Source organism: Emticicia sp. SJ17W-69, assembly GCF_051209875.1.
Lineage (GTDB): Bacteria > Bacteroidota > Bacteroidia > Cytophagales > Spirosomataceae > Emticicia.
In genome coordinates, this window is sequence record NZ_JBNTQY010000001.1 from 1,095,759 (window position 1) to 1,211,101 (window position 115,343).

At 35.4% G+C, this 115,343-nt stretch carries 93 protein-coding genes and 1 riboswitch (2 of these 94 cut by a window edge); of the genes, 54 read left to right on the forward strand and 39 right to left on the reverse strand.

Going from position 1 to position 115,343, the window contains the following annotated elements:
- The 7 genes from ACQUQZ_RS04700 to ACQUQZ_RS04730 form a co-directional block, all read right to left on the reverse strand.
- Positions 1 to 3,161, reverse strand: partial view of an SdrD B-like domain-containing protein gene (locus ACQUQZ_RS04700; RefSeq protein ID WP_435353597.1) — the 5' portion only. It extends 6,940 nt beyond the left edge of the window; 3,161 of the gene's 10,101 nt are visible here — the first part of the coding sequence; the start codon lies at positions 3,159 to 3,161; its stop codon lies beyond the left edge, outside the window.
- A 736-nt stretch (positions 3,162 to 3,897) separates the two neighbouring features.
- Positions 3,898 to 6,228, reverse strand: coding sequence for a hypothetical protein (locus ACQUQZ_RS04705; protein ID WP_435353598.1), 2,331 nt, complete (start codon positions 6,226 to 6,228; stop codon positions 3,898 to 3,900).
- A gap of 178 nt (positions 6,229 to 6,406) precedes the next feature.
- The gene (locus tag ACQUQZ_RS04710; protein ID WP_435353599.1) at positions 6,407 to 7,471 is read right to left on the reverse strand and encodes an NAD(P)/FAD-dependent oxidoreductase; all 1,065 of its coding nucleotides are present in this window, start codon (positions 7,469 to 7,471) and stop codon (positions 6,407 to 6,409) included.
- Between the two features lie 61 nt (positions 7,472 to 7,532).
- Positions 7,533 to 8,225 (reverse strand): (d)CMP kinase, encoded by a 693-nt coding sequence (cmk, locus tag ACQUQZ_RS04715; protein ID WP_435353600.1) that lies wholly within the window; start codon positions 8,223 to 8,225, stop codon positions 7,533 to 7,535.
- A gap of 170 nt (positions 8,226 to 8,395) precedes the next feature.
- Positions 8,396 to 9,526, reverse strand: coding sequence for an amidohydrolase (locus tag ACQUQZ_RS04720; protein WP_435353601.1), 1,131 nt, complete (start codon positions 9,524 to 9,526; stop codon positions 8,396 to 8,398).
- A 167-nt stretch (positions 9,527 to 9,693) separates the two neighbouring features.
- Positions 9,694 to 11,010, reverse strand: a complete 1,317-nt coding sequence (ffh, locus tag ACQUQZ_RS04725; RefSeq protein ID WP_435353602.1) for a signal recognition particle protein — start codon at positions 11,008 to 11,010, stop codon at positions 9,694 to 9,696.
- A gap of 147 nt (positions 11,011 to 11,157) precedes the next feature.
- Positions 11,158 to 11,670, reverse strand: coding sequence for a DUF1697 domain-containing protein (locus ACQUQZ_RS04730; protein WP_435353603.1), 513 nt, complete (start codon positions 11,668 to 11,670; stop codon positions 11,158 to 11,160).
- A gap of 322 nt (positions 11,671 to 11,992) precedes the next feature.
- Between ACQUQZ_RS04730 and ACQUQZ_RS04735 the strand changes: the two genes are divergently transcribed.
- Positions 11,993 to 12,715: a 3-keto-disaccharide hydrolase gene (locus ACQUQZ_RS04735; protein WP_435353604.1), complete on the forward strand. Its 723-nt coding sequence runs from the start codon at positions 11,993 to 11,995 to the stop codon at positions 12,713 to 12,715.
- A gap of 49 nt (positions 12,716 to 12,764) precedes the next feature.
- Here the strand turns inward: ACQUQZ_RS04735 and ACQUQZ_RS04740 are convergent, their stop codons facing one another.
- Positions 12,765 to 14,267 carry a serine hydrolase domain-containing protein gene (locus ACQUQZ_RS04740; protein WP_435353605.1) on the reverse strand — a complete coding sequence of 501 codons (1,503 nt, stop codon included), beginning with the start codon at positions 14,265 to 14,267 and terminating at the stop codon, positions 12,765 to 12,767.
- Positions 14,268 to 14,369: 102 nt separating this feature from the next.
- Positions 14,370 to 15,659: a Gfo/Idh/MocA family protein gene (locus tag ACQUQZ_RS04745; protein ID WP_435353606.1), complete on the reverse strand. Its 1,290-nt coding sequence runs from the start codon at positions 15,657 to 15,659 to the stop codon at positions 14,370 to 14,372.
- Between the two features lie 83 nt (positions 15,660 to 15,742).
- Here ACQUQZ_RS04745 and ACQUQZ_RS04750 point away from each other — a divergent pair, with 83 nt between their 5' ends.
- The 4 genes from ACQUQZ_RS04750 to ACQUQZ_RS04765 all read left to right on the forward strand — a co-directional run bounded on the left by ACQUQZ_RS04750 (position 15,743) and on the right by ACQUQZ_RS04765 (position 19,809).
- On the forward strand, positions 15,743 to 17,050 hold the full coding sequence (locus tag ACQUQZ_RS04750) for an NCS2 family permease (protein ID WP_435353607.1): 1,308 nt from the start codon (positions 15,743 to 15,745) through the stop codon (positions 17,048 to 17,050).
- Between the two features lie 32 nt (positions 17,051 to 17,082).
- Positions 17,083 to 17,886: a 5'-methylthioadenosine/adenosylhomocysteine nucleosidase gene (locus ACQUQZ_RS04755; protein WP_435353608.1), complete on the forward strand. Its 804-nt coding sequence runs from the start codon at positions 17,083 to 17,085 to the stop codon at positions 17,884 to 17,886.
- A gap of 66 nt (positions 17,887 to 17,952) precedes the next feature.
- Entirely contained in the window at positions 17,953 to 19,092 is a 1,140-nt protein-coding gene (locus ACQUQZ_RS04760) for a MalY/PatB family protein (RefSeq protein ID WP_435353609.1), read from the forward strand.
- Positions 19,093 to 19,245: 153 nt separating this feature from the next.
- Complete coding sequence (locus tag ACQUQZ_RS04765) at positions 19,246 to 19,809, forward strand: hypothetical protein (RefSeq protein ID WP_435353610.1); 564 nt, start codon at positions 19,246 to 19,248, stop codon at positions 19,807 to 19,809.
- A 54-nt stretch (positions 19,810 to 19,863) separates the two neighbouring features.
- Here the strand turns inward: ACQUQZ_RS04765 and ACQUQZ_RS04770 are convergent, their stop codons facing one another.
- Positions 19,864 to 20,757 carry an alpha/beta hydrolase gene (locus ACQUQZ_RS04770; protein ID WP_435353611.1) on the reverse strand — a complete coding sequence of 298 codons (894 nt, stop codon included), beginning with the start codon at positions 20,755 to 20,757 and terminating at the stop codon, positions 19,864 to 19,866.
- A gap of 192 nt (positions 20,758 to 20,949) precedes the next feature.
- On the opposite strand from ACQUQZ_RS04770, the gene ACQUQZ_RS04775 reads away from it, so the two are divergent.
- The gene (locus tag ACQUQZ_RS04775; RefSeq protein ID WP_435353612.1) at positions 20,950 to 21,489 is read left to right on the forward strand and encodes a Crp/Fnr family transcriptional regulator; all 540 of its coding nucleotides are present in this window, start codon (positions 20,950 to 20,952) and stop codon (positions 21,487 to 21,489) included.
- Positions 21,490 to 21,571: 82 nt separating this feature from the next.
- Here ACQUQZ_RS04775 and ACQUQZ_RS04780 read toward each other — a convergent pair whose 3' ends face one another.
- From ACQUQZ_RS04780 to ACQUQZ_RS04790, 3 genes are read right to left on the reverse strand one after another with little or no spacing between them, the layout of a single operon-like run.
- Entirely contained in the window at positions 21,572 to 22,327 is a 756-nt protein-coding gene (locus tag ACQUQZ_RS04780; RefSeq protein WP_435353613.1) for a hypothetical protein, read from the reverse strand.
- Positions 22,328 to 22,333: 6 nt separating this feature from the next.
- Positions 22,334 to 23,344, reverse strand: a complete 1,011-nt coding sequence (locus ACQUQZ_RS04785; RefSeq protein ID WP_435353614.1) for a bestrophin family protein — start codon at positions 23,342 to 23,344, stop codon at positions 22,334 to 22,336.
- Positions 23,345 to 23,347: 3 nt separating this feature from the next.
- The gene (locus ACQUQZ_RS04790; protein WP_435353615.1) at positions 23,348 to 24,016 is read right to left on the reverse strand and encodes a potassium channel family protein; all 669 of its coding nucleotides are present in this window, start codon (positions 24,014 to 24,016) and stop codon (positions 23,348 to 23,350) included.
- 315 nt (positions 24,017 to 24,331) lie between these two features.
- Here ACQUQZ_RS04790 and ACQUQZ_RS04795 point away from each other — a divergent pair, with 315 nt between their 5' ends.
- From ACQUQZ_RS04795 to ACQUQZ_RS04820, 6 genes are all read left to right on the forward strand, one after another.
- The gene (locus tag ACQUQZ_RS04795) at positions 24,332 to 25,483 is read left to right on the forward strand and encodes a parallel beta-helix domain-containing protein (protein WP_435353616.1); all 1,152 of its coding nucleotides are present in this window, start codon (positions 24,332 to 24,334) and stop codon (positions 25,481 to 25,483) included.
- A 7-nt stretch (positions 25,484 to 25,490) separates the two neighbouring features.
- A complete protein-coding gene (locus ACQUQZ_RS04800; protein ID WP_435353617.1) occupies positions 25,491 to 26,546 on the forward strand; it encodes an SO2930 family diheme c-type cytochrome in 1,056 nt (351 codons plus the stop codon).
- A gap of 167 nt (positions 26,547 to 26,713) precedes the next feature.
- Positions 26,714 to 27,718 carry a hypothetical protein gene (locus tag ACQUQZ_RS04805; RefSeq protein WP_435353618.1) on the forward strand — a complete coding sequence of 335 codons (1,005 nt, stop codon included), beginning with the start codon at positions 26,714 to 26,716 and terminating at the stop codon, positions 27,716 to 27,718.
- A 34-nt stretch (positions 27,719 to 27,752) separates the two neighbouring features.
- On the forward strand, positions 27,753 to 28,820 hold the full coding sequence (locus tag ACQUQZ_RS04810) for a sensor histidine kinase (protein ID WP_435353619.1): 1,068 nt from the start codon (positions 27,753 to 27,755) through the stop codon (positions 28,818 to 28,820).
- Positions 28,817 to 29,572, forward strand: a complete 756-nt coding sequence (locus ACQUQZ_RS04815) for a LytR/AlgR family response regulator transcription factor (protein WP_435353620.1) — start codon at positions 28,817 to 28,819, stop codon at positions 29,570 to 29,572. Before ACQUQZ_RS04810 ends, ACQUQZ_RS04815 begins: the two co-directional genes overlap by 4 nt.
- Positions 29,573 to 29,590: 18 nt before the next feature.
- Positions 29,591 to 30,196, forward strand: coding sequence for an intradiol ring-cleavage dioxygenase (locus ACQUQZ_RS04820; RefSeq protein WP_435353621.1), 606 nt, complete (start codon positions 29,591 to 29,593; stop codon positions 30,194 to 30,196).
- 7 nt (positions 30,197 to 30,203) lie between these two features.
- On the opposite strand, the gene ACQUQZ_RS04825 is transcribed toward ACQUQZ_RS04820, so the two are convergent.
- Positions 30,204 to 30,482: a SelT/SelW/SelH family protein gene (locus tag ACQUQZ_RS04825; RefSeq protein ID WP_435353622.1), complete on the reverse strand. Its 279-nt coding sequence runs from the start codon at positions 30,480 to 30,482 to the stop codon at positions 30,204 to 30,206.
- 177 nt (positions 30,483 to 30,659) lie between these two features.
- On the opposite strand from ACQUQZ_RS04825, the gene ACQUQZ_RS04830 reads away from it, so the two are divergent.
- Positions 30,660 to 32,693, forward strand: coding sequence for a glycoside hydrolase family 127 protein (locus tag ACQUQZ_RS04830; protein ID WP_435353623.1), 2,034 nt, complete (start codon positions 30,660 to 30,662; stop codon positions 32,691 to 32,693).
- Positions 32,694 to 32,764: 71 nt separating this feature from the next.
- Here the strand turns inward: ACQUQZ_RS04830 and ACQUQZ_RS04835 are convergent, their stop codons facing one another.
- On the reverse strand, positions 32,765 to 33,313 hold the full coding sequence (locus ACQUQZ_RS04835) for a C40 family peptidase (protein ID WP_435353624.1): 549 nt from the start codon (positions 33,311 to 33,313) through the stop codon (positions 32,765 to 32,767).
- A 222-nt stretch (positions 33,314 to 33,535) separates the two neighbouring features.
- On the opposite strand from ACQUQZ_RS04835, the gene ACQUQZ_RS04840 reads away from it, so the two are divergent.
- The gene (locus ACQUQZ_RS04840) at positions 33,536 to 34,378 is read left to right on the forward strand and encodes a M23 family metallopeptidase (protein ID WP_435353625.1); all 843 of its coding nucleotides are present in this window, start codon (positions 33,536 to 33,538) and stop codon (positions 34,376 to 34,378) included.
- A 27-nt stretch (positions 34,379 to 34,405) separates the two neighbouring features.
- Here the strand turns inward: ACQUQZ_RS04840 and ACQUQZ_RS04845 are convergent, their stop codons facing one another.
- Positions 34,406 to 34,846: an RrF2 family transcriptional regulator gene (locus ACQUQZ_RS04845; protein ID WP_435353626.1), complete on the reverse strand. Its 441-nt coding sequence runs from the start codon at positions 34,844 to 34,846 to the stop codon at positions 34,406 to 34,408.
- 356 nt (positions 34,847 to 35,202) lie between these two features.
- Here ACQUQZ_RS04845 and ACQUQZ_RS04850 point away from each other — a divergent pair, with 356 nt between their 5' ends.
- Positions 35,203 to 36,144, forward strand: coding sequence for a proline iminopeptidase-family hydrolase (locus ACQUQZ_RS04850; RefSeq protein ID WP_435353627.1), 942 nt, complete (start codon positions 35,203 to 35,205; stop codon positions 36,142 to 36,144).
- A gap of 122 nt (positions 36,145 to 36,266) precedes the next feature.
- Positions 36,267 to 37,322, forward strand: coding sequence for a 3-oxoacyl-ACP synthase III family protein (locus ACQUQZ_RS04855; protein ID WP_435353628.1), 1,056 nt, complete (start codon positions 36,267 to 36,269; stop codon positions 37,320 to 37,322).
- Between the two features lie 95 nt (positions 37,323 to 37,417).
- Here ACQUQZ_RS04855 and hemN read toward each other — a convergent pair whose 3' ends face one another.
- Entirely contained in the window at positions 37,418 to 38,785 is a 1,368-nt protein-coding gene (hemN, locus tag ACQUQZ_RS04860; RefSeq protein WP_435353629.1) for an oxygen-independent coproporphyrinogen III oxidase, read from the reverse strand.
- A gap of 239 nt (positions 38,786 to 39,024) precedes the next feature.
- Between hemN and ACQUQZ_RS04865 the strand changes: the two genes are divergently transcribed.
- The gene (locus tag ACQUQZ_RS04865; RefSeq protein ID WP_435353630.1) at positions 39,025 to 40,422 is read left to right on the forward strand and encodes an AAA family ATPase; all 1,398 of its coding nucleotides are present in this window, start codon (positions 39,025 to 39,027) and stop codon (positions 40,420 to 40,422) included.
- A 19-nt stretch (positions 40,423 to 40,441) separates the two neighbouring features.
- Here the strand turns inward: ACQUQZ_RS04865 and ACQUQZ_RS04870 are convergent, their stop codons facing one another.
- Both ACQUQZ_RS04870 and ACQUQZ_RS04875 read right to left on the reverse strand, forming a co-directional pair.
- Positions 40,442 to 41,995 carry a cryptochrome/photolyase family protein gene (locus ACQUQZ_RS04870; protein ID WP_435353631.1) on the reverse strand — a complete coding sequence of 518 codons (1,554 nt, stop codon included), beginning with the start codon at positions 41,993 to 41,995 and terminating at the stop codon, positions 40,442 to 40,444.
- A gap of 38 nt (positions 41,996 to 42,033) precedes the next feature.
- The gene (locus tag ACQUQZ_RS04875) at positions 42,034 to 42,741 is read right to left on the reverse strand and encodes an NUDIX hydrolase (protein WP_435353632.1); all 708 of its coding nucleotides are present in this window, start codon (positions 42,739 to 42,741) and stop codon (positions 42,034 to 42,036) included.
- A 134-nt stretch (positions 42,742 to 42,875) separates the two neighbouring features.
- On the opposite strand from ACQUQZ_RS04875, the gene ACQUQZ_RS04880 reads away from it, so the two are divergent.
- From ACQUQZ_RS04880 to ACQUQZ_RS04895, 4 genes are all read left to right on the forward strand, one after another.
- Entirely contained in the window at positions 42,876 to 43,886 is a 1,011-nt protein-coding gene (locus ACQUQZ_RS04880; protein WP_435353633.1) for an ABC transporter ATP-binding protein, read from the forward strand.
- Positions 43,887 to 44,095: 209 nt separating this feature from the next.
- Positions 44,096 to 44,202, forward strand: a riboswitch (SAM-I-IV-variant riboswitch).
- Between the two features lie 164 nt (positions 44,203 to 44,366).
- On the forward strand, positions 44,367 to 45,647 hold the full coding sequence (gene metK, locus ACQUQZ_RS04885) for a methionine adenosyltransferase (protein ID WP_435353634.1): 1,281 nt from the start codon (positions 44,367 to 44,369) through the stop codon (positions 45,645 to 45,647).
- Between the two features lie 190 nt (positions 45,648 to 45,837).
- A complete protein-coding gene (locus ACQUQZ_RS04890; RefSeq protein WP_435353635.1) occupies positions 45,838 to 47,019 on the forward strand; it encodes an NlpC/P60 family protein in 1,182 nt (393 codons plus the stop codon).
- Between the two features lie 109 nt (positions 47,020 to 47,128).
- The gene (locus ACQUQZ_RS04895) at positions 47,129 to 50,134 is read left to right on the forward strand and encodes a PVC-type heme-binding CxxCH protein (RefSeq protein ID WP_435353636.1); all 3,006 of its coding nucleotides are present in this window, start codon (positions 47,129 to 47,131) and stop codon (positions 50,132 to 50,134) included.
- A 69-nt stretch (positions 50,135 to 50,203) separates the two neighbouring features.
- On the opposite strand, the gene ACQUQZ_RS04900 is transcribed toward ACQUQZ_RS04895, so the two are convergent.
- Positions 50,204 to 51,364, reverse strand: a complete 1,161-nt coding sequence (locus tag ACQUQZ_RS04900) for a PQQ-binding-like beta-propeller repeat protein (RefSeq protein ID WP_435353637.1) — start codon at positions 51,362 to 51,364, stop codon at positions 50,204 to 50,206.
- 246 nt (positions 51,365 to 51,610) lie between these two features.
- Here ACQUQZ_RS04900 and ACQUQZ_RS04905 point away from each other — a divergent pair, with 246 nt between their 5' ends.
- Entirely contained in the window at positions 51,611 to 52,651 is a 1,041-nt protein-coding gene (locus ACQUQZ_RS04905) for a glycoside hydrolase family 43 protein (protein ID WP_435353638.1), read from the forward strand.
- A gap of 166 nt (positions 52,652 to 52,817) precedes the next feature.
- Here ACQUQZ_RS04905 and ACQUQZ_RS04910 read toward each other — a convergent pair whose 3' ends face one another.
- Positions 52,818 to 53,711 (reverse strand): prolyl oligopeptidase family serine peptidase, encoded by an 894-nt coding sequence (locus ACQUQZ_RS04910; RefSeq protein ID WP_435353639.1) that lies wholly within the window; start codon positions 53,709 to 53,711, stop codon positions 52,818 to 52,820.
- Between the two features lie 333 nt (positions 53,712 to 54,044).
- Here ACQUQZ_RS04910 and ACQUQZ_RS04915 point away from each other — a divergent pair, with 333 nt between their 5' ends.
- The 5 genes from ACQUQZ_RS04915 (at position 54,045) to ACQUQZ_RS04935 (ending at position 60,127) form a co-directional block, all read left to right on the forward strand.
- Positions 54,045 to 57,446: a DUF7133 domain-containing protein gene (locus ACQUQZ_RS04915; RefSeq protein WP_435353640.1), complete on the forward strand. Its 3,402-nt coding sequence runs from the start codon at positions 54,045 to 54,047 to the stop codon at positions 57,444 to 57,446.
- 12 nt (positions 57,447 to 57,458) lie between these two features.
- On the forward strand, positions 57,459 to 58,337 hold the full coding sequence (locus ACQUQZ_RS04920; RefSeq protein WP_435353641.1) for a PIG-L family deacetylase: 879 nt from the start codon (positions 57,459 to 57,461) through the stop codon (positions 58,335 to 58,337).
- Between the two features lie 56 nt (positions 58,338 to 58,393).
- Positions 58,394 to 59,404 carry a sugar phosphate isomerase/epimerase family protein gene (locus ACQUQZ_RS04925; RefSeq protein WP_435353642.1) on the forward strand — a complete coding sequence of 337 codons (1,011 nt, stop codon included), beginning with the start codon at positions 58,394 to 58,396 and terminating at the stop codon, positions 59,402 to 59,404.
- A gap of 106 nt (positions 59,405 to 59,510) precedes the next feature.
- Entirely contained in the window at positions 59,511 to 59,948 is a 438-nt protein-coding gene (locus ACQUQZ_RS04930; RefSeq protein ID WP_435353643.1) for a DUF6934 family protein, read from the forward strand.
- Between the two features lie 23 nt (positions 59,949 to 59,971).
- Positions 59,972 to 60,127 carry a hypothetical protein gene (locus ACQUQZ_RS04935; protein WP_435353644.1) on the forward strand — a complete coding sequence of 52 codons (156 nt, stop codon included), beginning with the start codon at positions 59,972 to 59,974 and terminating at the stop codon, positions 60,125 to 60,127.
- Positions 60,128 to 60,136: 9 nt separating this feature from the next.
- On the opposite strand, the gene ACQUQZ_RS04940 is transcribed toward ACQUQZ_RS04935, so the two are convergent.
- The 9 genes from ACQUQZ_RS04940 to ACQUQZ_RS04980 form a co-directional block, all read right to left on the reverse strand.
- Entirely contained in the window at positions 60,137 to 61,663 is a 1,527-nt protein-coding gene (locus tag ACQUQZ_RS04940) for an FG-GAP repeat domain-containing protein (RefSeq protein ID WP_435353645.1), read from the reverse strand.
- Between the two features lie 150 nt (positions 61,664 to 61,813).
- Positions 61,814 to 63,529: a GMC oxidoreductase gene (locus ACQUQZ_RS04945; protein ID WP_435353646.1), complete on the reverse strand. Its 1,716-nt coding sequence runs from the start codon at positions 63,527 to 63,529 to the stop codon at positions 61,814 to 61,816.
- A 117-nt stretch (positions 63,530 to 63,646) separates the two neighbouring features.
- Entirely contained in the window at positions 63,647 to 64,177 is a 531-nt protein-coding gene (locus tag ACQUQZ_RS04950; protein ID WP_435353647.1) for a gluconate 2-dehydrogenase subunit 3 family protein, read from the reverse strand.
- 101 nt (positions 64,178 to 64,278) lie between these two features.
- On the reverse strand, positions 64,279 to 65,157 hold the full coding sequence (locus ACQUQZ_RS04955) for an alpha/beta hydrolase (RefSeq protein ID WP_435353648.1): 879 nt from the start codon (positions 65,155 to 65,157) through the stop codon (positions 64,279 to 64,281).
- A 103-nt stretch (positions 65,158 to 65,260) separates the two neighbouring features.
- Positions 65,261 to 66,916 (reverse strand): carboxylesterase/lipase family protein, encoded by a 1,656-nt coding sequence (locus ACQUQZ_RS04960; RefSeq protein WP_435353649.1) that lies wholly within the window; start codon positions 66,914 to 66,916, stop codon positions 65,261 to 65,263.
- A 117-nt stretch (positions 66,917 to 67,033) separates the two neighbouring features.
- Positions 67,034 to 67,972, reverse strand: a complete 939-nt coding sequence (locus ACQUQZ_RS04965; protein ID WP_435353650.1) for a sugar phosphate isomerase/epimerase family protein — start codon at positions 67,970 to 67,972, stop codon at positions 67,034 to 67,036.
- A 55-nt stretch (positions 67,973 to 68,027) separates the two neighbouring features.
- Complete coding sequence (locus tag ACQUQZ_RS04970; protein ID WP_435353651.1) at positions 68,028 to 69,716, reverse strand: alpha/beta hydrolase-fold protein; 1,689 nt, start codon at positions 69,714 to 69,716, stop codon at positions 68,028 to 68,030.
- A gap of 136 nt (positions 69,717 to 69,852) precedes the next feature.
- Complete coding sequence (locus ACQUQZ_RS04975) at positions 69,853 to 72,723, reverse strand: PQQ-dependent sugar dehydrogenase (protein ID WP_435353653.1); 2,871 nt, start codon at positions 72,721 to 72,723, stop codon at positions 69,853 to 69,855.
- 216 nt (positions 72,724 to 72,939) lie between these two features.
- The gene (locus tag ACQUQZ_RS04980; protein WP_435353654.1) at positions 72,940 to 73,587 is read right to left on the reverse strand and encodes a hypothetical protein; all 648 of its coding nucleotides are present in this window, start codon (positions 73,585 to 73,587) and stop codon (positions 72,940 to 72,942) included.
- A gap of 209 nt (positions 73,588 to 73,796) precedes the next feature.
- Here ACQUQZ_RS04980 and ACQUQZ_RS04985 point away from each other — a divergent pair, with 209 nt between their 5' ends.
- Both ACQUQZ_RS04985 and ACQUQZ_RS04990 read left to right on the forward strand, forming a co-directional pair.
- The gene (locus ACQUQZ_RS04985) at positions 73,797 to 76,223 is read left to right on the forward strand and encodes a TonB-dependent receptor (protein ID WP_435353655.1); all 2,427 of its coding nucleotides are present in this window, start codon (positions 73,797 to 73,799) and stop codon (positions 76,221 to 76,223) included.
- A gap of 104 nt (positions 76,224 to 76,327) precedes the next feature.
- Entirely contained in the window at positions 76,328 to 77,254 is a 927-nt protein-coding gene (locus ACQUQZ_RS04990; RefSeq protein ID WP_435353657.1) for a DUF4249 domain-containing protein, read from the forward strand.
- A 46-nt stretch (positions 77,255 to 77,300) separates the two neighbouring features.
- Here the strand turns inward: ACQUQZ_RS04990 and ACQUQZ_RS04995 are convergent, their stop codons facing one another.
- From ACQUQZ_RS04995 to dnaG, 3 genes are all read right to left on the reverse strand, one after another.
- Entirely contained in the window at positions 77,301 to 78,197 is an 897-nt protein-coding gene (locus ACQUQZ_RS04995; protein WP_435353658.1) for a PE-PGRS family protein, read from the reverse strand.
- A gap of 86 nt (positions 78,198 to 78,283) precedes the next feature.
- A complete protein-coding gene (arfB, locus tag ACQUQZ_RS05000; RefSeq protein WP_435353659.1) occupies positions 78,284 to 78,700 on the reverse strand; it encodes an alternative ribosome rescue aminoacyl-tRNA hydrolase ArfB in 417 nt (138 codons plus the stop codon).
- Between the two features lie 82 nt (positions 78,701 to 78,782).
- Positions 78,783 to 80,750 (reverse strand): DNA primase, encoded by a 1,968-nt coding sequence (dnaG, locus tag ACQUQZ_RS05005; protein ID WP_435353660.1) that lies wholly within the window; start codon positions 80,748 to 80,750, stop codon positions 78,783 to 78,785.
- A gap of 73 nt (positions 80,751 to 80,823) precedes the next feature.
- Here dnaG and ACQUQZ_RS05010 point away from each other — a divergent pair, with 73 nt between their 5' ends.
- Complete coding sequence (locus ACQUQZ_RS05010; RefSeq protein ID WP_435353661.1) at positions 80,824 to 81,429, forward strand: trimeric intracellular cation channel family protein; 606 nt, start codon at positions 80,824 to 80,826, stop codon at positions 81,427 to 81,429.
- A gap of 2 nt (positions 81,430 to 81,431) precedes the next feature.
- Here ACQUQZ_RS05010 and ACQUQZ_RS05015 read toward each other — a convergent pair whose 3' ends face one another.
- Positions 81,432 to 82,427 carry a sulfite exporter TauE/SafE family protein gene (locus ACQUQZ_RS05015; RefSeq protein WP_435353662.1) on the reverse strand — a complete coding sequence of 332 codons (996 nt, stop codon included), beginning with the start codon at positions 82,425 to 82,427 and terminating at the stop codon, positions 81,432 to 81,434.
- Between the two features lie 139 nt (positions 82,428 to 82,566).
- Here ACQUQZ_RS05015 and ACQUQZ_RS05020 point away from each other — a divergent pair, with 139 nt between their 5' ends.
- A complete protein-coding gene (locus tag ACQUQZ_RS05020) occupies positions 82,567 to 82,971 on the forward strand; it encodes a hypothetical protein (RefSeq protein ID WP_435353664.1) in 405 nt (134 codons plus the stop codon).
- Between the two features lie 17 nt (positions 82,972 to 82,988).
- Here ACQUQZ_RS05020 and ACQUQZ_RS05025 read toward each other — a convergent pair whose 3' ends face one another.
- Positions 82,989 to 83,444, reverse strand: a complete 456-nt coding sequence (locus ACQUQZ_RS05025) for a helix-turn-helix domain-containing protein (RefSeq protein ID WP_435353665.1) — start codon at positions 83,442 to 83,444, stop codon at positions 82,989 to 82,991.
- 155 nt (positions 83,445 to 83,599) lie between these two features.
- Here ACQUQZ_RS05025 and ACQUQZ_RS05030 point away from each other — a divergent pair, with 155 nt between their 5' ends.
- Positions 83,600 to 84,748 carry a DUF3179 domain-containing (seleno)protein gene (locus ACQUQZ_RS05030; RefSeq protein WP_435353666.1) on the forward strand — a complete coding sequence of 383 codons (1,149 nt, stop codon included), beginning with the start codon at positions 83,600 to 83,602 and terminating at the stop codon, positions 84,746 to 84,748.
- Positions 84,749 to 84,751: 3 nt separating this feature from the next.
- The gene (locus tag ACQUQZ_RS05035) at positions 84,752 to 85,693 is read left to right on the forward strand and encodes a histidine phosphatase family protein (protein ID WP_435353667.1); all 942 of its coding nucleotides are present in this window, start codon (positions 84,752 to 84,754) and stop codon (positions 85,691 to 85,693) included.
- 186 nt (positions 85,694 to 85,879) lie between these two features.
- Here ACQUQZ_RS05035 and ACQUQZ_RS05040 read toward each other — a convergent pair whose 3' ends face one another.
- The 3 genes from ACQUQZ_RS05040 to ACQUQZ_RS05050 all read right to left on the reverse strand — a co-directional run bounded on the left by ACQUQZ_RS05040 (position 85,880) and on the right by ACQUQZ_RS05050 (position 89,526).
- Entirely contained in the window at positions 85,880 to 87,868 is a 1,989-nt protein-coding gene (locus tag ACQUQZ_RS05040) for a M56 family metallopeptidase (protein WP_435353668.1), read from the reverse strand.
- A 42-nt stretch (positions 87,869 to 87,910) separates the two neighbouring features.
- Positions 87,911 to 88,270, reverse strand: coding sequence for a BlaI/MecI/CopY family transcriptional regulator (locus ACQUQZ_RS05045; protein WP_435353669.1), 360 nt, complete (start codon positions 88,268 to 88,270; stop codon positions 87,911 to 87,913).
- 170 nt (positions 88,271 to 88,440) lie between these two features.
- Positions 88,441 to 89,526 (reverse strand): DUF5694 domain-containing protein, encoded by a 1,086-nt coding sequence (locus ACQUQZ_RS05050; protein WP_435353670.1) that lies wholly within the window; start codon positions 89,524 to 89,526, stop codon positions 88,441 to 88,443.
- A 259-nt stretch (positions 89,527 to 89,785) separates the two neighbouring features.
- Here ACQUQZ_RS05050 and ACQUQZ_RS05055 point away from each other — a divergent pair, with 259 nt between their 5' ends.
- From ACQUQZ_RS05055 to ACQUQZ_RS05150, 20 genes are all read left to right on the forward strand, one after another.
- Positions 89,786 to 90,814: a sensor histidine kinase gene (locus ACQUQZ_RS05055; RefSeq protein ID WP_435353671.1), complete on the forward strand. Its 1,029-nt coding sequence runs from the start codon at positions 89,786 to 89,788 to the stop codon at positions 90,812 to 90,814.
- 4 nt (positions 90,815 to 90,818) lie between these two features.
- Positions 90,819 to 91,571, forward strand: coding sequence for a LytR/AlgR family response regulator transcription factor (locus ACQUQZ_RS05060; protein WP_435353672.1), 753 nt, complete (start codon positions 90,819 to 90,821; stop codon positions 91,569 to 91,571).
- A 322-nt stretch (positions 91,572 to 91,893) separates the two neighbouring features.
- Positions 91,894 to 92,472, forward strand: coding sequence for a carboxymuconolactone decarboxylase family protein (locus tag ACQUQZ_RS05065; protein WP_435353674.1), 579 nt, complete (start codon positions 91,894 to 91,896; stop codon positions 92,470 to 92,472).
- A gap of 84 nt (positions 92,473 to 92,556) precedes the next feature.
- Positions 92,557 to 95,322, forward strand: coding sequence for a TonB-dependent receptor (locus ACQUQZ_RS05070; protein ID WP_435353675.1), 2,766 nt, complete (start codon positions 92,557 to 92,559; stop codon positions 95,320 to 95,322).
- Positions 95,323 to 95,372: 50 nt separating this feature from the next.
- Positions 95,373 to 97,607, forward strand: coding sequence for an FG-GAP-like repeat-containing protein (locus ACQUQZ_RS05075; RefSeq protein WP_435353676.1), 2,235 nt, complete (start codon positions 95,373 to 95,375; stop codon positions 97,605 to 97,607).
- A gap of 20 nt (positions 97,608 to 97,627) precedes the next feature.
- On the forward strand, positions 97,628 to 98,842 hold the full coding sequence (locus tag ACQUQZ_RS05080; RefSeq protein ID WP_435353677.1) for an MFS transporter: 1,215 nt from the start codon (positions 97,628 to 97,630) through the stop codon (positions 98,840 to 98,842).
- A 38-nt stretch (positions 98,843 to 98,880) separates the two neighbouring features.
- On the forward strand, positions 98,881 to 99,054 hold the full coding sequence (locus tag ACQUQZ_RS05085) for a hypothetical protein (protein WP_435353678.1): 174 nt from the start codon (positions 98,881 to 98,883) through the stop codon (positions 99,052 to 99,054).
- 214 nt (positions 99,055 to 99,268) lie between these two features.
- Positions 99,269 to 99,814, forward strand: coding sequence for a carboxymuconolactone decarboxylase family protein (locus ACQUQZ_RS05090; protein WP_435353679.1), 546 nt, complete (start codon positions 99,269 to 99,271; stop codon positions 99,812 to 99,814).
- 33 nt (positions 99,815 to 99,847) lie between these two features.
- On the forward strand, positions 99,848 to 100,396 hold the full coding sequence (locus ACQUQZ_RS05095; protein WP_435353680.1) for a carboxymuconolactone decarboxylase family protein: 549 nt from the start codon (positions 99,848 to 99,850) through the stop codon (positions 100,394 to 100,396).
- A gap of 40 nt (positions 100,397 to 100,436) precedes the next feature.
- A complete protein-coding gene (locus tag ACQUQZ_RS05100; RefSeq protein WP_435353681.1) occupies positions 100,437 to 100,985 on the forward strand; it encodes a carboxymuconolactone decarboxylase family protein in 549 nt (182 codons plus the stop codon).
- A gap of 326 nt (positions 100,986 to 101,311) precedes the next feature.
- Positions 101,312 to 101,872 (forward strand): hypothetical protein, encoded by a 561-nt coding sequence (locus ACQUQZ_RS05105; protein ID WP_435353682.1) that lies wholly within the window; start codon positions 101,312 to 101,314, stop codon positions 101,870 to 101,872.
- Positions 101,873 to 101,965: 93 nt separating this feature from the next.
- A complete protein-coding gene (locus tag ACQUQZ_RS05110; RefSeq protein WP_435353683.1) occupies positions 101,966 to 102,889 on the forward strand; it encodes a hypothetical protein in 924 nt (307 codons plus the stop codon).
- A gap of 39 nt (positions 102,890 to 102,928) precedes the next feature.
- Positions 102,929 to 104,479 (forward strand): phosphatase PAP2 family protein, encoded by a 1,551-nt coding sequence (locus tag ACQUQZ_RS05115; protein ID WP_435353684.1) that lies wholly within the window; start codon positions 102,929 to 102,931, stop codon positions 104,477 to 104,479.
- Between the two features lie 76 nt (positions 104,480 to 104,555).
- On the forward strand, positions 104,556 to 105,602 hold the full coding sequence (locus tag ACQUQZ_RS05120; protein ID WP_435353685.1) for a hypothetical protein: 1,047 nt from the start codon (positions 104,556 to 104,558) through the stop codon (positions 105,600 to 105,602).
- 125 nt (positions 105,603 to 105,727) lie between these two features.
- Entirely contained in the window at positions 105,728 to 106,279 is a 552-nt protein-coding gene (locus tag ACQUQZ_RS05125; protein WP_435353686.1) for a hypothetical protein, read from the forward strand.
- Positions 106,280 to 106,393: 114 nt separating this feature from the next.
- Complete coding sequence (locus tag ACQUQZ_RS05130; RefSeq protein WP_435353687.1) at positions 106,394 to 108,568, forward strand: TonB-dependent receptor family protein; 2,175 nt, start codon at positions 106,394 to 106,396, stop codon at positions 108,566 to 108,568.
- 75 nt (positions 108,569 to 108,643) lie between these two features.
- Positions 108,644 to 109,129 (forward strand): gamma carbonic anhydrase family protein, encoded by a 486-nt coding sequence (locus ACQUQZ_RS05135; RefSeq protein ID WP_435353689.1) that lies wholly within the window; start codon positions 108,644 to 108,646, stop codon positions 109,127 to 109,129.
- Positions 109,130 to 109,331: 202 nt separating this feature from the next.
- Positions 109,332 to 110,690 carry a vanadium-dependent haloperoxidase gene (locus ACQUQZ_RS05140; RefSeq protein ID WP_435353691.1) on the forward strand — a complete coding sequence of 453 codons (1,359 nt, stop codon included), beginning with the start codon at positions 109,332 to 109,334 and terminating at the stop codon, positions 110,688 to 110,690.
- A gap of 236 nt (positions 110,691 to 110,926) precedes the next feature.
- Positions 110,927 to 112,264, forward strand: coding sequence for a vanadium-dependent haloperoxidase (locus tag ACQUQZ_RS05145; protein ID WP_435353693.1), 1,338 nt, complete (start codon positions 110,927 to 110,929; stop codon positions 112,262 to 112,264).
- Positions 112,265 to 112,499: 235 nt separating this feature from the next.
- On the forward strand, positions 112,500 to 113,267 hold the full coding sequence (locus ACQUQZ_RS05150; protein WP_435353694.1) for an alpha/beta fold hydrolase: 768 nt from the start codon (positions 112,500 to 112,502) through the stop codon (positions 113,265 to 113,267).
- Between the two features lie 46 nt (positions 113,268 to 113,313).
- Here the strand turns inward: ACQUQZ_RS05150 and crtD are convergent, their stop codons facing one another.
- On the reverse strand, positions 113,314 to 114,822 hold the full coding sequence (crtD, locus tag ACQUQZ_RS05155; protein WP_435353696.1) for a 1-hydroxycarotenoid 3,4-desaturase CrtD: 1,509 nt from the start codon (positions 114,820 to 114,822) through the stop codon (positions 113,314 to 113,316).
- A gap of 235 nt (positions 114,823 to 115,057) precedes the next feature.
- On the opposite strand from crtD, the gene ACQUQZ_RS05160 reads away from it, so the two are divergent.
- Positions 115,058 to 115,343 carry the beginning of a sigma-54-dependent transcriptional regulator gene (locus tag ACQUQZ_RS05160; RefSeq protein WP_435353697.1) on the forward strand. Its footprint extends 878 nt past the window's final position, so only the first 286 of its 1,164 coding nucleotides appear in the window; its start codon is at positions 115,058 to 115,060; its stop codon lies off the right edge, out of view.

Genomic DNA, 115,343 nt, shown 5'->3' on the forward strand with positions numbered 1-115,343 from the left:
ATTGTTGGTGTTACAGTGATTGTCGAAGTTGTTGCTCCAGTTGACCATAATAAATTTCCGTTACAACCAGTTACTTTTAATATAGCAGATTCGCCTACACAAATACTTTCGTTGTTTGCTGTAATGGTTGGGGTTTCAGTTGGTGCTACAGTAATTGTTACTGTCGATGAAGTAGCACTCGAACATTCACCAACTTTACATACTGCTGAATAAATGCCAGTGGCAGTAGGTGTTAGTGAAATGCTTGTACCAGTTGAACCATTAGACCAAACTACAGTACCACTACAATTACTCGCAGTTAATACAGCTGCTTGTCCTACACAAATAGTGCTTTTGTTGGTAGCAATCGTTGGAGGATTGCTTGGTGAACCAATAGTGACAGTAACGCTATTTGATTTACCACTTATACAATCGCCTTTTTTACAAACTGCTGTATAAGATGTAGTGTTGCTTGGTGAAACTTCTATACTTGCCGTCGTTGCACCAGTTGACCATGTGATAGTTCCAGTACAGTTATTTGAGGTTAATGTTATTTTTCCACTACCACAAATAATATTTGTAGTAGAATTAGAAGAAATCAGTGGAGCTGCAATTACATTTACTACAACTGTTACCGAATTCGATTTTGCACTAATACAGTTATCATTTATTTTACATTGTGCTGTATATGTACTTGTTACATTTGGTGTTACTTTGACGGAGTTTCCTGTTTGTCCATCTGACCAAACGATTGTTCCATTGCAGCCAATTGCTTCGATAGATACACTTTCACCCAAACATATATATGGATTTGAACAAGCAATGAGTGGTGTTGTTGGATTACAAGATGATTGTTTGATATTTATATCGGCATCATCATCGTCATCTTCCTGTTTGTCAATACCGTTATTTGGTGTTGAATTTGAATCTTTTTGGTCTGATTTTGTGATTTGAGTCCAGTTTTTAATTGATCCTGTACTTGCTGTTACTTTAGCTACAATCTGGAATGTAGTGCTCTGTCCAACAGCAATTTGATTAATTTTTGCGATAACTGTGTTTCCTGCAATATCCATCAAATCACCACCAGTAGCAGATACAACTTGCAATCCAGTAGGGACAATATCATTTACTTCGACATTTGTTGCAATAGCTGGCCCTCCATTTTTTACATCTATATAATAAGTAATAAGATCACCTTGATTTGGTGTTGAATTACTTACTGTTTTATTTACACTCAAATCAGCTATTGTAACAGGTGTGATTGGAGTGGGTACAGTATAAAGTCCTGCATCAACAGTTAAGATGTCTTTTTTTGCAATATCACTAAGATTAATTAGTACCTTATCCGATAGACCAGTACTTGAATTAAAATCACTATCAATTGTTTCATCACTACCTACGTCTTGTTTAGAAGTGATTTGGGCACCTGCTGGTAAAGTACTTGTTATGACTTTTACAACATAATTTCCCTCGGATAAACCAGTAAATAAGTATTTACCATTATTATCTGTTGTATCTTTTTTCAATACTGAGCCAATAGGTAAGCCAATTCCATCAGAAGCATAAAGTTCAACGATTACACCACTGACACCTATTTGACCATCATCATTTAGTCCATTATTATTAGTATCTTTCCATACATAATCTCCAATAGAACCTGTTGAAGTAGGTTTTAGACCTGCATCAATTGTCGTATTGTTTCTTGTGATTAAACCTAATGTTTGGGTAACATCGATGGTAATAGCATCGGTTGTTCCATCTGGATTGATGTTACTATCTTTAGTGATATCTCCTCCTAACAATTTTCCCGTAGCTTCATTACCTGCTGGCAAAACAAATTTTAACTTATATATACCTGATAATAAACTATCAAATACATATTTGCCTAAGGCATCTGTAAAAGTTGAATCTAATTTTGTCCCCGCAGCATTATCTAACAAATATACTTTTACTCCTGCTACAGGTGGTTCAAGTGCGGTTGTTCCTTGTATGCCATCATTATTTGAATCTATCCATACATAATCACTAATAGAACCATAAGGCCCTTCAATCACTTGAATCCCGCAACAGCCTTGGGCAGGGCAAGTGCTAACATTGGTGGTAAAATTATAGCTACCAGGAGCTTTAATAGTCAATGAAGAATCTGCATTTACCACAGCTTGGGTTGTAGCACCTGTTATTTCTGTCACACCACGAAACCATTTAATGGTCTTGCCATATTTAAATGGTGCAGGTACTGACACATTGTATTCTTCACCTGGATACCAAATAAGTGGTACTGAAAAACAACTGGCAGCCATATCATCTTCAGATAAGATGCTATTATTGGGGGTAGAATCAATATCTTGTTGACCAATACCTATTGACTTAACTTCAGAAATATTAAAAAAAACACCTCTTTCAATCACATTTGCTATAATTTCTAAATGTACCGAATCTCCAGAAGCTAAAGATGCTACACTCCAAAGCCCAATACCAGTACCAGGTGTATAATTAAAATTAGCTCCCCCATTATGGCTAGTAAGTGTCGCTCCACCAATCGGAAAATTATCTTGTACTACAATGGTTGATGCCGTGCTTGGACCAGAATTCTTTAACCACAAGGTATATTTTACTGTTCCGTTTAATGTTGGTGAAGAATTATCAATACTTTTTCTTAATGACAAATCTACAGATGTTTGAGCTACAACTCCTAAAATAGAAAAAAGCACCAACATAATTGTTGTTGCAAGACCTCTATATGTTGAATTTTTAGATTGTTTGTCATCCTCTTCATTATAGATTCGTATTGGAGGAGAAAATACAGAAACCCATTGTTTCAAATTTTGGTCAAAACGACTACCCAATCTATATTCTTTTACAATAGAATCTGTTTTTATCAGAGGTTCATTCACGATTGACTCTTGATTATTGACCGAAGCATGCAGGTGCTTATTTTGCTCATCTATAAAATATTCTTGCAAAATTTTATCCTCGATTGAAACAGCAGAATGAAGACCAAAACTATTTGTATTTTTAGTCTTAGTTTTCTTTTTTTCATCTTTCGACTCAAAAAGGAAAGCCATTATATCAACAATTTTCTGTACAAATGCCAACAAGCTTTTACCTTTAGGCTGTGCATGTGTCCGTGAGTGCTTCTCAACGAGTGTTTTTGCCTCACTTTGTGTAAAATTGTTTTTCATCTGCAAGTTTTTTTAAATAATCTTAATTCAATAATCAGCGTGTATTCTTGTATCTAGTGCCATTAGTCTTTTAGGTTCACGAAAGAATACACAATTTTGCTTATATACATACATTAGTATCCAAAACTGTGCCAAAACCCAATTTTGTGTCCACTCAATAAAAAAAGATTGGTTTTTGGCTAAATAGAAGTATAAAATGAAGAAATATTAATTGAAGCTATATTTAGAAAATATGGCATAAAAAGAGCCAAAATTATGCCAAATGATCAATATTGAATAAATATCCCTCAGTTTGTAGATGTTTTTTTAAAAATTATTGAATTTTTTAAAAAAATAGAGGACAGAGATTGACTAATTGAGGTAAAAATCTAATATATCTTTTCTAAAATAAAAAACATATTGTACTTGAATAAAATTTGATTTTGCTTTTTCAAGATTGGTGCGAGAAATATTTAAATAACTTATTTAAAGTTTATAGGATAGAGTGGTTTTAACATTTTTAGTGTGAAAAATTTGATTTTAAATTTATTGAATGAGAGTCTGATGCTATGTTTGTAAAGAGCTTCTGTTTAATTTTTAGTCAATCGTAAGTTGGCTACAATTGTATTTTTATTGTATTTGTGATCGGGCAACATATAATAATTCTTTGATAATACGGGGTAAGTAAGTATTCAATAAAAAAGGCGTTTTTCTTAAAGAAAAACGCCTCAAATAAACAAAAACATTAAACTATTGATTAAAAATCATAACCAAGAGAAAGATAAAATTTCGCTTTACCCACCTCTTTGTCTTCAAGGCCCCACGCATAATCAGCTTTTACAAAATAGCCCAATATTGTAGTTCTTACACCAGCACCATAGCCAACTAAAAATGGATTTTTGAAATTAGTAACTGTTGCTCGGAAAGGATTTTGGAAACCTCCAATCACTTCAGTATTCAAACTATTCTGACGATTGAAAGGCCCTTTATTTCCATACCATGCAGTGCCTATATCTGTAAAACCAACAAATTGAAGATTACGTATAAAGTTAGATGTTAGAGAACCCTTTGACACATATTGAGCTAAAGGTAATCGTAGTTCTAAGTTTGTTAATAGATGACTTGTTCCAAATAGTTTCGCAAAGTCAAAGCCTCTTAAATTTCCAGCATAATCATAAAAAAGAATATCACGTAGGTCACGTGGTACGCCAATTCCCTGCCCATTGCTTTGTTCAATGCTTCTATTAACACTATTCTCAACGCCACCTAAAATGGTAACTTTTGGTGATTTTCCAAGCGAACGGCTATAGGAAACACGTGCTGCAAAAATAACGCTTCCCAATATTTTTTGATAATGTCGGGCATCAATTACCAAGCGACTAAAATTCTCCGAACTACTTTTTAAACTATAAGTACGATCAATTCTAATCTTTGCTCTTGTTCCGACTAAAACTTTACTAAACAGGGGAGTTGTATTATCAAAAACTACTTCTGCACGGCCACCCAAGTAGATAGATTGTAAAGTTTTTCGCCCTAAATCTGATACATCAATATCAGATGTAGAAAGCAAAAATGGTGAAGCACTCACACGTAGATTAGTACTGATTGGATAGGCTGCAAAGCCAGAAAACTTATTGTAATAAATGCGACGATCGATGGCAAAAGCTGCAGATTGCGGCAAATTGATATTCAATGGACGAAATAAATACAAGCTACGATTGTCTAATTCACCCAATGCAATAGAACGACGCTGAATATCAAGTCCCCAGTCAATGCGTTTGACATTATTATTATAGCCTAAAAATACATCATGATTACGTAAAACAGGTGTGATAAAAAGACCTAATTTAACACTGTGGTTTTCAAGCAAATCATTCATTACCAATGTATTTTTCATTCCCATTCTTCTAACTGGATCCATCAAAAATTCAGATTTGATGTCATTGGCAATAATAATATTTTCGTAGGCAAAAGGCCCCTTTACTTTCAATGTTTCTTTTAAACGATTGAGTTTGGGTAATGATTTATCAATATTTTCTCCTTTAGACTTGGCAGCCTCATTCGCAAGAGATTTAATGATATTTTCTGAATCAAATTCATAATTATCAGTGTCAATTTCTCCAGCTCCAAGTACCAATTTTTCTTTTGTGACAATGGTCTCAATTTTCGGAGTATCACCAGCTTTCTTACTGGGGTCTTCTATCTTTTCGTTATTATTGGCATATGCACTGTTGACATAGTAATCTTTCCATTCTCTAAGAAAACGAGTATAAGAAATTCCAAGAGTACTGGTAATACTCGATTCTTCCGTACGAATAATGCGTGTAAGATTCAGAATGTTTGAAATATTGTCTTTTCCGTAACGAACCGCAATATAATTCCAAATAGATTGCCCCACGAGTTCAGCATCTTTTCCCGACAAATGGTCGATTTTCTTGTCTTTATTTTTCAAAATACTTGTTCGCATACGGTCAAGTATCATGGCATCTTCATTGTTTTCAGAAATGTAAGCAGAAATTCCTGCCATGTACCATTCAGGTACTGTCAATAATAATGAACTCTGTAACACTTCTTTCAAACTACCACCATAAAGCATATCATAAACAAATAAACGAGCGATCTGTCGAACCAATTCTTTCTTGAACTCTTCTTCATTGCCAGTATAGGCAATTTGTACACGAGATTTGGCTAAATTCAATATACTTCCATCTAAGTCAATCGGTGCGGTTAAACCAATATTACTTTGGGCTAAATCTTTGGGAGAATTGTACAAGAATATTTTCATGGTTGTAAAAGGTGTATAACCCAGCAACTCAGTTATATGATCATATTCATTTTCAGAGATTTTAGCAGCATTTTGGGCAATTTTATCACCGCCACGATAATAATTAAATTCAAAATTATTACTTCGAATCGTAAGCCATTCGAATCGTTTATACTGAATACGATTTTTGCCAAATTCTTCTTGCGTTGAAGCAAAATAATTTTGTGCAAAGCCATTGTTGATTCCTAATGAAATCATTAAGAATAAAATACTGCTTAGTCGACGAAAAGTATATAAATGTCTCATGCCTTTTAATATTTGCAAAGCTGTTGGCTTTTAGCGAAATGATGCTGCGATTTTATAACAAGTTTACTCAAAAAGACTCATTTATTCATAAAATACACTTATTAAGATAAATAAACGAGCATTATTTTAATCGTTTTGGCTAAAAACAAGCCGAAAAAGTGACTAATGGCTAAAAGCTTAATTACTAAAAATCTTACTACGAATATAACGAATAAAATCGTTCAATGTTAGATTCTGAGATTAAAACTTTATTTTTTTCTAAATAACAAAGCATTTCTTCTGCAAAATATGGAGCTAACGAAACGCCTTTGGTTCCAAGTCCGTTAAACACATATACGTTGGAATGCAGTGGATGGTTGCCTATGAAGGGGCGACGATCTTTAGTAGTTGGGCGGATGCCTGCTTCTTGGCCTGTTATTTTATAGTGGTTCAATAAAAATTTATCGACTTTAGTGGAAATTAATTCCATCCCTTTTTCTGTAGTTTTCCAATCAATTTCATCCCAAATGTAAGTTGAGCCAAACCTACATTTATTATCACCAAGTGGAATGATCCAAAAACCTTGGTTGATAATTTCTGAAATTGTGTAATTCTCCACATCAGTCAGCAAGGTTTCTCCTTTTGCTGGATTGAAAGGAATCCAATTAAAAAATGGGTTTTGCGAGGCATAATACCCTTCACAAAAGATGATTCTTTTTGCTTCAATACCTTTATAAACGACTTTATTTTCTGAAATTTCTAATGCTTGGTAAGCGAATTTTTCTGTTTGATAAACTTCTTGAGTGATGAAGTATTTACGAAAATTAACTATCATTTTTGTTACATCTACCCAACCCGCCGATGAAGTGAGAAGTCCTCCAAGATTATTTGTAATGGCCGAATAATTAGAAGAATTGCTTTCGAGAATAATTTTGATATAATTTCCTAAGTCAAATTCATCAGTAAGTCGTAGAAAATGTTTTTTTTGTTGTTCGTTAGCAAAAGGTCGGTAAAGATTTGTTTCGTGATAAAATGAACAATGAAATTCTTTTTCGAGCGAAAGATAGAAGTTTCTTAAATAAGGAAATATTTGATCGGCTAACCAAGTTTTATCTAAATTTTTGCCTGTAATTGGGTTGAAAATCCCACCTGCTACATTTGAGGAAGTGGGTAATGTTTCATCATTTAAAACAATGATTTTTTTATCGGCCTTCAATAGTTTATACGCCAACAACGAGCCTGCAATTCCTTGGCCTACAATTATATAGTCTATATTTTTCATTGTTGGGTTTTAAAACCAGCAAGGTCTGGGCGACCCCGTTTGAAAAAACCTTACTGGTTTGCTAATTTCTAATCGCTTTACTCAAAGCTTCATCAGCCAAAAGACAAACTGTTTCAACTTGCTCATCAAGAGTCATGTAGGAGGTGTCAATATCAATAGCATCTTCTGCTTTTCTGAGTGGGCTTTCCTTTCGAGTAGTATCAATTAAATCTCGGTTTTTGATATTTTCAATAATATCTTCTATATCTACAAGCTCACCTTTTTCACTCAATTCAATTTGTCGGCGATTGGCACGAATAATTGGGTCGGCAGTCATAAAAAGTTTGAGCTCAGCATCAGGAAAAACCACTGTTCCGATATCTCTTCCATCCAATACCACCCCTTTTTTCTTACCCATTTTGCGTTGCTGTGCAACCATCGCATGACGTACCTCAGCAATAGCACTTACTTCGCTTACTTTATTAGCAATATACAATTTTCGAATTTCATCTTCAACATTTAAACCATTAAGATATGTCTCGTTTCTTCCATCATTGGGGTTTCGTCGAAATTCAATTTGAATATTATCAAGGGCTTTGATAACCTCTTTTTGATTTGTTAGTGTAACCAAATGCTGATGAAAATATAGAGTAACCGCTCGATACATAGCTCCAGTATCAATATATCCATAGCCCAACCTTTTGGCAACATTTTTGGCAGTCGTACTTTTGCCACAACTCGAATAGCCATCAATGGCAATGGTAATTTTGTGCATGCAATTTTATTTTTTTGCAAAGAAAATCTTAATTTGTCGAAGAAACAACCACTAAACGAAGGTTTTGACAGAAATCAAAATTTTATAAATAACAACTTACTTTATTGAAACAAAATCTTGAAATAATAGCGTCAAAAGTTATTAATAAATGATTTTGCGAAAGTTAAGATTTAATTTTCTAAAACTTGCATGGCAATTTGATAAAACATTGAACTTGCTATATCAATCAATTCGTCAGGAAAATCAAATGTTGAATTATGTAAAGGTGCTTGGTTTATTCCCGAACCAATACCAAACATAGCTCCTTTATATTTTTTGGTAAAAAGTCCAAAGTCCTCACCAAATTCAAATGGCTTTTCAAGTTCAATGATTTCAAAGTTAGATGCTTTAGCTGCATTTTTTATCTGTCTATAGGCTTCAGTGCTATTTTCATTGGCATTAAAAGTTTCAATCCAATTCGAAGTCAATTCAAGCTGGTGTTTTTTTGTAATCTCAGCAACTTTATTTTCAATTTGAAGCTTCTTCGCATCAAATCTTCCATTTTTCCAAGTTCTAAATGTATAGCCTATTGTTGCTTTACCCACTGAAGTTCCATAGGCCTTTTCGCCCATATCGATATGAATAGGGGTTGCAACAAAAAAGTTATCACTTACTTTATCTTGGTTATTCAATGAATTTAAATAAACAATTATTTCAGCAATTGCCAAAGCTGGGTTAATCCCCTTTAATGGTTCGGCGGCATGACTGGTTTTGCCTTTTAATTCAAAAACACCACTTTCTACACAAGGAGTGAACAATCCCTCTTTTACCATAATTGCTCCCATCGGAAAACCTGGAAAATTATGATAGGCGAAAACAAAATCAATGTTGAATTGTGTGAAAATACCAGATTCAATAGCAGCTTTTGCACCAGCTCCAATCTCTTCCGCTGATTGAAAAAACAATAAGATTTTACCTTTTTTCAAAGGTGATTCTATCAATTTCTGTGCAAAACGAAACATACTGGCGGCATGTCCATCATGCCCGCATTTATGCGAAATACCATCTGTTGTTGAACGATAGGCAAAATTATTTTCTTCTTGAATCGGCAAAGCATCTAATTCACAACGAAAAAGTATAGTCGGCCCCACCTCAGTGCCATCAATTTCTACCAAAACTGAGTACATCGAAAATCCATGATAAATTTTTCTAATGCCAATTTTTCTCAACTCAGATACAATAAATTCACTCGTGTTTTTCTCTAAAGTAGAAAGCTCTGGATTGGCATGAATATGATGACGGAATTCGAGAGCGGTTGTCATATTGTTAATTTTAGCTTGCAAGAAAGATTGATAACTTAATGATGGAACATCAATTTCAATTCTAAGATTATAATATGCAATACTGGAAAACTTTAAGGTTTAAACCAAATAAAAAAGGTCAAAAAGTTTTCAAACTTTTTGACCTTTTGCAATTGACAAGAACATAATTATTTAAAAGCTTTCATTTTACCACTTGATTGCATCGTATTTACTTTTTTCATCATACTACGCATTTGATCAAATTGCTTTAAAAGATTATTTACTTGTGTAATATCGGTTCCACTACCTGCGGCAATTCTTTTCTTGCGACTACCATCAATCATATCAGGTTTCTCACGCTCTTTTGGAGTCATTGATTTAATGATTGCTTCAATGGGCTTGAAAGAATCATTACTAATATCAATATCTTTGATTTGTGAACCAACACCTGGAATCATGCCCATCAAATCTTTGATATTTCCCATCTTTTTGATTTGCTCCAACTGCATCAGAAAGTCAGTTAAATCAAACTTATTCTCACGCATTTTCTTATTCAAACGGCGTGATTCATCTTCATCGAAGGCCTGTTGAGCTCTTTCTACTAAGGAAATTACATCACCCATGCCCAAAATTCTACTCGCCATACGGTCAGGGTAGAAAATATCAAGGGCATCCATTTTTTCGCCAGTCGAAATAAACTTGATAGGTTTATTTACCACCGCTTTGATTGAAAGGGCCGCTCCGCCTCGTGAATCACCATCAAGTTTGGTTAGTACAACGCCATCAAAATCAAGTCTTTCGTTGAAAGTTTTGGCCGTGTTTACTGCATCTTGACCAGTCATTGAATCCACGACAAATAAAATTTCGCTTGGAGAAACGGTCTTTTTAATGTCCTCAACCTCTTTCATCATCACCTCATCAACTGCCAAACGACCAGCGGTATCGACAATTACGACACTTTTTCCTTTGGTTTTTGCATAAGCCAAGGCATTTTTGGCAATATCAACGGCGTTTTTATTTTCTGGCTCGGCAAAAACTTCTACACCAATTTGCTCACCCAATACTTGCAATTGCGTAATCGCCGCAGGACGATAAACATCACAGGCCACTAAAAGCACTTGACGACCTTGTTTTTTCAGATAAGAAGCAAATTTTCCCGAAAAAGTAGTTTTACCCGAACCTTGCAAACCTGCAATCAAAACCACTGCTGGTGAGCCTTTGAGATTAACACTTTGGGCTTGTCCGCCCATCAGCTCCATCAATTCTTCTTGTACAATTTTGACGAATAATTGTCCTGGCTCAACCGCAATCATCACTTTTCGGTCGATTGCTTTTTCACGTACACGATCAGTTACATCTTTGGCAACTTTATAGTTTACGTCAGCATCCATCAAAGCACGTCTTACTTCTTTAACGGTCGATGCAACATTAATATCCGAGATTCTGCCTTGCCCTTTAAGGGTTTTTATGGCTTTATTGAGCTTATCACTTAAATTTTCAAACATTTCTTAACTTTTTTGATTTCCTTCTCTGATTAACGAAGCAAAGTAAAAATAAAATTTATTTGCAAAGTTACTAATTTTAAAGATAAATTTTTAATCAATTTGTAGAACAATTCTCCGAATAGTTAGCAGCTTAGTAAATAACACTACTTATTCAAGCATTTTTTCGAGCGTATTGATATTTCGAACTGTGAGGCCGCTTTTATATTTTGCTTTGGCTGTGATTTTTGCAAAAGGAGTATTCAGGCTTTCGCCTTTGGCTACTTTCCAATAAAGCACGGAATTTCCTTTAGAGATTTCCTCTTCTATACCGTGAGAAATATTGACTAATTCTTCAAAAATTGCATTACCTTCTACAAAAATCACATAGGCGTGGTAGTTTTCCTCCTGCTCAAAAGGGTATTTATTAACGATTTCTTCTAAAATATCATAAGCGTAGAGTAACACAAATGCCTGATAATGAAAAGTTTCAGAAAGCCCCTTTTCCAAAATAGTCTTCATTTCTGAAATATTTTTCTCTGATTCAAAAACTACATTTCCAGTCTGTAAATAAGTAGCAACATTCTGAAAACCCATTTTTTCAAAAGCAGCTTTCAAATCAGGCATTTTGATTCGGATATTTCCTACGTTTATTCCTCGAAGAAAAGCAATGTATTTTTTCATGATTAATAGTTTTTTTCTACTTCACTTATGCCAATTTAAGGGTGTTATTTCATAAATGTAGTAGAAAGACATTAGTTCGCAATTATTTTTAGGCTAAATTATATTATTTTCAGTTGAATCTCTCTTTTATATATATCCCAAGTCAACAGAGGATTGAGTATATTTTAAGAGTAATGCAGGCCAATATTTCTTCACAACAAAACAAAGCAATGAGAGTAAAACGATTTGATTGACGTAATGAATGAATAATTTTTAGTATTTTTGATTAAAGTATGCGTACAAACAAAACATAAGATTATTCATTTTATCAAAAGCACTTTTTATGAAAAAAGCACTAATTTACTTACTTTCGGTTGGCCTTTTATGGTCATGTTCCAATAAAAAAGCAGAAAATAATCAATTAAATGACCAAGAAAAAAAGGATAATTGGACTTTGCTTTTTGATGGAAAAACAACCAATGGCTGGCATTTATACAATAAAGCAAAAGTCCCTTCGACTTGGATGGTGAAAAATGATGAATTATACTGTAATCCTGATACAGTCGGTATTGAGCATGGAGATTTGATTTCTGACAAAATTTATCGAAATTTTGATTTTAAATTTGACTGGAAAATATCCAAAGCAGGCAATAGTGGTGTTTTTATTAATGTGATTGAAAATGATACGATTCCTACTGCTTGGGCATCAGGCCCTGAATATCAACTACTTGAACATGAAAACATTGGAGCGGCTTATCTTAAAGACTCTACCAAATGGGCTGCTTGTCTTTATGGCTTTGCTCCTCAAAAAAATCGTGTCAATCTTAAACCTCTGGGTCAATGGAATGAATCAAGAATCAAACAAATTAATGGGAAAGTGGAGTTTTATCTTAATGGAGTAATGACTGCCGAGCAAGATTTTAATGTTGATACTTGGAAAAATATGGTGAGTAATAGTGGGTTTAAATATTTTCCATTATTTGGCAAAAATATCGCTGGGCATATTGCTCTACAAGAATGGTCAAAAGGAGTATCTTTTCGGAATATTAAGATAAAGGAGTTATAAAAAGGAAAATAAGCTTTTCGAGTTTCGACTCGAAAAGCTTATTTTATGATTATTTCAACTTAATACTATAAGCCTGAATCAAAGGTGGGTTTTCGGGCGACATCGTGAAACTTACTTCGATATTTGCTTTTTCTCCTTCCAACACAAACTTGCCTCTTAGAGCATTTTCTGCCACAATTTCATTGACTTTTAATATTTTTCCAGCTTTTTCAAATATGCCTTCTGCTTCGGCTTTTAGTAAGTCAGGAAAATAATCTAAGAAAAAGTTTTCAGCAAAAATGCCTGTTTTTTCAGCATTTTGCCACGAAGGTAAAAGCTTTACCAATTCATTCTGGCGTTGCTTCAATATTGACGAAACTGGAAACGGATTAGGTGTAAGACCTGCTTTTTCGACAATGAATGGTAAAATCTGACTATTCATCAGAGCGGCACCACCATAAGTACCATTGGTAAAAGTAACGATTCCGAGACCATATTGTGGCAATATTTTCCAGTCAGAACCAAAACCTGGTAAACCACCCGAATGCCCGACGCTGGTTATTTGATTGCAGTTTTTATCAATACGCAGACCGTATCCATAAAATGAAACATTGGTACAAGGCTCGCCCGAACCCATAAATCCACGGTTATTCATGCTATTGAAATTCCACGTAAAGTGCATTTCTTTAAGGGAGCTTTTTTTCAAAATAGATGAATTGGGCGAACCAGTTTGATAGGCTGCTTGGTGGAGAGACATGTACTTAGCAAAATCTTCAATAGATGTTAGAACACCACCCATAATTCCGTAAGCACCGTCATCTTCAATAGGCTGCTCAATATATTGTTCTCTCAGCCAACGATAGCCCATCACAAGTTGATTATTAGGTACTTTTTTGTAATCCCAGAAAGTATTATTCATACCCAAAGGCCTCCAAATACGCTCAATGATATAGCTTTGGTAGCTTTGTCCAGAAACTTTTTTGATGATATAACCCAACATCGCAAAGCCCATATTGCTATATTCGTAAGCAATACCTGGCTCGTTGGAAAATGAAATTCCCTTTTTAAACATCTTCAACATTGCCTCTTCTGAAATGCCCAATTGTCGGTCTCCCCAAGGATTATCTTCGGGAAATCCCGCTGCATGCGAAAGTAAATGTCGAATCGTAATTTCGGGAGAATCTGTTGAATATTTTTGACCTTTTAGTTCCGAAATATACATCGAAACAGGGTCATCTAATTTCAGTTTTCCTGCGTCACGCAATTGCAAAATTGCTACCGAAGCAAAACTTTTAGACATCGAAGCAATGCGATAAACTGATTGATTATCAGCAGTTTTATTGGTTTTATAATTGATGATGCCCTTGTTGCTTTGATAAATTATTTTCCCATCAAGCACCAAGGCATAAGACACACTTGAAAGATGATTTTTTACCCTAAAGTCTTGAAACTTATTATCAAGTTCGGGAATTAGGTTTTTAATTTTTGAAATTTCTTCTTCGCTTGATTGAGCAAATACATTTAAACAAGATAAGAGTAGGCAAAAGAAGGAAATAGCAATGCGTTTTTTCATGTTTGATTGATGTTTAGATTTCTTCTTTGGTATTTGATAAAGATAGAAAAAAATGACAATAATTTTATCTATGTGGAGAAATGTAAGTTTTTTAGTGAAAAATTAACTTGGGTAAACATATCCTTTTCGATAATCACGACTTAAAAACTTATTCGCTGCTTTATCATTGGTGATGATTTCCTTTTGTCCGTCCCAATCCAAACTCTTTCCAGCTTTTAATGATGCCATCCCCAACAAGCACATATTGGTTGCCCGATGTCCTTTTAAAATATCAGCAAATGGCAATTCTTTTGATTTAATCGACTTCAATAAATCAGCAAAAACGAGGTCGATATTTTGTTGGTCAGGCATATTGAGTTTAGCATCTTGATGAATTATCTCTTTATTTTTATCTCTTGGATAAAATGTCCAACCGTTAATCCAACCCATGTGGAAAGTACCTTCCGTGCCATGAAAATAAACACCTACATTTTCCGACTTTTGTGTTGGTCGGCCATTCAAAATACTATGTTCCCATGTACAACTAAAATCTTCAAAATCATAAACTACAATCTGGCTTTCTGGTGCATTATTATTATCGGTTCTGGTTTTATCTGTTGTAATAGAGAATATTTTTTTAGGAGCAATTTCCTCAGTCCACCACAAAATCTGGTCGAACCAATGTGGCCCCCAGTCGCCTAGTTGACCATTAGCGAATTCTAAATGTTGTCGCCAACTTCTTGGATGAATACTCGAATTGTATGGAACAAGTGGAGCAGGTCCACACCAAGCATTCCAATCTATTTCTGTTGGTGCTTGTTCATCAGCAATGATTTTTCCTGGGCCATAGCTATAAGTTACAAAAGCACGTACTTCTTTTATTGTTCCCACTTTTCCTGATTTCAAAAACTCTTGTCCACTTACATTATGTGGTGAATATCTTCTATGAAAACCTGCAATACAAATTCGTTGGGTATCACGAGCAGTTTTCACAATGGCCTTGCCTTCATTGAGCGTATGGCTGATGGGTTTTTCGAGATAGACATGAGCTCCTGCTTTCATGGCATCAATCGCAATGAGTGCGTGCCAATGATCAGGGGTAGCATTAATTACAATTTCAGGTTTTTCTTTATGGAGTAATTCTTGATAATTTTTATAGATTTTTGGGCGGTCGCTACAAAGTTTTGTTACTTCTTCTAAGCATTTTTTTGACTGGCGGTCGTCCACATCACATAGAGCTACCACCTGACACTCGCCTGACTTGATGGCTTCACGCAAAATATTTGTACCCCACCAACCAGTGCCAATCAAGGCAAGTTTATATTTACTTTGTGAAGCATAAGTGATAAAAGGACGAGCCAAAACTGCACCAGTTGCTAATGCCGATGTACGAAGAAAGTCTTTACGATTCATTTTTATAAGGGTTTTGAATAGATTTTCAGAAAATTAAGTTTTATCCTTTTATCTTGCAATAGAATCTTTAAAAGTTTCCTTTAATGAACCTAAAACCTACCCTAAAAACCGAAATATTGGCAGGCGTTTCTACATTCTTAGCCACGATGTATATCATTATTGTCAATCCTGCCATTCTTAGTCAATCAGGAATGTCGTTTAATGGTGTGCTTACCGCTACCGTTTTATTATCGTTTTTTTGTAGCTTAATGATGGGTATTTATGCTAAAAATCCCATTGTTGTTGCTCCCGGAATGGGCATGAATGCTTTTTTTACATTTACTGCCGTCAAAGGAATGGGAATCTCATGGCAAGTGGCTCTGGGAGCTGTATTTTGGGCAGGTATTATCTTTTTGTTATTATCAATTTTCAATGTTCGCACCCAAATCGTAAAAGCCATTCCGAAGCAATTACGCTATGCTATTTCAGCAGGAATTGGGCTTTTTATTACACTTATTGGTTTTGCCAACGCCAAATTTATTGTACCAAATCCTGCTACTATGATTGGTATTGCTAATTTGCATGACCCAATTGTTATAACTTTTTTAATTGGTTTGGCAATTACCATGCTATTACTCGTCAAACGCATACAAGGTGGTATTATTTTAGGTATTTTATTAACAACGCTCATTGCCATTCCTGTTGGAAGATGGTGGGGCGATGCCTCTGCCATCAATTTTGGACAAAAGACTTTGGTTACATGGCAAGGTGTTTTTTCTGCTCCTGATTTTAGTTTATTATTTCAATTAGATATTGTTAATTCACTGAAAATAAGCCTTTTACCCGTTATTTTTGCTTTTGTATTTACTGATTTATTTGATAGCCTTTCAACATTTGTAGGCGTTGCTGAAGCAGCCGATTTATACGATGTTGATGGTGAACCACACAATATAAAGCAATCGCTGTTGACCGATGCCGTAGCAACAACAATGGGTGGCTTATTGGGAACGAGTCCAGGTACAGCTTTTATTGAGTCGGCAGTTGGTATTAGTCAAGGTGGGCGAACAGGTGTAACAGCTATAACAGCAGGTATTTTATTCTTACCATTCATGTTTTTGTCGCCTTTGTTGGGTATTATTCCTGCTATTGCTACTGCTCCTGCACTAATCGTAGTTGGTGTTTTAATGATGAAACCTGTCACCAAAATCAATTGGGATGAACTTGATAATGCCATTCCAGCTTTTTTAGCAATGGTTTTGATACCATTTTCTTATTCAATCACTCAAGGTATTATCTGGGGCTTTTTATCTTGGACAATCATCAAAATTTTTCAGGGAAAAATGAAAGAAGTATCTTGGATGCTGATTATAATTGACTTTTTTGCCCTTTGGGCTTTGTATTTGGGGCATTAAAAATGTCCTGTAAGCACGCTAAATATATTGAAATGAAAACAAAACTATTATTTATATTAATCGTCATATTTACGAGCAATTCTTTCGCTCAAAGAATCGCTATTTTAGGAGCAATGCCCGAAGAAGTACAATTGCTCGAATCGCAATTAGAACACCCAAAAACTAAAAATATTTTAGGTTTTGAATTCAAAACGGGCAAACTCAATGGAAGAAAAGTCGTCATTGGTGAAACAGGCATAGGCAAAGTGAATGCAAGTGTCACTACTACGCTGATTATTAAGCAGTTTGCTCCGAAAGTAATTATTTTCACTGGCGTAGCAGGGGCAGTCAACCCTGACTTGAATCAAGGAGACATTTTGATTGGCAAACGTCTTTCTTATCATGATTATGGAAGGCTAAGCAATGAAGGTTTTTTGCCAAATCCAACGAGAAATCCACATACAAAAAAGCAAAATCCACAGTACTTTTTAGCTGATTCAAGTTTAATTTTTTTGGCAATTCAAGTATCACAAAACATTGATTTGCAAAAAGTTACACCAAAATCTCCTGCTCCTCATATTTCCACAGGAACAATTGTGACGGGCGATAGCTTTGTTGCTTCAAGTACTGCTGTTGATAGTTTTAGAAAAATTTATCAAGCCGATGCGACTGAGATGGAAGGTGCAGCAGTAGCTCAAATTTGTTTTCAACAAAATATCCCTTTCTTGGTTATTAGAAGTATTAGTGACAAAGCCAACGAAGCTGCCCCACTTGATTTTCAAGCATTTAAAAAAATAGCATCTGATAATTCGGCAACTTTAGTAAAAGCAATCATTCAGCAAATAAATTTTAATTAAAATAGATTTTCAAAATTAAGCTTATTACTTTTGCCCCCCACAATCTAAACAAAAAAGACTATTTTAATGACCTACGATTTCGACGAGATAATTGACAGAACCAATACTGATAGTTTCAAATGGGACAAATACAAAGACCGTGACATCATTCCACTTTGGGTGGCTGATATGGATTTTAAATCAGCTCCACCGATTATCAATGCCTTAGAAAATGTAGCAAAATCGGGTGTTTATGGTTATTGGCATACGCCTGATGAATTAATTGAGGTAGTTATCAAACGTCTTGAAAATCGACATCATTGGAAAATACAAAAAGAATGGATTGTATGGTTACCAGGAATGGTTCCAGGATTAACACTTTCTTGCTTGGTAGTAGGAAATGATGGAGATGAGGTGATGACAACCGTCCCCGTTTATGGCCCGTTTATGAGAGCTCCACTTGCTACTCGAAAAAACTTGGTAAAAGTACCTTTGCAGTTGGTAAACAATCGCTGGACTTTTGACTTTGATGCCATCCGAGCTGCCATTACACCACGCACAAAAGTGTTTATGTTGTGTAATCCATATAATCCTGCGGGAACTGTTTTTACCAAAGAAGAACTTCAAACTCTGTCTGATATTTGTATCGAACATAATATTGTGATTTGTGCTGATGAAATCCATTGTGACTTAATTTTGGATGAAACAAAAAAACATATTTCGATAGCGACACTCAACAAAAAAATTGAAAATCAGTCAATCACCTTGCTTTCTCCAAGTAAAACCTTCAATATTGCTGGCTTAGGTTGTTCGTTTGCGGTGATTCCAAATGATGAAATTCGCTCAAAATTTGCAGCAATTCGCTCAATTATTCAACCTGAAGTTTCAGCATTTGCTTATCAAGCTGCTCTTGCTGCTTATCGTGACAGTGAAGAATGGCATCAACAATTATTGGTTTATTTACGCAAAAACCATGACTTTATTTTACAAGAAATGAATACCTTCAAAGGTTTCAAAATGCAGCCTCTCGAAGCAACCTATTTGGCTTGGATTGATACAAGAGAGTCAGAAATTGAAAACGTTGCTAAAATCATTGAAGATGCTGGAGTTGCCATTTCGGAAGGAGGGATGTCTTTTGATGGAAAAGGTTTTATTCGACTTAATTTTGGTACACAAATGCGAAGATTAGAAGCCGCTATTTGGCGAATGAGAAAGGTTCTTTTTTAATGAAAGATACTAGATTTGAGATACTAGATTTGAGAAAAATATAAATTCGTATTTCATATCTCAAATCTTATGCCTCAACTCCTGTATCACACGTCTCGTATCTCAAATCTAGTATCTCGTATCTCAAATCTAGTATCTCGTATCTCAAATCTCATGCACGAAATAGAGCCAACTTATCATTGGCAGAAATATTACCAAGCTGAAAAAGACCAAAAATCACCCTTTTATGGGCGTAATTATGGGAATGTGTACGAAAATACTATTTATGGTTATTATATTGACCCATTTTGGGACGAAATTGGCTCTGAAACTTTATTTTGCAAACTCTTGATTGTTGATTATAATAATTGCTATGCCATTATCGAGCTTTTTGGTGAATGGAATGATACACTGCACAATGACATCATGTTCTTAAAACGAACAGTCATTGACCATTTGACGAAAAAAGGCATTAATCAGTTTATTCTCATTGGCGAAAATATCTTTCAGTTTCACGGTGGAGAAGAAGATTATTACGAAGAATGGTTTGAAGATGTGGAAGATGGTTGGATTGCAGCAGTTAGTTTTCGGGAATTTGTTATAGCTGAATTTAAGCGTTATCATTTAGATTCATATATCAACTTTGGCGGTACATTACAAATTGATAATTGGAGAACTTTGAAACCCAATCTATTTTATGAATTAGTTAAAGGGTTGATTTTGAGGAGATTAATTTGAGATACGAGAAAAATATAATCTCGTATCTCAAGTCCCATATCTTGTATCGAAAAATTACTTCATCAACTTCCTATCTTTTAGCCAATCTTCCATGCGAGATGCCCATGTTTCTACTGGTCCTCTGCCTTTTTTCGTGAGTCCATAGCCATGGCCGCCTTTTTCATAAATATGCATTTCAACAGGCACTTTATTTTTCTTACAAGCTAAAAAGTAAGAGATACTATTTTCAGGTTGTACACCATCGTCGGTTGTACTTATTAAGAATGTTGGAGGAGTATCTTTTGTTACTTGCTTTTCGTTAGAATAAAGCTCCATTTTTTCGACTGTTGGATTTTTGCCAATCAAATTGTCTCTCGAACCAAAATGCGTAAACTTATCACTAAAAGTAATTACTGGGTAAATCAACAATGAAAAATCTGGACGAACACTCACATTTGCGTCGGTGATTTCGCCTACTTGCGAAGTAAAATGTGTTGAAGCTGTTGAAGCTAAATGCCCACCTGCCGAAAAGCCCATGATACCAATTTTATCTACTGAAACACCATACTTTGCTGCATTTTTACGAACAATTCTCATTGCTTGCTGGGCATCTTGTAGGGGACGAATTTCTTTGTTTTCAAACAAATTATCTTGTGGTAAACGATATTTTAAGACAAAAACATTCATTCCACGTTCATTAAACCATTTAGCAATATCATAGCCTTCGTGGTCAATCGCCAAAATACCATAGCCTCCACCTGGACAAATGATTACAGTGGCATCAGATGTTTGTTTTTTGGCTTTAAAGAAATACAAGGCTGGTTGGGTCACATCTTTGACACGAGTGATACCATCGGTGGTTTTTGAATCTTCAGGAATTTGAACACCCGCTTTCAAGCCAGGTGTGCCTTCAGGATAAAGCAAAATTGTTTCGTTTCCTTGAGCAAAAGTTTTTGACAAGATAGTCATTAGAAATAGAGTGAATAAAAGGTTTTTCATTGTTGAAAAAAGACGTATCCAAAACGTCAATAGTTTTTATGGTTGATAGATTAAATACAAAGTTGAAAAAAAATATTGTTTCACGAAGTTTTTCCGACAATATTGTAAAAAGTTTTATAAAATATGCCAATTGAGTTTCAATATTGCCTTCAATTCTTTCAGATGATTTCTCCATTAAAGGATGAAAGCATTGCTGCTGTTTTGTCTATTCTTTCTCAAGAAAGTTTTGCTAAAAAAGAATTTTTAGTTCGACAAGGTGATATTTCTACAAAATTATATTTTGTTTATTCAGGATGTGTACGTGAGTTTTTTGAAGATGCCAATGCCAATGAAGTCAATACTTGGTTTGGTTTTGAAAACTCTATAGCTATTTCAACCTATAGTTTTTTTTCTCAGAAACCAAGTTTGACACATATACAAGCCATTGAAGATTTAAAGACAATTGTTATTAAATATGAAGATTTACAATGCCTTTTTGACCAATTTCATGACATCGAACGACTCGGAAGGCTTATTGTAGAGCAGTATTTAGTGCAAATTGAAGAAATGAAAATTATCCTTCAAACCCTTTCTGCTCGTGAACGCTACGAATACATTATTAATAATAAACCTGAAATTATCCAACGAATTCCATTAAAATACCTTGCTTCTTTCTTGGGAATTCAGCTCGAAACTTTGAGCAGAGTTAGAAATCAGAAATAATAATATAGTTTATTAAGCTAAACTTACCAAGCCTGATACATTATAACAATTTTCTAAGAAATCATCCGACGTGGTACGTTTATTAATTATCCAGATTATTAAAATTTCTTGTCAAATCAGTTATTTCTTTTGTTTCAAGATTGACGTACTCGAAGCGACGAATTTCATTAAATGAACCCATGTCGCTATCGCTATTGATAAGAATTGCTCCCATCAAAATAACATATTTGCAATTATATTTGGTTGCTTTGGCCAGTTCTAATATTCTTTTGTCAATTGCTTCATAAATTACTTCAGTAGCCTCTTTTATTGGAATTTCTGCCGTAATAATCCGTTGTTTTTCTTTCAATAATATCTGCTCAATCGTGTTCATTTGATAATCCATTTCTGTGATATTACCCTCTTCTACAAGATTATTGACCAACTTATTTAAAGCCCCTTTTGCTGCACCACAACAACCAGAATTCTTACTTTGTCCAAAACGATGAATTTCACCGATTGCACCATTTTTTGAAACACCAATATGTGGCCCATAATAAATAAAAACCGCACCTTCATCAGGTACATGGCTTGCAAATGCCCCCATTCCAGTTAAACCTGTGAATGGAAAACCATCTAAGCCTCCCATTTTAAATGGCCCTAAAAACTCTTGCGTTCGAGCTGGGTATTGAATGCTATTGACATCATCACTGCAAATACTATCAGCAAGCATGATTTGTGATGGTTCTAAATCAAGTACTCCCTCAACAAAATCAATCAATTTATTTACACCATCTATGGTTGTGATAGCATTGGGGTAATACTTACGAATAATGTTTAGTTTTTCTCTTTTCTTCATAAAAATTTATAGGATTATATTATTTTTTGGTTGTAAAGCAGGTGGTAAATCGGTTTCGCCAAGCATTTCTCTTAAATCAATTTCGATGGTTCGACTCATTTGCGAAATCGGCACATCATTGGCACTTCCTTCAAAGGGATTTTCGGTACTTTCTCCAACTTGTTCGAGCGAAGTATAAACCCATGAAATCAATACACTGAAAGGAACTACCAGCCAAACCATGTTTCCTTTCATCAAACCTTCCATCGAATCATTGAGTTTTTCAAACTCTTTGAGCATACCAAAAGGCAATAAAATGCAGAATAATTTAATAAAAAGTGAATTAATCGTAGCAAATTGACGTGGATAGGGAAAGTTTTTAATACGTTCTGACTTTCCTTGATTATCAAAAAAATCACGAATCATTTTTTCCATTTCTAAAAATCTAAAATTATCTAATGAACCTTCCTCGACCAATTCTTTTAAGGTTTTAGACTGTAAACTCAGCAACTGAGCGGCTCTATTTTTGGTGCTTAAAATATATTTTTGTTCGTCATCTGTTAAATATTTCGATAATTCGGCCTCCAATGATGTCTCTTTTTCTGGAATGATATAAAATTCCTTGTACTCTTTGTTATAAGATTTATTGCCTGTTTCCCACGCTCTACTATCTCGCATCTGATACCGCAAGGCAGTCAACCAAGCAAAGTGACGGTAGATCAGCTCTTTGGTTTTTGCGGGATTGCCAACCACAAAGTCTCGGCTCATTGTTCCCCACGCTCGACTGCTGTTCAGAATCGCACCCCAAATTTGACGAGCTTCCCAAGTACGACTATAGGTTTGTGTATTTTTAAAACCCACAATAAACGCCGTAGCAGTACCTAACAAAGCAACGACTGTCCAAGGAATAGCGAGCCATTTCAAGCCTAATACTTCGTATAAAACTGTGGGAATAACTCCGACAAATATCAGTTTATAAATATTTCTTCTTGTCCAGAGAAGAAATTCCTTTAGTTTGTATGAACTTCCTGCGTGCATTTTTTAATTATTATCTGTTTTTGATGAAAATTTACTAATAAGAATACCGACTAAAACCACTGAGTAAAACTGCCCAATGATGCCGAAAAGGGAGGTGATTAACTTGGTGACATGAGTATTAGGAGTAATATCGCCAAAGCCAATACTGGTGATGGTAATACTACAAAAATAAACCAAATCCATGTAAACCGCCGAGGTGCTTGTCATATCAATACCTTTGATAGATTGAGAATTATTATAGAAAAATATCTGCATCAAGAAAACATTAACTTCTATCAACAAAAAATAGCCACATGCCGAAGCCGAAATAATATCACTATTGATATAGCTTGGTTTGATTAAAAATTTGATAAGCTCCAAAAAGATGTATAAAAAGAAAAGTACATAGACTGCACTTATGATTGTCATTAACTCTGGTGAGTTTTTTTTGATAAATGACAAACTCACTGGCAAAGCTAAGACTAACAGAAACAAACAATTTTTGATTATTTTTTTAAATCGACCTTTTTCCATAAAAACACCCACACTTGCAATACCTACAATAATCATGTTGATTGGCCATATAATTTTTACGTAGAAATCCATATCCTTCAATATAATGCCTACAAAAAGATGCTGGATTAAGGCAAAAAGTAATATTTCGTATTTATTCTGTTTAAAAAAATGCTGCATTGATTTCATTAATTATTGATTGGAAAGCGAGTGTTGCATAACGAAAGACTTAAAAAGTTAAAATTTTACTGAAAATGTTTCCTAAGCTTGTTTAAGACTAATAAATATATCATTCGGTATCATAATGGGGTGAAATAATTTTAGAATGGTGATGTATCCAATAAATTAGGCACTTTTTCTTATTATTTGCAAATTTCTCATTCCAAATCAATTATTCAACTATACTCAAAACCATTTTTTTGACATTTATCAAATAATAGTTCCAAGAAAATAATGCTATTTTGGGTCAATATTTACTCAACCTCTCTTACAACTATGAAAAAAAACCTCCATTTTTTTAGCTTCTTGCTAATTTCTTCCACACTTTTTGCCCAAAAAGACGTACAAAAACGCATTCAAACCCAATTCATTATGGCAGAAAATGGCTCAACCATTATGCTTGATGAAGGTTCTTTTACATTTACAGGAAGCCTTTCAATGGAAGGAAAAAAAAATATAACCATTAAAGGAAAAGGCAAAGACAAAACTATTTTGTCTTTCAAAGGACAGACAGACGGAGCTGAAGGAATTAGGGTTTCAAATGCCGAAAATATTACGATTGAAGACCTAACAGTACAAGATTCTAAAGGCGATGCTGTAAAAACCATGAACGTAATTGGTATCACATTCCGCAATGTAAAAACTGAATGGACAGGAGAACCAAAAGCAGAAAATGGTTCTTATGGACTTTATCCAGTACAATGCGAAAGGGTATTGATTGAAGGTTGCGAAGCCATTGGAGCATCGGATGCGGGCATTTATGTGGGACAATCGAAAGATATAATTGTTAGAAAATCAAGAGCTTATCATAATGTGGCTGGAATCGAAATCGAAAATTCACTCAATGCCGAAGTTTATGAAAATGAAGCAACCGAAAATACAGGTGGAATTTTAGTTTTTGATTTGCCCGATTTAATTTTAAAAAAAGGCGGTTATACCAAAGTTTACAACAATAATGTTCACCACAATAATTTCTTAAATTTTGCTCCAAAAGGAAACATTGTTGGTAAAGTTCCTGATGGAACTGGAGTGTTAATTTTGGCTGCCAATCATGTAGAAATATTTAACAATCAAATCATTAATAACAAATCAATGGGTGTTGGCGTTATTAGTTATTTCACTACTGAAAATCCAATTAAAGACCCATCTTACTATCCATATTCAGAAGCAATCAGCATTTATGATAATGTTTTTGAACGTGAAAAAGTAAAAGCTACACATAAAGGTAGATTTGGGCAAATTTATAAGTTTAAATTACGTTTTGGTAAAAATGTTCCGCATATCTTGTGGGATGGAATAGTTGATGCAAAAAATCCAAATCCTATCATTTGTATCAAAAACAATAAAAATGAATCATTTGCCAACATGGATGTTGAACATGATTTCAAGAATATCTCTCGTGATGCAAGTTTATACTTGTGTAAGTGATAAAATAATGAAAAAATTAAGCATTTTAATCATTTCTTTAAGCATTTTTGCTTTATCGGCTTTTAATCAAAAAACTGATAATGAGGCTACTATGCCTAAAGAAAAACTATCTGACTATCATTTTTTTGAAGGAAATGGTTCGGAGCAAAAGCCAGTGACGGGAGTATATCCTTATTCGCTCAATACGCCTTTATTTACTGATTATGCTGAGAAACTTCGTTTTATAAAACTACCTGATAATCAGACAGTTGCGTATAATGATAAAGAAGTTTTGGATTTTCCTGTTGGCTCAACTATTATCAAAACTTTCTATTATCCCAACGATTTTAGGAAACCAGAATTAGGTAGAAGATTGATGGAAACTCGACTGCTGATTCATGAAGAAGATGGTTGGAAAGCTTTAGATTATGTTTGGAATGATGAACAAACCGAGGCATTTTTAGAAGTGGCAGGGGATACAAAAGAAGTAAGTTATATTGATGCCAACGGTAAAAAGAAAAAACACGAATACGGAATTCCGAACATTAATCAATGCAAGGGCTGTCATAATCGTAATGAAAAAATGTCACCCATTGGCCCCTCAGCAAGACAATTAAATGGAGAATATACTGCCTGGAATATGCCAAAATCTTCTGATAATCAACTGATTAATTGGCAAAAATTAGGCATTCTAACAAATCTTCCAGCAATTGAAAATGTTCCTAAAACACCCGTTTGGAACAAACCCGAAACTGGTAGTTTAGATGCTCGTGCCAGAGCTTGGTTGGATATCAATTGTGCTCATTGCCATCGTTTGGGTGGCCCAGCTCAAACTTCAGGCTTAAATTTAAGTATTTATGAAACCGATCCTATTGCTAATGGAATCATGAAAACGCCCGTAGCAGCAGGACGTGGTTCAGGTAATCTAAAATTCGACATCGTACCAAGTAAACCTGACGAATCAATTATCGTTTATCGCATGGCATCTACCGACCCAGGCGTGATGATGCCCGAAGTTGGTCGAAAAACTACACACAAAGAAGGTGTTGAACTTATCAAAGAATGGATTAAGGCAATGAAATAGATGCAAGATATGAGACAGGAGATTCGAGTAATAACTTGAATTTTCCATTTTATTTTCCAAATTTCATACTAAATCCATCGCTTTACCCTATTTTTTTCTCTTTCTGTCAAAAGGAAGTACAGTAGCTTTTTTATAATCATTAAGTTTGTTCATCAAATTTAATATTTATGAAAAAGCTATTTATTTTATTGATAATCAGTCTATTACTTTCTTCAAATATTGAAGCTCACCCCGGAATTGGCATCGTCAAAAATTCCAAAGGAGAGATTTTCTATTCAGACTTATCTCAGGTCTGGAAAGTTTCAAACGGTGGGAAAACAAAGACAGTTATTGTACCAAATGTCCATACGCACGAACTCCACCTTGACTCCAAAGACAATCTTTATGGTGAGCATCTTTGGTATGAAGGGGAATCTACTAACAAATGGGGGCATTTTGCTTGGAAATATAGTGCCGATGGCAAGTTTTCAAAAGAAATCCCAAATACCGAAGGCTTTCTGAGTAATTATAGTTTTACTCGTGATGTCGATGAAAATATGTATTGGATAGAGCGAGGAAAAATAGAAAGTCTTTTGATGAAAAAAACAAAAACAGGTGAGGTTTCAATCTTACAAAACTTCAAAACTATTGATGTTCGTTGGCAATTTTGTCAGAAAGATGGTACTTTTTATTATGTCGATGACAATGATTTATACAAAATAAAGGACAAAAAAATAGGCCTCGTGGCCAAAGATTTGGATGATGTAGAAGGGAATAATCCCTTACGAAAACCTAACCACAGCATTTATGGAATCTGTGACGATAAAGCAGGAAACATTTATGTAACAGTTTATGAAAAAAGAGAAGTTCGTAAAATTTCACCCACTGGCAAAATGTCAATCATATATAAAAGTCCACTGACATGGCACCCAACTGGTGGTGTTTTTGATGAGAATGCCAATCTTTGGGTGTTGGAAAACAATGCATTAAATCAGGTCAGAGTCATTCGAGTAGCAAAAGTAGATTTGGCAGAGACTGTTGCTAATAAATCTAATGATAACTCATTGATTTTCAATATTTTACACTTCTTTTTAGGAATTTGTTTAATTACTCTATTGATAAAAAAATATCGTTTTACAAAGGTTTTAAACCCAATTATTTCTACTTTATTTTTTATCTTTTTAACCTATTAATCTTTACTTTTATAAAAATCAACGTTTAGCAGTGATGAAAATCAATCAACTAAAATATTGGTTAATTCCGACTTTTTGGATAGTCGTTAGTATATTGATGTTTGCACAAGAATATTTGTCGAATCAAATACGGAATTTGCCTTTCGACTGGGTTTCGAGCATTGTGTTTAAATTCAAATGGCTTTTATATATTCCAATTACTTTTTTGGTTTTTTATATTGGCAAAAAACTCCCCATTCAAAAGCCACAAATTGTTCAAAGATTATTAGTTCACAAAGTTATTTCACTGTTAATCAGTACATTAGCTGTATTTGTATATGCTTTATTCCTAACCCTATTATTTAATTTTGTTGGAGATAAAAAGCCATTTACAGATATGTTTCGAAAAGTAGTTTCAACTTCCTTCTTGAACGAATTTATTAATTATTGGCTAATTTTAGCAGTTTACCATGGTATAAAAATTTTTGAAAATTACCAGCAATCTCTTGTAGAAAAGGCAAGGCTCGAACAACAACTTTCGGACACAAAACTTAACGCACTAAAAATGCAATTACAACCGCATTTTTTGTTTAACACACACCACAATATCATTGGTTTGATGCAGAAAGGTGATACCGAAAAAGCAACAAAAATGCTGATGAAACTAAGTGATTTATTAAGATTGAGTCTCAAAGAAACCAATGATGATTTATTTCGTTTAAAAAATGAAATTCATCTTTTACAACTTTATTTAGATATACTAAAAATTCGTTTTGAAGAGCGATTAGACTATAATATATTGATAGACAGTGAATTACAAGATGCTTTTGTGCCGCCAATGTTGCTTCAACCCATTGTTGAAAATGCCATAAAATATGGTATTGAGCCTTTTGCCAAGCATGGAATCATAGAAATTTCGGCCTCAGGTAAGCAAAAACAATTGATGCTTTCTGTAAAAGACAATGGCATTGAAACTTTTACTGATTTTAAATTTGGTATTGGTTTGATGAATACACAAGAGCGTTTGAAAAATCTTTTTGGAGATGAAACGAATCTCAATATTGCCAGCAATTATCCAAATAATGGAATAACAGTTACCATCACTTTACCTCTTTTGAAATGACTTATAAAGTTTTAATCGCCGATGACGAGTCTATTGCCAGAGAAATCTTGCAAAAACAATTGCAACGTTATACGCAAGTGGAGTTGGTAGCAATTTGTAAAAATGGAAATGAAGCTTTAGTAGCTATTGAGAAAAACGAACCTGATGTTGTTTTTTTAGATATTCAAATGCCTGAATTGAATGGAATTGATTTAGTTAAGAATCTGAAAATCAATAAATTACCATTGGTTATTTTTGTTACTGCTTATGATAATTATGCGATTCAAGCTTTTGAAGCAAACGCTATTGATTATTTACTAAAACCATTTGATGAAGAGCGTTTCGACCGAATGTTTCAAAAAGTTTTAAAGCAATTAGAATTGACAAATAAGCAAGAATTTACAGCAATTTTTGAGAAATATGGGCAGTTTTTTCAGCAAATTTCACAACCTACTTATGCCGAAATCGTAACGGTAAAAGACGGAGGCAGAATTCAATTATTAAAAACCGCCGACCTTATTTATATCGAAGCCGATGGAAATTATATTTCGCTCCACACCGAAAAATCAAAGTATTTGCTTTCCGAAACATTGGCTCATTTTGAAACGAGGCTAAATCCAAAAACCTTTGTACGTATTCATCGCTCGACTATCGTTAATCTGAATTTCATCAAAGAAATTCAGTCACATTTCAATGGCGATTACTCGGTTATTCTGAAAAATGCCAAGGTTTTAAGAATGAGTCGTAACTTTAAAGATAATTTAATTCGTTGATTATCAATTATTTACAAAATGAAAAAGCTATTTTTACTTTCCCTATCTCTTTTTCCACTTAACATCTTTGCTCAAAAAAATGTAGGTGGAAACTGTGAAAACTGCGAATTGATTTTTGCTGGAATGCCTAAAAACTTATCGTGGCAAACAAGCATCGCTAATGAAAATGAAGCAGGTGAAAGGCTTGAAATTAGTGGAACAATTTATAAAAAAGATGGCAAAACGCCAGCTGTAGGCATCATTTTATATGTGTACCATACTGATGCAAAAGGAGAATACACACCCTCAGCAACACAAGAAAATGCTCGTAAACATGGACATTTGCGAGCTTGGATAAAAACTGATACTGACGGCCGATATAAATTTTATACGATTCGTCCTGCGGCTTACCCTAACCGCAAGTTTGCAGCTCATATCCACCCAATTATCAAAGAGCCCAATAAAAATGAATATTGGATTGATGAATATCATTTTGATGATGATTCTTTATTGACGGAGCAAGAAAGAGCAAATTTTCAAAACCGTGGAGGTTCGGGCATCATCAAACTAAGCAAAAACGAAAAAGGCGTTTGGATTGGAAAACGAGATATTATTTTAGGGAAAAACATTCCAAATTATGAATAAATCACCCTTATTTTCTATCACTATGCCCTAATGATTTTTCGGGAGCAACCAAATCTCTTACCAATTGCTTCAACTCTTTTATTTCGGGAAAATGTCCTTCACGTTTTCGGTCGAAAATTACTTCTTCGTTGAGTAAAACCTTAAAACTTCCTGCTATTTCGCTTGGCCGAAGGCTTACTTCGCCGAGTTCGGCCTCAAATGTTGTCAATAATTCTTGTGCCAGCCAAGCCGAACGTAGCAACCAATGACATTTAGGGCAATATTCGAGTGTGATTTTAGGTTTCATATTTTTAGAAATTTTTTGCCAAATTACGAAAATATATTTCTTATTTTTATGAAAAATATTGCGACATTTCACCTCACCCCAACCCTCTCCTTCAAGGAGAGAGAGCAAGTCCTTCTCCCTTGGGAGAAGGATTTAGGATGAGGGTAAATTATATAAATAATTAACCCTATCTCAACTATGAAACGTTACCTGTTTATTGTATTTTGCCTAGTATCTCTTGCTTCAATAGCACAAATCCAGAAGGATTACCCTTATCGTGGTGTGCCATTCACTAAAGTAAAGCTAAATGATAATTTTTGGTTACCCAAACTCGAAATCAATCGAACTGTTACGATTCCTTGGTCATTTCAGAAATCAAAAGAAACAGGACGTATCAAAAATTTTGAACAGGCAGTTTCGCATACAGGAAAACTTTGTACGACCTATCCTTTTGATGATTCGGATGTCTATAAAATCATTGAGGGAGCAGCTTATTCACTTCATGTAAAATACGATGCAAAACTTGATACCTATTTAGATTCGCTCATTACATTAATTGGCAAAGCCCAAGAGCCTGACGGCTATCTTTATACAACTCGCACGATGGGCGACACAACTCACCCTTGGATTGGCAAAGTTCGCTACGAAAAAGAGCATGAATTGAGCCATGAACTCTATAATATGGGGCATTTTTATGAAGCAGCCACAGCACATTATTTGGCAACAAACAAGCGTAATATGTTGGACATTGCCATCAAAAATGCTGACCATTTATTGACAGTTTTTGGGCCCGGCAAAAAATCAGTTGCTCCAGGGCATCAAGTAATTGAAATAGGTTTAGTGAAACTTTATAGAGTAACGGGCAACCAAAAATATTTCGATTTGTCGAAATTCTTTATTGATTGTAGAGGGCAACGGAAGTATGAGAAAAAAACAGGTGAAAAAGACGCAACTGTTTGGCAGACAGGGGCTTATTGGCAAGATAATATTCCTGTAACGCAACAAACCGAAGCACTCGGACACTCGGTGAGGGCAGTTTATTTGTATGCTGGTATGGCAGATGTGGCTTCCATGACCAATAATTTAGAATATTTAACGGCTCTCAATAAAATTTGGGACAATGCTTTTACCAAGAAAACTTATATCACAGGTGGGCTTGGGCAAGCAGGCAATTGGGAAGGTTTTGGGCCAGATTATGAGTTATCAAATCACTCGGCTTATTGCGAAACTTGTGCCGCTATTGCCAGCGTTTATTGGAATCACCGTATGTTTATGATGTATGGTGACTCGAAATATATTGACATTTTGGAAAGAACACTTTATAATGGACTCATCAGTGGAATTGGTTTAGACGGAAAATCATTTAATTATGAAAATCCGATGGAATATAATTTCCAAAAAGGCAAATTGAGTGGAGAAAACAAGCGTTCACCGTGGTTTGGTTGTTCTTGTTGCCCAACCAATATTTGTCGTTTTATGCCTTCGATTCCGAGTTATGTGTATGCACAGAAAGATAACCGTATTTATGTAAATCTTTTTATGTCAAACACTACAACGTTGGAGGTTTTGCCAAAAGAAAATGTGACGATTACACAAAAAACCGAGTATCCTTGGCAGGGAATAGTGGAGATTTCGGTTGAGCCAAGTAATAAAAATGGTTTACAATTTCCATTATATGTTCGTATTCCAGGTTTTGCACGAAATCAGGCGTTTCCTACTGATTTATACCATTTTAATAAGGACAATATGGGCGTGAGAAAGCTAAAAGTTACCAATACTAAAGGAGAAACGATTGATTATAAAGAAGAGAATGGCTATGCGATTATAGATAGAGCTTGGAAGAAAGGAGACAAAATTATGTTTGAACTACCGATGAATATTCAACAAGTGGTTGCCAACGAAAAAGTAAAAGACAATATCGGGAAAATCGCTATCGAACGAGGCCCAATTGTTTATTGTGCTGAATTTGTAGATAATAATGGAGCAACTTCAAACCTCATAGTACCTGATGACCAGTTTTTTTTAGAAGAATTTAAACCTAATTTATTGAATGGTGTAATGACACTCAAAGGTGCGGCTCATGCCATTAATATCGAAAATAACTTGACCGTAAGTACGAAAACTCAACCATTAATATTGATTCCCTACTATGCTCGCTCTAATCGTGGGCAGGGGGAGATGAGAATTTGGTTTCCAACGAAAATTAAAGGTTTGGAGATATTGAGTGAATAAATTAGGTGAATTAGCGATTGAGTGAATGTGTGATTTTTTTAATATTCACTCAATCGCTAAATTACTCAATATTAAAAATCTTTTAAACTATCGAGTACTCGACGAATGCCTACAAAATGAGTAGTATAATATTTTTCGTGTAAATAGCTGATGGTTACACCTGAACTAGTGGCAGAATGAATAAACTTTACACCTGCTTCATTTGACGATAATACAATGCCAACGTGTGAAACGCCACTTTTTGAGTTCGCCCCTCTTTTAAAGAAAATCAAATCACCAGGGAGTGCTGCTTCTGATGGAACATCATAGCCTAACTTGACTAACTCAGAGCTACAAGCTCCTAATTTTAGTCCAAACTTGGCAAAAACATAAATAACAAATCCTGAACAATCGAATCCTTTGGTAGCTTTTCCTCCTTTTAAATAAGGTGTACCAATAAATTTTTTTGCGTATCGCTGAATGTCGTTAGCTAATTTTAAATAGGTATTTTTAATTGAAACCTCAGTTGCGGAAGTTAACTGCGATCCAGCAGTTGTTTTTTTGGTGGGAATATCCTCATTAGAAATACCTAATAAGGGGTAAACGACAAACAACGAACCAATGAGAAGTTTTTTCAACATTCAAGTATTAATTTGGTTCTGATTGCAAAGTTAAATAAATACAAATTAAAACAACCTTAAAATATTAGCAAAAACTCATTTAGTTAAATTTTTTCTAAAAATAACACAAATATTGTTTAAAATAAATGGAAATTCTTGAAAATTATAGTCGTTTTTTTCAAAATAAGGCAACTATTTTCTTAAATTCGTGCTTGAAACAAACGCAGCGGATAGCTGAGAAGTATGATTAAAATTTTTGTTTTTTGTTTAAACTTGCTGGTTTTCCAGAAAGACACTTCAGCCATTACTTTGAAAAAATACCAAGAAGCTGTCAATGGTTACAAACAACTTTTGGTTGATATTCGCGAATATAAACTCACACCTGAAGAGGCAAGAGTGCGTTTTCAAGACATGATGTTTGTTTTTAAAAAAGCTTTTCCGACTACTCATTATGATTCAACACAAGTCAATATTTGTTTTCCATTAATGGGTTTTGATTTTCGAGCAGTGGGAGGGTATGGCAGAGGCTACATTCCAAAAGGGTATGATTTATTTGACCAAACCAAGAAAGGAAGCCATCCTGCACACGATATTTTTATGAAAGACAAAAATCAAGATTGTAAAGATGATCGGACGGAGGATTATGTGGCGGTGCTTTCAGTAAGTGATGGCGTGGTGATTGGCACAGAAAATGATTGGCAAGCAGATAGCGAATATCGTGGAGGTAATTATATTTGGGTGTATGACACCACCACTGGAGGGCTGTGGTATTATGCACATCAAAGAGAAATTTATGTAAAAACAGGACAAATTGTGAGAGCAGGGCAGAAAATTGCTTTGGTTGGTAGAACGGGCTTTAATGCAGCTAAGCCTCGCTCAGATACACACCTTCACCTGACTTATTTAAGAATAGATGAAGAAGGTAATCCATTTCCTGTCAACACCTATGGTTGGCTTCAAAATGCCACAACATTACTCGACCCTCGTATTAGTGTTGATTTAGAACCTTTACCCGTAGATACGAAGATTTCGGAGCTTCCTGTCAATCAGAAAAAGCTACCTTTGATAAAGACAAAAAATAGATAAAATGCTTGTTTTATAAGGCTTTCAACCTTATCCCTGCTTTTCAACAACCTCTTCTTTTTCCATCAAATCTCTGAGTGTTGTATGCTCATAAACTGCCAAATTTGCATCACGTACTTTTTCCATAATCGGACGAATACAACAAGTTTTTTCATCAACACAGTCGTCGCATTTTCCGTAAAAATGAAGCGATACACAAAGCATTGGCGAAATAGGCCCATCAATAATACGAACGATTTTGGCAATTGTTACGTCTTCTGGAGGCATACGTAATTGATAACCACCCCCTTTACCTTTCTGACTATGTAACACCCCATTATTGCGAAGTTCGAGTAGGATAGCCTCTAAAAATTTCTTAGGAATACTCTGTTGCTCAGCGATGTCAGCAATCAAAATTGGTTGCTTTGATTCGTAGTTTTCTGAAAGAACTTTTAAGGCTTTCAGGGCATATTTAGCTTTTTTAGAAATCATTTTGCTTGTAAGACGAAGTTTTTTTTAGGAAATCAGAAAATAGGAAAACTGAAATCTTCTACAACAAAAGTACAATTTTTCATTGATTTTACAACAATTTATTAGTAATACCTCACTACATAATCCAATGTTTGTAATTAATTAGTCATTTTTGTTCTTATTTTTGCCCTAATATACAATGAATTTTTAGTTTTCTTTTAATACCATCCATTTATCAAGTTGAATGTATTAAAAATATTATACTCATTTAATAAACAATTTTATTCTCCAAAGATTTGGCTATTGTAAACTTTGTTTATCATGCAAAATATTGCTTTAACTATGAATCTTTTATAATGCCTTAATTGCTCATTTATATGAAGAAACTCTTTTTTGTTTTATGTATTTTATGTCTTTTTACCAATGGTTTTAGTCAACAATTGGAGGAAAAAGAAGGTTTTGTTGAAGTCATAGGTGGACGAATTTGGTACAAAATTGTTGGGAAAGGTAAAGGAACGCCACTTTTATTGATTCATGGTGGCCCTGGAGGAAATAGCTGTCGTGGAATTTCAGCCTATTCTAACTCTTCTATTACGAAAGATAGACCCATTATTTTTTATGACCAACTGGGTTCGGGACGTTCGGATAAATCTGAAGATTCTACACTTTGGAAACTTCCTAGATTTGTTGATGAAATTGATGCTTTGAGAAAAGCACTTCATCTGAAAGAAGTGCATATTTTAGGAAGTTCTTGGGGCGGAACTGTGGCGGTAGAATACATGCTTACCAAGCAGCCTAAAGGTGTAAAGTCGGTTATTTTTGCAGGAGCCTTATTGAGTACCCCCATTTGGATGCAAGATGCTAAAATATTATTAGCTCAATTGCCCACAAACATTCAAGATACAATTAAAAAATACGAACACGCAAAATTGTATAATAATCCTCAGTATATAGCAGCAACGGATTCGTTTTATGTTCGATTTTTAAGCAGAAATAAAAACCCAAATCCAACAATCGAATGCAATGAGGTGAAAGGCAATAAAAGAATTTATGAATATATGTGGGGACCAACAGAGTTTAACTGCACAGGTACGCTGAAAAACTTTGATAGAACGAAGCGTTTACACGAAATAAAAGTACCAGTTTTGTTGATTGCGGGTCGATATGATGAAGCAAGACCAGAAACGATGTATCAATTTCAAAAATTGATACAACATTCTAAAGTTGAAATTATTGAAGGGGCAGGTCATAATAAAATTGGTGATAAACCTATAGAATATACCAATGCGATTCAGAAATTTCTTAGTACTGTGAAGTAACAAGCACTGCAAAATTTTAGTGTTAAAAAAAACTCATTAAAAATATTACATTCCTAAGAATGTTTTGCACAATCAAAAGTTTTTCTCGTAACTTCGCAACAAGATCAATAAACTTAAATAATATGTTACATTCAAAAATTGCAGGGATAGGTTTTTATGTTCCCGAAACCGTTGTTACCAACTTCGACTTAATGAAAGTAATGGATACAAGTGACGAATGGATTCAGGAACGTTCGGGAATAAAAGAAAGACGTTATGGGAAAAAAGGCTTTGAAACACCTACAACAATGGGTGCAGTAGCAACAAAAATTGCTTGCGAAAGAGCTGGTATTGCACCTGAAGAAATAGATTTTATTGTATTTGCCACACTTAGTCCTGATTATTATTTTCCAGGATGTGGGGTGCTTTTGCAAAGAGAGTTAGGCATTACACACAAAGAAATGGGAGCTTTAGATATAAGAAATCAATGCTCTGGCTTCATTTATGCACTCTCGGTTGCTGACCAATTTATTAAGAGTGGCATGTATAAAAATGTACTAGTGGTAGGTTCAGAGATGCACTCAATGGGTCTCGATTTCTCGACTCGTGGTCGAAATGTTTCGGCTCTTTTTGGTGATGGAGCTGGAGCAGTTGTGCTACAAGCAACCCAAGAAGAAGGGAAGGGGATTTTAACTACTCACCTCCATTCAGACGGCACACACGCCGAAGAATTAGCATTGATTAGCCCTGGAAGTCATGGTGGTTATCATTTAGGAGCAGAACAATTCGGCTTTCCTGATGTAGAATACGGTGAGATTTTCGTTTATGAAAACTTGCTCGAAAACAAGACTTATTATCCTAATATGAATGGCCAGTTGGTGTTCAAAACTGCGGTAACGAAGTTTCCAGAAGTAATCATGGAAGCACTCAATAAAACAGGCTTGACAGTAGCTGATATTGATATGTTAGTACCTCACCAAGCTAATCTCAGAATCGCTCAATTTGTACAAAGAGCCTTGAAATTGCCCGATGAAAAGGTATTCAATAATATTATGAAGTATGGCAATACAACTGCCGCATCTATTCCAATCGCTTTGTGTGAAGCATGGGAGGCTGGAAAGGTAAAAGAGGGTGATTTAGTTTGTCTGGCTGCTTTTGGTAGTGGTTTTACTTGGGGTTCGGCTCTCATTCGCTGGTAATAAAAGAATTAACTATCAATAAAGCCTGACATTTCTATTCATTGAAATGTCAGGCTTTATTGATTTTAATCATTTTGTCTAAAAAATAAGAAGCTTTAAATAGTCTTAGAAAATAATTTTTGTTGTGAATTTGTTTGGTTGAGATGTTTATCAAATGCCATACAAATGTTCCGAATAAAGGCTTTTCCTTTAGGTAAAACTTTCAAACCAAATTCATTGAAAGTAATTAAACCATCTTCTTCAAAATCTTCAAGTTTTTCAAAAAGAATCTCTTTTTCTTGTCCCGACCAATCAAATATCTGCCAAGAAGTTTCTAACTGACAGATAATATTCAGAATTTGCTGACGAATAAATATATCTTCATTACTTAGAATATGCCCTTTAAAAACGGGCAATTCGCCTGCATTGACAGTTTCAATATAAGTATCAATTTCTTTGATATTCTGAGCAAAAGCCGTCCAACAATCACTAATCGAAGAAGCTCCAAGACCTAATAAGACTTTTGATTGCGTTGTGGTATAACCCATGAAGTTTCTATGTAATGAACCATTTTCTTGGGCTTTATAAAGATTGTCTTCGGGCAAGGCAAAGTGATCCATGCCGATTTCGGCATAGTTATTTTGCTCAAACATTGCTCGTCCACGTTCATATAGGAGTCGTTTTTCTTCGCCACTTGGCAAATTTTCATCTTCAAAACCACGTTGTCCATTGCCCTTTATCCACGGCACATGAGCGTAAGAGTAGAAGGCAATACGGTCGGGTTTTAGTTCTAACGTTTTTTGAATGGTATTTTCGACTGATGAGATTTTCTGAAAAGGTAAACCAAAAACCAAGTCATGGCTTACGGAAGTATAGCCAATCGTACGTGCCAATTCAGTCACTTTTTTGACATTTTCAAAGGGTTGAATGCGGTGAATGGCTTTTTGCACTTGTGGGTCATAATCTTGAACGCCAAAACTTACTCGACGGAAGCCCAAATCATACAAAGTTTGTAGATGCTCGGCAGTAGTGTTGTTGGGATGTCCTTCAAAACTAAACTCGTGTTTTGCTGTCACCTCAACATTTTCTAAAATTCCTGCAATCAATAATTGGAGCATTTCAGGGGCAAAAAAACTGGGTGTTCCGCCTCCTAAATGAATTTCTGAAATCAGCGGTTTTTCAGGAAAAAGAGCTAAATATAATGACCATTCTTTCAAAACAGCTTGGATATAAGGCAGTTCGACTGTATGATTTTTAGTAATTCGTTTATGACAAGCACAAAATGTACAGAGACTTTCACAATAAGGTAAATGAATATATAGACTGATGCCCGAAGTATGATTGGTTTCAACAAATGTATGAATCAAACTTTTAGTCCATTTTTCTGTACTAAAGGTTTCATTTTTCCAATGTGGAACGGTCGGATAGCTTGTATATCTCGGTCCCGGGACATCATATTTTTTTATTAGCGAAGAATCTGCCATATTTTTTGCTTAGTTTTTACACAAAATTAGGCAGCGGAACTTTCAAAAATGATGAGGATTGTCATGTTTTCAAAATTGTAAACCAAGAGATAGAACTCAAAATTAACCTTTGGTCAAAAAATCATTCAAGTATCAGAATAGAATCACTTATATTTATCGAAATATTTTAAAAGATAGACTTGATTTTGCCATTTATTAATCTCCAAATTTTCAAATCATCAAATTTTCAAATTAGTTAAATGCCAACTTACAACCAACTCAAACGTCAAATTGACCTTAACCCTTTTGCCGAACTGATGCTTCGCAATGAATTAAAGGCTTTGCCAAGTATTATTCAAGAAAATGAATATATTGATGCTTCTGTACATGGTTATTGGAATACTCGCCACGTTTTATTATTGGCTACAACTCAACGGATTTTATTGGTTGATAGTGATAATTATGGTGATGTAGAAGTTATTGAATTTCCTTATGACGATACGGTTACAGTTCGTTGCCCAACACCTGATTCAGTCGTATTTGGTACTAAAGAGCGAAAAGTTAAAGTTGATAATACACTCGAAGAGTATATAGCAGCTTTCTATACGGTTGCTCAAGCTCGTTTGGAAGGGAAAGATTCTCCAATACATCACGAAAGAGATATTTATTCAAAAAATCAAGAAGAATTGACGCAAGAGTCTGAAAATGAAGTAAATCGCAATCCCTTTCATGTATTTTTGAGAGGTTTAGATGGACTTTCTAAAATGATTAGTCCACAAGAGAATAAACAACAGTCGATAGAAAGTAATACTCAATTTACAGTAAATAATGTGAAAAAATCAGACGAACCAGAGAGGTCTTTGGATGAGCTTTTGGCGGAGTTAAATGCTTTGGTTGGTTTACAGAATGTCAAAGATGAAGTAAGTAGCTTAGTAAATGTTTTGAAGATTGAAAAAATCAGAAAAGAGCAGGGAATAAGTTTGCCCGAACGCTCGCTACACATGGTTTTTCATGGAAATCCTGGGACTGGAAAAACAACCATTGCAAGACTTTTGGCAAAAATTTTCAAGGCGTTGGGTGTATTAAGCAAAGGGCAATTGTACGAAACCGACCGTAGTGGTTTGGTGGCAGGTTATACGGGACAAACTTCATTAAAAGTGAGAGAAGTTTGCCAAAAAGCATTGGGTGGTATTTTGTTTATTGATGAAGCGTATGCTCTTAATAGCGATGATACTTACGGCCCCGAAGCAGTCAATACAATTGTGAAATTTATGGAGGATAATCGTGATGATTTTGTGGTAATTGTGGCAGGTTATGAAGAAAAAATGACCGAATTTATCAATTCAAACCCTGGACTACATTCAAGATTTAATAAATATATTGGATTTAAGGATTATTCGCCAGAAGAATTGCTCGAAATTTATTTGCTTCAAACCCAAAAAGTACAATTAAAAGTAGAAGAAGCTGCCAAAAAGAAAGTTTATAAACTCTTCAAAAAATTGTACGAAGACCGAGATGCTGCTTTCGGAAATGGGCGTTTATCAAGAAATATTTTTGAGAAAACCTACGAAAAGCAAGCCAACCGCCTCGTAAAAGAAGGTGTTGACAAGGCTGATATAAGTTTGATAAAAGAAGAAGATATTCCTGTAATGGAGTAGTAAACGGTAGGTCTTTAATTTACAATTCTTCAATCATACTTAGATAAAATTCGGCTTGTTGAATCATTTCTTGTCTTTGTTGATCGGGCATTTTATTGAGTAAAGTGTAAGCCATTCCAATACGTGGATTTCGTTCAAGTTTGGCTCGGTTTCTTTCATAAAAGTGCCAATATAAGGCATTGAACGGACAAGATTTTTGACCTACTTTCTTGTTTTTATCATAAAAGCATGAGCTACAATAATCGCTCATTTTATCAATATAATTTGCCGATGCCACGTAAGGTTTCGAACCAACGATTCCACCATCGGCATATTGGCTCATGCCACGAGTATTGGTAATTTCGACCCACTCAATCGCATCAATATAAATACCCAGATACCATTCGTCAATTTCATCGGGGTCGATGCCTGCCAGCAAACAAAAATTACCAATAATCATTAATCTCTGAATATGGTGGGCATAAGCCAGATGCAACGATTGCCCAATCGCATGTTTCATACAATTCATTTTGGTTCGGCCAGTCCAAAAGAAATCTGGGAGTTTGATTTTGTGTTCAAAAAAGTTAAGTTTTTGAAATTCAGGCATTTGATGCCAATAAATTCCACGCATATATTCCCGCCAACCGATGATTTGACGCACAAACCCTTCGATTTGAGCGATGTTGATTTTATCTTGGTTATGTTTCCAATGCTCGACAGCTTGTTCTACGACTTCTAAAGGCGAAAGTAATTTTATATTCAACGAAAATGAAAGTCGAGAATGATAAATGGACCAATATTGCATAGCCATTGCGTCTTCGTAAGTGCCAAAGTTTGGCAGACAGTTTTTTACAAAAAAATCCAATAATTGTAAGGATTCTTCTCGGGTCACTGGCCAAAAGAAAGCTTTCGGATTGATGTTTCCTATTGTTTGGATTTCTTGTTTTTGTACAAGTTCGTATATGTCTGAAATATCTCGACTAAATGTTAAAGGTTCCGGTGGTCGGTGTTCTTTTGGAAGTTTTTTTCGATTATCAGCATCATAGTTCCATTGACCCGTGAGCGGTTCGTTGCCATCCATCAAAATACCGTATTTTTTTCGCATCATACGGTAGAAATTCTCCATCAGAAATGTCTTTTTACCTTTGAAAAACTCTCCTAATTCGCTTCTGTGGCTCAGAAAATGCTCAGTGTCATAGACTTTTGAGGGAATATTGATGGTGCCTAAAAATGCCTTTAGTTGTTCGTCAAGGCGATATTCGTCAGGAAGCTGATATTCAAATTGTTGAATGGGGTTTTGTTCAATAATCCATTCAAGATTTTGTGTGAGTGATTGCTTATTTTGTACATCATCTAAACGCAAATAGATAATATGATGTCCTTGTTTTTCGAGGTTTTGTGCAAAAAGTCGCATGGCCGTAAAGAAGCCAACGATTTTTTGAATATGATGTTTCACATAGTCAGTTTCCTGCCTCATTTCCATCATAACATAAAGTATATCATTGTTTTTTTCTTGAAACCAAGTGTGATAATGATTGAGTTGGTCGCCCAGTATTAATCGAAGAACCATGAAGTTTTTGCTTAAATCTTTCATGGTTTTAAACTAATTATGGAAATAATTGTTCAAATATATCACACTAATCCTTCTGGATTGGGAATAAAATTCAAGAATGAGTCAGATTTTTTCTTGTACTTTTCGGTATCAAGAGCATAAAGAAAAGCTCCTTTTTTCGAGAAACCTTTTTGCTTTTCTTTTAATTTTATCAGAAGTCCTGTCGAAAGTATTTTCCTACTAAAATTGCGTTTATCAAAATTACTACCATAAATAGCTTCATAAAGATTCAATATTTGCGGAATTGTAAACTTTTCAGGCATCAATTCAAAACCAACAGGATGAAAAGCTGCCTTATAACGTAAGCGTTCTATTGCTATTTGTATCATCTCCCGGTGGTCAAAAAGCAATTCAGGCAAATCGTGCATCGAAAACCATTGAGCATGGTGCGTGTCCGAAATCTTTGTTTCGTAGTCTTTTACATTGACCAAAGCATAGTATGCCACCGCCACAGTTCGCTCCACAGGGTCACGATTGGGGTCACCAAAAGCATTGAGTTGCTCCAAGAAAATGCCAGTAACGCCTGTTAACTCGAATAAAATTCTTTCGGCAGCTTGATCAAGGCTTTCGTTGGGTTTTAACCAGCCTCCCATCAATGACCAAGTATCATGGTCGGTCTGAACACCACGTTTGACCAGCAATAATTTCAATTCTTCGCCATCAAAACCAAATATAATCGAGTCCAATGCCACTAAGCATTTGGTTTGTTGTTTGTAAAGTTCTAACATTCAATGTTTTTAGGGTCTATTATATTTAGGTATTTTTCGTCATTTCATCAGCAATATAGCATGACTGACTTCGATGAACAACAAAATTGCAAATTTTATCTAAAAAACTCATATTTTTGTGCAAAAAACCTCTGATGTCTCTTCTAAAAATACAAAATCTGCATAAAACTTTTGGGGGAAATTCCGCTGGGAAGCAAGCTGATAGTAGTAAAAAAGCCATTAATAATATCTCGCTTTCTATAGAGAAAGGTGAAATATTGACAATTTTGGGTGAAAGTGGCTCAGGAAAAACCACGCTTTTACATCTGATCGCAGCTCTACATGAGCCAGATGCAGGTAGTCTAACGCTTGATGGTGAACGTATTACGCCACCTTCAGAAAAACTGATTGCTGGGCATCCTGATATAAAGTTGGTTCGACAAGATTACGGCTTATTTCCGAATATGACTATTCGTGAGAATATTGCTTATGAATTACGTTATTATGAAGAAAAATATCGCAACAAAAGAATTGATAAATTGCTAAAAATCAGTGGTTTGCAAAAAGTGCAGAGTCATCTTCCTCGCCAAGTTTCGGGTGGTGAGCAGCAACGTGCCGTTATCGTTAAAGCCATTGCCGAGCAACCAAAATTATTGCTTTTGGACGAACCTTTTAGTCATTTAGACGCACTTAATAAGCGAAGATTAAAGAATGAAATATTACATATTATTAAAGATGATGGAGTAACTTGTATTTTTGTGACACATGATGTGGCTGATGCGTACGGTATGGCCGACCGCTTAGTAATCATGCAGAAAGGCAAAGTGCTACAAATTGGAACGCCAGAAGAAGTTTATCAAAATCCAATCAATCAATATGTTGCTGAAATTACGGGAGAGCTTGCCTTAAGTACTGAGTTAAGAGTTCTGAGTTCTGAGTTACAACTACAACTCAGAACTCAAAACTCAGAATTCAAAACTTTTTTCCTTCGTCCCGAGCAGCTTCGTATTTCTGAAACCTCTGAGATAAAAGCCCTTGTTGAATCAATAAAATTTCTGGGTGCATATTATGAAGTGATTTTAAAAATAGATAATTTAAGTTTGAAAATGTACAGTTTTGATAAATTGACAGTGGGTGATGTTGTGGGGATTGAGATTTTTGAATGAAATGTAAAATAAAAAGAGTCTTATAGTACTTATAAAACTCTTTAATTTTATAAAAATGCGGTAAGTTAAAATATCCTATTTTTAATTAAATAATAGATAAAAAATCCATTCTTAAAAACGTTTGCAGATATTTTCTGTGTACGTTGAATAAAATTTAGATAAAAATTTATTCTATTCTTTGCATTTGTTTAGGTAATTGTTCAACTTTGCATCAGTATCAAGAAACTCTGATTGAAAAATCAGAAATCCAACCGAGTCGAAACACTACGGTGGTCAAAGGATGCGGGCTGTTCTTAAGTCAAAAATGTTTTATTTTTCTCTTCAAAACTTCCGCAAAATAGTCTTAATACCAAGTTTTTTAAATGGGAGATTATTGATTGTTAGCTGTGTATTTGTGATGGTATTTTATTCACTCATTTACTCACTCACTCAATTACTCATTAGATTCAATAAATATCATTAACCAAAAACATAGGATTTATGCCTTATTTATTCACTTCTGAGTCTGTATCGGAAGGACACCCAGACAAAGTATCAGACCAAATATCAGATGCCCTGATTGATAACTTCATGGCGTTTGACCCTTCATCTAAAGTAGCATGCGAGACTTTGGTAACGACAGGTTTAGTTGTTTTAGCAGGAGAAGTAAAAACTCAAACTTATCTTGATGTTCAATCAATTGCTCGTGAGGTAATCCGTAAAATTGGTTATACTAAATCGGAGTACATGTTTGAGTCTAATTCTTGCGGAATTATCTCAGCGATTCATGACCAATCGGCCGATATTAATCAAGGTGTTGATAGAGCAGTAGCTGCAGATGATTTTGAGTCAAAAGCAAATGCTCAAGGTGCTGGCGACCAAGGTATGATGTTTGGTTATGCCACTCGTGAAACCGACAATTATATGCCATTAGCATTGGATTTGGCTCACACCATCCTCCAAGAAATGTCATATATTCGTAATAATGAACCTGAATTGATTCCTTATTTACGTCCTGATGCTAAATCGCAAGTAACAATCGAATATTCTGACGATAATGTTCCTCAAAGAATTGATACAATCGTTGTTTCAACGCAGCACGATGATTTCGCTGATGATAATACAATGTTGGCAAAAATCAAAGCCGATATTATCAATATTGTGATTCCACGTGTACAAGCAAAATTGAAAGCTGATTTACAATTGTTGTTCAACGACCAAATTACTTATCATATCAATCCAACTGGGAAATTTGTTATCGGTGGACCACACGGAGATACAGGTTTGACAGGTCGTAAAATCATCGTTGATACTTACGGCGGTAAAGGTGCTCATGGTGGCGGTGCTTTCTCTGGAAAAGACCCATCAAAAGTTGACCGTTCGGCAGCTTATGCCACTCGCCATGTAGCTAAAAACTTAGTAGCGGCTGGTCTTTGCGACGAAGTATTGGTACAAGTTTCTTATGCTATTGGTGTTGCAAAACCTTGTGGCTTGTTTGTAACAACGTATGGTACTGCCAAAGTTGATATGAGCGATGGCGAAATTGCACGTAAAGTAGAAGAAATTTTCGATATGCGTCCGTATGCAATTGAGCAACGTTTGAAATTACGTAACCCAATTTATTCAGAAACTGCTGCTTATGGCCACATGGGACGTAAAAATGAAGTGGTAACAAAAACTTTCAAAGGGCCAGATGGTTCCGTTGTTACCAAAGAAGTAGAACTTTTCACTTGGGAAAAATTAGATTATGTCGATGCAGTGAAAACAGCATTTGGTTTGTAAAAATTGCCGTCAGTGAATACACTGACAGAAGGCCGTAGATATAAGAAAAGGAAGTCGAAATGGCTTCCTTTTTTTGTGTCTGTACGACGGATTTCCTAATCCGTCAAACCTCCCAAAGCATCCTTCCAAAACAGCTTTTTCAAGATTAAGAAATAATGAGTATTTTCGCAGAAAAAAAGAACAAATTTCAATGAAAATAAGTAACCCAAATTATAAGATAATAATCAGTATTCTTTCTCTGCTTTCTTTTTCAGCATTTGCACAAATACCAAAACCAGCCAGTGTTATACCTACACCCAAGCCAACAGTCTATGCAATCGTCGAGCAAGTAAGAAAAAAATATGCCCCTGATAAACGTGTAGCTATTTTTCAGGCCGATTTGGATTCAAATCGAATAGTAGGGAAAACAAATTTGCCATTAGCAAAAAAAGATTTGTTAAATCGCTTAAAATCAAATGGTTATGTATTGGTTGATGCGATAAAAACTTTACCTGATGAAGATGATTTGGGCGATAAAACTTACGCTTTGGTGAATATTTCGGTAGCAAATATGCGAAGTCAGCCAAAAGAATCAGCCGAATTAGCTTCTCAAACGTTGCTCGGGACTGCATTAAAGATATTTGACAAAGACCGTTATTGGTACCAAGTTCAGACACCTGATAATTATATTGGATGGGTAGAAGGAACAACCATCAGCCGCATAAGTAAAGCTGATTTAGATAGCTATCAATCAAAAACTAAGTTGATGTATGCAAAACCTTATGGTTTTTCTTACACTAAACCCGATGAAAATGCTCAGACGATTTCTGACCTCACTTGGGGTGATTTATTAATTGTAAAAGATACGCTGAAAGGTTTTTATGAAGTAATTTATCCTGATAATCGTCAGGCATTTGTTGCTCAAAATGAAGTGATTCATTTCCAACAATGGCAAAAAACAACCCAAGCAACCGAACAAAGCTTGGTTGGTGCAGCCACAAAAATGATGGGTTTACCGTATTTATGGGGCGGCACTTCATGGAAAGGCGTTGATTGTAGTGGTTTTACAAGAATGATTTATCAAAATAATGCTATTCTTCTTCCTCGTGATGCTTCTCAGCAGGTATTTGCTGGGGATGAAGTTCCATTTGAGCAACTGAAAGTAGGAGATTTATTGTTTTTTGGAGAAAAAGCTACTCCTGAAAAACCCGAAAAAGTGGTACATGTAGGTATGTGGATTGGTGATAATCAATTTATTCACTCTTCGGGAATGGTTAGAATTAGTAGTTTTGACAAAAATTGTAGCAATTATGATTCCCATAATGCCAGTCGTTATTTGCGTTCAAGACGCATTTTAGGTTCAGAGAAAGGCGTTGTCCCATTGAGAAAGTAATAGACTGTCGAAAGGAGAGCAATGTTTTGTAATAAAATTACTTGATGTCTTATTTGTCAATTATACACTTATTCAATACTTTCGTAAAATATTCAACCAAAAATAAATAATGAAAAAATCACTCATTTTTTCTTTTCTTCTTCTCAGTATAGCATTTGCCTGTAAGCAAACTCGCAAAATGCTTAATGATGAAGCATATTCTAAACTTTCTGATGAAGAAAAACGAAAAGTTGAACATGCCCTTGATGGTATTCAACTTGCTGACCCTGAGTTGGAAGTGACGCTTTTTGCATCAGAACCAATGATGATGAACCCAACCAATATGGATATTGATGCGAAAGGAAGGGTTTGGATTTGTGAAGGGTATAATTATCGAAATAAATTAAATCCAAAGAATCCATATAACAAAAAAGGTGACAGAATCTTGATTATGGAAGACACCGACCAAGATGGAAAAGCTGATAAAAGTACGGTTTTCTATCAAGGCGAAGACATCAATGCGGCTCTCGGTATTTCGGTTTTAGGTAATAAAGTAATTGTTTCATGCAGTCCAAATGTGTTTTTGTTTACTGATGAAAATAGTGATGGGAAAGCCGATAAAAAAGAAATTATTTTTACTAATCTGAAAGGTGTTCAACATGACCATGCTATTCATGCTTTTTCATTTGGACCTGATGGAAAATTATACTTTGATGGTGGAAATGAAGTAGAGACTTTGAGCGATAAAAATGGCAAAGAATTGACAGATGATTTAGGTCGCCCATTTTCAACTTATAAGCAAGGGAAAGTATTCCGTTGTGATATTGACGGTTCAAATGTTGAGATTTTAGCTCATAATTTTCGTAATAACTACGAAGTAGCCGTTGATTCTTATGGTAGAATGTGGCAATCGGACAATGATGATGATGGAAACAAGGGCGTGCGTATCAATTATGTAATGGATTATGGCAATTATGGCTTCAAAGATGAAATGACTGGGGCAAGTTGGCAAGAACGTCGTACTAATTGGGAAAGTGAAATTCCTTTGCGTCATTGGCATTTGAACGACCCAGGTGTGGTACCAAATTTATTACAAACAGGTGCTGGTTCGCCAACGGGAATGATTATTTATGAAGGGAAATTATTGCCACAAAAATACCATAATCAAGTAATTCATTGTGATGCTGGGCCAAGCATTGTGCGTTCTTATCCTGCCGAAAAAGATGGAGCAGGTTTCAAAGCAACTATTAATAATATTTTGGATGGTTCAAAGCGTGACCAATGGTTTCGTCCTTCAGACGTAACAGCCGCTCCTGATGGTTCTATTTTCGTAGCCGATTGGTATGATCCAGGTGTGGGTGGGCATGCGATGGGAGACTCACTTCGTGGGCGAATTTATCGCATTGCACCAAAAGGAGAAGATTATTCTGTACCAAAATTTGATTTTGAAACTGCCGACGGTTGCGTAGAGGCTTTGCAAAATGCCAATTTAGCGGTACGTTATTTGGCTTGGACAAAGTTGAACGCCATGCAAGACAAAGCAGAGGAAGCTTTACTAAAACTTTGGAAGGGAGATGATTCAAGAATGCGTGCAAGAGCTTTGTGGTTGTTAGGCAAAATTAATGGTAAAGAAGCAAAATATATACAAGAAGCAATCGAAGACAAAGACGAAGATATTCGTTTGACAGGCATTCGTTTGTCTCGTGAGCTTAAGACTGATAATTTGCCGATTTTGAAAAAACTCGCCAATGATGCTTCTCCACAAATCCGTCGTGAAGTTGCTGTGGCGATTCGTCATAAAACTTCTCCAGAAGCGGCTGCCATTTGGACGACTTTAGCTAATCAATATGATGGTAAAGATCGTTGGTATTTAGAAGCTTTAGGCATTGCCGCTGATAATCAATGGGATACTTTTTTTGCTAATTATATGGCTCAAGCTGGCGAAAAATGGAAAATGGATGCTGCTGCAAAAGACTTGGTTTGGCGTAGCCGTTCAACTGATAATATTTATCGTTTGGCTGAATTAGCAAAATCTGAAAAAGAAAATTTGCGATATTTCCGTGCTTTTGATTTTCAAACTAACCCAGAAAAAACAAAAGTTTTACTCGGAATGTTAGATGGTGGAAATGCTTCGAGTGAGATTATGACGCTGGTTTTCAAGCATTTAGATGTAAAAAGTGCTAATCAAAACCCATTGTTCAGAACACTTTTACCAAAAGTTTTGAATGGTATCAAAAACCCAACTGATTATTTGGATTTAGTGAAACGCTATGAAATGAAAGACCAGTCAGACCGTCTAACGGCAATGGTAATGAATGATTCACTTTTGGGCAATGAAGCTGCCAAAATTCAGATAAAAATCAACGGTTTAGGCGAATTTCAAAAATTAGCAAAAAGCAAAGATGAAGATTTAGCTCGCAAAGCAATTATGATTTATGGAGGAGTGGATGAAAAGCCAGTAACCGACTATTTGGTGAGTTTATTCAACAATAAAAATCTTTCAAAAAACCTGCGTAATGAAGCCATGAGAGCCATGAATGGTTGGAATAGCGAATCTATTTTGTGGGATTTAGTAAAAGCCAATAAAGTATCTGATGAAGTAATGCCAATTGCAAAAAAAATACTTTTGGGAACGTGGCACGGAGATATTCGTTCAGAAGCCATGAAAATGTTTGGTGCAGAATTAGACAAAGAATTGGGTGATATTAATGATTTAGCTAAAGGGATTGGCAATGTCACAAAAGGTCAAACGGTATTTAAAACTTATTGTGTGGCTTGCCACCAAGTGAAAGGCGAAGGAGTGAACTTTGGGCCTAATTTAACTGAAATTGGCAGTAAACTATCAAAAACTGCTCTTTATTCGGCTATTATTAATCCAAGTCAAGGAATAAGCTTTGGTTATGAAGGCTATAAACTCAAACTAAAAGATGGAACAGAAGTAGAAGGAATGATTTTGAGTAAGACAGAAAATGATGTAAATGTAAAGCAAATTGGTAGTACCAATCCAACGGCTTTCAAGCGTGCGGACATTGTTTCGATGGAAGAAAACGAAGAATCATTGATGCCAAAATTCCCACTTCAAAAACAAGAAATTGTTGATTTAGTGGAGTACTTGCGTACTTTGAAAAAGCAATAAAAATAACAGAGATTTGCATTGAAAAGGGGCATAATTTTAGAGTTATGCTTCTTTTCTTATATGAAAACCTTATGGACGGATATTTCCTAAACTTTTGTATATTTTTCCTTTACTTGTAACAACGCATGGACTCGAAACTATACCTCCTTCTGCAAGAAAAGTCCATTTTTTTTCACCAGTAATAGCATCTAAGGCATATAAAGATTTTTGAAGTACACTCCCCACGTAAACGGTGCCTTCTGCAACTGTTGGCGTAGCAATTCCTTCATCATTATAAAAAGTCCATTTTTTCACCCCAGTCAAGGCGTCGAAAGCGTAAAGATATTTATCTCCGCACGAAATATAGACAATCCCATTTTCTACTGCTGCTGTTGAAAGGTAAAAGTCATTAAAGTAATAACTCCATTTTTTTTCGCCAGTGATGGCATCAATGGCATATAGGTTATTATCTTGACTACCGACATATATTATTCCATTGCTTATGGTAGGACTTGCATCAATCGCTCCATTTGTAGCAAAACTCCATTTTTTTGCACCACTTGTGGCATCAATGGCATATAAGTTATTATCAAAACTGCCCACATAAACAATTCCATTTGCGGCAATAGGTGAGGAACTAATCACCAAATTGGTAGGAAAAATCCATTTCTCTTCACCAGTGTTGGCATCAATGGCATATAAGCTATAGTTTGTGTTTCCAATATAAACAATTCCATTATAAACTGTTGGTGTTGACTTATTGAAAGCCATTGAGAAACCTGTGTTTTTGGGTAGATATGACCATTTTTTTTCTCCAGTAATAGCATTTAAAGCGTTTAATTCTCCCGAACCGCTATTACCAGTATAAACTAAACCATTTGCGATGGTGGGACTTGAATTACCTCCCGAACTACTTCCATCTGAAAGAAAACTCCATTTTTTTTCTCCTGTTTTGGCATTTAATGCACATACGCTTTCATGTGAATTACTTACATACACCAGATCATTCTCTACAATGGCACTCGTAAAAAGGTCGAACATATAGTTTGGATCAGTAACATAAGACCATTTCTTTTTTCCTGTATGAATATCAATGGCATAAAAAGTATAATTTATATCACCTACATATACAGTGCTTTTTGTAGTATTTATTTTGTTGATTGTAAACGGAATACAAATTTCATTACAATTTTGAGCGGTAGAAATTAGTGAAGAAAACACTAAAAAAAGCACGTATACATACTTTGGCATAAAAGAAAAGTTTTAGTAAACAGGAAAAGTTTTTTTGAAAAATATCAACAATTGTACCACTTGATGATATTTTTGTAGAATTAATGTGTTGATAGAAAATGATAATTGAAAAGAATTACGAAGGTCGAATGAGTTTCTAATCATTCGGTATTTGTTTTGTGCTACTTTTAAAGGTTTATCAAACTCCATTTTCGATATTTGCTCTTATATAACCCTTTATGATTACCTGATTTTTAAATAATTTTTATGAAGAAACTAACATTTTTATTTGCTTTCTTGTCCATTTCTTTGGCAAAAAGCTATGCTCAAACTCAACAAACTTTCACTAATCCATTATTACCTTCAGGAGCTGACCCATACAGTTTTTATAAAGATGGCTATTACTATTATACACATACTGTACAAAGCAAATTGATTATTTGGAAAACCAAAAATCTCTCAGATTTGAAAACTGCTGAGTCAAAAACAATTTGGATACCACCAACAGGGACATTATATTCTAAAGAATTATGGGCTCCCGAAATACATTTTATTCAAGGAAAATGGTATATGTATTTTGCTGCCGATGATGGCGATAATAATCATCACCGAATGTATGTTTTGGAAAATAATTCGCCTGACCCAATGGTAGGAGATTGGAGTTTTAAAGGAAAAGTGGCAGATATATCAAGTGACAAATGGGCAATTGATGGTGATGTTTTTGAACATCGTGGTCAATTATACATGATTTGGTCGGGTTGGGAAGGTGATAGTAATGGACAACAAAATATTTATATTGCTAAAATGAAAAATCCGTGGACAATTGAAGCAGGGCGTGCTAAAATATCTGGTTCTGATTTTGATTGGGAAAAGCATGGCGACTTAAAAGACCCAAATTTGCCACATGTGAATGTAAATGAAGGACCACAGATTTTAAAACATGGAAAAAAACTTTTTATTATTTATTCTGCAAGTGGCTGCTGGACAGATTTTTACGCTTTAGGGATGTTAAGTGCTGATGAAAATGCAGATTTATTAAAGCCAAGCAGTTGGAAAAAATCATCAGAACCTGTTTTTAAACAATCCGCTGAAAATGGTGTTTTTGCTCCTGGTCATAATTCATTTTTCAAATCTCCTAATGGAAAAGAAGATTGGATTCTTTATCATGCCAATTCAAAACCAGGACAAGGTTGTGGGCAATTTCGTTCGCCAAGAATGCAAAAGTTTTCTTGGAATGCTGATGGAACACCTAATTTTGGCGTACCTGTGAAAGAAAGCGAAGCTTTAGCAATTCCTTCGGAAAAGTAGTTAATGGAAATTAGTTATTGGTGTAAATTCTAATGAGGCACACTTTTCAAGTGTGCCTCATTTATGAAGCTTTAGCGATTCTATCAATGAAAGCAGTCAAATAAAATAGCTATATAGAGTTTTGTTTTCTCAGTATTTTCTTTGAGAAAACAACATTTTTCTCAACTCAATCCACTGCATTCGCATTCATAAAAGTAGTGGTTTGCTCAAAAATATCATTCATATTATTTAGATCATGCGTTCCTTGCGAATACTTCTTAAAAGTAGTTTTTACCTTCAAATTTTTTAACTTTTCATATAATTTTTCTCCTTGATTGTAATTAACAATTTGGTCAGAATCACCATATAAAAGTAAGGTTGGTGGAGCTTTCTTAGATGCTATAAAGTACGGACTTGATTGTTCATAAGCGTTGGGATTTTGGCTGTAAGGAACTCCCACCAATAATTCTGTTAAATTTGTTCCATTTTTATCCACAATGCTTTTTTGTAGGTCAGCTTGCGTAAGGTCGGTGGGAGCAGCCAAACCAATAACGGCTTTGATATTTGTGTTAGCAGTATTTTTGTAAGCATAAGTTAGGGCAAGATGTCCACCTGAACTATGACCAAATAAGATAATATCGCCCGAAAGATTATATTTTGTTTTATTAGCATTGATAAAATTAATGACCGAACTAATATCTGCCAATTCTTCATTCAATTTCACCCCAGACATAAAAGTAAGTCGGTGATTAATATTAAAAATAGCGATATTCTTTTTTTGTGCTTTTAGATTTTCTGCCAATGAGGTGATATAACCTTTGTCGCCCTCTTTCCAACCACCGCCATGAATCATAATAATAGTAGTAGATGCTTGGGTACCTGATGAAAGATTTGGCAAATACATATCAAACTTTTGTAATTCATCAGAACCATAAGAAACATTTAATTCTGACCTATAATCTGCCACTACAACGGGGGTGTTGTCTATAGCTGTTTCTTTTTTTGAACTTGGTAATATGTCAGCTAAACCTTGACAACCAAACGAGACCAACGCAATAATAAAAAATGATAGTTTTTTCATGGTTTTTGAATTTTATATTTTTGATAAAACCTTGTGAAAATGCTTGATAAAATGAGTCATTTCATCAGTGTTTTCTTGTCAATTTCGGTGTTGTAAAGTTCAGGAGCTTTTTAAGTAAAAGTGTTACACAATTTTAGAAAATCATTATATTGTTCCCACATTTGCAAGGATGCCGTATTTTTATTTATAATGCTACCAAAGCCAAGATTTGAAGTATCGTCTAAAATCTATCTTTTGTCGAGTAATAAGAAAAAAACATCTATAATAAATCCCAATTCCATATAAAATCACTAATTTTCCTATTCTATTAAACCTATTAAAATAGTCAAGCGAATGACCTTCAAAAAATCTACAAAAATCACTTTTCCTTTATTAATCGCCTCGGGAATTATTGTTGTTTCGTGTATGAAACGCAGCCCCAAAAGTGATACTTTAATCATTAATGAAGACCCTACTAAAGCAGTTGCAAAAGCCAAAGAAATTCGTGAAAAAACTCCTGCAAAAGTCATAGATGGTCTTCAAATGACTCTTTGGGCATCTGATTCGCTTGCTCCTGATCCTGTGGCAATGTCGGTCGATGACCAAGGTAGAATCTATTTGATTCGCACCAATCGCCAGAAAAATTCAGAGTTTGATATTCGTGGACACCGTGATTGGATGACCGAATCAATCGGTTTGCAAACAGTCGAAGATAGACGAGCTTTTTTGCGTAAAACTTTCTCGCCAGAGCGTAGTAAAGAAAATGAATGGCTCAAAGATTTGAATGAAGACGGCATTCATGACTGGCATGATTTAGCTGTTGAAAAAGATGAAGTTTGGCGTTTGGAAGACACCAATAATGATGGCATTGCTGATAAATCAATGCGAGTTTTGAATGATTTCTTTGAAGAAATCACCGACGTCGCAGGTGGAATCTTGGTAAGAGCCAAAGATATGTTTGTTGCCATTGCCCCTGATGTTTGGCGTTTGACCGACAAAAATGGTGATGGTGTTTATGACCAAAAAACGTCTATTAGTCACGGTTATGGTGTACACATTGGTTTTGGCGGACATGGAATGTCTGGCTTAGTTGAAGGCCCAGATGGAAGAGTTTATTGGAATATCGGCGATATTGGAGCAAATATTACTACTGCTGATGGCAAAAAATTTGAGCATCCAAATTCTGGAATCATTGCTCGTGCAAATCCTGATGGTAGCGATTTTGAAATTTTTGCATCAGGCTTACGCAATACCCACGAGTTTGTTTTTGATGATTATGGCAATTTGATTTCATCTGACAATGACGGAGATTACCCTGGCGAAAGTGAGCGTTTGGTTCATGTAGTAGAAGGCTCGGATGCAGGTTGGCGTTCAAACTGGCAGTATGGCAAATACACCGACCCAAAAAACAATAAATACAATGTTTGGATGGGTGAAAAACTTTTCAAACCTCGTTGGGAAGGTCAAGCCGCTTATATTATTCCTCCAATTATGAATTTTCATAATGGCCCAACAGGTATGCTGTATAACCCTGGCACAGCCTTGGGTTCGGAGTGGAAAAAGAAGTTTTTCTTGGTTGAATTTGTAGGAAGTCCAACACGTTCACATATTTGGTCGTTTGGCTTAAAACCTAAAGGTGCTTCGTTTGATTTAGATGGAGAAAAAGATGTGGTTAGTGGAATTTTACCTACGGGAATCAGATTTGGCCCAGACGGAGCATTGTATGCTGCCGACTGGATAAATGGCTGGGATACAAAAAATTATGGTAGAGTTTGGAAATTAGATGTAACAAAAGATAAAAACGACTACGAAGCACTCAGAAAAGAAACAAAACGTTTGATTCAGTTAAATTATTCTGCTCAAACTGATGAAATGCTTTATTCTTTGCTTTCAAATGTTGATGCACGTATTCGCCAAAAAGCACAATTTGAGTTGGCAGGTAGAGGTAAAAATGGATTTGCTCAATTCGCTAAAGCAATTGCACAAACAGACAATCAATTAACAAGAATTCATGGTATTTGGGGAGCAGGGCAATTGGCTCGTCAAAACAAAGTATATGCTTCGCCTTTTGTTGCTTTATTAAAAGATAAAGATGAAGAGATCATTGCTCAAGCGGCCAAAATCATTGGTGATATTAGATTAGAAAATACTGGCAGTGAATTGATGCCTTTATTGAAAAGTAAAAATCCAAGAGTGAAGTTTTATACTGCTGAGGCAATCGGTCGCATAGCTTATCAAGGTGCGGTCGCTCCATTGATTGAAATGTTGGAAGCCAACAATGATGAAGATTTATATATCCGTCATGCAGGAGTGCTGGCTTTGTCGAGAATCGGGCAAGCCGAGCCAATGATTGCTTTGTCAAATAGCCCAAGTAAGGCTTTACGCACGGCAGCCGTTTTGGTTTTACGCAGATTGAAAAATGAAAATATTGCTATTTTCTTGAATGACAAAGACGAATATATTGTAACAGAAGCTGCAAGAGGCATCAACGATGATTTGTCGATTCCAGCAGCTTTACCTGCTTTGGCTGCTACATTAAAAGAGAAAAGATTTACAGCCGAACCATTACTCAGAAGAGCAATCAATGCAGCTTTGCGAGTGGGAACTGAAAAAGAATTAGATTTATTGATCGCATTTTCAACAAGAACCGACATCAAGGATGAAATAAAAGCAGAGGCTTTGGCAACTTTGGGTTCGTGGGCAAATCCTTCGGTGATGGATAGAGTGGATGGGCGTTATCGTGGTAAATTAGAAAGAGATGGAGCTTTGGTAAAAGCAAAAATCCAACCATACATTGCAGATTTCTTGAAAGAAACCAATGCCGAAACTTTGATAGCTACGGCAAGTTTATTGGCAGAGTTGAATATCTCAACTGCCAATGCTCAATTGGCTAAAATCTATAATGAAACCGAAAATGCTAAAGTGAAAACTGCTATTTTACCAGCATTGAATAAATTGCAATATGCTGATATTGAGTCGGTTATCAAGAAAGGTATGGAGGATAAAGATGAAAATGTGAGAACGGTTGCTTTAGGTTTATTGAATAATAGCAATATTTCTAAAGAAAGCCTTCCAGCGATTGTGAAAGGTATTTTTGCTAAAGGAAGCATCAAAGAAGAACAACAATTGTTGATGGTTTTGGGTAAATTAGACCTCGATAAAACCCAAACAATTTTAGAAGGATTGATTGACCAATTGAAAGAAAAACAATTATCTCCAAGCCTTTCTTTGGAACTAAAAGAGGCCGTCGAAGCTTCTGGGTCAGAAAGTTTAAAAGCTAAAATCGCTGCCATCAAGCCTGGGGCTTCGCCGATGGATGAATATTTGGAAGCACTTTTCGGTGGAAATCGAAATAACGGACGTAATACTTTCAATTATAACTCAACGGCTCAATGTGTGCGTTGTCATTCGCTTGGTGGTGAAGGTGGTTCTGTTGGACCAAATTTATCTAAAATCGGAGCTACTTTGAGTCGTGAACAACTCTTACAAGCTCTTATCGAACCAAGTGCAAGATTATCGCCAGGGTTTGGTACAGTTTCATTGAAATTGAAAGATGGACAAGAAGTAATAGGTACTTTGGCTAAAGAAAACGAACACGAATTGGTCATTACAACTTCCGATGCCGAGCCTTTGGTGATTCCAGTAGCGAGAATTGCAAAAAGAGAAAACATGCCTTCAAGTATGCCACCAATGGGTAGTTTGTTATCAAAAAGAGAGATTCGTGATGTGGTAGAATTTTTGGCTAATTTGAAGTAAAAGAGCAAAACCATGAAAAAAACTTTTTCATTTCTTTTCATTTTTATCGCTTTTCAAACCTTTTCACAAGGGCCAAAAGTGCTAATTGTTACGGCACATCCTGACGATGAAACGATGTTTCCTGTGACGATTTTCAAAATTACGCATGAGCTAAAAGGTACTGCCGATTTAGCTTTAATTACTGATGGTTCGGGAGGATATAATGGTTTGGTGGCATCGTCATATTATGGAATGAATTTGACAGATTCGACAACGGGAAGAATACATTTGCCATTGTTACGCAAGAAAGAATTATTTTGTTCGGGCGAGGTCATGGGTATCAAAAACTTCCATTTTTTTGACCAAATAGACGATTATTATCAATTCGACCCAAAACCTTTTTTGGCAGGAGAAAGATGGGATTTGGCCTTTTGTGAAAGAAAATTAGATAAAATCTTACAAAATGGACAATATGATTATGTTTTTTGCTTGATTCCGAGTGCTGAGCAACATGCTCATCATAAAACAGCTTCGATTTTGGCATTGCGTGCGGTACAACGAATGAAAGGAGATAAAAAGCCTGTTGTTTTAGGTGGAAGGTCTTTGAATAAAAATTATACCTATACATTTTCACAATTAGAAAATTATCCCGAAACAAAAATTTCAACAACAGCACCCGTTTTTTATTTCGACCGCTCGTTTGGTTTTGGTGAAAACAAGCATCATAGTTATATGATTGTAGCTGATTGGGTAAAAGCTTGTCATAAAACCCAAAGTGGTGACATGGATGCTTCGATGCACAAAGGTGAACTGGAAACTTTTTGGTATTTTGATATCAATGGCAATACAAAAATTGAACAAACCAAAACGTTTTTTGAAAATTTACGGAATAGTGGTTTTCCGACAAAATAATAACAACCTTGATTACTTTTTAAGTTTATACCCTTTTATTCAACCAAATTTTTACTATGAAAAATGAAATTTCTCGCCGTGGTTTTATGACCATCGCACCTATTGCAACAATCGGTTTGTTATTAAACAAACGCTCAAATAATTGGTTGGATAAACCAAATTCAAAATTTGGTGGCGTACAAATGGGTGCCATTACTTATTCGTTTAGAAGTATGCCCCACGATATTGACCAATTATTGAAGTTTTGTATTGATGCTGGGGTGAGTGCAATCGAAATGATGGGCGATCCTGCTGAAGAATTTGCAGGAAAACCTAAAAATCCAAATCCATTTAGACCGCAGCCTCGCCCAGCTGGTGCAGCTCCTGCTGGCCCGCCACAACGCCCACAATTGACTGATGAGCAAAAAGCTCAAATGGCCGCTTATGCAAAACAAGTTGCTGAGTGGAGAGCAACTGCTTCGATGGATAAATTCAAAGAAATACGTAAGAAATTTAATGATGCTGGGGTAAGTATTTATGCTTTCAAACCCAATGCTTTTGGAGCAAATAACTCTGATGCAGAAATTGAATACGGCATGATGGCAGCCAAAGCATTAGGAGCAACTTCAGTAACTGTTGAACTACCAACTGACTCGGCTCAAACAAAAAGATTAGGTGATTTGGGAGCAAAACATAAAGTTTATGTAGGCTATCATGCCCATTTACAGGCAACTGATACACTTTGGGATGAAGCATTGAGTCAATCGCCATACAATTCTTTGAATCTCGATTGTGGACATTACATCGCAGTAGGTGGAAAAAATACCAAAGAATCATTATTGGCATTGATTCAAGCGAAGCATGACCGTATCACGAGTATGCACCTAAAAGATCGTACAGCAGATGGCAAAGGTAATTTAGAGTGGGGCAAAGGCGATACCCCAATCAAGGATATTTTGTTATTAGTAAAAAGCAAAAAATATAAATTTCCAGTTACTATTGAGTTGGAATATGACGTTCCAGCAGGCTCTGATGCAGTGAAAGAAGTAGCCAAATGTATTGCTTATGCTAAGAATATATTAGTTTGATGGTGTTTTAGTGATATTTTTTGACATATTGAGTAGTATTTCTTTAATTTGTAATTATAAGGAATACTACTCATTTTGTTATTTTTTTATAGTAATTTTAATAATAGTGAACCAACCAACTTATAAAGTCCAGATAAATGATGAAAATACTTTCAGTTTCATAAGCGTTGGAAGAAAAGGATTAATATTGAAAGTTGTTAGATTTGATGAAATCGAAGATGAAATTTTTAATTTAGGGTTTGGAGATTTCGATTTTGAAAAACAAACATTGAGTGATACTATTGTTAGTGACAATGGCGATATGGAAAAAATATTGGCAACAGTAGTATCAATTCTTAATAAGTTCCTTCAAAATAATCCTAAATATTCAGTGTTTATTGTTGGCAGTACATTGAGTCGAACAAGGCTTTATCAAATTGCGATTAATCGGTATTATGATGATTTTAGTTCTTATTTTGAAATATTTGGACGTAAAAAAGGTCAATTTGAATTGTTTCAGAAAAATGAAAACTATGAACCTTTTTTAATCAGAAAAACGTTGTGAATTAAACAAAAACTCGAATTATTATGAAAACTCTTGTGAAAAATACTACTGTTAAACTTCCTAAAGCTGAGTTTGTGAAAGATGAAAGTCTATCTTTTTTAAAGGACATTGATTTATTCTCAAAGAAAAAAGCTATTGCTAAAGAAATGCTTAAAAGCACAAAGCTACCTGCTCGTTAAAATAACATTTCACTTCAACCGATTCATCAAAACCAAAACCGAAGTATCTTTCGCTGAGCCATTTCTACTTTGTCGTTTGACTCTGTCGAAATTTCCCAATACAATATCTTCATCGCCGTCGGCATCAATATCTGCGGCATCCATTACCAACCAATTTCCTACATTTGCTTCTTTAATTGTGAAAGGTTTGAAGGCTAAATTTCCTTTGTTTTCAAGATAAACAAATGCCTCTTGTGGTTGATTTTTAGTGTCTGGGAAATAGGCAATTGTAGCAATATCTATATCTCCATCTTTGTCAAAATCTCTCGCAATAGCTTTGAAACAACCATGAATAGGGAAGAAAAATGCTTGCTTGAATTGGTTTTTGCCATCATTCAAATAGCCATAAACGCCATGAAAATTTTTGAGTAAATGCGTACTATAATCGGCATTATCGCCACTGGTATAAAGAATATCCTTGAATCCATCATTATTCAAGTCAGTCATCTCAAAATAGCTTGAGCCATGTACAGGCGAAAAATGTAGAATCTCTTTTTCTTCAAATTGAGTAACACTCGCTGTATCTTTTCCTTTGTTTGTAAAAAGAAAAATACCTTCTTGGGCTTGTGCAAAAAGTACCCAAATGTCAGGCAATCCATCTTTGTTTACATCATCAATGTAAGCCTTGATTGCTCCTGGGAATTCTCGGATGATATTTTTCTTGTAAACATTCTTCCCTTTGTTTTGATACCAAAACAAAGCTCCATTTTTGTTACCATAACCACAAATCAATTGGTCAATTAAACCATCTTTATCTAAATCTAAGGCATTGCTTTGCACAGGTCTTGGGAGGCTATCGAGTAAGGCAGCATTTTGAGTGAAACCACTTTTTCCTGCAAAACTAAAAGGATGCAAAGTGCCAGTTGTTAAATCATTGGGATTCAAAATGCCGATGTTTGTAAGGAATCCACTTCTACTTCCAGCCTTTTTTAGGTCGTTTTCAAAATCAATATCAACAATTGTTTCGCTTACTTTTTGAGATAAAATAGGGGAGAAGTTTTTGTCATATATTGAAAACAAGGCATCACTTCCAACATAAATTTGCTGGTTTCCTGCATCAATTTTTATGTAAGTAACCGAAGGAAAACTGCTTTTCGGAATTGAAATTGGTTTGACTGAAAATAAATCCGTAATTGCTGAAATTGACTCTCGTGCCTGAGCAGGGAGTTTTTCAGGAGCATTTTCTTGGTAGAAAGCTACTATTTTTGCCCAATCTTCGGTCGAAATGCTTGAAATACTTTCATATTTTCCATTATCCCCTTTCCGAATATCGGGATATACTTCACCATTAACAAATTGCAAGCCTAATTGTCCTGCCATAATAGGCAAAATATTGTTTTTCCAAGTAGCTTTATCAAGAAGAGAAGGTTCAGGAAAAAGATGACACGACCCACAGTAAGTTTGAGCCAATTTTTCGCCTTCTGATTGTTTATTGCAGCCTAAAGTAAATAATAAACCAATGAAAGATAGATAGCTTATTATTTTAAATAATTTCATATTTGTGATAATCAATAATTTTTATGAATGATTTCGAAAGCTAAGCAAAAATGCTTGTTTAGCAAAACGTAAATTTTTTTAACAAAAAAACAATAAAAAAATGCGTGCCAGCTTGATGATAGCGACACGCACTTTTATTAATTCAATAAATTACAAACTCTTTTTCTTTAATTCTTTTACTGCAAAATCTGCTGCACGAGCGGTCATTGCCATATAAGTAAGTGAAGGATTCACGCAAGATGCCGAAACCATAAACGAACCATCGGTTACGAAAACGTTTTTCGCTCCCCAAACTTGGTTATTGCTATTCAATACCGAAGTTTTAGGGTCACGTCCCATGCGAGCAGTTCCCATTTCGTGAATCGCCATACCTAAATATGAACCACGGTCATAGCCTTTTACATTTTTTACACCTGATTTTTCGAGCATTTCAATGGCATCATTTTGCATATCAACACGCATTTTCTTCTCGTTTTCTTTCAATTCCGCATCAAAAACAGGTAGTGGAAGTCCCCATTTGTCTTTGTCGGTTTTGTGTAAATATACACGATTTTCAAAATAAGGAAGTGTTTCTCCGAAACCACCAAAGCCCATTGTCCAGTTACCAGGTTTTGTTAGTTCTTCTTTGAAATCAGCACCGAAACTTAATTCAGCCACATTTCTTTGCCACCCTTGACGGCTACCACCACCTTGATAACCAAACCCACGAAGATAATCACGTTTGTCACTACCAATGTTTCGGTAGCGAGGTACATAAATACCATTGGCACGACGGCCAGAATAATATTTATCTAAATCTCCTTCCCACTCACCTGCTGCTCCAGTACGGAAGTGGTGATCCATCAAATTATGGCCTAATTGACCAGAATCATTACCAAAACCATTTGGAAAACGGTCAGAGGTTGAGTTAAGCAACAAAGTTGTAGAACCAAGCGTACTTCCACAAACAAAAATAATTTTTGCATAAAACTCACGTACATCTAATGTTTGTGTATCAATGATACGTACGCCCGTAGCTTTTTGAGTTTTATTGTCGAATAAAATTTCTTTGGCTACTGAATCAGGGCGAAGAGTAAGTCGGCCTGTTTTAGCCGCTGGTGGTAAAGTACAAGATTGTGTACTAAAATATGCTCCGAATGGACAACCCAATGCACATTTATTGCGATATTGACAAGCCGAGCGACCCACACCTAATTGTTCTTTGCGAGCTTCCGATAGGTTGGCTACACGTCCAATCGTCATTGTACGACCTGGGAAGTTCTTTTCAAGGCGTTTACGTACTTCTTTTTCTACACAATACATTTCCATTGGAGGTAAAAAGTCGCTGTCTGGCAATTGAGGTAAACCTAATTTTTCACCTGAAATACCTGCAAATTTTTCTACATAAGAATACCAAGGAGCAATATCTTTGTAGCGAATCGGCCAGTCAACAGCAATGCCATCTTTAAGATTTGCTTCAAAATCAATATCGCTTAAACGATACGACTGGCGTCCCCACATGATTGATTTTCCCCCAACAATATTGGGTCTGAACCAGTCGAAACGTTTGTCTTCTTTATATAAAGCATCTGAATCATTCATCCAGTATTTTTCGCTCATTTCGTTGTATGGATAATCACGAGACAATTTTGGATGGCTTTCCTTTTGAGCAACTGTTAAACGTCCATTATATTGTGATTCCCACGGAGCTTTCATGGCATTTTCGTAGCCTGTTACGTGTTCGAGTTGACGGCCTTTTTCGAGCATTAATACTCGTAAACCCTTTTCTGTCAATTCTTTAGCTGCCCATCCTCCTGATATTCCTGAACCAATGACAATAGCGTCATAAGTTTGGTCTTTGATTAAATCTATATTTAAGTTTGCCATTGTTTTATTTGAGATGATAGATGTGATATATTGGATTTGGGATATGAGAAACTGGATATGAAAAATTGCAGAGTTTTTTTCTACTCTCGAATCTTATATCTCGAATCTCCTATCTTGTTATAATGCCCAAGCTTTTTGACCAGGTTTCATGGTTGTACAGCCATTGAATTTGCCCGGAATTGGCAAATATTCTAAGGCTTGCGTTGCTCCAATTTCCGAAGTGAAATAACCTGTTACAGTTAAGCCTTTCATTTGAGTAAAAAATGCTTTGTTGTCAATAGTGCTTTGTTTCACCATTTCATTTTTTTGAGCAAGGTCAAGTGCGACAAAACTTTTACCAAATTTGGCTTGGCTATCAGCATCTAATTTTGCCAATCCTGCATAAAACTTTTCTTGTTCGGGTTTTTCGTAGCAATCACGTACAACTCTAACAATAAATTTTTCGACACCTGCAGCTTTTGCTCCTGGCGTACCTGTGGTTGGAATAATAATATCAGCAACTTCGGCAAGAAATTTTTCTTGTTCGGCCGTAACAGCTACGCTACTTCCAAAATTGGTTACTTGTCCCATTGCTCCAGCCATTAGTGGTGCAGCCATTACACCCCCAAGCATGAGTGTAACCTTTTGAATTGCTTCTCTACGATTCATATATTTTAAATTTAATGAGTATTTTTTTATTGAGTGAATATGTGATTTGCGATTGAGTGATTTTTACAGTAAAATCACCCATTCACTTACTCACAAATTGTTTACCTGTGAAAACTATCTCCTACGAATTTTAAAACTTCGGGTAAGGCTGTACGCCAGTATGTCCAGTTGTGAGCTCCATCACGTACTCTAAACTCATGCGGAATTTTCTTATCTATCATCATGGCATGAAGTGCCATATTGCCTTTTATCAAGAAATCATCATCGCCACAATCAATGTAAAATTTTACTTTTTTCAAATCTTCTGCATTGGCATTTTCAACAATTTTTATTGGTGCATTTTTGTAGTAATGCTCTGTTAGGCGTTCTTTTCCTTTTAAATCTTTTCCATATAAATCACCAAAAACTGCATTCCAACGAGCAATATCGGCGTTTTGCGTAACAACTTCTTCATCAGTCCAAATAGCCGCACTTAGTGGAGCGGCTGCTACAAACATATCAGGGTGTTTGGTTGCGTAAAGAAGTGTGCCAAGTCCACCCATCGAAAGTCCTGCTACAGCTCTAAACTCTTTTTTAGCACGAATTCGGTAATTTGACTCAATATAAGGAATGAATTCTTTGATGAAAAAATCTTCAAATTTAGTTTTTCCGTCAAAAGTATTCATATACCAAGTTACACCTGCGTCAGGCATTACAATAATCATAGGTGGAGCTTCACCACTATTGATGCTTTTATCGGCAATTTCTGGAGTTTGTCCAAACTGTGTCCAGCCAGTTTCGTCGTCGGTATAGCCATGCAATAAATATAACACAGGGTATTGACGATTTGTTTTATCATAATCAACAGGAAGGTAGATGCTGTATTCAACGTCTTTGCCAAGGGTAGAACTTTTTACTTTTAGACTTTCTTTGAGCATGCCTTGTTGGGCAAACGTAGTAACTGAACATACTAATAAAAGTATGCAAAGAAGTTGCTTCATTGTCGTTTCTTGATGTTAAGGTTGAATAATCAGGTAAATATAGCAGATTTACTTTCATTTTTAACAATCAAAATGTCAATAAATCTGCTATAAATATAATTATTTAACTCAACGACTTTCTTGCTTCACGGTCAGGGTCATTTTTGAGTACACATTCATCATTTAGAATCATTGTTTCACCTTTTTCGGAGGTATATTTTGCCCAATTTGGTAATCCTCCACCATTTGGGTTTCCAGTGCGAACGAAGTTTAAAAATGATTTTGCCATTTTTTCTGAAAGTCTTCTTGGCCTTGCACCGCCACCTGTATGCGTGAGCATAAGGTCAGTATTATAAAACCAAAAACAAATATCATCGCAGTGAAAAGCTCGCATACGACCATCGAAAAGTGGTGGTTGGAAACCAAACCAAGCTAAATAGACTGGAGCTTTTTGTTTGGCTTTTGCATCGGCAGTAGCTATTGCTCCTTTGCGATTACTGAGAATCATTGACCAAATTTCGACTGGCTTTTTATCAGGGAAAACCTTAGCATAACTATCAACAATTTCGTTTGTTTTGTCGGCAAAACGGGTTTTTAAATTCTCTTTTGCCTCGGCTAAAGTGATATTTTCAAGAGCAGAATTTACTCTACTTGGCGATTGCTCATTGAATGTGGTGCTAATAATCATCGGAATATCGGCCGAAAAGTGCGAATTATCAGCATAAAAAGTTCCTGCAGATAGGAAATTGCCATCTGCAACTGGTGCAAAACCACCACGAGCAAGATTAAGTCTTTTTGCTTCTTCTGCCATTTTTGTTGCTGCACGGTTGGCAATATCAATGTATTCTCTCCACGGAATTTGTTGCAACTTCCCGATTTCACCAGCACTAAGTCCTGCTTCTTTGAGTACCATTTCACCCAATTTTTCGGAATACTCTTTTGATAAACCTCCAAGTGATGAACCACTCAAAGCAACAGCTTTATGAAAAAGTCCTTTGGCTGATGGCATGGCAGTTAGTGTACATACTTTTGCTCCACCACCTGATTGACCAATGATGGTAACATTGCTTGCATCACCCCCAAAATTGGCAATATTATCTCGTACCCATTCTAAAGCAGCTACGATGTCGAGCATTCCAACATTACCCGAAGCGGCCATTTTTCCACCTGCGGCACTGGCTAAATTAGTAAATCCTAAAGCCCCTAATCTATGATTAAGTGAACAAAAAACTACATCACCAAAGCGACTTAAGTTTTCGCCATTGTAACCATCTTGTTCAACCGCATTTCCGTTGACAAATCCACCACCATGTAGCCACACAATTACAGGCCTCTTTTTGTTGTCAAGTGCTGGTGTCCAAACATTTATTTTTAGACAATCTTCACTTACATCATCATAATTCCAATGGTCAACAAATGAAGCGTACTGGTCTGAATAACGTTTTTCCATGATTTGTGGAGCAGAGTTTCCCCACCATACAGCAGGTTTTATGTCTGTCCAAGGTTTTGGTTTTTGTGGAGGCATAAAGCGGTTTTCTCCACTTGTATCTGCTCCGTAAGAAATTCCCAAAAATGTGTGAATACCTCTCAGAATGTATCCTCTCACTTTGCCAAATTGCGTATTTGCTACGGCAATATTATCACCAACAAATAACACTTGCTCATCTTCTTTCTCTTTCGGTTTAAAGCTTTTTGCCTCAGAAGAAAGCGTAGAACCAAAGCCCAAACCCGCAGTGCTTAGACCTAATTTTTGAATAAAACTTCGTCTGTTTGATTTCATTGGAGTAGATTTTATAAGGTTGAATATATGGGAAAAGTCAACAGTCGATGGTCCACAGTCCACAGTATTATAAATTAATTTTTACTGTGGACTGTCGTCTGTCGACCATTGACTTGTTTAACTCATTATTTTCTTCAAGTTATTGAAACTTGTTGTTAAATTTTCAACGGGCGATGGAGCTCCATCTTGTTCGATGAAATAATGTTGCACGCCTGCAGTTTTAGCTGCTGCAAAAATCGGCTTAAAGTCAATATAACCAGCACCAACTTCCACAGGTTTTTGTTCTTTATTCAAATCTTTTACGTGGAAAAGTGGGAAACGACCAGGGTGTTTTTTGAATAATTCTGGAATATTCACACCAGCCTTGGTTGCCCAAGCAAGGTCAAGTTCAAATTTAAGAAGATCGGCACTGATTTGTGAAGTCATCATATCGAATGGACGCTGACCTTCAACCATTTCAAACTCGGCAGTATGATTATGATATACAAAGGTAAGTCCTGCTTTTTTTGCGGCTTCAGCTGCTTTTTGAAGAATTTCTAAAGACATTTTTATTTCTTCCATTTTATTGAGAGGAATACTGGCACAAACCAAATATTTTACACCACCTTCGGCAGCTTCATCAACGATTTGTTGGGTATCATTCAATAATGTTTTCATCGGTGGCATTTGTGGACGAGCTGGAGCAGGTTTGCCATCAGTAGTAGGAGCAGCAGGAGGAGGTGTTCCACCTGGTCTTCTGAATGGAGCTCCACTTGCGTGATGTGCTTGCCAAGACATACCCAAATCGCTAACGACTTTGGCAAATTCTTTTGGTTTCATACCATAAAAACCACCTTTCATACTAAATGCCGACTCAATTTCTTTGTAGCCAATGGCTGCAATTTGTTTTAAAGTACCTTCCACATCTTTATCGATAACAGACATAGTTGTGAATAATTGTACTCCGAAATTTTTTACTTTTTTAGGGTCAAAAATCGTATCAGCAAAGTTTGGTAAAATCAAGCCACTAAGAGCTAAAGTACCTGAATTTTTAAGAAAATTTCTTCTGTTTTGCATTTTTTATGATTTTTTAGCTATTTTAATAGCCTTGTTTTTGAAATTGATTCTTTAATTATTTTAAAGTAATTACTCCAGTTGCTTTTAGTTTTTCAGCTTCTGTATTTGGTAATTTCCAATTATTATCAAATCTTCCACCTGAAATAACATTCGTCATAGTTCCCTTGAAAAGTACAAAATCTTGGAACCTTCCTAAAGCATTCATTGCGGCTGGCGAGCCTTGTCTGGTAACTGGGCCATTTGGAGCATCAACAACTGTCCACCATGGCAAGCCTGAGTTGACTAAAACATAATGATTTCCTACAGGGAAAGTATAAGCAAGACCATAATCAGTAACTGAGGTGTTCAGTTCAATAGGTAGTTTGTCTGCAAATTTTTGAATCAAAGTATTGGTTTCCTTTGTGCCAAATAAAATCAGATTTGAAGATTCAATATCACTCGGACGAACTTCTTTATCGCTCAGTGTTCTTGGGAAAACCATGATTCTTCCTATGAAATCACCACGGTAAACAGACCATTCGGCAGCTTTTTGAGCATCATTTCTACGTTTGGTAAGTTCTTCTGCCGAAGGATTCCCTGCTGTACCATAGACATAAATATGTCGGTCGGTAATAGCTTCCGTCATTGGCCCTTCTGCTCCTACTTTTTTTGCTAATTCGGCAGGTGAATAAGTGCTTTCTGCCCATGCACCTGAATTTTTAGAGAAGGTAACAACACTACCTTTTTGTGTTGAAATTGTTTTTCCGTCAATGATTACTTCGAGAGCATCTTTTGCTTTGAATTTAGGATGATTTTCGAGATTTAGCGTAAAAGTGTTTAAACTTGAGCCAAGAGTAGAAATTTCGATATGATTTTTTGCTGTGAATTTGGCATCAATTGAAGCAGTTTTTCCAACCGTAAATTCATTGAACGTTACCCAATAAGCTTTGTCGTGTTTGTATTGGCTGGTAGCAAAACGTACTCTTTCAGGAAAAGGATTTCGCTTAAATTTGGCAAACCACTCAAAAATAAACTCATCTTTGTATGCATTTTCCCAGCTATTATGCTGAACGCCAGGATATTCGGTATATTCTACTTTCGTACCAGCGTCTTTGAATCGTTGCACCCATTTACGAGTTGAATCAACTTTTACTGCGGGGTCTTTATCTCCTTGAAAGAAATACATTGGAAAATTGAGAGCATTGGGTACTAATTCGAGTGTACCCTGTGGCGGTGCTGGGCAAACTGGTGCAATAGCTGCCCATAAATCTGGGTGGCTCAGACCAATCCACATAGTGCCACCACCGCCCATCGAAAGACCTGTGAGATAAGTGCGATTTTCATCAATAGAAAAACGTTTTTTTGCATCAGCAATCATGTCCATTACGTCTTTTTCTACAACGCCCTGATAACCCATTGTGCCACGAGCAAATGAGGAAACTACAATGTAATCTACGTCTTTCCACTCAGGAAAATAGCGACTTGCCTCCACATCAGACTCACCTTGTGCATTGCTTTTACCAAAAACTCGACGCAATGACAAACGATGATTTGAGCCTGCTCCATGAAGCATAACTACGAATGGATATTTTTTCTTGGGATTATAATTTTTTGGCAGATACAAGCCATAAGGTTGCTCGGTATCGTCAACATCAGAATGAAAAGTAAGCACTTGCGGCCCCGAAGAGAGTTTTTGAGCAAACGTAGTCAAATGTATTAAACAGCCAAAAAGTGCTACAAAGAGCAGTTTTGTATATAATTTCATGAGTTTTGAGGTTGAATATAGGTTGAAGAGGGTCGAAAAGACAATGAAATTCAGAAAGAGAGAATTGGGGTTTTACCCCCAATTCTCGGTACTATTTTAGTATAGGGTTTATTATATTTTTTTGATAAAGTCGATTTTATTCGGCCGCTTTAAATTCAACATTTCCCGAAAGCGACATGATAATTTGGGTGTCTTTCGCTGTACTATTTTTGAATACTAAATACACATCATGCTGACCCGAATTGGCAGGAATGGCAACTTTGAGTTTGCTATTCATGTTTGGTCGAGCTGGTGGTGCAGTTGGTGCAGCGGCGGGTGCAGTTGTTGCACCTGCGGCAGGTGTTGCGGCTGGTGGAGGCCCCATTCGCATTTCTCTTGGTTCGATTTTATCACTTGTACCAATTAAAGTTCCTGTTGGAGAGTCTAATCTTACTTCAAAAACACCGCCAGTTGCTCCTACACGAGTAGCCGCTTGTGCCGTAATTTCGATTTCAGAAATGCCATTTAAATCAATATTTTTATAACCAATATAAGAATTATTACCAACCATTGAGAAAGATCTTCCTGGAGTGATAACCAGTTGTGTACCTTTCGATTTGTCAGCAAGCTCAGGATTTAGTGCATTATTTCTAAGTACGATTACATCTTCTGACGCCAACGGTTGCATCGTTTTTGTACCTTGGTCTTTATAAGCAGCACGTAAAATATAAGAACCACTTGACTTTTGTCCAGCAGGAATTTTAGTGTCGTAGCTGCCTTGTGCTGGCAATGATTTAGCAGTTTTTGGTTCGTTGATGTCCAAAATGTAGCCCACCAAAATATTAGCTTCAGCCATCGAAATTTGTGGGTGAGCAGCCATAGCATGTTCACTTCCCCAGACACCACCACCACCATTGATTACTTTCTTTGAAAGTATATCTAAGGCTTTGCTATCACCTTTGTATTTATTTGCAATGTCTTGATAGCTTGGACCAACCGATTTTTTATCAAGAAGATGGCACGATTTACAATCGTTTTTATTAATCATTCTTTCACTGACCGAAGCAAAAGCAGAAGCATCAACACCACGGTGATTTTGTGAAGCCTCGATTTTGTCATAACCCACAGGAATATAATCAATGCTAACAGCAACTTGCTCAGGTTTGATTTTTCCATTGCTCAAACTGCCGTCTTCTTTGTCGGCTACACTTACTTCATATTCAATTGGTTTGTTAGGAAAGTAGAAAGTTTTATTTCCTTTTTTGATGTTGAAAGCCACAGCAGGTGCATCATTGCCTGCTTTTACTTCTAAGTAATCGGTGTTTTCTTCGCCCTTGCCATCTTTTACTGTAAGCGAAACTTCGTAAGTTCCTGCTTTATCAAAAGTTACTGTTGGGTTTTCGGTTTTGAAAACACGTTTACCTGTTTTACCTTTTACTTCCCACAAATAGGTCAATTTATCACCATCAGGGTCAACGCTTCCTTTCGATGAGAAGTTTACTTTCATAGGCACAGAACCTGTCAAATTATCGGCAGAAGCAACTACTTTTGGTGTACGATTTCCGCCATTGTATTCTACTTTCACGAGGCGAGCATTATCGTTTCCTCTGAACCATGCCGAACCATATTCCAATACATATAAATCTCCATCAGGTGCAAAATCCATATCAATCGCACTACCAAAATCGGTGCTTGGCATAAAACGTTCCATTGATTTATAGTCGCCATTTGCGTCCATCGTTACTGACATAATCCAGCCACGCATAAATTCAACGATCAACCATTTTCCTTCATAATAGTCAGGAAAAACACGCTTCCCATTTGGAAAATCTGATTTATGAAAAACAGGACCACCGGTTGCACTTCTGCCCGAACTTCCAACCAAAGGAAATTCTTCAGAAATACCATAAGGATACCAAATAAATGCTTTTTGTGCAGGAGGTAATTGTTTTAAACCTGTATTATTTGGCGAGTCGTTGATTGGTTTGGCAGGATCATAAGTAGAATTAGGTCTTGGTTTGCCAGTTTCAAAATCCCAATCGGTATAAATTTTATTGTCGCCAATGAAATATGGCCAACCGAAATTGCTTGCTTTACGTGCTTGGTTAAATTCATCATAACCACGTGGGCCTTGCTCCGAGTCAACTGAAGCATCAGGGCCAACTTCTCCCCAGTATAAGTAACCAGTTTTGCTATCAATGGTAGGTCTCCATGGATTACGATGTCCCATTGTATAGATTTCTTTTTTCACTAAACCATCACCATTATTTGGTAATGTTTCATATAAATTTCCTTTTGGAATGCTATAAGTGGCATCAGCTTCAGGCTTAATTCTTAGAATTTTACCTGTCAAACTGTTGGTATTTCCAGCACCACGTTGGTCATCCCAATATTCCCAACCTTTCCTTTCGTCAAGATTGGCATAACCTGGCGTTCCACTATTTGAAGTATTATTTCCAACGGTTAAATAAAGATTTCCTGCTTTATCGAAAACCATTCCACCGCCTGTGTGGCAACATTCTTCACGTTGTGTTGGCACTTTCAATATGATTTTTTTTGAATCTGCCACTAACTCTTCACCACGAAGCTCCCAACGAGCCAACACGTGCTGATTTACATCTGTATCGGCATAATACATATAAATCCAGTGGTTTTGCTCAAAATTTGGGTCATGTATAAGTCCCATCAGTCCTTCTTCTGCCTCACGTTTTACACCTTTTGCATTGGTGTATTTTGTATTGACAGGTATTGTCGCTAATGTTTTAATTTCGCCTGTTGTAGGGTTATATTGCTTTAAAGCTCCTTTACGCTCAACGAAAAGAACTCGACCATCTTTCAATAAAGTCATTTCCATTGGCTCGTCGAGTTTATCGCCCAAAACTACTTTAGTAAAGCGGTTTTCATCGGGAGCTTGAGCTGATGAAGCGAATGAGATACAGATTGTAAAAAGGAAGCTAAAAAAAGCGTACAGAGATAAGTTTTTATGCGTAGTTTTCTTTTTCAAGTACTGAAAAAATAGGTGTTTCATAGATTTGAAGGTTGAGTATTTTTAAAAACGTAGTAAATATGGCAATAACTTTGATTTAACAAATAATAAATCGTCACTTTAGCTAATGCACTCGACAATTGGGCTTTTTTGAGCGATTTCTCAAAATGAATAAATCATATCAAAGCTATAAAAAAAATTAGGGTTTACAACTTTTTTTTAAGTCATAAACCCTAATTTTTATGAAATAATCAATGATTACTTTCCACCAAACAATTTACTCCAAAAACCTTTGGCTTTTTGCGTAACTTCGGCTACTGTTTCGCTTGCTTCAGCGGCTAATTCTTGGGCTTTTGCCTTTCCTTTTTCTACTGCTTCTACTGCATCGCCTTTCAAATCTTCAAATTTTTCAGCGGCTTCAGCTTTCATTGCTTCCACGTTTTCACTTTTAATGAATTCTGTTGCTTTTGTTTTTAATTCATCAATGGTTGCTGATGCTTCGGCAGCAAATTCTTGAGCTTTTGCTTTAGCAGCTTCTACAGCTTCTGTTGCTTCTTCTTTCAAATCGTTTAATTTCTCATTCGCATCAGCAGCTATTTCTTGGGCTTTCACTTTTGCAGAAGCAACTGCTTCAGTTGCATCAACTTTCAAATCGTTTATTTTTTCGCTTGCGTCTGCTACTACCGCTTTGGCTTTTACTTTAGCTGTTTCTACTGCTTCAGCGGCCTCTGCTTTTACTTCACTAATTTTCTCATCACTAACCAAATCAGAAGCTTTTGCTTTTAAGCCTTCAAGGGCTTCAGTAGCATCTGCTTTCAAATCAGCAAACGTTTCAGTTGCTGCTACTTTAGCTTGGTCTGCAATCTCAGTTGCTTTATCGGTGATACTTTTTTCGTTCTCTGCCATGATAATTTTTAAATTTCAGGTAATTGATTTATGATTGGACGTAAAATTACAAAATTTGTAACGACAAAGAAAATTTAAACAATTGGTATTTAAGCAATTAGAATATTTTTTTCTTGTTAAATTTTAATTTTTAAAAAATAGCCTACTTTTCTATCTTAGTTTTCGTTATAGAGAATAGCTTATCTATTTATTTCAAACGAGTTATGATAATGATTAAAAAATTACCTTTGGTTTTATTGCTTACCTTATTATTCCCTTTCGGTATTATTGCCCAAAAATCTTTTACTATTAGTGGTTATGTGCGTGAAAAAGGTAGTCAAGAACAACTCATAGGTGTCAATGTATATGTGCCTACAACTATATTTGGAACATCGACCAATACTTATGGTTTTTATTCTCTTACACTTCCAGCCAAAGACTCCACTACTTTGACTTTTTCTTTTGTAGGATATGATAGAATCATTAAAAAGGTAGCTCTCACAAAAAGTTTAGAGATGAATATTGAGCTGACTTCTACCAATCAATTACAAGAAGTAGTAGTGTCCTCCAAACGTCAAGAAGAGCGTGTAAGTGAGTCGGTGCAGATGAGTAAAATTGATATTCCAATTAATCAAATCAAGAAAATACCTACATTTTTAGGAGAAAAAGATGTTTTACGGGTACTTCAACTCATGCCAGGCGTGCAAAAAGGCTCGGAAGGACAAACGGGTATTTATGTGCGTGGTGGTGGCCCCGACCAAAATCTGATAATTCTTGATGATGCGATTGTTTATAATGCTAATCACCTTTTTGGCTTCTTTTCAGTCTTTAATGGCGATGCTTTGAAAAGTGTTGAGCTGACTAAAGGTGGTTTTCCTGCTCGTTTTGGTGGGCGACTTTCTTCGGTAATTGAGATGAATATGAAAGAAGGTAATAAAGAAAAATTTAGTGGAGAAGGTGGTATTGGCTTGATTTCGTCAAGATTAACTTTAGAAGGGCCAATCAAAAAAAAACGTTCTTCGTTTATTATTTCGGCTCGACGAACTTATGTTGATGTGTTGGCTGCTCCTTTGATAAAAGCATCACAAAAAAATGAGATAGAAAAAACAACGGGCGGGTATTATTTTTATGATTTGAATGCCAAAATGAACTATGACTTTGGACAAAAAGACAAAGTATATTTGAGTGGATATTTTGGCAAAGATAAATTCTTCTCCACAACAAAAAGTACCGATAATATTTCATCAAGTGGTTTAAATTGGGGAAATGAAACAGCAACAATTCGTTGGAATCATCTTTTTAATCAAAAGCTATTTGGAAATTTATCGTTGATTTATAGCCGCTATCGCTTTAATATCAATTCTGAAGAAAGTTCTACTGATACCCAAACTAATACAACTTCAATTTATAATTTACAGTATGATTCAGGGATTCGAGATTATACCTTAAAATATGATTTCGACTTTTTTCCTAACCCAAAACATGCTGTAAAGTTAGGAATTCAATCAATTTTTCATCGTTTTACACCAAGTGCCATTGTTGTACAAGATTCTGATATTAATAAATTAGAAAATAAAATTGAAAATATTGATGTCACAGAATCGGGAATTTATGCCGAAGATGTTTGGCAACCAATTGACCGTTTGAAAATGAATATTGGTTTACGACTTAGCAATTATCATGTGTCGGGTGTTAATTATCTTCGCCCTGAACCACGTTTTTCGGCTGCTTATAAATTGAGTAATTCTTTGGCTTTCAAAGCTTCTTATGCTTTGATGAATCAATATGTTCATTTATTAACAAATACAGGTTTGGGTTTACCAACAGATTTATGGGTGCCAACAACAGATAAGATTGCTCCACAACAATCACAGCAAATAGCGGTAGGTTTTGCCAAAGATATTGATAAAAAAGGTTTGACTTTGACTATTGAAGGTTATTATAAAAATATGTCAAATTTGATTAATTATAAAGAAGGAGCAAGTTTTTTGTTGATAAATGACCCAACTGGTGCAAATAAAGTGCGTTGGGAGGACAATGTGACGTCAGGAAAGGGGTGGTCGTATGGAGCTGAGTTTTTGCTTCAAAAAAAGGTAGGGAAATTTTCAGGCTGGGCAGGTTATACGCTTTCATGGACGAAATGGCAGTTTGAAGAATTGAATTTCGGTAAACCATTTTTTCCTCGTTACGACCGCCGAAATGATATTTCCTTAGTAGGTATTTATGATATTAAGTCCAATATTACAGTTTCGGCAGTTTGGGTTTATGGTACAGGAAATGCCCTTACAGTGCCACTTTCGAGGTATAATGGGTACAGCAATCTCAATACTGGAAATGGACGAAATACCGTGCCATCAGTCAATAATCCTGCTTCGATACTTTATTCAGGGCGGGCAGTCCAAGAATATGGAGAGAAAAATGCGTTTCGAGCCGAACCATATCATCGGTTAGATATAGGTGTTCAATTTCATAAAAAAATGCGTCGCCATGAACGAACTTGGGAGATTAGTATTTATAATGCTTACAATCGCAAAAATCCATTTTTCTATCAATTAGGAAGCAAAATTGATGCAAACACTAACCAAACTACCACAATTTTGCAGCGATATTCTATTTTCCCGATTATTCCATCTGTAAGTTATAATTTTAAGTTTTAAAATAGCTGTTAGCGTTTAGTTATTAGCTTAGAAAAAAATATTTCACAGTTGACACAGAAAATTTAACTATTTTAAAAACTAAAAGCTAACTGCTAATAGCCCAGATGAAAAAGTATTGTATAAATATATTCCTGATAATCAGTCAATTATCTATTGTTTCTTGCCAAAGTTTAGTAAAAGAAATTGACCCATCTATTTTGCCTCAGACAGATTCTAAGTTGGTGGTTGCTTGTTTTATTTCACCACAGGATACTGTTTTGGCTGCAAAAGTCACCGAAACAAAAGTCTTGATTGGCTCAACGGGTGACATTAAAGATGATATTACGGATGCCACCGTAAAACTTTCAAATGGAGCAAAAACGATTTTGCTCACATATAATGCTGTCGATGGCTATTATAGAGCTTTACCAGCTGAATTACTCATAAATGCAGGAACTACATACACGATAAGTGTGAGTACACCCGATGGTCGAAGTGTAAATGCTACTACCACTGTGCCAAGAAATATACCGATAAAAGAAATAAAAATTGATTCGGTACAAACCACTGATATTAGACGAGGGGCAACTGTTATAAACACAGAATATACAGTTAAGCTGATTTGGCAAGATAAAGCCAATGAAGTAAATTTTTATAGAGGTATCAGTGTGTATGATATTGTTTATCAAATCCCAGACTCGACAAATCCTACTAAGACGAATGCGAAGCTTCTTTCGACAATTACAGATTTAAGAACAATCGATGATAAAGGTTCTGACGGACAATTGATTTCTTTGAGCAGGACTTTTCAACCCACTAATATTGGAAATATTCAAGGAAATCAGACCGAACTTGGAAAGAGATTAGATAAAATTAGAGTTGGTTTATTTCAAACAGATATAAACTATTACAACTATCATACATCTTTGCGAAAACAAAGAGAAAACAATAATCCATTTGCTGAGCCTGTACTTTTATATACAAATATCAAAGGTGGATATGGCTGTTTTGGGTCATATAATGCAACTTGGCAGGAAATAAAAGCGAAGTAGTTTTTTAGCTTCAAAAGCTCAAAACTTTTCTTGATAATTAGCAGTTTTATTCCTTTTTGTAATAGTACAGTGAATTAGGTGTGGTTTGTCCATCCGGTCTTTCACTATTTGTAAAATAGCCTTTATTCTCTTTATCAAAGCAGAAACCTTCACCTTGTGGTTCTTTTACGTAGGGGAGCAGTTTATCACGACTACGAGCTAGTGCAGTAATAATGCTCTCATTTTCTTTCAAATACCAATAGTAAATCGCTTCATAATTTCGTAAAACAATCTCTTTTCCATCTGTTGAAATACCACCGCTGGTAATGATTTGAAGCGGGATATTCTGAATAAATTTAGCAGTTTGTACTTCTGTAGTTGACTGAGGGTAAGGTAGTTGATAAAGACGAACATTGAATTCACGCTTCGTAACAATATAAATATCTTTGGTAGCTGGGTCAAGCAAAATACATTCGGCATCCCGACTGCCATCTGGATATTGAAAGGCAATGCGGTCATAATTTTTCACTTCCTCATTCAGTGATTGTGGTTCAAGAAAGCGATATATATAATATTGATTGTTGTAAACGGCATTATTATCACCGATTTCAGCCAAATAAATATAGTTTTTACCTGTTTCTGGCCCAGCACCGATGCTAATATCTTCCCAATCACGATTGGGAAATGGCATTTGAATCTTTCCTTTGTATTCAGCTTTGTGTGAAAAAAGATAAATGACATTTGGGTTATCACCATCTTCTTGTACCCAAACATTGCCCGACATACTTCTACTATCACAAATTCCAGAAGCTTCATCGGCTATATTTAATGGTAAAATATAGCTTTGAGGTGTAGTTTCAAAATCTGGAATAACCACTGCCGGTATAGGCGTTGGATTCTTCTGAAACCATTTACATGAACTTAATGAAATCGTAATGAGTAATAAACAAATGGCTTTTTGCATTGAGGATTTTAATATTTATTCTACAGACAGCAGTCGATAGCTATTTTTGGTTAATTTACTTATTGAAATGAACTTTTATAAGTCAACTAAAAATCTATTTTTTCACTTCTGAGTGTTTTCTTCTCAGAATCAATTTTCTTAGTTTTCAAACGTTTCTCTACCGCTCCTTGTGACGGCTTTGCAGGGAGTCGTTTTTTTCGTTCGTGCAAAGCCTTTTCTAAAACTTTGTAAAATTTCTTGATAACCAATTCTTTGTTTTGTAATTGACTCCGCTTTTCTTGGGCGGTAATTGCTAAAATAGTTTCTTGTATCAATTGATTTTGTAGTTTTTCTAAAAGTTTGGTTTTTTGTACATCCGTCAACAAATTTGATGCCTGAATATCAAATCTTAGCTCTACTTTTGTTTCTACTTTATTGACATTTTGCCCCCCAGGCCCACCACTTCGGGAGGTCTGAAATTCAAATTCAGGCGAAAAATCTATGGTTTTTATATCTATTTGCATATTTTTTTAATTTTTAACGTCGGCAAGGTTTAAACCCACAGCAGAAATGCTTGCCGACATTTTTGATGCTTTTACCAACATGTTACCCCTGCACCACTGTCCCGAGTAAGCTTGCAATTTTCTTGATTACTTCTTTCAATTGCATCATTTTTATCAATATCTGGTCTTGTTCTTCATAACTTTGAGCCTCAGCAAGCTGATTGGTAAGTTTTGCCATATCAGATTCAAAACGAGTTTTTTTCAGACGTAGTACATTTGTGTAGGCCAAATCAGCCAATTTATCTGTTTCTAAAGGAATATAGATTTCTTTTTTGAGCCAATTTTCACTCAACTGATGCGGTGTTAATAGCCAAGTTGAAACCAATTGTTGAATTTCTTCATCTTGGTGGCTCGTAAAGTGTGAAGTATCAGGAATTTCATTCCGTTGATAAAAATCCCTAAAAACATTCAATATTTTTTGATATGCAGGTGTTTCAAAAGTGATGTCTTTTATTTCGTTAAAAACATAATCTGTTAATTTATAATCTATATTTTCAACTGTATTATGTTCTAAAACGCTATTGCCATAGCAAACCAACAATCGTACACATTCTTCTTCTTGATAAGAAACTGCCGAACGAGAAGTTTCATTTTTTTCTGGTGTAAATGTTTGTGTTTCTGGCCTTTGCTCAACTAAAATGTCTAAATCTCCAACTTGTTGTGTTCGGCTCTGTCGTTGTCTGTCTTTTTCTGTATCAGCTACTTTTTTGAGTGAAATTTTGTTGCCTTCTGTAATCAAAATCTGTTCCTCAATACCCATCAAAGTAGCTACTTCTTTGTAGAAAACTGAGCGTTTGATAGAATCAGGAATTTTGGAAATCGTTTCGACCAATTCTTTAATAAGTTCAGCTCTTTTGATGGGGTCATTGCCCACATCTTTGAGTGAAATCTCAGTTTTGAAGCGAATGAAGTCTTTCTGTGTATTTTTAATATATTCTCTAAATGCCTGACTACCAACTTTTTGTACAAAACTATCAGGGTCATCGCCATCAGGAAAAACAACAGCTTTTACATTAAGCCCTTCTTCTAAAATAATGTCAATACCACGCAAAGATGCTTTTATTCCAGCCGCATCACCATCATAGAGAACAGTAATATTATTAGAAAATCGCCTGATTAATTGAATTTGTTCCTTCGTCAACGAAGTTCCAGATGAGGCAACTACATTTTCGATGCCAGCCTGATTCAAAGAAACTACATCAGTATAACCCTCCACCAAAAAACAATTTTCCTCTATCCGAATGGGGTTTTTGGCTTGTAAAATACCATAAACGATGTTACTTTTATGATAAACGCCCGTTTCGGGAGAATTCAAATATTTTGGTGCATTAGGGTCTTTTTTCAGAATCCTTGCTCCAAAAGCAATGGGTTTTCCGCCCACATTATGAATCGGGAAAATTACTCGACCTCTGAATCTATCAATCGGTTCTTTGCCCTCTTTTACTATCGTAAGTCCTGCTTTTTCAAGAATATCAATTGAAAAACCATTTTTGATGGCATGCTTTGTAAAAGTATCCCAGCCATCGGGGCTATACCCCAAATCAAATTTATGAATGGTGGTATGATTAAAACCTCTTTCCTTGAAATAACTTTGGGCAATACTTTCGCCTTCGGGTGTTTTCCAAAGTTGTTCTTGGTAATATTTACTGGCAAAATCCAGTACGATATAAAGACTTTCTTTTTCGTTTTGAGCTTGTTGTTCTTCGCTGGTTACTTCTTTTTCAGCAACTTCGATACCATATTTTTTTGCCAAATGTTTCAGTGCTTCGGGGTAGCCAATTCCCTCAATATCCATGATAAATCGCACTGAATCGCCTGCTTTTCCACAACCAAAACACTTATAAATTCCTTTTGAAGGTGACACATAGAATGAAGGCGTTTTTTCATTATGAAAAGGGCAACACGCCATCATGTTTGCTCCCCGTTTTTTGAGAGAAACATAATCGCCTACTACTTCTGTTACGTCGGCTGCTTGAAGAATTTGTTGAACAGTATCTTGACTGATTCTCATGACTACAATTTAAACAATGTCAATCAGGATGACACATTTTGTGTTACTTTTGTTCCTAAAAAACAAATGTACGGTGGAATTTTATACTTTTATTAATATTGGCGGAACAATTGCTTTTGCCGCATCAGGCACTTTAGCAGGTATCCGCAAGAAACTTGATGTGTTTGGATTAGCCGTAATGGCCTTTGTTACATCAGTTGGTGGCGGCACCATTCGAGATATTTTAATTGGTCATTTACCAGTTCGATGGATACTGGATTCGAGTATTGTATTGCTCATTATTGGCATTACATTGCTTACAATTTTGTTCAAAAATAAGATAGAAGCCCTCGATAAAACCCTCATTTTTTTCGATTCTTTAGGACTTGGCTTTTTCACACTTCGAGGAATTCAAGAAGGCATTGCAATTCAATTGGATGTGCCTGCTTGCTTGATTTTAGGAACAATTACCGCATGTTTTGGCGGAGTTATCCGAGATATTTTGCTTAACGAAATTCCTACACTTTTCAGAAAAGAAATCTATGCAACGGCGTGTATCTTAGGAGGATTAGTATTCTTTTTACTACAAAAACTTAAAATTTCGCCCGAAATAATAGATGTTCTTACAATTTTGACCATTTTTGGTATTAGATTGATTGCAGTCAAAATGAATATTTCATTACCTAAGATAAATTTTTAAGCTTACTCTTTTATGACAACACGTTTCAGTCGAGCCAAATAAGCAAATGTCCCAAGTCCTGCCAAAAGTGTAATCAGACAAAGCCCCAAGTGTGGAAGAGAAGGTTTTAATACCCAAATCGCTCCAAAAAACTGCACGATTAGAATGATATAAAGAAAAGTAGCGATTGCTTTTCGAGGTAATTTACTAATCACATAAGCCCCCAAAGGAGCAAAGAAAGCTACAAACGGAATACAAGCCAACCACATCTCGAAAGCTTCTTGCTGAAAATCGCCGATGACAGCTCCATGAACAAAAAAACCAAGAATCGTTTCGATAGTCATAATGATGACTGAGGAAGGAACTGCCACTTTTTCGTTGATACGGTAATAAATCGTCATTAAACAAAAAGTAAAAATATTGATTCCTGTACCAAAAATAGAAGAGATAATGCCACCGATTAGTCCAAAAAATATCAAGCGAGCCATATCTGACTTAACAAAGTTTTGAATTTTGTCAAAAACTTCTCGGTGAGGATGGCGATTTTCGTACCATAAAATCAAGCCAAAACTGAGCCAAAGCGAAACAAAGAATAATTTGGCCAAAGGTGGTGAAATCAACGGTACGATATAATAAGTGCCAAAAATTAGCCCAAAAACGCCTCCAAACGTTACATATTTAATATAATTCCAATCTACTTTTATTTTGAGGCCTAAAATTAATAATGTAGCCGAAGTCATGCCTATGCTTTGAATGGCAAAAGCGAAGTTTCGAGCAACTGCGGGGGCTATTTTTAACAAAAGAGTAAAAACAGGGTAAGCAATAGCTGCACTTCCTTCGGGACTTGAACCAGCGATAAAAGACCCGAAAATCATGGTGAGAATGGCTGCCCAATGTTTAGCAAAAACATAAGAACTGTCTGTAGAAACAATATAAAACCCCCAACAACTTAATACAATGATTAAGAAAGTAATGTATAAATATGGGATTCTGTTTTTTGGAGTTTTATAGTCAGACATAAAAAAAAATGTTACTTTTGTGAAGATGTTCCTACAAAGTTAGTTTCAAAAATTGGCTTTTTAAAATGATTATAAATTGTAAATAAAAGATTGAAGACCAAAAAACACTTTTTTTATTTATAAAATTCTAATTCTACCGATGAAAAATGTTGAAGAGGTTTTGCAAAAATTACTTGCTGAACAAGATTTTTTGAAAGAAATGCAGGGACGTATTGTTGAAAATTATGACATCATGATTAGAAATCAGCAACAAAATGCTGATAATCATCAAGTTGTGATTCATAATCAAACTACGATTATTCGTAACCAAGAAATCATTGTTAATAATCAAATCAATATTGTTCGTAATCAGAAGCAAATTGTAGAAAATCAAGTACAATTGGATGTGATTATACAAACGCAAACATACTTATTGAATTTGATAAAGAAAATTGCTGGAGAAGGCGAATCTTTTGAAGAGACTGATAAATTTGTAAAGAACTTGATTGAAGCAAGACAAATGAATATGCCACCAAAACCATGGAATGACCCAACTTCATTATAACCTTAATCTTTTTAAAATTAACTATTTAATTTTTCTTCTAATAACCTCACTTGAATTTGTAAAGATTTGATTTCAGAATCTTTGCTTTCAACGATTTGTTTTACTAACTGCAACTGTATTTGCAAACCTTCTATTTGCTGCCCTAATAGTCTATTATGGAACTCTAGTTGCTTTCTTATATTGCTAAAATCGTCAGAGTTTTCTTTTTGGTGTTTATTTAAACCTTTTGAAGCAATAAGTTCTTCGATTTGGCTATTTGATAATTCCGAAAAGTCGGAATTTTTTAAGTCATCAATATTTATACCAAAATAATTGCTAATAATTTCACACACATCTAAAGGTGGAAAGGTTTTACCAATTTCATAATCGGATATAGCACTTTTACTTATTTTTAGTGCATCTCCTAAGGTTTCTAAGGTTAATTTCTGCTTCTTTCGTAGGAATCTGAGGTTAGAGCCAAATCTATTTTCCATTATTCAGGAATTTTATTATTTTATTTCCACAAATTTGGAATTTATTTCAATTGTTTGTTACTTTGTTTTGCAATTTAGGAAATTCGCTAAAGATTAAAAAATCTTATTTGTTTAGAGCTATTGATTGAGTTTCAAAAATACGGTATTTCGGCTTTATGAAAAAATTTTTCTACGTAGGTGTAATAGGTTTAATTCTTTTTGAATTTTTGAATGTTTATTTCATTATGCCTATGCCTGGTAGTCAACGGGTACGTAGTATTGATTTGGCGTATTTTCTTTATACATGGCGTTGGGCTTTCCGTGGATTGTTTGGCTTATTACTAATCATTGGTTTTTTAAAAGCTTTTCAAGCATCAAAATGGTTTACTTTGGCTGGATTAGCTTTAGTGATTGCAGCGATTTATGCTTTTAATTTTGAAATGGCGGCAGATAGCATGTTTTATCAACCAAAAGATTTGCAGATGAAAAATGCACAATCGAATAAAGTTGAGAAAGATAGAATAGTTATCGGAATCGAATTGAATGGTGAAGCAAAAGCTTATCCAATATCCTTAATTGCTTATCATCATCAAGTGCTTGATACGCTTGCAGGAAAGCCAATTATGGTAACTTACTGCTCGGTGTGCCGTACAGGTAGAATCTTTGAACCGCTTGTCAATGGCAAACCAGAAACGTTTCGCTTGGTAGGCATGGACCATTTCAATGCAATGTTTGAAGATGCAACGACCAAGAGTTGGTGGAGACAAGCCAATGGTGAAGCCATCACTGGGAAATTGAAAGGACAAACTTTACCTGAATTGCTTTCAGAGCAAACTTCGGTCGAAAAATGGTTGGCATTGCACCCCAATAGCCTAATCATGCAACCCGATTTGAATTTTAAAACAAAATACGATAGCACAGCAAAGTATGAAAAAGGTAAAAGTAAAAGTGATTTGACTCGAACCGATTCACTTTCATGGAAAGATAAATCTTGGGTTGTGGGTATCGAAATAGGAAAAGAAAGCAAGGCGTTTGATTGGCTGCGTTTGAAAAGAGAAAGAGTGATTCATGAACAAGTAGGAAATCAGCCTGTTTTAGTAGTTTTGGCTGGTGATGATAAAAGTTTTTTTGCGTATGAGCGTCCAAACAATGTAGCAAAATTTTCGATGAAAAATGACACCTTAAGTCTTGATAATCAAAGATTTACATTGAATGGAAACTTAGTCAATACAAATGAAAAAGTAGGCTCGCTCAAAAGAATCAAGGCTTATCAAGAATTTTGGCATAGTTGGCAAACTTTTCATCCTGCCACAAAAAAATATTGAGAAATGTGGCTGAGCAATAAATTCAAAAAAGAAAAATTGGTAAAAATTGGAGCTTTTTTCGCTTTGTTTTTCTTGGCTTTTGTTTCGTTTAAATGTTCAAAGGAAGATACCAAGCCAGAACCAATAATCGTTTCGGCCGATTTTTATAAAGATGTTTTGTTTATCGACCAAGGTTCTGTACAAGTAATAACATCAGAAGCGGCAACATTTAAAAAATTGAGTCAAAATACCAATTTTAATATTAGTGAAACAGGGCTAATTACACATACATCGGTCAATGCCATCAACGAAATTGAAGCAACTTGGGCAGATGGTACAAAAAAAAAGTTTTATGTTATGGCAAGTTCGGCTTCTGACAAAAAGCTGTATTTGATGGGATGGAAAAATATTGAGCATTTATATAAAACAGATACCACTCGTGCCATTGTCATTCGCCATGCCGAGGCAATTGTTGGAGTTGATGGCGAGCAATTACCCGCTTCAACTAATTGGTGGACTTCATGCGATAGCAAGCTGGCTCGTCAACTAAGTGAATTAGGAAAAAAGCAAGCTACCGAGTACGGAAAGATATTTAAAGGCATAAAAATGCCCATAAAAAAGATATTTTCGAGTGAATTTTGTCGCTCAAGACAAACAGCAGAATTGATGAACTTGGGACTTGAAATAAAAATAGATAACCGAATCAACGGACATTTTTATAATGTTTCAGGCGTCACTTCTTATGTAGGCATGATAAATATTTTGGAGGAACAAGCCACAAACAAAAACTTGATTTTATTATCAGCTCATTATGATATAAGTGAAGGAATATCCAAAATGGGGACACTTGATATGGCTGATACGTTTTTGATGAAAGTAGGAACAGATAAGAAAACGACTTTTCAGGGAATTGTCTCCTATCCAATGTGGCAAGTTTGGTATGCTATTGAGTCAACACAAAAGTAAACATTAAAACACTGAAGTAAATTTTATTATAGGTTAGTTGTTCAGACTCTGCACTGCACATTGTTGTGCAGAGTTTTAAGTACCATTCCGCAAACCAATTCCATACAAAAAAGATATTGAAAAAGTTATTAAAGATTTGATTAAGGTTATTCAGACTCTGCACATTGGTTTTATGTGCAGAGTTTTTTATTTTGAGTTTAATTTAAAATAGGCATCATATTTTTTGACGTACTCTCCATGCCTAACAATTAAATCATCTTCAAATATACCCTCTATTTTTCCACAACCTCCCCATATAAATTTCTGATTACTGTTATCGACTTCGTCTTCGCTCATAACTTTTCCATCTACAATATATAAGGCTTTACCACCAATAGGAACAACTACTGAAAAATGAACATCTTCGCCATGTAATCGCATGACACTGATTCTCTCGTACTCTTTTCCATCGGCATCTTTTATAATTTCTCTTCGGACACGTTTTTTAGAAGCCTGTATTTGTTTTTTTACATTTTCAATAACTCTTTTACTACTTTCTTCATCATTTAGAAATAGGTCGATACCTTTTTTAGTTTCAATTTCAATACAGCCATCTTTAGCTTTTTCTCCATAGAGTAGAATTGTATTTTTATCATCTGGAGAAGAAATGTATTGCGTAGCGATTGCGTCAGGATTAAGACGATATAAAATACTTGAGGGATATTCGGTTCGGTTAATAATTACCAATGGATTTTCGCCCAATTTATACGCCTCAAATGTGGTGCGTACTGTCTCTTGATTTTTCGCAATTTGTGAAAATGCAGTGGGTAGTTTTGGTAATTTCGAGTTATATGCAAAAGTCATATTATTTTTATTTGCTACAAAAATTGGCAAATTCTTGACTTTATTGAGCATGGGATATGGCTTTTCTTCTAACTTAATCAAATTTGGGTAAAGATAGTAGCTTCCAGGACCACCAATATTTGCCGACGTTTGAACACGAATACTCACTTTAGCTTTTTCATATTTTTGGTCTAAATAAACATACTTGCCTTTGATGACAAAATCTTTGTCTTTCATTAATACCTGACCATCAGCAATGATGGTGAGACTATCAATTTGTTCAAAATTGAGCATAAAGTCTATCGGACGACAAAACTTGTCTATACTATTTTCAATTGTTTTTTTCTTTATTAATGTATCTGCAATTACTTTCGGTACGTCAACTATTTCTGTCGAAATGCTTCCTTTATTTAATTCTTTTTTTTCACCCTCTTTCTCTTGATAAATTACCCTCACTTTTTCCTGTGCAAAAGCAGCGATTCCAATGCCAATAATAGGAATTGCGAGAAAATACAGTAGCTTTTTTAGATTTTTTGTGGGTGTTTTAAATAAAAACTGAATTCTATCTGATAGCGGTTTTGTACTAAACTGATTGATAATCAAGGAGTTAGGTGCTACGCCCAATTTTAAAAGCAAGTGAGCATATTCTTGGCTATTGTATGCTGCTGACATGAGGGAATCAACTTCGTATTCGTGGATTTGCTTGAGAGATTTTTGATAGAAATAAATAATCGGATTGAACCAAAAAATAGCTTTCAGTAAACTAACTAATAGCAAATCAATTGTGTGAAGTTTCTTGGCATGAAAACTTTCGTGAGCAATAATTAAAGTTTGTTCATGCGAATTTAGGTTGTCGGGATTCAAAAAAATATAATTGAAAAATGAAGCATTGCTTTGCGGACTTGGGCTTTGCTCAGTTACCAAACTTCGGCTTCGCTCAGTTACCATGATAATTGTATTTCCATTTTGTTCAAATCGTTCACTGTGCGAAGCCGAAGTGAGTGATTTGAGAATGATTATCATATTTCTCAGAAAGATAAAAAGCATCATTATCATTCCTGACAAATAAATAATTGTCAAAATTTGCATCCAATCTATTTTAATTGGTTGAGGCTCAATGCTTTGCGGTGTAATAGTAAGTGTCTGATTATCAGTTGATTGTATAGGTTTTTCTTCCGAGTAAGTTACTTCTGATGCAGGAATTGGCTCAACAATCACCACTTCTTGACGCTCATAATTGAGCATCGGAATCATCAGACTCAATGCCAACGACGTCAGCAAATAAAACCTATTGAGTGCATGAAAAGTCAGCTTGCGAAAACCGAAAAAGTATAGTCCATAAAAGACTGTCATGCAGATGGATGATTTGAAAAGATAGTCCATGCAATAAATTTTTTAGCGATTGTTTATCAAACTTTTCAATTTTTCAATTTCCTCTAAAGTCAGATTTTCCTCTTTCACCATAAACGATAGCAGGCTTTCCATCGAATTGCCAAAGTAGTCGGCAAAGACCTTTTTAAAAGTTCGTTGACCATATTCTTCTTTTGAGATAATAGGGAAATATTCATACGTTTTTCCATAAGCTTTGTAGCTCAAAAAACCTTTGCTTTCGAGCAGCCTCACTACTGAAGAAATAGTATTATAAGGCGGTTTTGGTTCATCAGGCATTTTTTGAATAATATCCCTGACCAAGCATCTGCCCAAATCCCAGATGATTTGCATGATGCGTTCTTCGGTTTTTGTTAATTCTTCCATGATGAAACAAATGTGAAACTAAAATTTCAGTTTTACAACTGTTTTTTCAGTTATTTTATTTAAAAAGCAGTTTGAATATGTTAATGTATTGATAATTAGTGTTTTATTGTTGGTTTGATATGAAAAAAGCCTTCAACTGAAGGCTTTTTTGTGCATATCTTAGAAAGGAATTACTTCAAACGGGCATCATTTATATTGGTCACTTTTACACCTTTTTCATTAAAAATTTTACTCATGATGGCTGCATGATTTGCCCCAACCACAATTACTACTTTCTTGAAACCATTGGCTTTTGCACGATTGATGGTATTGTCACACATATCGTTGTTACGATGCCACCAATAATGCGTCATCCAACCATACAAATCGGCAGGAAAGAAATCCAATTGGCGATATTCGTCAGCAAAAAAGTTTATTCTAAAAAGCCATTCGCTCATAGCTGCACCGTTGAGTGCTTCGGTCGCATGGTTTTCTCCAAAAGTTTTTGTAGCGTCATTTATCAAATAACTCATTCTATTTTTAGTAATTTGCTTTAATTCTTTTACTTTTTTGCCTATTTCACTCAAAGAATCCGTCTTATATTTATTAAATCTTTCAAAAAATACGGAGTCTGCATTTCCCCAAGCGATACTCCATTTGTCGTCCCAGCGTTGTGAATCCATGCTATAAACTTTCTTCATTCCTAATTCATTCATCATTGGAAAAGAAATGTAGTCGTGTTCATCATCAATATAATTAGGAATCGCTTTATGAACTGAATCTATTTCGGCTGAAAAAAAACTTTTTCGAGCATAATTAAAAATAGTCGTGTCTTTTGGATTTTTCTGTAAATGTTTTGCTACGTGCCACATTTGGAAATACCCATTTCCTGCATCAAAATTCAAGTAATGTGCCACTGCCAAATCAATACGGTTTTTCATATCGGTCGGATTTTTGGCAATCATTGCTTCATAACGAGCAATGATGGCAGGCAGCTCATTTTCGGGAATCATTTTTCGACTTTTCAAACGTTCGTAACGTTTCATTACGCCTTGTTTGTTCCAATAGTTTTTTAGAGCTTTTTCGTCTTCGGGCGACAGCCATTCTCCAAAAATAGCATTAGGTTTGAAAGTTCTGATTTTAGCGTGAATACCTGTCAAATCTTGTTTGGTTTTTGGGTCATAATTGTGTGATGCACCAATCATCAACACTTCTAAATCTTGCGAGAAACCTGAGTGTGCGATAGTAATGAGAAGGAATAATAATAGCTTTTTCATAATTGTAAGAATTGTTTTTGTTTGATGAAGCAAATGTATGCCAATAGAAAAGAAGCATTATAGAAGAATCGTCAAAGAAGAAAATCGACTCGACAAACAGGAAAAATTGCCGATAAATGGCGTACTAAGTGTTTTATTCTAAGTAAAGGCATTTGTCGATTGAAATGCCTATTCGACGTTTAGAAATGGGTATTGGTCAGGAAATATTTTATTGTTAAGTTCCAAAATGCTACTTTCGTTGCAAATTCTCCTTAAAACAATGGACAAACGCAAACGCTTTCTATTTCATATTTCCTATTGGTTGCTCATTACTTTTTACGGCGATATTTTAAGATTTATCGGTGAGAAAAATTTTGTACTCAATGTAGCAAAGTTTTCAGACCCTATATGGATAAGTTCCTTGTTTTTTAAGATTATGATTTCATACATGATTCTCTATGTATTCAATCGTTTCTTACCAAAAAAGCAATATATTTTCTTAGTTTTAGGCTTTTTTGGAGTATCAGCTATTTTTGTTGCATTGCGATATTTGGTCGAAGAAGTATTGTATGTTTATTTATTTAATATGCATAATTATTCCGACGCCTCACGTGTTTTCCCCTATTATTATACCGACTGTTTTTATTTTTTTGTAGGATACTCATTCAATGCTTTTTTCTTGAAAATGATTGAGGATTTTTTCACGAATGAAAAGGAAAAAAATGAATTATTGACCGAAAAATTGAATGCTGAACAAGCTTTCTTGAAAAACCAATTGAATCCACATTTTTTGTTTAATACACTCAATAATATATATTCACTGACTCTCACCCAATCGCCCAAAGCACCCGAAGCGGTTTTGAAATTATCGGAGTTGATGCGTTATATGTTGTATGAGTCGAATGTTGAAAAAATAAGTATTGAAACAGAAGTGAAGTACTTAAAAAACTTTATTGAACTGCAAAAGCTTCGTTATTCGGGACAAACTTTTATTGATTTTCAAATTGCTGGCGATTTATATTCGCAGCTGATATCTCCACTTTTATTGATTTCATTTGTAGAAAATGCTTTTAAGCATGGCGAAGTAAGTATCTCTTCTAAACCATTGATTATAAGTCTTTTATTGAGCGAAAATAATTTGAATTTTATTGTTAAAAATTATAAAAAAGACCAAAATAAAGATGAAGTTGGTGGGGTAGGCTTAGAGAATGTTAAGAAACGTTTACAGCTCATTTATCCTAATCAACATAGTTTAGAAGTGAGAGAAGTAGATGATACGTATTTTTGTGAACTAAATTTAATCCTTTAAACTGATGGAAAAAATACGCTGTATTGCTGTGGATGATGAGCCTTTGGCATTAGATATTTTGGCAAATTATATACAAAAAATCCCTTCATTAACTTTGGTTGCTACTTGCACCGAGCCACTCGAAGCACTGAGTTTAATTCAGCAAGGCAAGGTCGATTTGTTGTTTCTTGATATTCAAATGCCTACCCTTACTGGTATTCAGTTTTTGCGAGTAATGAATGGGAAATGTAAAGCTATTCTGACAACTGCTTATGCTGAATATGCCCTTGAAGGTTATGAATATGATGTGGCTGATTATTTGTTAAAACCGATTTCGTTTGAGCGTTTTTTGAAGGCGGTTCAGAAAGCAACTAAACAATTGACAATAGGCAGTTCTCAGTCAACAGTTATCAATGAGCAGTCTTCTGACAATGACAGCGAACCAGCTTCGATTAATATTCCACAATTGGATTTTATTTTTGTAAAAACAGCGTACAAAATTCAAAAAATAAACCTTTCTGATATATTATATATCGAAGGATTGAAAGATTATGTTTCGATTTATACGATAACAGAGCGAATTTTGACGCTTCAAACCATGAAAAAAGTGGAAGAAAGTTTGCCATCGAATCGTTTTGTGCGTGTGCATAAATCTTATATTGTATCGCTTGAAAAGATTGATACGATTGAACGTCAGCGGATATTCATTGGTAAAAACAGTATCCCTGTGGGCGATAGCTTTCAAAAAGATTTTATGCGATTGATAGGAGAAAAATAAATGATTATTTATTCAAACTTATTTTGCTTTTCGGAAAATTCGCAATAAAATAGAAAATTCCATAATTATGGAATTATAAAAAAATATGCTTCTGTCATATATAATGAAACTAAAAGATTGTTTTTAATAAAAAAACAATCTTTTTTGTTAGTTTTTCCTGCAGTTTTCTCAACTTCTTCTTAGTTTAATAGATAATAAAAAATTAAAAATCCAAATTTACGGAATTTAATTCCATAAATTTGGAAATGTAAAAATTTTAATATTTTTTTGCACTCGTTACTCAATCATTCATTTCTTACAACCACAGATTAACTTTTTACACATGGCTCATATTCCTTTAGAAAGTCATTTGCCTGGTATTACGGGTTTACTCGAATACCGTAAAGATTCGGCTGCACCCATCCGCGAATTGACTCAAATATTACTTCGTGGAGAATCTACATTGACAGAAGGCGAGCGAGAATTAATTGCTTCATTGGTTTCATCAAGAAATCAATGCAAATTCTGTACGACTGCTCACACTGCTGCTGCAGATATTCTTTTGGGCGAATCAGAAACTTGTGAGATGGTAAAGCAAGATTTTGAAACAGCACCTGTAAGCGATAAAATGAAAGCTTTATTAGCAATTGCCGCTCATGTGCAACAAAACGGTAAAAGAGTTACCGAGAAAAATGTTGAACGTGCAAAAAACGCTGGAGCAACTGACCGAGAAATTCATGACACCGTATTGATTGCTGCTTTGTTTTGCTTATACAATAAGTATGTCGATGGATTAGCAAGTTTTACCCCTTCCGACCCTGCTTTTTATCAAAAATTAGGTGAACGTATAACCACGGTAGGTTACAATCGTTTGCCTGGTGGTTATGACCAATTAAAAAATGAAAATCAAAATTTAAAATAAATAAACTGCCGGTTTTCAACTGACACTTTTTCGGCTACTTTAATGCCGATGTCTGATTGCCGATAACCCAAACAATCTACCTCTATGAAATACATTTACACACTAACAATTTTGTTTTGTAGTACCCTTCTCTCATTTGCTCAAAATGTCACAGGAACTGTTGCTGATGCCGAAACACAAAAGCCTATTATTGGAGCTACGGTCATTGTAAAGGGCAAAAATACGGGAATAATCACAAACGCAGATGGACAGTTTTCGATAAAAGCTGCTGTACCGACTACACTCGTCGTAACAGTCATTGGTTATGAACGTCAAGAAATCATTGTAAACTCAACTGCATCTATTAAAATTTTGCTCAAAACAGGTTCGGAACTTTTGCAACAAGTGGTTATTTCTGCTTCACGTGTTGAAGAAAATATTCTAAAATCGCCTGTGACCATCGAAAAAATGGATATTAGGGCAATACAGCAAACGCCTTCAGCTAATTTTTATGATGCTTTGGTCAATGTTAAAGGAATTGATATGGTGACCAGTAGTTTAACTTATAAAGCTATCAATACTCGTGGTTTTAATACCACGGGGAATGGTCGTTTTTTACAAACAGTTGATGGCATGGACAGCCAATCAGCAGGTTTAGGTTTTGCGATGGGTAATCTTTTTGGCCCGCATGATATTGATGTTGAAAGTGTAGAGTTGATTCCAGGAGCTGCTTCTGCACTTTATGGCCCAGTGGCATTTAATGGTTTACTTTCTACTCGTACAAAAAATCCTTTTGATTATCAAGGATTAAGTGTGCAGACAAAAGTTGGCGTAAATCACATTGGTGATGGCACAAGTTATGGAGCTAAACCAATGGGCGATTTTGCTGTGCGTTATGCAAAAGCTTTCAATAATAAAATAGCTTTCAAACTCAATGCTTCTTATTTGGGAGGTACTGATTGGTACGCCAATGATTTATCGGATATTGATGCTAATACCGCTGCTGGTAGCCGTGGACTCAATAATCCTGGAAAAAATCAATTGAATATTTATGGAGATGAAGTAGCTCAGACAATCGCAGGCATTGGTCGTGTTTCTCGTACAGGTTATGCTGAAAGAGATTTGGCCAATTATGGTGTACACAGCACCAAAGTAAGTGGAGCTTTACATTACAGATTCAACGATAACTTAGAAGCAATTTATCAAGCAAATTATAGCGAAGGTGTGGCTCAATATACTGGTAGTCAGCGTTTTGCTATCAATGGTTTTAATTTTGTTCAACACAGACTTGAATTGAGAAGCAATAAATTTTATGTAAGAGCTTATTCAAGCCAAGAAGACTCGAAAGATTCTTATCAAGTTCGCTCATTGGGACAATTAATCAATAAAACTTGGGTGAAAGACCTTAGTGGAAATGTGGTTGCTGCTAAAGATGCTGATGCGATGTGGTTTCAACGTTATACGGCTGCTTTTATGGGGACAATTACAGGAGTTACTGGTAATAGCGATGCCTCCGCAAGAGGTTTTGCCGACCAAGGACGCATTTTGCCAGGAACTGCAGAATTTGATGCTGCCAAACAAAAACTCATAGAAACCCAAGGATTGAGCGGGGCAGGAATATATAGCCGATGTGGTTTGAAGCACTTGGAAGGAATGTATGATTTCAGTTCAGTTTTGAAAGTAGTTAACTTACAAGTAGGGGGTAATTTAAGAAAATATTACTTAGACACACAAGGTACTTTATTTGACGATAAAGGCAAAAATCTAACTAATTCAGAGTATGGCGTTTTTGCTCAGGCTTCAAAATCTTTGTTTAAAGACAAATTGAAACTCACGCTTTCTGGAAGATATGATAAAAATGAAAATTTTGATGGAAGATTTACGCCACGTGCATCAATGGTTTTCAGTCCAAAACAAAACCATAATTTCAGAGCAAGCTATCAAACTGGCTTCCGTAATCCAACTATTGGCGACCAATATATCAAACTCAATGCAGGGCCAATTATCATTTTAGGTGGAGCCCCTGTCAATTCGATTGGTACAAAAGAAATCAATGCTTATACAAACTCCTATACTATTGCATCGGTAAGTGCATTTGGTGGAGCTTTTGGTAAAGATGTTGGTAGTGGCGTGCCATTCCCAGTAGCGGTTGCCAACAACAAAGACAAATTAGTAAAATCAAATGTACCTTATATCAAACCTGAGCAAGTGCAAAGTTTTGAAATTGGATATAAAGGCATATTGACAGATAAGTTAATTTTTGACATCAATTATTATCATAGCCAATACAAAGATTTCTTGATAAATACGGTGGTAATGGCTCCTAATAGCGATGTTTTGGGTAGTGATGGAAAACCTAACTTTAATGCGGCGGCGGATATTTTGGGTGGTAAAACGCAATTATACCAATTATACACAAATGCTGCTGACAAAGTATCTATTCAAGGGATTGGTGTTGGTTTAGGCTATATTTTACCTAAAAACTATCGCATAAATGGCAATGTTACTTGGTCAGATTTTAACCTTTTAGATGCTAATCCAAGCAATATCCCTGCCTTCAATACTCCAAAATGGAAAACCAATCTAATTTTGAGCAATGCAAAATTAACCGAAAAGTTAGGCTTTAGTGTAGCTTGGCATTGGCAAAGTGCTTTCGACTGGTATGGTACTTTTACAACGCCATTGCCAGGACGAATCAATGCTTATAGCTTGCTTGATGCACAAATAAGCATGAAAGTACCGAGTTTGAAAACCATTGTAAAATTGGGAGCAAGTAATCTTACCAATCAATACATTGTACAGGCTTATGGCTCGCCAGCGGTGGGTGGTTTATACTATGTAAGTTTGAATTTTGATGAAATGTTTCGATAAAAGATGTTTCTATTATTTGCATCGACCATACACATATAAACAATAACACAATGAAAACTAAATATCCACTTTTTTTACCGTTTTTGCTACTATTATGTCAATCTTGCGGAGTAGCTATTACTAACTCAAATGATGAGATGGTAGAACTTTTAGCAAAAACCTATAAGAAATACAGTGTCAAAGAAAATACTTTTTGCCCAGAAGCAGAGCAGTCTTTTTTTGACTCTATTTCAATCAATCATCCTGACTATAATTTTAGGATGAGAGCCAATTTCTTTAAAGGCAGTAGTTTACTGAAATTAGGGAAAGAACAAGAAGCTGTGAATGTTTTTGAAAACCTGTTGCAAGAAGCAAGTTCTCAAAACCAAGTTGCTCACGAATTAGTGAGGAATTATGCCATTGCTTGTTTACGTTTGGGTGAACGCCAGAATTGTGTGACGAATCATTCTGCCGAATCTTGTATTTTACCTATTAGAAATTCAGGTATTCATCAAATTCAGACAGGTTCGAGAAAAGCGATTCAAGTGTATGCATCTCTTTTGAAAGAAAATCCTATAGATTATGAGTCAAGATGGTTATTGAATATTGCCTATATGACATTGGGTGAATATCCTTCAAAAGTACCAAGACAATGGTTGATTCCTAATATGGATAAAGACAATTCCGATTACAGCATCAAACCTTTTGTGGATGTTGCTCCTCATTTGGGGCTGAATAAAAAAAATATGGCTGGTGGGACTATCGTAGATGATTTCAATAATGATGGATATTTGGACATTGTTACTTCTGACTGGAGCTTGAATGGAGTTATGCACTATTTCAAAAATGACCAGAAAGGCAATTATATTGATTATTCAAAAAAATCAGCTTTAGGACGTTTTAAAGGTGGTTTGAATATGATTCAAGCTGATTATGACAATGATGGAGATATTGATATTTTTGTGTTAAGGGGAGCTTGGATGGGGCAATATGGCAAACAAGCCAATTCATTGTTAAGAAATAATGGTGATGATACTTTTACAGATGTAACTGTTAAAAGTGGTCTTTTTTCAGAATTTCCCACCCAGACAGGTGTTTGGCGTGATTTTAATAATGATGGTTGGTTAGATTTGTTTATTGGTAATGAAAGTTCGATACAAAAAGACCAATACTATCCTTGTGAACTATACATGAGTAATGCTGATGGCACTTTTAAAGAAGTGTCAAAGCAAGCGGGATGTAGAATCATGGATTTTGTAAAAGGTGTAACAGCAGGAGATTTTAACAATGATGGTTTGGAAGATATTTACATTTCGGGTATTACTGGTGAGCGAATATTATTAAAGAATAAAGGGTTGAAAGACGGTATTCCACAATTTGAAAACGTAACAAGAGCAGCAGGTTTAGCTGATGTTCGTGTAAGTACTTTTCCAACGTGGTTTTGGGATTATGACAATGATGGTTGGCAAGATATTTTTGTTTGTGGTTATGAATTTAGGTATTCCATTGCTCATACCGCAGCTACTGAAGCATTAGGAATTCCGAATGAGGCGAGTAGAATGTATCTTTACCATAATAATCATGATGGCACATTTACCAATGTTTCAGAGCAAGCAGGTTTAAACAAATCGGTCTTTGCGATGGGAGCAAATTTTGGTGATATTGATAATGATGGGAATTTGGATATGTATCTCGGTACAGGAAATCCTGATTATAAGTCGCTTGTACCTAACCGCCTTTTTAGAAATATGGGTGATGGCAAATTTGCTGATGTGACCGTTTCTGGGAGAGTGGGCAATTTGCAAAAAGGACATGCAGTTGCCATAACTGATATGGATAACGATGGCGACCAAGATATTTTTATAGAAGTAGGAGGGGCATATGTAGGTGATTCGTATAATAATTCGCTTTACCTTAATCCTGGTCAGAATGACAATCACTGGATAAATTTGAAATTAGAAGGAACAGCAAGCAATCGTTCAGCTATAGGTAGTCAACTTAAAATTAGTTTTACTGAAAACGGCAAGAAAAGAATACTATATAGAACTGTCAACTCAGGTGGTAGTTTTGGAGCATCAACATTAAGGAGAGAAATTGGTATTGGACAAGCAAATATAATAGACGAAATTGCTGTAACTTGGGCAAAAACTCGTAAAACACAAGTTTTTAGAAATATTAAACCCAACCAATTTATTAAAATAACGGAAGGTAGTAATACTATTTCAAATATTAATATTAAAAAAACAGATATTTCAGAACCAAATTCGACTATTCCGATTTGCAAAACGAATCCAACGACAATTTGACATAAATAAAAAAATATTCAATGAAATTAACCTACTTAAACAAAGCTAAACCAAGGCTTGCCTTTATCGTTTGTATGCTGTGCTATCTTTTAGGTGGCACAGTTTCGACCTTAATGTCAGTTTATTTGCCTGTTGCCATTCCAGAATTATTGCAAAGAAATGTTTCTGAACAAGAATTAGGCGATATCGGAGCTTACCTTAGTTCTTCCTCCATATTTGGTTGGATGTTAGGTGGTTTGATTTTAGGTATTGTCAGTGATAAAATTGGTCGAATCAAAACACTCGCATTGGCTACTGCCTTGTACGGTTTTTTTACTTTGACGGTAGTTTTTGTAAGCGATTGGCATGTATTATTAGTCTATCGTTTTTTGTCAGGAATGGGTGTCGGAGGAGTTTTATTGGTTAGCACAGTCTATATTTCTGAGATTTGGAAAGAAAGCAATCGCCCTGTGATGTTAGGCGTTTTAGCTGTGGCATTTCCTATTGGGATAGTTTTAACAGGAGGTTTAAATGTCTTTTTTAGCTATTGGAAAGATGCTTTTTGGTTAGGAATTTTACCTTTGATATTATCAATTATTACATTTGTTTTTTTACCCGAATCAGAGAAATGGAAACAAATGCAAAATGTTGATAATAAAGTATTTAAGAAATTGTTTTCGTCAGAAAATAGTAGAAATTTAGCTTATGGTTCAATTATTTTTGGGTCAGTTTTAGTGGGACTTTGGGGGATTTTCTCTTGGTTACCTACTTGGGTGCAAAGTTTGCTTGGCGACACTTCTGATGGACAAACAGAAAGAGGATTAACGATGGTTTTATTAGGTGTAGGTGGAGTTGTAGGAGGAAGTTTTTCTGGTTTTTTGATTCAAAAATTAGGTTCAATTAAAACTTTAATACTTACATTTTCAGGTTGTATTTTGGCTTGTGGCATACTTTTTCTGACCAATACAAAATTTTCTCCTATTATTTATGCTGAAATGGCATTTTTGACTTTGTTTTTAGGAATTAGTCAAGGGGCATTGTCGAGCTATATTCCAGCCTTATTTCCGACAGATATTCGGGCCACAGCAACTGGTTTTTGTTTTAATATTGCTCGTTTTTTTACGGCAACAGCAGTTTTTTTTGTAGGTAGTTTAGTTACTTTTTTTGGTGGTTTCAGCAATGCACTTTTGTCTTTTTCGGTCTTTTTTATTTTTGCCATAATCGCCACTTATTTTAGTGCTAAATCTATGGAATAATCTTTAAATTTTATAAATAAAACTAAATAATAAAAATCATGGCAAACGCTGAAGAAATCCTATTACAAAATCAAGAAATGATTCTTGAAAACCAAAAAATGATTCTCGAAAATCAGAAAACGATTGTTGAAAACCAATCTCAAATTCTGAAAAATCAGGAACAACTCAATGCCAATCAAGGAACTATTCTTGGTAATCAAGACATATTTTAGAAAATCAGACAAATTTTACAAAGGTTCTAAATAATCAAGATGAAATATTGGCTTTTGTAAAAAATCGTTAGTTTTAAATCAACGTGGCATGTCTGATATTTTAATTGATCTTCAAGACGTGCCATGTTTAGTGTAACTCTTACATTGAGCTTCCGAATTTCAATGCCCAATAATGTGGTATTTTACATTATTTATTTTACATTTATCTATCATTATGCCCCATATTCCACTTCCAGAAGGCGTACCAGGTATTCGTAGCTTGGTCATGTATCGTCCAGATACTGGTAAACCTTTATATGAATTAGCCCAAATTTTATTGAGAGAGGAATCTCCGTTGAGTCCAGCCGAGCGTGAATTGATTGCAACGTATGTTTCTCATAAAAATACCTGTAATTTTTGTATGAATAGTCATGCTGCGGCAGCACGCTATTTGTTTCAAGATGAGGCAAAAACGGTAGATTTAGTATTGGATGATTATCAAAATGCCCCTATTTCTGAAAAATTGAAAGCCTTGTTGACGATTGCTGGAAAGGTACAAACTGATGCTCGAACAGTGAGCGACGAAGATGTAGAAAATGCTCGAAAATTTGGTGCCAATGACCGTGATATTCACGATACAGTTTTGATTGCGGCAACTTTTTGTATGTTCAATCGCTATGTAGATGGCTTGGCAACGCTTAGTCCAACCGATTCAAACCTTTATGCACAAATGGGCGAACGTATGGGAACATTGGGTTATGTTCTTCCAAAAACACAATAATGAATAGAAATAATAGTTCAAATCTGCAATAAAATGCCATATATTAAACTTGATGAAACATTGCCAGGCATGAGAAGTTTATTAGCTTTTCGACCAGCGATTGCAGAGCCTTTGACAACATTAATGCAAATTTTGATGCGAAGCGATGAAGGATTGAGTAAAGGCGAAAGAGAACTCATAGCCACTTTTGTGTCTTCGTTGAATGGGTGTTCGGTTTGTCATAAAATTCATGGAGAAGTAGCTCAGTGCTTATTGAATGGAGAAGAAAATCTGATTGAAAAAGTAAAAGAAAACTATCAAAATGCACCGATTTCTGATAAAATGAAAGCTTTGCTAACAATAGCGGTAAGTGTGCAAAAAAATGGAAAACAAGTAAGTATTGAGCAAGTGGCTGCAGCAAAAAGTAGGGGAGCAAATGATTTGGAAATTCATGATACAGTTTTAATTTCCGCTCTGTTTTGCCTATTCAATCGTTATATTGATGGCTTGGGAATATTATCAAAAGACACACCCGAAACTTTAAAAGAAAGAGGAAAAATGATAGCTGAAATGGGTTATAGTTCACATCCCCCAAAAGATTAAACATAAAATTTGATTATCAAGAAAATTCATTATACGAATAATGGCACATATCGAACTAACCGAACAACTACCTGGCATCAGAGGTTTGATGGCATTTAGACCTTCAACTGCTACGCCATTAAATGCTTTGGCAGAAGTACTTTTACGGATTGATGAAGGTTTGAGTAAAGGCGAAAGAGAATTAATAGCCACTTTTGTTTCTTCATTGAATGATTGTTTTTTTTGTCAGAATATTCATGGAGCAGTGGCTCAATATTATTATTCAGAAGAAGAAGATTTGGTTCAAAAGGTAAAAGTAGATTATCAAAATGCTCCAATTTCTGATAAAATGAAAGCTCTTTTAGGCATTGCCGCCAACGTTCAAAAAGGAGGTAAATTCGTCACTCCAGAGCAAATTGAAATTGCAAAAAAATTAGGAGTGACTGACATAGAAATTCATGATACGGTTTTGATTGCGGCAGCTTTTTGTATGTTCAATCGCTATGTTGATGGCTTGGGTACCTTTGCTCCAAATGCTCCAGCAATGTATCGTGAACGTGCAAAAAAGATTGCAGAAGAAACAGGTTATGCTGGTTCATCACCCCGTTAAAGGTATTGCAAATAAAATTGATATAAGCTCTCTATTCATCTTTGTTGGTGGATAGAGTTTTTTTTTACCGGAGGTTTATAATTTTTTTCCATTATTTAGGAAATATGAGTTTTTGTTATTCTTGCTCCAAGTAAATGGAAAAGTATTTATTTAATAATAAATATAAAATAAGTGCTAAATATATTAAATTCAACTGCTTTTTATTGATTTTGACGTATATGATTTTGTTTTTGCGGAAAAATATTCCATTAAATTGGAATTTATTGAAAAAAGTATTTCCTTTGCTATCGAAATTTAAAAAAACATAATTACCAATCATTTAGATTTTGAAAAAAATCTCCTCAATATTATTCTTATGCCTTTTACTTTGTAATGTTTTGGGCTTTACATTCGTCACGCTTTGGAACGAATGGCAGGAAAGCCATAGTGTAAAATCGAGTAGTTTTGTTGAGATAAAAAATAACGAATTGGTTTTTAAGATGCAGCTAACACTGCCTTATCAGCCCGAATTTCGGAGTGATTTAATGACTGGAAATACAGCTATTTATGAGGGGAAATTTTATGAGTCTTATGTACAAATTTATCAAAAAGATACACTCTATACTTATTATCGCCCTTTGAGTGTTAATCAAGATAATATTTTAGCATTATTAAAAGATGTACACGAAAATTTGAACGTTTTCTCAAAAAACCATAAAACACCAAGTCAACGAGCTTTAGAATTCTTTAAAAACTTTTCAAAAGATTATGTCGAACTTCACTCAAACATGATTGCATGGTTTTGGGTCGAAAATTTAGAAGTCATCAACAACTTTACATATCTAACTCCACATACAAATTCCATTTTAACGGTCAATTACCTTCCTCCGATTTCTACAAGTTTATAAGTCCGTATTCCAAAGATCATTAGGCAATGCTTATATCAAGTATTGTTCCTATGAACTATTATCTATGATGTTAATTTATTGAAACTACTAAAAATGAAATCTTTTATCAAGTACTTAGTCCTTGGGCTATGTTTGATGTCTATCTCATCAAATATCTATGCTCAAATGCCGCATGATGTTATTTATATGCCTAAAAATACTGCTTGTTTGGCAGTATCGTATAATAGCAGTAGCTGGAAAAAATATTGGGAAAATACCCTCAAACGTGAAAACTTCAATATCGGTACACTTACAACCGAAAGCGTAATGCCAATGTTGGCTGTCGGAATTACCGATAAATTGAATGTTATTGTTGGACTTCCTTATGTTCAAACCAAAGCAAGTGCTGGTAATTTAATGGGCCAAAAAGGTATTCAAGACCTATCGGGTTGGTTGAAATATCAATTAGTGAAAAACGACAAAGGACTTTCTTTGCATGGTGTTTTAGGTGCATCTGTTCCTGTTGGAAACTATGTGCCAGATTTTTTACCAATGTCAATTGGCTTACAAACAAAAACTGCAACTGGGCGATTGATTGCTAATTACTCCCATAAGTCGGGTATTTATGCAACAGCTCATGCAAGCTACATTTTACGTAGCAAAATCAAAGTTGACAGAGATGCTTACCAAGCTGATAATCGAGTATATAATACCAATGAAGTAAGTGTGCCAAACGCTACTGATGCTGCTCTTAGATTAGGCTATTCAAAAAATGGAAGCAGAATTCAGGCTGAGGCTTTCGTTGAGCATTTTACTTGTGTAGGTGGTGATAATATCCGTCGAAATGATATGCCTTTCCCCACTAATAACATGACTTCTACAAGTGTTGGCTTTTATGGCAAATATCAACCTAAAAATATCGGATTTAATGTTCGAATTGCAAAAGTAATTGACGGACTAAATGTTGGTCAATCACTAAGTTATTCAGTTGGTTTATTATATCAAATCAATTATTTCAAGAAAACAGAAAAAAAATAAACCACAAAGTCTTGATAATCAATAAAATAGATAATTGTTATGAAAAATTTATATAAAATATTCGCTTCTCTTTTTTTCATTGCTGGTTTAGCTGGTGTTATCATCTCATGTGATAAAACGGTTGCTGAACCAATCAAAGAAGCTTACACACCCGCTAGTTTAGATGAGAATGCAGGCACTTGGAAAACTTATGTTTTGGCAAGTCCAACGGATGTTGTAGTAGCAGCACCTAAAGCAGCAACTGATGCAGCCTATCTCAAAGAATTAGATTCATTGAAAAATAAAATTCTTCCAGCAGTTAGCTCTACAAACAAAGATGCAGTAGCTTATTGGGGAGCAGGAGCAGTGTATCGTTGGAATGAAATTGCTCGTGAATTAGCAGCAAGATACAATATACCACCAGCTTCAAATGCAGAAGGTAAATATCCTGTGCCAGATGCAACTAACCCTTTGGCTGATCCAAAATTTCCATTTGCCAATCCTCCTTATACAGCACGTGCATTGGCTTATTTGAGTGTTGCTCAATACGATGCTTTGGTTTCAGCTTGGAATTATAAATATAAATATAATCGCAAAGCACCATCAAAAAATGATGCTTCAATCTCAGCTTTATTGCCAGTAACTGATCTACCGTCTTATCCTTCAGAAGATGCAGTAGTGGCTGCTGCTTCTTACACTATTTTAGTAGCAATGTTTCCAGGTGAAGTACCTTATTTAGATTCAAAATTAGCAGAAGCAAAAAATGCAAGAATTTGGGCAGGAACAAATGTGCCAAGCGATATTTCAGCAGGAGATGCACTTGGGAAAGCTGTTGGAGCAAAAGTAATGGCAAAAGCAAAAACCGATGGGATGAGTGCTGCAAATAACCAAGCCTTGACTGCTGGAATGATTGAAAATGCAAAGAAAATTGGTGTCAAAAACCCATGGGTAAGTCAAGAAACACCAGCACGCCCACCAATGTTGCCAAACTACGGGGCAGTAACAACGTGGAATTTTGATAAAGCAACAATGGTACAAATTCGTCCATTGATTCCATATTTAGAAAATTCAGCGGAGTTTCAAAAAGATATTGATGAGTTAAAATCAATTGAAAAAAATCAAACCCGTGAGCAAGCTCGTATTGCCAATTATTGGGCTGATGGTGCAGGAAGTTATACTCCTCCAGGGCATTGGCATAGAGCAGGTGCAAATGCAGCTCATGATGCCAAATTTAGCGAAGTTCGTATGGCCAGAACATTGGCACTGCTCGGCACTGCCGAAATGGATGCAGGTATTGCATGTTGGGAAACGAAATATTATTATTATACACCTCGCCCACAACAATTTGGTGTAAAAACTTCAGTAGGATTACCAAACTTCCCTTCTTATACTTCAGGACACTCAACTTTTTCAGCAGCAGCAGCCACTGTTTTAGGTTCGATTTTTCCTGAAAAAGCGAATGAATTTTCAGCACAAGCTCAAGAGGCATCCAACTCTCGTGTTTATGGTTTGATCCATTACCGTGTAGATTGTTCAATGGGATTAGCACATGGAAAGAGAATAGGTGAATATGCCATCGCAAGAGGCAAAGCTGATGGTTCTGGGCTTTAAAAGAGCTCATTTTATTGAAGAGAACTAGTGTCGACTTCAAAACAAAAACATTTTTATCTCTAAATACTTTACGAAAATGAAAAAATATTTATTATTAATCACTTTTTTGATGTCTAATATAATCGCCTTTTCACAAGGTTGTATTGCGGTTCGTTCGATGGCAACTGCCAACGGAAATCCGAGTGGTTCGGCTTTTATGCACGCGGGTGAATTTCAAGTTTCTGCCAATTATCGTAACCTACATTCATACAAACATTTTGTGGGTACTGTAGAACAAAAACAACGTGTTGAACAACACACAGAAGTGATCAATGACCAACATAGTTTTGATTTTGGACTTACTTATGCGGCTACTAATCGTTTAAGCGTAACCATCAATGTTCCAATGTCTTATAATGACCGTTCTTCACTTTATGAACATTATGGCAATGGTACGCCTGCAGGTTCTAACCCTCGTTTTCATACACAATCAAAAGGTGTAGGTGATATGCGTTTGTCAGCTTCATATTGGGTAATAGACCCAATGAAAGCACCGAAAGGTAATATTGCCATCGGCGTTGGAATCAAAGCTCCTACGGGTAATGCAAATGTGCAAGACGAATTTCATAAATTAGACAAAGATAAAAAAGAGTATATCCAAGTAAAAGCGGTTGACCAATCGATTCAATTAGGAGATAGTGGCTGGGGCGAAAGTATTGAGGTGCAAGGCTATTGGTCTTTGTTTAAGAAAGCCAATCTCTATTTCAATGGTTTTTATTTATTTAGTCCAAAAGAATTAAATAAAGCAACAAACCTTTCGGTGCCTGACCAATTTGGTGCAAGAGTTGGCTTAACTTATGGCTTATTGCCAAAACAAAACATCGCTGTTAGCTTAGGCGGAAGATTAGAAGGCTTGCCTGCAGTTGATGCTATCGGTGGAAGTGCGGGTTCACGTCGCCCAGGTTATATAGTTTCAATTGAGCCAGGTATTATCTGGAGCGGACATCATAGCTCGCTTTTGGTGGCTGTGCCTTATGCCGTAGTTAGAAACCGTATCCCTACTTGGACAGCAACAGGTTTTAGAGAAGGTGATGCTGCTTTTGCTGATTATTTTATTTCAGCTACTTATGCTTATCGTTTCTAAGATGTTTTTACAAAGAATGTGATTAAACTCATTGTTTTTAGGGAAATTAATCACATTCTTTGCCCAAGATTTTCATAATATCGAAACTAAAAGTAGATTTGTGATAAAATTTTGGGAAACACTATTTGAAAAAAATCTCCTCAATATTATTTCTATTTCTATTACTTTGTAATGTCTTAGGCTTTACATTCGTTACTTTTTGGAACGAATGGCAGGAAAGACACAGCGTAAAATCTAATAGTTCAGTCGAAATAAAAGGAAATGAATTGATTTTCAAAATGCAACTTACGCTTCCTTATCAAACTGAATTTCGGAATGATTTAATGACAGGAAATACGGCCATTTATGAAGGTCAATTTTATGAATCGTATGAGCAGGTTTATCAAAATGACACACTTTATACACATTATCGCTTGCTGAATATTAGCCGAGATAATATTTATACATTGTTGAATGAAGTACATGAAAACCTCAATGTTTTTTCAAAAAACAATAAAACTACAAGCCAAAAAGCCTTAGAATTTTTTAAAAACTTCTCAAAAGATTATGTAGAATTGTATTCGAGCATGATTACATGGTTTTGGATAGAAGATTTTGGTTTTAAAAACTACAATTATTTAGCAGTACATTCCAATCATATTTTGTCGGTCAAAGCCCCGCCACCGATGTTTTCATAAGACCCTTTTTTATTTAAGATTCATTTGGCATTCCTTTTGAAAGGCAATGCTATGATGCTATTAATTGTCATCATACTTCAATGATGATAAAATCTCAACTAATAAAATGATAAAATGAAAAAAAATATATTACTTTTTTTTCTGTCAAATACGTTTGTATTTGCACAGCAAAAAATAGATTCAACTAAAATCCTGAAGCTCAACGAAGTACAAGTAAAAGAACAGCAATTCAAATTTAATATCCAAAGCCTTCCAGCTACTAAAGGTACCTATCTTTATGCAGGAAAAAAGACAGAAGTAATCAATGTTTTAGGATTAGATGCTAATATTGCAGAAAAAACACCACGACAGATTTTTGCTAAAGTACCAGGTGTTTTTGTCTATGATATGGACGGTTCAGGAAATCAAATCAATATTTCAACACGAGGGCTTGACCCTCATCGTGGTTGGGAATTTAATATCAGAAAAGATGGCGTAGTTACTAATTCTGATATTTATGGGTATCCAGCCAGCCATTATTCAATGCCGATGGAAGCGATTCAAAATATTGAAATGATTCGTGGAACTGGCTCTTTACAATACGGAGCTCAATTTGGTGGAATGCTTAATTATATTGGAAAGCAAGGGGATTCAACTAAAGTATTCGATTTTGAAAGTACGAATAGTATTGGCTCGTATGGGTTGTTGAGTACGTATAATGCTGTTGGTGGACAAGTTGGCAAGGTAAATTATTATGCTTATTATAGCAAAAGAGTTTCTGATGGTTACAGAGATAATAGTCGTAGCGACTACCAAGCTCAATCGGCTCAAATTACTTATCGTCCCACTTCAAAGTTGTCATTGAAAGCAGATTTTTCTCGTTCAAAATATGTCTTCCAATTAGCAGGACAGCAAACCGATGCCATGTTTTATGCTAATCCAAGAGCATCTATTCGGTCAAGAAATTATTATAGTCCAGATATTTATGTGCCTTCCATTTCATTGAATTGGGCTTTGAGTAATCGTACTAAACTCTCGTGGGTTAATTCAGCAATTTTAGGTAGTAGAAATAGTGTAATGTTTGATAAAACTGCCGACATTCTTGATAAAATAGACCCAGTAACGCTTCAATATGCCAATCGTCAGGTTGACATTGACAATTACCATAGTTTCACTTCCGAACTACGTATTTTACATGAATATCGCATCGGAAAAATGCCTTCAATAGTAGTAGGAGGGGTGCAATTGATGAATAATGATTTGCATCGCCGTCAACAAGGAAAAGGTACAACAGGGAGTGATTTTGACCTAAGTATTACTGGAGACTTTGGTAGAGATTTACATTTTAAAACACAAAATATTGCTGTTTTTATAGAAAATCGCATCAATTTAACTCAAAAATTAGCAATTTCTCCAGGTTTTAGAATTGAGTCTGGCGAATCAGAAATGTCAGGTACGATTAGTTATTATGACCCAGCAAAATTGCCAAATGTGATTCCACATCGTTTCCCATTGTTTGGTGTAAATGCAGATTATCAATTGACCAAAAACCAAAATTTTTATACTGGTTTTTCGCAAGCATACCGCCCTGTGATTTTCAAAGATATTATTCCTGCATCTATTTATGAAAAATCGGCAGATAATCTAAAAGATGCCAGTGGGTATAATTTTGAAGCGGGTTATAAAGGAAATTTCGAACGGATAAGAGTGGAGTTGACGTATTTTCAACTACTTTACAGAAATAGGCTCGGAACTTTGGCTCAAACGGATGCCAATGGCGTTTTTCAAATTTTGCGAACAAATATAGGAGATTCTTTTACGAAAGGCTTAGAAATGTTTGTTGAATATTACGCAAGAATCAACGAAAAAGCAAACATCTCAATATTTACTTCAACGGCTTTGATGGAGGCGAAATATTTGAAATCGGAAATTCGTTCGGGCGAAAAAAATATCAATATTGAAGGTAATTTTGTTGAAAGTACACCGCAAATAATTAGTCGTAATGGTGCTACATTAAGATACAGAAAACTGAGTTTGACGAGTCTTTTTAGCTATACAGCTAAAAGCTATGCCGATGCACTTAACACTGTGCAAGCTTCGGCAAATGGTAGCGTTGGATTGGTTCCGGCATATAGCATTCTTGATTTTAATGCTACATATCGAATTTCGAGCAAACTATTATTGAAACTCAATCTTAATAATGCAACTAACAAACAATATTTTACAAAACGTCCGCAATTTTATCCTGGTCCAGGCATTTGGGCTTCTGATGGTCGAAGTGTAAATTTGACAGTTTCTACTCGTTTTTAAATATTATTTTTTTAGATTTGACAGCTGGATTGGATTTACCGATACAGTTGTCAAATCTAACCTTTTTACTAAAATATGTCCAATTTTATTGCCCATAATGCCACCGTAATAGGAAAAGTTACGCTTGGAGATGATGCTTCAGTGTGGTACTCGGCAGTTATTCGTGCTGATGTGGAAGAAATTATCATTGGTAAACGAACCAATATTCAAGATGGAGCAATTTTACATGCCGATTATGGCGAGCCAACCATCATTGGTGATGATGTGACGGTAGGTCATGGAGCAATCGTGCATGGAGCTACAGTAGGGAATTGCACACTTATTGGCATGAGAGCGACGATTTTGAATCGAGCTAAAATTGGTAACTATTGCATCATCGGAGCATGTGCCTTAGTAACAGAAGGCATGGAAATTCCAGATTATTCGATGGTTTTGGGAGTTCCTGCAAAAATAGTTAAACAAATCCCACCAGCTTATACCCAGAGTCTTGAAATGAGTGCTGCACATTATGTTGAAATGGCTCATCGCCACCAATTTGGTGAATTTAAGCAACTGGTTTAAACGTTTTAAAAAAGGTTTTTGTGAAATAGTATTGGATTGGTAAATATAATATACTCATATATTTCTTGTAAATAGTTGATAATCAAATAGTTATATGACTTTCTGCTGATTAAGGAGATTTTTGCTTTGGCAAGATTTTTGCTCTTAATTTTTGTAGTAATTGCGTAAGCTAAAAAGTCGGAATAAAACTATAAGCGTTATCATGAATCATTTTACTATTTTCTTTACAAAGAAACTTAATGTTCTCTTTCTCCCTTTAGTTTTGGGGATATTGTTTTCTTCTTGTAAAGATAAGAAAGCCACAGAAGAACCAACCCCTGTGAGTGTATCAATACCAACAAGTGAATTTGATGCAAGTATTGCCACTCGATGGACAGATTTGCAATTAAAGTTAATAAAATCTACCCCTGGTTATGCTCCACCTGTAGCGGCACGTACACTTGCTTATACGAGTCTTGCCTTGTACGAAAGTGTAGTTTATGGGATGAAAAATAATCAATCTTTGGTTGGTCAAATAGCTGGTTTGACAGACTTGCCTAAGCCAGATTTAGCGAAAGATTATAGTTGGGGTTTAGCTGCTAATTCGGCACTTTCGACCTTAGTTATTGAAATGTATGCTACTACCAATGATGCCAATAAAGCAGCCATTGATTCACTTCGCCGAAATATTGAAAGTCCTTTAAAAAGAGATGTTGAAAATCAAGATATTATCGACCGTTCGGTGGCTTTTGGAGCCGACATTGCCAAAGCGATTTGGGAATATTCAAAATCTGATGGTGGTAATGAAGGTTGGAACAATAATTTTCCCACTGATTATAAAATACCAGTAGGGATTGGGCTTTGGGAGCCAACCAATGCTCAAAAAACGCCATTGTTGCCATATTGGGGTAAAAATCGAACTTTTGTTGTTTTAAATATGACTACAAATCCAACAGCACCATATACTTTTTCTTTCAAAGAAAACTCTGATATGTATAAATTGGCAAAAGAAGTGTATGACATAAACAAAGCCTTAACAACAGAGCAAAAAGCTATTGCCAATTTCTGGTCTGATGGAGCAAATTCAATCACTCCTCCTGGACATCATTTCAATATTGCTAATATTGTGTTGAAAAAAGAAAAAGCAAAATTAGATAAAGCAGCAGAGGTATATGCTAAAGTAGGAATGGCCATAAATGATGCTTTTGTGACTTGTTGGCGAACTAAATATACGTATAATTTGATGCGTCCACAGACTTATATTCGTCAAGCAATCGACCCCTCATGGTCTCCACTGCTTGTCTCACCCCCCTTTCCTGAATATTCTTCTGGTCATTCATCTGGTTCGGGTGCAGCAGCCGAAATCCTAACAACGATTTTCGGAGATAATTTTGCTTTTACAGATAATACACACGCAGGAACATACGCTGACCGCTCGTTTAAATCGTTTTACGAGTATGCAAACGAAGCTACGCTTTCACGGCTTTATGGAGGAATTCACTATCGCCAAGCTAATGAAAATGGATTAAAAAATGGGAAAGAGATAGCTAAAAATATATTAAAATTGAAATTTACAAAATAGTCCACAAAATAGAAAATAAAGATTTGTCGTTTTTCAATTATCAACAAGCTACATTTCTTAGACTATCGACCGTTGATTGTTGTCTATCGACAAATAAAGTTTTTTTTACGCTGATTTCTTGATATATTTTTGTAAAAGCTCAGCTAAAACCCTGACGGAGGACATCAAAATCCCCGTCAGTGGTTAAAGTTAATTTCACGTTTTTATTATTTATCAAGAATTTGTACATTTGATTCATGTTTATTCTTACAAACATATTACTAAAGACACAAAAGACGATTGTAATAATAGCCTGTTTAGGCGTATTACTTTGTCAAAATGCTTTTTCCCAACACCAAGCTAAAGAGTTTTCGAGTGAAGTAGCTACAGCTTGGTACAATCTACAATTATTCTTGATTCCCAATACAACAGGTTTTTCACCACCAGTAGCTTCTCGTGCCTTGGGCTATACTGGATTGACACTCTATGAGTCAGTTGTAAATGGAATGCCTGATTATCAATCGCTTACAGGTGTTTTAAATGAATTTAAAACTGTTCCAAGAATAGAGTCAGGCAAAAACTATCATTGGGTTTTGTGTGCCAATGCCGCCCAAGCAAGCATTATCAAAAGCCTTTATGCCAGTACTTCTAAGGCAAATCTTCTCAAAATAGATTCATTGAAAGGTATTTTTGAAAGAAAATACTTAAATGATGTAGATAAGGAAACGGCTTTACGTTCGATTAAACTTGGCGAAGCAATAGCCAAAGCTGTTTTTGATTACTCAAAAACGGATGGAGGACATGAAGGTTATAATAAAAATTTCCCTAAAGATTATAAAGTTACCACAGGTGCATGTGCCTGGACACCCACAGGCGAGCAGTCAATACCTTTGCAACCTTACTGGGGACATAATCGAACTTTTGTGAAGGGAGATGCTGATTTTGAGTTGCCTACACCTCCTCGTTGTGAAGCAAGTATTTCGTCGGTCATGTATGCTCAAGCATTAGAGGTATATAGCACTGGTAAAAACTTATCTTCAGAACAAACTACCATTGCTCGTTATTGGTCAGATGATGCAGGAAAAACTTTTACGCCACCAGGTCATGCCATTGCGATTACATCACAAATAATTGCCAAAGAAAATTTACGATTAGATAAAGCGGCTGAGATTTATTGTAAGGTAGGTATTGCCGCTGCTGATGCTTTCATTTCTTGTTGGAAATGTAAGTTTATGCACAATGTTTTGCGACCTGTTTCATACATTCGTACCACCATTGACCGAAATTGGAATCCTTTGTTGGATACACCTCCTTTCCCTGAATACACATCTGGACACGCCTCTGTTTCAGGAGCAACGGCTCAAGTTTTATCTGATTTTTTTGGATTCAATTATCACTTTACTGATAATGCACATGCCGCCAGAGGTTTTAAACCTCGTTCATTTGAATCTTTCTATGAATTTGCCGAAGAAGCTGCTCTCTCCCGCATGTACGGGGGCATTCATTACCGAAATTCTAATGAACAAGGCTTAAAAAATGGCAAGAGAATTGGTAAAAACGTTTGTGAATTGAAGTTTAAGTCTAAAGGAGCTTAACTCAATTTACAATTGGAGATTTACGAATGAAGAATAATGAATAGTTTACAGTATTGGCATAAAGTGCTTATTATCAAAGGTTTATGAGTTGTGAAATTTAAAGTAAATAAATCATCTTATTTATTTTTCTTTTGTTAGTAGAAAACGTTAATTTTTCATTCGTAACTCGTCATTCGTAACTCGTCAATTTCCCCAAAAAACCTTACCTTTGTGCCTCAAATTATCAAATTTAAGTATGAAACTTTTTTTTAGAAAAACTGGCGAAGGTCAGCCAATTTTGATTCTACATGGTGTTTTTGGTTCTTCAGATAATTGGTTTTCCATTAGTAAAATGATTGCCGAAAAGGGTTATGCGGTTTATGCTTTAGATGCTCGAAATCATGGACAATCGCCTCGTAGTGAGGACTTTAGCTATGAATTGATGGCAGATGATTTGAATGAATTTATCGAAGATAATGCTTTAGAAAAGCCAGTTATTATTGGTCATTCGATGGGTGGAAAAACGGTGATGCACTTTGCTATGAAATACCCAGAAAAGTATTCAAAACTCATCATTGTTGATATAGCTCCTAAGTTTTACCCATCCCATCACGGGCATATTATTCAAGGCCTAAATTCGATTGATTTAGAAAATCTTAAAAACCGTAATGAAGCTGAAATACAATTAGCAAAATACGTATCAAATGTGGGAGAAAGACAATTTTTATTGAAAAATATTTACCGAACCGAAGAAGGGAAATTTGACTGGCGAATAAACTTACCAGTTTTGAGCAGAGAAATTTATCAAATTGGTGGAGATTTTACTGATGTTCATGAGGTAGGAGTACCTGTACTTTTTCTTCGTGGAAGCGAATCGGGTTATATTCATGACGAAGACATTCCTGCTATCAAGAAAACATTCCCCAATGCAATTATACAGACGATAGAAGGAGCAGGGCATTGGGTACAGGCCGAAAAACCTACCGAATTTGTAGAAGCAGTTTTAAATTTCGTTGCAAGGTAGAGACGCATTGTAATGCGTCTCGTAGGTAGGACAATGTGAGTGGGAATTATTGAATCATTCCTGCAACAATTTTTGCCGATGATAACGCCAATGGTATTCCTCCTCCAGGGTGTACGCTTCCACCTACGAAGTAAAGATTTTTGATTTTTGATGAGAAATTAGCGTGTCGTAAAAAAGCTGCAAATTTATTATTTGAACTATTACCATACAAAGCACCTTGTGCCGAGGAAGTTTTAAATTCAATGCTTCTTGGGTCAAGAATTGATTCATTTTCTATCAACTCGGCAATATTTACGCCCAAATTTCTACTTAATTTATTGATGACGTTTTGTCGAGTTTCGGCTATAATTTTCTCCCAATCTTGACCTTCATTGGCGGGAGCATTAATCAAAACAAACCAGTTCTCACAGCCTTCGGGAGCATCATCTTTTTTATATTTTGAAGTAATATTTAAGTAAATTGTAGGGTCGTGATAAATTGTTTTTTTCTGGAATTGATGTTCAAATTCAGTGCGATAATCATCAGAAAAAAAGATATTATGCAAGCCTAATTCTTTGAAATGATGTTTGATTCCCCAATAAAAAATAAGACCCGAACCACTTTTATCTTGATTAAGAATTTTATCGGGGTGTTTTTCCTTTGGCAATAATTTTCGATAAGTTGGAGTTACATCCATATTTGAAATGATGAGTGATGAATGATGAATGAGTAATGTTCCGCTGATGGGCGAGTTTTGGTCATTCTTACTCTCATTTCTCGAATCTCGAATCTTGAGCCCTTTTACAATATTATCTTCAACTAAAATCTCTTCAACTTTGGTATGATAATGAAATTCTACGCCCAAATCTTCTGCCAATCGAACTAAGCTTTGAGTAATACCAAACATGCCATCTTTCGGAAAAAATGCCCCAATGTTATATTCCAAATGCGGAATGATATTGAGTGTTGCAGGCGTTTGATAAGGGTCAGAACCATTATAAGTAGCATATCTATTAAATAATTGAACGGCTTTTTTGGTGGAAAAAAAACATTCATTTGCACCATTCATTGTACCGAAAATACCTAACTTATGTAAATTAAAATATCCTCTGAATGCCTTTTTTGAAGTCCAAGTAGAGAGTTGATGAAGTGAATCTTCTAAGAAAAGTCCGCTCAAAATTTCATATTTAAAAGCACTATCTTTTAGAAACTTACGGATTTTTTCGGCAGGCTCACCAAGTTTTTTTTCAGCATCTTCGGCAAATTGGTTGATGTCAGCAGAAACATTTAAACGAGTACCATCTTCCCAAAAGTATTTGCAAACTTCGGGGAGTTGGATATACTGAAAGTAGTCAATAGGATTTTTGTTAGAAATTTCAAAAAGTTCATTCACAAATTGAGGCATTGTAAACAAAGAAGGCCCAGCATCAAAACGATAATCACCTTGCTGAAATTCACTCAATTTTCCACCAGGATAATCATTGGCTTCAAAAACTGCTACGTTATACCCTTTATTTGCCAAACGAATAGCAGTTGCAATACCTCCAATTCCTGCCCCAATGATTGCTACATTCATAAAATCTTATTAAATCGTTGAATTGATAAATATAACATACTTTGCTAATGAACTGTTACAAATATTACTGGAAAAAGATGAAAATATAGCTTTGAAAAAATCTTGAATTAGATTTTTTGCTTTAAAATATTAAATTTATCGCAAAAATTGAGATTTTTTCTTTATTTTGCGTCTTAATATAAATAACCCAAATTAATCATAAAATCAATTAACCTCACCCTGAGTAAAACCACCAATGGCAAAATTATTGATTGTTGATGACGAAAAAAGTATTCGAGATGCCCTACGTGACATCTTGGAATATGAAGAATACGAAGTAGATGAAGCAAAAGATGGCGAAGAAGGGCTCGAAATGGTGCTAAAAACCCAGTATGATGTGGCTCTTTGTGATATCAAAATGCCTAAATTAGATGGGCTTGAGATGCTGTTGAAAGCCAAAGAAGAAGGGGTAATGACCCAATTTGTGATGATTTCTGCTTTTGGAAATGTCGAAAATGCTGTTGAAGCAACCAAACGTGGTG

Coding starts and splice junctions, on each gene's coding strand:
- ACQUQZ_RS05120 (WP_435353685.1), top strand. CDS start 104,556: ATGAAAAAATATTTATTATTAATCACTTTTTTGATGTCTAATATAATC.
- ACQUQZ_RS04775 (WP_435353612.1), top strand. CDS start 20,950: ATGATTTCTCCATTAAAGGATGAAAGCATTGCTGCTGTTTTGTCTATT.
- ACQUQZ_RS05040 (WP_435353668.1), bottom strand. CDS start 87,868: ATGACAGTCTTTTATGGACTATACTTTTTCGGTTTTCGCAAGCTGACT.
- ACQUQZ_RS05110 (WP_435353683.1), top strand. CDS start 101,966: ATGAAATCTTTTATCAAGTACTTAGTCCTTGGGCTATGTTTGATGTCT.
- ACQUQZ_RS04755 (WP_435353608.1), top strand. CDS start 17,083: ATGAAAACAAAACTATTATTTATATTAATCGTCATATTTACGAGCAAT.
- ACQUQZ_RS05025 (WP_435353665.1), bottom strand. CDS start 83,444: ATGGAAAATAGATTTGGCTCTAACCTCAGATTCCTACGAAAGAAGCAG.
- ACQUQZ_RS04870 (WP_435353631.1), bottom strand. CDS start 41,995: ATGAAAGATTTAAGCAAAAACTTCATGGTTCTTCGATTAATACTGGGC.
- ACQUQZ_RS04920 (WP_435353641.1), top strand. CDS start 57,459: ATGAAAAAAACTTTTTCATTTCTTTTCATTTTTATCGCTTTTCAAACC.
- ACQUQZ_RS04975 (WP_435353653.1), bottom strand. CDS start 72,723: ATGAAACACCTATTTTTTCAGTACTTGAAAAAGAAAACTACGCATAAA.
- ACQUQZ_RS05075 (WP_435353676.1), top strand. CDS start 95,373: ATGAAAACTAAATATCCACTTTTTTTACCGTTTTTGCTACTATTATGT.
- arfB (WP_435353659.1), bottom strand. CDS start 78,700: ATGCAAATAGATATAAAAACCATAGATTTTTCGCCTGAATTTGAATTT.
- ACQUQZ_RS05035 (WP_435353667.1), top strand. CDS start 84,752: ATGTGGCTGAGCAATAAATTCAAAAAAGAAAAATTGGTAAAAATTGGA.
- ACQUQZ_RS04820 (WP_435353621.1), top strand. CDS start 29,591: ATGAAAAAGCTATTTTTACTTTCCCTATCTCTTTTTCCACTTAACATC.
- ACQUQZ_RS04850 (WP_435353627.1), top strand. CDS start 35,203: ATGAAGAAACTCTTTTTTGTTTTATGTATTTTATGTCTTTTTACCAAT.
- ACQUQZ_RS05150 (WP_435353694.1), top strand. CDS start 112,500: ATGAAACTTTTTTTTAGAAAAACTGGCGAAGGTCAGCCAATTTTGATT.
- ACQUQZ_RS04720 (WP_435353601.1), bottom strand. CDS start 9,526: ATGACAACCGCTCTCGAATTCCGTCATCATATTCATGCCAATCCAGAG.
- ACQUQZ_RS04760 (WP_435353609.1), top strand. CDS start 17,953: ATGACCTACGATTTCGACGAGATAATTGACAGAACCAATACTGATAGT.
- ACQUQZ_RS04780 (WP_435353613.1), bottom strand. CDS start 22,327: ATGAAGAAAAGAGAAAAACTAAACATTATTCGTAAGTATTACCCCAAT.
- ACQUQZ_RS04750 (WP_435353607.1), top strand. CDS start 15,743: ATGAACCTAAAACCTACCCTAAAAACCGAAATATTGGCAGGCGTTTCT.
- ACQUQZ_RS04765 (WP_435353610.1), top strand. CDS start 19,246: ATGCACGAAATAGAGCCAACTTATCATTGGCAGAAATATTACCAAGCT.
- ACQUQZ_RS04865 (WP_435353630.1), top strand. CDS start 39,025: ATGCCAACTTACAACCAACTCAAACGTCAAATTGACCTTAACCCTTTT.
- ACQUQZ_RS04710 (WP_435353599.1), bottom strand. CDS start 7,471: ATGAAAAATATAGACTATATAATTGTAGGCCAAGGAATTGCAGGCTCG.
- ACQUQZ_RS05070 (WP_435353675.1), top strand. CDS start 92,557: ATGAAATACATTTACACACTAACAATTTTGTTTTGTAGTACCCTTCTC.
- ACQUQZ_RS04795 (WP_435353616.1), top strand. CDS start 24,332: ATGAAAAAAAACCTCCATTTTTTTAGCTTCTTGCTAATTTCTTCCACA.
- ACQUQZ_RS04910 (WP_435353639.1), bottom strand. CDS start 53,711: ATGAAAAAACTATCATTTTTTATTATTGCGTTGGTCTCGTTTGGTTGT.
- ACQUQZ_RS05060 (WP_435353672.1), top strand. CDS start 90,819: ATGGAAAAAATACGCTGTATTGCTGTGGATGATGAGCCTTTGGCATTA.
- ACQUQZ_RS04730 (WP_435353603.1), bottom strand. CDS start 11,670: ATGAAAAAATACATTGCTTTTCTTCGAGGAATAAACGTAGGAAATATC.
- ACQUQZ_RS04825 (WP_435353622.1), bottom strand. CDS start 30,482: ATGAAACCTAAAATCACACTCGAATATTGCCCTAAATGTCATTGGTTG.
- ACQUQZ_RS04785 (WP_435353614.1), bottom strand. CDS start 23,344: ATGCACGCAGGAAGTTCATACAAACTAAAGGAATTTCTTCTCTGGACA.
- ACQUQZ_RS05015 (WP_435353662.1), bottom strand. CDS start 82,427: ATGTCTGACTATAAAACTCCAAAAAACAGAATCCCATATTTATACATT.
- ACQUQZ_RS04895 (WP_435353636.1), top strand. CDS start 47,129: ATGAAAAAATCACTCATTTTTTCTTTTCTTCTTCTCAGTATAGCATTT.
- hemN (WP_435353629.1), bottom strand. CDS start 38,785: ATGGCAGATTCTTCGCTAATAAAAAAATATGATGTCCCGGGACCGAGA.
- ACQUQZ_RS04745 (WP_435353606.1), bottom strand. CDS start 15,659: ATGAATCGTAAAGACTTTCTTCGTACATCGGCATTAGCAACTGGTGCA.
- ACQUQZ_RS05050 (WP_435353670.1), bottom strand. CDS start 89,526: ATGAAAAAGCTATTATTATTCCTTCTCATTACTATCGCACACTCAGGT.
- crtD (WP_435353696.1), bottom strand. CDS start 114,822: ATGAATGTAGCAATCATTGGGGCAGGAATTGGAGGTATTGCAACTGCT.
- ACQUQZ_RS04835 (WP_435353624.1), bottom strand. CDS start 33,313: ATGTTGAAAAAACTTCTCATTGGTTCGTTGTTTGTCGTTTACCCCTTA.
- ACQUQZ_RS04830 (WP_435353623.1), top strand. CDS start 30,660: ATGAAACGTTACCTGTTTATTGTATTTTGCCTAGTATCTCTTGCTTCA.
- ACQUQZ_RS04980 (WP_435353654.1), bottom strand. CDS start 73,587: ATGGCAGAGAACGAAAAAAGTATCACCGATAAAGCAACTGAGATTGCA.
- ACQUQZ_RS04770 (WP_435353611.1), bottom strand. CDS start 20,757: ATGACTATCTTGTCAAAAACTTTTGCTCAAGGAAACGAAACAATTTTG.
- ACQUQZ_RS05055 (WP_435353671.1), top strand. CDS start 89,786: ATGGACAAACGCAAACGCTTTCTATTTCATATTTCCTATTGGTTGCTC.
- ACQUQZ_RS04990 (WP_435353657.1), top strand. CDS start 76,328: ATGAAAAAGTATTGTATAAATATATTCCTGATAATCAGTCAATTATCT.
- ACQUQZ_RS04845 (WP_435353626.1), bottom strand. CDS start 34,846: ATGATTTCTAAAAAAGCTAAATATGCCCTGAAAGCCTTAAAAGTTCTT.
- ACQUQZ_RS04985 (WP_435353655.1), top strand. CDS start 73,797: ATGATTAAAAAATTACCTTTGGTTTTATTGCTTACCTTATTATTCCCT.
- ACQUQZ_RS04970 (WP_435353651.1), bottom strand. CDS start 69,716: ATGAAATTATATACAAAACTGCTCTTTGTAGCACTTTTTGGCTGTTTA.
- ACQUQZ_RS05090 (WP_435353679.1), top strand. CDS start 99,269: ATGCCCCATATTCCACTTCCAGAAGGCGTACCAGGTATTCGTAGCTTG.
- ffh (WP_435353602.1), bottom strand. CDS start 11,010: ATGTTTGAAAATTTAAGTGATAAGCTCAATAAAGCCATAAAAACCCTT.
- ACQUQZ_RS05140 (WP_435353691.1), top strand. CDS start 109,332: ATGAATCATTTTACTATTTTCTTTACAAAGAAACTTAATGTTCTCTTT.
- ACQUQZ_RS04950 (WP_435353647.1), bottom strand. CDS start 64,177: ATGAATCGTAGAGAAGCAATTCAAAAGGTTACACTCATGCTTGGGGGT.
- ACQUQZ_RS04880 (WP_435353633.1), top strand. CDS start 42,876: ATGTCTCTTCTAAAAATACAAAATCTGCATAAAACTTTTGGGGGAAAT.
- ACQUQZ_RS04935 (WP_435353644.1), top strand. CDS start 59,972: ATGAAAACTCTTGTGAAAAATACTACTGTTAAACTTCCTAAAGCTGAG.
- ACQUQZ_RS04915 (WP_435353640.1), top strand. CDS start 54,045: ATGACCTTCAAAAAATCTACAAAAATCACTTTTCCTTTATTAATCGCC.
- cmk (WP_435353600.1), bottom strand. CDS start 8,225: ATGCACAAAATTACCATTGCCATTGATGGCTATTCGAGTTGTGGCAAA.
- dnaG (WP_435353660.1), bottom strand. CDS start 80,750: ATGAGAATCAGTCAAGATACTGTTCAACAAATTCTTCAAGCAGCCGAC.
- ACQUQZ_RS04840 (WP_435353625.1), top strand. CDS start 33,536: ATGATTAAAATTTTTGTTTTTTGTTTAAACTTGCTGGTTTTCCAGAAA.
- ACQUQZ_RS05095 (WP_435353680.1), top strand. CDS start 99,848: ATGCCATATATTAAACTTGATGAAACATTGCCAGGCATGAGAAGTTTA.
- ACQUQZ_RS04965 (WP_435353650.1), bottom strand. CDS start 67,972: ATGCAAAACAGAAGAAATTTTCTTAAAAATTCAGGTACTTTAGCTCTT.
- ACQUQZ_RS04925 (WP_435353642.1), top strand. CDS start 58,394: ATGAAAAATGAAATTTCTCGCCGTGGTTTTATGACCATCGCACCTATT.
- ACQUQZ_RS05045 (WP_435353669.1), bottom strand. CDS start 88,270: ATGGAAGAATTAACAAAAACCGAAGAACGCATCATGCAAATCATCTGG.
- ACQUQZ_RS04790 (WP_435353615.1), bottom strand. CDS start 24,016: ATGCAGCATTTTTTTAAACAGAATAAATACGAAATATTACTTTTTGCC.
- ACQUQZ_RS05065 (WP_435353674.1), top strand. CDS start 91,894: ATGGCTCATATTCCTTTAGAAAGTCATTTGCCTGGTATTACGGGTTTA.
- ACQUQZ_RS04800 (WP_435353617.1), top strand. CDS start 25,491: ATGAAAAAATTAAGCATTTTAATCATTTCTTTAAGCATTTTTGCTTTA.
- ACQUQZ_RS05020 (WP_435353664.1), top strand. CDS start 82,567: ATGAAAAATGTTGAAGAGGTTTTGCAAAAATTACTTGCTGAACAAGAT.
- ACQUQZ_RS04805 (WP_435353618.1), top strand. CDS start 26,714: ATGAAAAAGCTATTTATTTTATTGATAATCAGTCTATTACTTTCTTCA.
- ACQUQZ_RS05085 (WP_435353678.1), top strand. CDS start 98,881: ATGGCAAACGCTGAAGAAATCCTATTACAAAATCAAGAAATGATTCTT.
- ACQUQZ_RS04890 (WP_435353635.1), top strand. CDS start 45,838: ATGAAAATAAGTAACCCAAATTATAAGATAATAATCAGTATTCTTTCT.
- ACQUQZ_RS05130 (WP_435353687.1), top strand. CDS start 106,394: ATGAAAAAAAATATATTACTTTTTTTTCTGTCAAATACGTTTGTATTT.
- ACQUQZ_RS04940 (WP_435353645.1), bottom strand. CDS start 61,663: ATGAAATTATTTAAAATAATAAGCTATCTATCTTTCATTGGTTTATTA.
- ACQUQZ_RS05100 (WP_435353681.1), top strand. CDS start 100,437: ATGGCACATATCGAACTAACCGAACAACTACCTGGCATCAGAGGTTTG.
- ACQUQZ_RS04875 (WP_435353632.1), bottom strand. CDS start 42,741: ATGTTAGAACTTTACAAACAACAAACCAAATGCTTAGTGGCATTGGAC.
- ACQUQZ_RS04740 (WP_435353605.1), bottom strand. CDS start 14,267: ATGAAAAAACGCATTGCTATTTCCTTCTTTTGCCTACTCTTATCTTGT.
- metK (WP_435353634.1), top strand. CDS start 44,367: ATGCCTTATTTATTCACTTCTGAGTCTGTATCGGAAGGACACCCAGAC.
- ACQUQZ_RS05030 (WP_435353666.1), top strand. CDS start 83,600: ATGAAAAAATTTTTCTACGTAGGTGTAATAGGTTTAATTCTTTTTGAA.
- ACQUQZ_RS04900 (WP_435353637.1), bottom strand. CDS start 51,364: ATGCCAAAGTATGTATACGTGCTTTTTTTAGTGTTTTCTTCACTAATT.
- ACQUQZ_RS05080 (WP_435353677.1), top strand. CDS start 97,628: ATGAAATTAACCTACTTAAACAAAGCTAAACCAAGGCTTGCCTTTATC.
- ACQUQZ_RS04855 (WP_435353628.1), top strand. CDS start 36,267: ATGTTACATTCAAAAATTGCAGGGATAGGTTTTTATGTTCCCGAAACC.
- ACQUQZ_RS05145 (WP_435353693.1), top strand. CDS start 110,927: ATGTTTATTCTTACAAACATATTACTAAAGACACAAAAGACGATTGTA.
- ACQUQZ_RS04810 (WP_435353619.1), top strand. CDS start 27,753: ATGAAAATCAATCAACTAAAATATTGGTTAATTCCGACTTTTTGGATA.
- ACQUQZ_RS04905 (WP_435353638.1), top strand. CDS start 51,611: ATGAAGAAACTAACATTTTTATTTGCTTTCTTGTCCATTTCTTTGGCA.
- ACQUQZ_RS04945 (WP_435353646.1), bottom strand. CDS start 63,529: ATGGCAAACTTAAATATAGATTTAATCAAAGACCAAACTTATGACGCT.
- ACQUQZ_RS05115 (WP_435353684.1), top strand. CDS start 102,929: ATGAAAAATTTATATAAAATATTCGCTTCTCTTTTTTTCATTGCTGGT.
- ACQUQZ_RS04960 (WP_435353649.1), bottom strand. CDS start 66,916: ATGAAATCAAACAGACGAAGTTTTATTCAAAAATTAGGTCTAAGCACT.
- ACQUQZ_RS04815 (WP_435353620.1), top strand. CDS start 28,817: ATGACTTATAAAGTTTTAATCGCCGATGACGAGTCTATTGCCAGAGAA.
- ACQUQZ_RS04995 (WP_435353658.1), bottom strand. CDS start 78,197: ATGCAAAAAGCCATTTGTTTATTACTCATTACGATTTCATTAAGTTCA.
- ACQUQZ_RS04955 (WP_435353648.1), bottom strand. CDS start 65,157: ATGAAGCAACTTCTTTGCATACTTTTATTAGTATGTTCAGTTACTACG.
- ACQUQZ_RS04735 (WP_435353604.1), top strand. CDS start 11,993: ATGAAAAAAGCACTAATTTACTTACTTTCGGTTGGCCTTTTATGGTCA.
- ACQUQZ_RS05135 (WP_435353689.1), top strand. CDS start 108,644: ATGTCCAATTTTATTGCCCATAATGCCACCGTAATAGGAAAAGTTACG.